Origin of the sequence: Nostoc edaphicum CCNP1411 (assembly GCF_014023275.1) — a bacterium.
Classification (GTDB): Bacteria; Cyanobacteriota; Cyanobacteriia; order Cyanobacteriales; family Nostocaceae; genus Nostoc; species Nostoc edaphicum_A.
Genome location: NZ_CP054698.1, coordinates 4,611,981 through 4,727,323, shown reverse-complemented (window position 1 = coordinate 4,727,323; position 115,343 = coordinate 4,611,981). Strand labels below are relative to the sequence as shown.

Here is a 115,343-nt window from a genome sequence, read left to right as displayed (position 1 = left end):
CGATAATTTACTCAAATCATCACCGAGTTGTTTCATGCTGCCAGTTATTGAAAGCATTGTATTACGTCAAATGGCTTCGGGCGATCGCCTATACTTACAATTATACAAATTCATCGGCGCTCAACCTGGTCAAAAGGTATACATTCAATCTAATCTGCACGGTGCAGAAATTGCTGGTAATGCCGTTATTCACCAGCTAATTGAGTTTTTATTAACAATAAATGATACAGATTTAGCTGGAGAAATTTGGTTAGTTCCCGTTTGTAACCCAATGGGGACAAATGAACGCGCTCATCATTTTTCCCCTGGACGTTACTGCATTTACGAAGCCAAAGACTGGAATCGCATATTTTGGGACTACGAGAAAGAAGCTGATGATTTAGTAGCTTTTACTAAATCTCAACTTCATAGTGATCTAAAGGTCATTCGACAAAATTATCTAACTATAATTAAGCAAAATTTTGCGAAAATTTTAGAAAAAATTAATTCTTCAAATGGTGTTCCCTACACTGAGCTTTTTGCCTACAAGTTACAAAACCTGAGTTTAGATGCAGACTACTTAATTGATTTACACAGTTCTACCAATCAAGCATTAGACTATATTTATTACTTCCAAAATCGAGAAGACAGTGCAAAATACTTTCTACTCGATTTCGGAATATTGCTTGATAAATACGATGGTGATGCTTTTGATGAAGCTTTTATCAAACCTTGGTTAGCCCTGGAAGCTTGTTTTAAAGAGTTTGGTAGAGAAATCAAGTTTGATGTGGAAGCTTGGACACTAGAATTAGGAACAGGAATGCAAATAAACCCTGATTCAGTCGCTAAAGGTGTACGGGGTGTGAAAAATTATTTAGTGCAAAAAGGTGTACTACAAAGTCCTAATTTATCGGATGACACAAAAACCCATGAGATGACTTTTGCATCTAGCAGCAACCGAAAAAAATATTATGCGATCGCAGGTGGCATGATTCAATCCAGAATAGAATTGGGTAGCTCAGTAAAAGCTGGAGAAAAATTGTATCAAATTCTCAGTTTTAATAAAGAAGGTAAGCTACCCAGTGTAATTGATGTCTGCGCTCAACATAATGGATTAGTTTATGATGTCGCAACTAATCAAGCTGTAAATGAAGGTGAGTTTGTATTGGGAATTGTTAGTTAGAGCATGGGGCATTGGGCAAGACGCGATAAATCGCCGTCTCTACAAAAGACTAATTATTGTAGAGACGGCGATTCATCGCGTCTCTTGCCTTAACCGAACAGCATTGAAACTGGTCTTGACAAAAATGCACATCAATGGAGAAAGAAATTAAAATGCTTTCGATGGGAAACAGAGGTTTTTCTCGTAAATTTAGCGACAATTTCCTGGAATTGGAGTTTATGCGTAAGTATATAAATATATCCTGGTATTTACGTTGAGCTAACTTGTGTATGGCAGTCATCACGATTCGGGAAAAGCAGCCAACAGAAAACGGTTTTGCCGCAAGTTTGATTTTTGATGGTGGCGAATACCCAATCAATATTACTGACCCTTTTACACACCAGGAAGAACAGCAACTCGAATGGTATTTTGAGCAATGGCTGATTCACCCCATGTTAAACGGGAAGAAAGCAGAAGCGGCGAAAACAAGTGTTGCTAGTTACGGAGAAAGTTTATTTAACCAGGTTTTCAAGGCTGATATTGATGCTTATAGCCATTATCGCGGACTGCGGGGAAATCTGAAGCAGGTAAAAATTGAGATAGTGGGTAATAGTCCCGAATTTCACGCGCTGCACTGGGAAGCTATACGGGATAAGGATTTGCCGCGACCTTTGGGTGTAGATTGCGTAATGGTACGGAAGCGCCTTGATAAAGCGGCATCAGTGGCGGCGAATATGGCAGAATCGCCGGTAATTAACTTGTTGGTGGTAATTGCCCGACCGGATGAGGAACATGATGTAGGTTATCGTACCATTGCTCGGCCGTTGATTGAGGTGATTCAAAATAGTCAATTGCCTGTAAATATTGACTTATTGCGTCCGGGTACTTATGAAAGTTTAGAACGGCATTTAGAGGCCAAGGGGGCGGGATATTACCATATCATCCATTTTGACTGTCACGGGGCGTTGATGGGTTATGCAGATATTCAAGAAGGGGTGAAACGCAACCGATATACCTATCAAGCTAGGTGGGGACGGGAAGATATTCAACCTTATGAGGGGGTAAAAGCATTTTTGTTTTTGGATGGGGAAAGTAAGGGAAAAGCTGATCCCATAGAAGCAGGGGAATTAGCGAATTTGTTGACGGGGAAGGGGATTCCTGTTTGTATTCTCAATGCTTGTCAGTCGGGGAAGCAGGTACGAGGAGATGGGGAGGCAGGGGGAGCAGGGGAGGCAAGGGAGACGAGTTTGGGTAGCCGGTTGATGACTGCGGGAATGCAAATGGTAGTCGCAATGGGGTATTCGGTGACTGTTTCGGCGGCGCGGTTGATGATGGAACAGGTTTATAAAAACTTGTTTGGGGGGAAGGAGATAACCGAAGCTATCCGGTTGGGGAGAAGGGAGTTATTTAATAATAAGACGCGGAAGGCTTATTTTAATACCAATATTGATTTAGAAGATTGGCTTTTGCCTGTAGTTTATAGTAACCAACAGGTAAATTTGAATTTGCGTCAATTTAGAGCAGAGGAAGAGGAAGAGTATTTTGAGAAGTTGGGTAATTTATATCAATATACGCCGCCAGAATATGGATTTATTGGGCGAGACTTGGAGATTTTGAAGATTGAGAAGGCTTTATTTCGTCATAATATTTTGCTGTTGCAGGGAATGGGAGGAACGGGGAAAACTACGCTGTTAAATTATTTGCGTAGTTGGTGGCAGACGACGAACTTTGCACCAGAGATATTTTATTTTGGTTATGATGAAAAAGCTTGGACGCTGACACAGATTTTATTTGAGATTGGCAAGCGTGTATATAAAAAGTTTGAGCTTGCGAATTTTCAAGCGATGAATTTAACTGCTCAGATGCAGAAACTTTTGGCTAAATTACGGTCAGAATCTCATATTTTAATGTTGGATAATTTGGAGTCGGTGACGGGACAAGCTTTAGCGATTCAAAATACTTTACCGACAGCCGAGCAAAAGCAACTGCAAGATTTTTTGACGCGGTTGGTAGGGGGAGAAACGCGGGTAATTTTAGGTTCTCGCAGTGATGAAAGTTGGTTGCAAGGCGCTTTTAAGCAGAATATTTATAAGTTGCAAGGATTAGATGCAGAAGCGAGGACGGAGTTATCCAATAAGATTTTAGAACGGAATGTGGGGGATGAAAAGAAGATAGCAAAGATTCGGGAAGATGAGGATTTTCGGAAATTGATGAAGGTGTTAGCAGGGTATCCGTTGGCGATGGAAGTGGTGTTAGCTAATTTGAAAAATCTGTCATCTCAGGAAATTTTGGCAAAGTTAGCAGCAGCAGATATTAATTTAGATACGGGAAGTGAGGATAAAACCCAGAGTATTCTTAAATGTGTGGAATATTCTCATAGTAATTTGTCGCCGGATGCTCAGAAGTTATTATTATGTTTAGCTCCCTTTAGTGGGTTTATTTGGCGGGTTGGTATTCCTAATTATGCTAAGGAATTACAGAAGTTAGAGCCGTTTCAAGATTATGATTTTGATAAGTTTGATGGGGCAATTCAAGAAGCGATAAATTGGGGTTTGCTTTCTGACCTCTCCCCTAACCCCTCTCCTGCGAGAAGAGGGGAAGAAAAGTTATTACAAATTCAACCTGTTTTTCCCTTCTTTCTCAAAGCAAAATTAGCAGAACTAGATGCAGCTACCCGCGAAGCCTTGCGGGAGGGTTTTAAAAACCACTATATCGGTTTAGCTCGTTATTACAATAGCTACATTGAATCGAAGGAACCAGAAGAACGGCAGATTGGGATTTTATCCTGTCGGCTGGAATATGAAAACTTATATAATGCCTTGCAGATTTGTTTAAAAAAACAAGAAACTATTTATATTTTCTTTTGCTTGGATAAATACTTAAACTTAACTAATGATATTTCAAGTAGTTTGAAACTGTCGGAATTTGTTTGTAACGCACAAGTCGCTTATCCACGAGAAATTAGAACAGGTGAAATAGGTTTGGAAATTGTCATGGTAATCGGTACGCTTGCTAATTGTTATTTACAAACACAAAATTATCCCCAAGCCAAAGCATCCTCTCTGCGGATTCTCGAATTATTCCAACAACTCCAAGGCGTAGAAACAACACAAATCAAGTATTCTTTAGCAACCACCTACCACCAGTTGGGAAGGGTTGCCCAAGAATTGCGGGAATACGACCAGGCACGGGATTATTATCAACAAGCCCTGGAAATCAATATCGAATTTGGCGATCGCTACTCCTGTGCTAGGACTTACCACCAGTTGGGAATCGTTGCCCAAGAATTGCGGGAATACGACCAGGCACGGGATTATTATCAACAAGCCCTGGAAATCAATATCGAATTTGGCGATCGCTACTCCTGTGCTAGCACTTACCACCAGTTGGGAATCGTTGCCGAAGAATTGCGGGAATACGACCAGGCACGGGATTATTATCAACAAGCCCTGGAAATCAAAATCGAATTTGGCGATCGCTACTCCTGTGCTAGGACTTACCACCAGTTGGGAATCGTTGCCCAAGAATTGCGGGAATACCACCAGGCACGGGATTATTATCAACAAGCCCTGGAAATCAATATCGAATTTGGTGATCGCTATGAGTGTGCTAGGAATTACCACCAGTTGGGAAGGGTTGCCCAAGAATTGCGGGAATACCACCAGGCACGGGATTATTATCAACAAGCCCTGGAAATCAAAATCGAATTTGGCGATCGCTACTCCTGTGCTAGCACTTACCACCAGTTGGGAAGGGTTGCCCAAGAATTGCGGGAATACGACCAGGCACGGGATTATTATCAACAAGCCCTGGAAATCAATATCGAATTTGGCGATCGCTACTTCTGTGCTAGGACTTACGCAACATTAGGATTGCTGGCACAAGCAGAGGAGAATTACGCAGAAGCTAGGGCTAATTTGCAGACAGCGTTGGAGATATTTGTAGAGTATCAGGATGAATATATGGCTACGGTAGCGCGGGAGATTTTAGAGAGTTTACCGGAGTAGAGGGATATGGGCGATGTGCGATCGCATTTGGGTTGTGAAGAGGTGCGATCGCATAGACTCGTTGGGTGTTGAAGATATTGCGATTGCTTCCTCGTTCCTCCTCGCAATGACGGGAAGATTTGTGGAGTGCGATCGCATTTGAGTTGTGGAGAGGTGCGATCGCGTTTTGGCGTTTTGACATGGCGATCGCTATTCATTCTATACTTGGTGTAATTTCCTGTGACCCATGTATAGCAGCAAGTACATCAATTTGTTCGGGTTTGATGTAATAGATAATTCGATATGAACCTTCAATGACTTCTCGAATTTGCTCGGTTTCAAACTCTGGTACAATTCGACCAGATAGAGGGAAATTCGCAAGCTGCTGGGAACGTTTGGTTATACGGTCAATAATCCTGGTTGCATACTGAGATGAATTCTGGGCAATGTAAGTATAAATTGCAGATAGGTTTTCTACGGCTGTTTCTGTCCAAAAAACTTTCACTCTGGTAGTCCAAATTTTGCCCTAACTTCCTGTGCGGAAATTACTTTACCCGCTTGACTGTCAGCAAGTCCAGCTTCAACAACTTGCCTAACATAAATCTCATACATGAGGTCATCCCATGTTGAGTTATCAGGTAACTTATCAATTAGCTTTCGAGCTTCTTCTTTAATATTGAGCTTTTCCATAGAGATTGCAGATAACTTGCTTTTTTATATTGTACGCTCAACTATAATTGCTGAGGAATCAGCAATTAACCACCGAACAAAATCTGCTGGATATTTTTCTGCCAGCAGCTTACAAACATTATCAAAACTCAAAATATTAACAAACCTAATATTATGGTTATATTACAGCTATTTTTAGGTAAATAGCTGTAATATAAAATGGTTTCAGTAATTATTATGCGATCGCGCAGATTAATAAGTTATCGCATCTGTATTTTATTTCCCTGGTGGTAAAGTTCCCTTGTCACTTACATCGGTATACTTACAATAAACATTCAAGCCGATTTTAACGATATAGAGAATAATAATAGTAGCGATCGATGGATCTAGGGGAATTGCGGCTAAAGCCATGAGGGATGTAATCGCTGCCGTAAGTAACACAGCATTCTCTGGACTTTTGGTGTAATCGCTCAAACGTGCCCGAAAACCTTCATTTCCGCAAAGTTCATCCCGCAACACATCTAATGTAGTTTGCCAGATTTTTTTTACTCCCATCGCCGATTGTCCGTTTTTCTCAATCCACAGTTCCTCAAAGGAGGTTTCGAGATTACCGTTGTGACGTTCTACAGCATCGATGGCTTCGTTTGCTGGTTCATATTCTTTGAGTAATTCGCGTGCTGATTTGATTTCGTCTAGAGTTAATTGTGCATTCATACTGTTTTAGATTTAAAGCAACTATACAAAACTATTTATCAAGTAAATCTTAAACTATTAAACTGGGATAAATCTAAATAATTGTAATATTTAGTATGGCTCTAGTTATCAAACGGGATTCACAGGAGAATATTCTCCAAACCGCCAACGTAGAAAACTAGGATTTTTAATTTTCAACATCTTTGCAATATCAAACTCTACTAAACTTTGTACTTTGATAGGCACAGCATAACTGTGCCTCTACCGTGTATGTTTAGTCTCCCAAATAAATGCCCATACCACGAGCAGTTTTAACTAAAGTACCATTGGGATCGACAGCGCTATATTGAGCGATCGCTTCGGTAATTGATACACTTAATACTTGGCGATTTTGCCATGTCACCATGCGATCGTATTTACCCTCAGCAATGAGATTAACCGCCGCTACGCCAAAGGCTGTTGCAACTAATCTATCTAGTGGTGAAGCAGTTCCACCACGTTGAATGTGTCCTAAAACTGTAACTCGCGTTTCTACACCAATGTGCTCAATAATTTTATCTGCCAAATATTCGCCAATTCCACCGTATCGAGATTGACCTAAGCGATTTGTAATCGTCACATTTTCCCCATCGTGGGTACGAACTGCTTCGGAAACAATAATCAAACAATAGTTTTTGCCTTTATCTTGGCGTTCTTTAATTTTGTGGCAAATATGCTCAATTGTGTAAGGGATTTCGGGAATTAAAATGACGTTCGCTCCCCCCGCAATTCCCGCAGATATTGCTATGTGTCCTGCGTCACGCCCCATTACTTCCAAAATCATGACTCGGCTATGACTTGCAGCAGTAAAATGCAACCTATCTAATGCTTCTGTGGCAATATTGACTGCTGTATCAAAACCGATAGCGTGTTCAGTAACGCCAATATCGTTATCAATTGTTTTGGGAATACCTACTAGATTAATGCCACCTTGTTGAGCGAGGCGACGCAGAATTGCCAAACTACCATCACCGCCGATACCAATCAAAGCATCTAAACCTAGCTCATGATAACCTGCGATGATTTCTTCGGAGCGATCGCACAAACTTCCATCCGCCATTGGAAAGGCAAAAGGGTCGCCTTTATTGGTTGTCCCCAACATTGTGCCACCCGCAGTTAACAGTGAGTCAACTTGATCAACTTCCAGCTTGGTGAATTGTGGCGGACGCGCCATTAATCCTAGAGTCGCTTGACGAATTCCCAAAACCTCCCAGCCGTAAGTATCCACAGCACAATTTACTACAGCCCTAATCACAGCATTTAAACCAGAACAATCACCTCCACTGGTAAGAATTCCAATGCGTTTGCGTTCTCCCGTCTTTTTTATTGACATTTTGATTCAAAGATATTGAGTAGTCGATGAAACTTAAGCCAAAGTTACCAAAAGATTAAACTTAAGCAAAAAACTTCCCTGTAAATGCCAAAGTAATTTTATGTTTATTTTGTGTCTAAAAACAAAACATAAGTTTAAGAATTTAGAACTCAGCAGCCAAAATTTAGAAATTATCTGGATTTGGTATGATTACCGACGCAATAAGGTAAATTTAAAGTTTGATTTTTTTAACATTCTGACTACTGAATTCTGACTACTGAATTCTACAACTAAGGTTATCTCAGCTGTAAAATGTTAACTGTAGAGCCAGTAGTAAATTAAACCTAAGCAAAAGCAATCCCCGAAAATGCTAGGGTGTTTTTATGCTTGTTTTGTGTTTAAGAAAAAATCAAGTTATCCCAGCTGTAAAATATGAGGGTGGAGCCAAAGGTGTCTAGTATTGAAAATTACAACTTCTCTTTTTCAGGAGAAGTAACAATCCCACAGGCTCCTCCTGAATTTAAGTCAGGTTTTATCGGCATTGTTGGTCGTCCAAATGTCGGTAAATCTACTTTAATGAATCAATTGGTAGGACAAAAAATTGCCATTACTTCACCAGTAGCACAAACTACACGTAACCGTTTGCGCGGTATATTAACTACACCAGAGGCGCAGTTAATATTTGTAGATACACCAGGAATTCATAAGCCCCATCATCAATTGGGCGAAGTATTGGTGCAAAATGCCAAAATTGCCATTGAATCGGTAGATGTAGTGCTATTTGTCGTAGATGGAGCAGTAGCTTGTGGTGCAGGCGATCGCTATATTGCCGAATTGCTCAGTCGCAGCAAAACACCAGTTATTCTGGGCGTAAACAAAACCGACCAACAACCGACTGATTCTCAGTTTCTAGATGATAGTTACGCCCAGATGGCTCAGACCCATGAATGGGAAATCGTGAAATTTTCTGCTAAAACTAGTGCAGGATTACCCCAACTTCAAGAATTATTAATTGAACATTTAGAAATTGGGCCATTATATTATCCTCCCGACTTGGTAACTGACCAGCCAGAACGCTTTATTATGGGCGAATTAATCCGAGAACAAATTTTATTATTGACTCGTGAAGAAGTACCCCATTCAGTAGCGATCGCTATTGATCTAGTAGAAGAAACTCCTAGCATTACCCGTGTACTTGCTACCATCAACGTTGAGCGCGATTCCCAAAAAGGCATACTCATTGGCAAAGGCGGAGCAATGCTCAAAGCAATTGGTAGTGAAGCTCGTGAACAAATCCAAAAGTTAATTGCTGGTAAAGTTTACCTCGAATTGTTTGTCAAAGTCCAGCCAAAATGGCGACAGTCGCGGATTAGTCTAGCAGAGTTAGGCTATCGCGTGGAAGAATAAATTGGTCATTAGTCATTGGTCATTAGTCATTAGTCATTGGTCATTAGTCATTAGTCATTGGTAATGGTAAGCAAAAAAGCAAAGGATAAAAAACAAATGACAAATGACAAATGACAAAGGACAAATGACAAATGACAAATGACAAATGACAAATGACAAATGACAAATGACAAATGACAAATGACAAATAATTAATAAAAATGTCTTTAGATATTCGCTATCCCTTAAATTTACCGGTCAATGCTCCGCCATTGCGCGTGTTAATTGTCGAAGATGATCCGATGATGCAACTGGGATTAGAGCAATCGTTAATGGCTCATCCTCAGATAGAGATAGTTGGACAAGCCGAAGATGGTTATTTAGGAGTCCAAGCAGCACTGCAACTGAAACCTGATTTAGTGGTTATGGATATTGGATTACCGCGATTGGATGGCATTGCAGCGACACAGCAAATTAAGGCGGCGCTGCCAGCAACTCATGTAGTGATGCTGACATCTCATCAAACGGAGACAGAAATTATTGCTGCACTATCTAGCGGTGCAGATGCGTATTGTATTAAAGGCGCAAGTGTGGAACGATTGTTAAGTGCGATCGCAGCCGCAGTTGATGGTGCAGCCTATCTCGATCCCCAAATTGCGCGGCGAGTGATTGATAATCTCAAACCGCCTACACCCACTAGCAACAACGCCAACTTATCTGGACGCGAGTTAGAAGTGTTGAAACTCATGGTAGACGGGTTGAGTAACCCAGAGATTGCTGAAAAACTTTATCTTAGTCCCAACACCATCAAAACTCATGTCCGGGGGATTATGAATAAATTAGCAGTAGACGATCGCGTGCAAGCAGCAGTTGTAGCACTACGTTCTGGGTTGGTTTGATGTCAGAAGAAATTCAAACCTTTACTACTGAATATCTTGACAAGTGCGCTCATTTATATGTTGAAGTGTTCAATAGTGAACCTTGGAATGAGCGATGGACTTTCAAGACTGCAAGAACAAAGTTGTTTGAAATTCTGAATACACCGGGCTTTGTCGGATTTGTATTCAAACAGGATGAACTGTTAGGATTTGTGGCAGGTTATTGTAAGCAAGGGCCAATAAGTAAAAGCTTTTATCTAGAAGAAATTTGTGTCCGATCTCATAAGCAGCGTCAAGGAATTGGAACAAAGCTACTTAAACAATTAATGGACACTCTAACTACGATGGAAGTCACTGGGGTTTATCTGTTGACTAACAAAGATGGACAAGCAGAGGCTTTTTACACCAAGCATGGCTATCAAAGAAGCCAGCATTTGATTTTTATGGCAAAACGATTTTAAAGTAGATAGAAGTTTTGTATCAATTACGAATTGAACATAAAACAAATGCAGCAAAATACAGAAATCAGCCTCAGCAAAAGTAAGATTACTGGTGCATCCAAACTTAAAAATGAATTTCTCACTTTCTGCCCTACAAGCCGTGAAGAGTGGCGGAAATGGTTAGAGACAAACCATCGCATCTGTTTTGGTGTATGGCTCATTTACTACAAAGTAAAAAGTGGTAAACCAAGTGTTCGATATAGCGAAGCGGTAAAAGAAGCCTTATGCTTTGGCTGGATTGATAGTAAAGTCAAATCATTAGATGAAGAACGTTACATGCAAATCTTTACACCTCGAAAGCCGAAGAGTGTGTGGTCAAAATTAAATAAACAATATATTGAAGAACTTATAGAACAAGGTTTGATTAGTACAGTTGGACTAGAAAAAATCGAAGCCGCAAAACAAGATGGATCATGGAATTCCTTAGATGCGATCGAAGCCTTAATAATTCCCTTCGATTTAAAGCAAGCTTTAGAAGCAAACACAACTGCCAAAGAGTATTTTGAAGCATTTAATAACTCATCTAAAAAGAATATCCTTTATTGGATTGATAGTGCAAAACGTCCAGAGACAAGGTTGAAGAGAATTGAACAAACCGTCAACTCAGCAGCAGTGAACAAAAACCCATTGGTACGATAACAAAGCCGCTGAAGTTAGCCGAATGCTCAACTTTTCTTCCCATTTACAATTAGAGGCGTACATATATATGTACGCCTCTATAACCGATTGAATTGTTGCCAAAATTTTGAAAAATAGTCTACTTCAATGCATTTTAGTTAAAAGAGTTTGAGAATTGATTAGGGTCTAAATCAGGAGGAAATAATAAAATTTCCTTACCTTCTAAATTTGCTTTTTGGTGAAGTAAAATTGCTTTTTCCAAAGAACAATATTTAATCGGAACCCATCTGTCGCTATAAAAGTAGACAGTTACTCGGCTCATTGCATACTCTTTCAACGGCAGTGGAAGAGACCAGGACGAATCCACAGTTTGAACCTTACCTGTTGAGTCCATGCTTTGAACCTCAGTTATTAAGCATATTTACTTTCACTCATTAGGATGATTTAAAGTAACTGTCATAAGTAATAATATTTTGTCTTGAAATTGTATCTTTAGATAAAAATTCAAATCATTAGAATAGACATTCCCAGTCATAAGCTGGGAACAAAATAATTTATCAAAGCTTTGCCTAGACTGGCTTGTAGGTTAAGTTGATATCTCTGAACAGTGGTTCACCCCTACCTTTTAATTTTCTCATATCGCCCCTTTCCCTGAAATTCTGATTCTCAATCACGAAATTCAAAGACTCATTAACCGAGTTCAAAATTACGAATTATCCAAAGAGATACTAGTGTTGATGCACTCGTTCTAACAACCATAACGATGCGACAGTACCCACAAAGTGAGCAGCAATCCCAGTGATATCTGCCACAGCCACAAAAACATCCATCGGTCGAATAATCCTGTAGGGGTCGCTGATTGCCACTCCTGGAGTTTGGGATATAGATTTTGCCATTAGCACGAACATCGTTGAACTAGCACCTAAGAGAGTTAATAATATTCCTACTAAACCCACAATTATCCCCAAACGAAGGATTTTAGTTGTATCTGGCTTACTAGGATGCAAAGCTGGATTGTGATTTTCTAGAGCTTTGCCTATGCGAGTGTAACGAAAATCCCAATAGAGACTGAATAACAACAGTACAATTCCGCATACGGCCCAAAATATGCCAATGCTAAGACCGACATTCTGTTGCTGAACAAAACGACGGCCAGTCAAGGCAAACAACAAAGCAAAGACCGAAACTACTCCAATTGCCAATTGTGACCACAAAGTAATCCAGCCTGTAAGGCGAATAGTATTACCAATTCCTCGTGTTTCTGGTGGTAGCGATCGCGCTTCTGATTCTATTTGCATATCAATTACCATTAAATCTAATTACCTTAATCCCCCTACTGCCAAGAATATTTCTACGGTTCAGCCCATACCCCCACCCTTAGACATAATCATCTCAAAATCTTGGGGAATAAAATTTTAATGAGCATTGGGGATTGGGGATTGGGGATTGGGCATTAGGATAAGATTTGTTTTCCAGTCCCTAGTAGTCTGCCTCATTAGTTACGAGGGGTGAATAAGTTCGTAGTAAGGACTTTAGTCCTGGATTTTTAAGCACTGAAGTGCTTACTACCAACTCATCATATTTAAAATCCTGCCAAACGATTTAAAGGTTTCAAACTCAGGGACGATGAAGAATTAGCAATTAAATTGACAAAATCACACTATAAAGAGTGATATTAAGCGATAGATAGCGCTTATAAAGGACTAACGGTCATGATTAAATCTTGGATGGTGATTGGGGGTGTGGCTTTTTTGGTTGCTTTAGCAGCTAACGTGATTACGCCTAGCGATCGCCAGTGGTTCAAGCGCTTACAACGACCGAGATGGCTAACTTTTGAGGGTGCGATTCCAATTATCTGGACTGTAATATTTATTTGCGGTGCTTGGTCGGCTTATATTGTCTGGGAAAAAGACCCAGGAAGCACCTCAACCTGGTTAATCATGGGTTTATATCTGCTTTTAGAAATTATCACCATTGCCTATACGCCTGTAATGTTTAAGCTTCGCAGTCTGAAAGTGGGCACAATTATCGGTGGCACAGGTTTGATCATTTGTATTTTATTGATACTTGCAGTCTTAGGCTTTTCTGGTTGGGCTGCACTATTACTAGTTCCTTATTTGCTCTGGAGTCCCATTGGTACTTATACCACTTGGCAGATGGCGAGTCTCAACCCTCAAGATGCCTAAGATTCGCACCAGCGAATGATTCAACATATTCCCTAAATTGCCAAACTTGCAGTGTATGACTTGACAAAATACACAAAGCTTGAGCGCAATATGACGATTCCATCTTGGATAATAATTGGGGCTGTAACTTTTTTCATCGCCCTTGGTAGTTTCTTGATTACGCCGCGTGATGTTAAATGGTTTGTACTGTTAAGTCGCCCTCGCTGGCTAGTTTTTGAGCCGTTGATTCCCCTCATCTGGACTGTGATTTTTATTAGCGGTGCAGCTTCAGCTTATATTGTCTGGCAAAAAAATCCAGGAGGCATAATTACTTGGCTACTAATGGCTTTGTACCTCTTGGTAGAAATTATCACCGTCGCCTATATACCTATAATGTTGAGGTTTCGCAGTCTCAAAGCTGGGGAAATTCTTGGGCTAATTGGTTTGATTTTAGCCGTTGTCCTTGCAATCTGCGTTTTGCCGATTTCTCTAATGGCGGTGCTGTTTCTCCTTCCCTATCTAGTTTGGACTCCCATTGGTACTTACACCACCGACGAGTTAAGAGAGTTAAATCCTCAAGATGCATAAAGAAGTATTCAGTAGTCTGAATTCAGTAGTCAGAAGAAGAAAGTGTGGGATGAACGCTTATTTATTCCTTATGGATTCCGCAAGAAAGATTTAGCATTTAGTTTCACCATTTATTCAGCATTGGATTAAGCAAGTCTGCTAGTCAGACTCCAATTAAATTCTGAATTCTGAATTCTGACTCCTGAATTCTTTTGTGATAACGCATCTATGCGAGACGCCCATAACGTGCAGTGACAGGATTGGCTCGATTGGCTTGATTATTCAGCCAAGCCCACATTTGATCGCCAACAGAAAAATGCCACCACTCTCTGGGATTCCGTTGAAAGCCGGCTTTTAACATTACATCTTGCAATAGCTGACGGTGAGCATGATAATTTTGGGTTTCTGGGCGATCGCTATTGGCATAATAATCGGGATGCGATCGCCCCGACATTTCATCAATTGGCGAACCCATATTTACTATTTCCCCACTATCATCTACCAGCGTCACATCCACCGCCGCACCCGTACTGTGAGGAGGCGGAGTTTTTTCATCTAAACTTGGTACAGCCCAAATTGCATAAACCGCTTCCCAAATCTCTTGGCGTTGGTTTGGTGATAATTCCACCTCAGCCAGTCCTCTATCATGCACTGCTTGAGCGAAGCTGTAATCTACCATAAACTGCTGAACTGCGATCGGGCGATAAGCATCAAAAATTTGGATACGCCAGTTAGGATGCAGAACATCAAGATAATTTTGCGCTTGGATCAAATTTTCAATTACGCTTTGACGGAGATAATAAGGGGAGCGATCGCCATAAGGCGCACCTAATTTTTCATAAGGATGGGGAGATTCCACCGCAAATAATTCTAAAGGAATCGCTATTAGCGGTTCACCACACTCGAAAATTGGGATTTGATGATAGGGCCTCATCTAGTCAGCTACACAGGATTTAAGGATTTTAACGCAAGCATAGCATTCTGTGTAACGAGTCTCTTCTTCCTCTGTGTCCTTTACGCTCTGCGTGCAATACCAATTTTTCTCAATCCTGAACAGTAAACCAAAAACTTTTTTCTAAAGGGCGATGCCTACGCAATACGGTTCGGTTAATGTTTTTTGATCGAAATTCTAGCTCGTAAAGACGCGATAAATCGCCGTCAAGACGAAAGACTGATTATTGTAGAGACGGCGATTCATCGCGTCTCTTGCCTTAACCGAACAGTATTGGATGCCTACGGTGTTCACTGATCGCAGCCGTTCGCGCAGCGTCTCGTAGAGAAGTGCGGGCTACGCCTACGCTAATAATCTGCTACCTATACAAAGTTATATAAATTACTCAGGCTGTAATTACTGCTTATAAAGTTCTGAAACCTTTCAAAAAATGAAATAATCAAAGTAACGTGTAACATATTATGAATCGTTGGCAGACTTAAATTAATCGCGCCCGAAAAATGTAAAAATACCATATACCTTCTTCCCACGATTTAGGAAGTTCCTTGCACGAAAAATTAACAGAAAAGAATGAAGTATGGCAGATAAAACCAAAATTATTTCCTTTGAACTTTCTGACGGCAAAATAATTAAAGTAGAGGTTACGCCTATAGGAGAACAACCTGTTTCTGCTGAAACCAGAGTCTTTAAACAAGCGACAGAAATTATTAAATCTATTGCTGAAGATGTCGCAGGTACATTAAAAGATATTAGCGAGACAGTCAAACCAGATAAATTTAGTGTCAAACTAGGTTTACAAATTGGAGTTGAGTCAGGACAATTAACCGCTTTAATTGTGAAAGGAACAGGCACAGCTAACCTGGAAATTACGATGGAATGGGGTAAATAACAGTTGATTGTCTTACAGTTGTGGTAATCTTTTTACAAAGATGCTGCGTGAGAGCAATTAATGGGTAACGAAGACTATTTACAACGCTGTACAGTGCGTTTAAATGTTGCCAGTAGTCAAGGAACTGGTTTTTTTGTTGCACCGAATTGGATTCTCACCTGCGCCCATGTGGTTGAATCTGCGAAAGATAACCCTGTGCAAGTATTCTGGAAAGCAGAAAACCAAAATTACACAGCTAAAGTTACGCAATTATGCAAATATCCCCTTGATTTAGCCCTTTTACAACTGTACGAGGATTGTTTGGATCATCCCTGTGTTGAATTGGATGACACAAAACCCAATACCAACGATGATTTATATATTTTCGGTTATCCCAAGAATAGCGAAGTTGATTATTCGCTGGGAGATTCAGCAAGTTTTAAATATGAAGGAATAAGTTTTAAACAGGATATTATTCTCTATAAGTTAAAGCAAGGGCAAGTTATCTCAGGCTTTAGTGGATCGCCTTTGCTAAATTTACTAACAGGTAAAGTTTGTGGAATTGTACATCTTTCCCGTGATGAGGGTAACGATTTAGGGGGGCGGGCAGTTTCGGCTCAAGTTATTGTGCAACACTTTCCCGAAATTGCCTCACTTAATAAACAATTTCATCAGCTAAAGCCCAAAGGTGATAATCCATTTGAATATGGTTCTCTTGTTCGTCCACAACGTTTTTACGGACGGGAAAGAGAGATTTTAGAGATTAAACACCGCATTGGTGCGGCTAGTCCTCAATCTATCAATTTGGTAGGATTACGAGGTAATGGAAAAACCTCTCTATTGCGATATATCAGAGAAAGAGTCAGTGATTTTTGTTCACAACAACAAAAGCCTTTAGTTATTTCTTTAGATTTGAGGAGTAAAAATTTTCATACTCCAGAAGGTATTATTGAAGGCTTAAGAAGATCGACTCACAAGCTAACAGGAGATTTTCCTTGGTCAAAGGAAGATAATGAAGATGGCTTTAGGGTGGAAGATGGTCTAAGGGCGTTAGAAGATAAAGGGCATCGTTTAATAATTTTGTTGGATGAATTTGAAGCCATTGCTAGTAGACAAGAATTATTCAAGGATTGGGGGGATGATTGGCGAGCTAAGGCTTCTGAGGGGTTATTAACAATGGTAATTGCCAGCAAACGCCCTCTTAATGAGATTTACGGAAATTGGAATATGGTTTCTCCTTTTGCTAATATTTTCAGTACCACTATTTTAGGGGCATTAGAAAGAGAGGCTTGCGAAAGGATTATTCAAAAAGGATTTCTGCCTAATCCTGCGTTATTGCAATGGGTAGATGATGTAGCAGGGCAGTTGCCCTATTATGTGCAAATGGCGGGGGCGATGTTGTGGAAACATGGGAATCCAGAAACAGCTAGAAAAGAGTTCATTTTTCAGGCAAACGAGCTTTTTGAGGAACTTTGGGAAGATTTAACTGAAGTTGAACGTTTAGCACTGTGTTATGAGTTGGGAGGGAGTAATTTACCCTGTCCTAATTCAGCAATTGTAGATAGGCTTCAGCGTTATGGGTTATTACGTAAGGATGGGGGTTTATTTAGTAGTATATTTGCACGGTTTGTGAAAGGTCAAAGATAAAGCAATAAGTCAAAGATTTAATCATCAAATTAGAAATACAATGTTGCTGTTTTTACGAGAAACGTGGGAACTATTTTGGTGGGCAATGTTTTGTCCTTCAAGGCTTCAGCAACGGATGAATAAATGGTTGCCCAAAGAAGAAAAAGATGAACGCAGACCAGACATAAGTTTTCTATTTTTCAAAAACTTACGATTTATCAGTCAATATTTATTCATATTAGTTATTTTTAATATCCCTTTTATTTTAAAACTGACTGAGCATAATCACTTATTTAATTGGCTACAGTTACCTTGTATAATTTTAATTTCCTATGGAACAGGATTTTTATTTTTACCTTTAGGACTAATTATCCCCTTGTTATGGTTGATAATTCTATTAAGTCAGCCTGATGGCTGGTTGAAAGGCTTAATAGAAGCTATCAAAATTTCACCTCCTTTACTTCAAATAGGAATATTTGTTGCTGTTTTGGGAATATATTTATCATTAATTGTTTGGTTAATGATAAAAATTTTAAAAAAAGAACATCTTTCCTTTGCTCATAATGTGATGGTGATAGGAGGAACAATCAGTGTAATGTTAGGTGTATGGTTAGCAACTGAAAATTGGTTGTTTATGCTGTTAACTAGTGGGATAACAGGCTTTGCACTATTTTTATGTAGAGAAAGTATTAACAATAGTGATGTGGCGGTCGTCTTGGCGGTCGTCTTGGCAGTCGTATCTACTTTACCGCTTTCCTGGTTTTTGGTTTTTGTAGGTTTAATAGCCTTCGCTCTCGCACCAGCCAAAAACAATAGGGTTTTTATCACGACTACATTGATTTTAATAGCTGTTTCTATCCGAAATTTAGGATGGCTTTCAGCATTAATTATCCCTGTAAGTTTAGTCAGCTATTACAGAATTTTTGACTATTTTTTCTTTGCTTCTTTCAGTTTTTTTACATCAATTATTAATCGCCTCCATCCTCAACCATTGCAATTACTTCACAGTTTACCTCCCTATACCAGTGAACTCGTGTGGCTACCTTTACCTAATCACGAGCAGCTTTTCATTTCCGCTTTTCGTAGTAATCCTCAAGAACCTTTGAACGTCTTTCGATATACCCAAACTTTTTCCTTACCAGGATTTCAAATAACCCTGCAAAATGCCTTACCACAAATTGTTGCTGACCAACTCAAGCAAATTCAAAGTATTCCAGAACTAATCTTTACTACCAACTCAGACCATCGCATATTACCCTTCCTGATTTCCCCCTTCTATCACCTCGATTCTGACAGCGACACCTCCACTCCAGAAATACCTTTACCAAAGGTGAAACCCGAACTTTCTATCCTTCTTCCTCGCTTGCAAACTATTATTCAAGATATTCAATCTGCACTCGAAAATGAAAATATAGCCCGACGAGAACGAGGATTAGAAAAAATTAATAACAAGCTTGTTCAACTACAATCTCAATTATCCTCTCTGGGACTTAAAGACGAAGCTATCAAACGCTGGACACCTGTACTAGAACATTGGCAAAGGGTTATTGAACTGGAACAAAATGAACAATGCAAACTCTCTCAAGGCGAACTAATCAACCCCTTCCAATATGGAAATCCGGTGCGACTTGAGCAAAAAAACTTGTTTAAAGGTCGTCAGAGATTTGCCAATGAAGTTGTCCGTCGAGTTTTAGACCGTGACCGACCTACCCTTGTGCTGCATGGCCCCCGTCGCTGTGGTAAAACTTCCTTTTTGTATAACTTTCCCCGCCTGCTTCCCAGTGATATTATCCCCGTATTTGTGGATATGCAAAGTTCCGCCATTACCACCAGCGAATCTGACTTTTGCTTTGGCTTAGTCCGTGCAATTCATAAAGACTGCAAAAGTCAAGGCGTTCAATTACCAAACATTCCTAAACGCACCGATTTTCAAGCTAGTCCCTATACCACCTTAGAAGATTGGTTGGATGAAGCACTTGCCCAAATCGGAGAACGGCGCATCCTTCTCAACCTTGATGAATTTGAAAAAATAGGTATCGCCATCCAAAACGGACAGATAACTTTACGTTTATTTGACGAACTACGCCACTTAATTCAACATTATGAACAACTCTGTTTTCTCTTTTCTGGGGTGCAAACTTTAGAGGAATTAGGCACGAATTGGAGTAGCTATTTTATCAGCGTTGTCCCGATAGAAATGCTTTATCTTGAACCTAACGAAGCCGAGGACTTACTACTTAATCCAGATCCAGCTTTTGCACTGCGTTACGCTCCAGATATTGTACAGGAAGTATTAAGGCTTGCCAATTGTCACCCTTACTGCCTACAATTATTGGGCGCATCAATGGTGAATCAAGCTAACTTTAACCATACTGATTTTATTACTGTTGAACTTTTGCAAGCTTCTATTAACGACGCATTTATTTCTGGTCAGCCTTATTTTACAAATATTTGGACACAATTTACAGGAACTACACCAGAAGAAATGGTAATTGGTCAAGAATTATTATTACAAGTTGCCAAGAAAGATATTTTATTACCTATAACTACTGAAATTGCTGAAAAGGTATTAACCCGCTTGTTTCGTTATCATATTTTACACAAAATAAATGGAGGATATGATTTTGAAATTCCTCTATTAAAACAATGGGTGAAAGAGCGTGCAGTAAGAAGCTAATTATTTTATGAATATGCCCTAACAGATTTCAAATTTTATCATTAGCGGTTTGTTTTATTTAAATGCTCAATCAAAACCAAATACCTTTATTAGATGCCTTAAAAGCCAATGCAGCAAGACCACATGCGCCTTTTTACACCCCAGGACATAAACTAGGTGAGGGAATTTCTCAACCTTTGGCTGACTTACTTGGTAAAGCCGTCTTTCGCGCTGATTTAACCGAGTTAGCAGATTTAGATAATCTCTTTGCACCCCAAGGCGTTATTCAAGAAGCACAACAACTCGCGGCTGAGGCGTTTGGTGCTTTGCAAACATGGTTCCTTGTCAATGGTTCTACCTGTGGGATTGAAGCGGCAATTCTCGCTACCTGCGGCACAGGCGATAAAATTATCTTGCCTCGAAATGTACATTCTTCTGCGATCGCTGGTTTAATTCTCTCAGGTGCAATACCAATTTTTCTCAATCCTGAATATGACCCAGTTTTAGATATTGCCCACAGTATTACACCTGAAGCTGTGCAAGCTGCACTACAAAAGCATCCCGATGCCAAAGCAGTATTGACGGTTTATCCAACATATTACGGCGTTTGTGGAGAATTGAGTGCGATCGCCAGCATCACACATCAATACAATATCCCTCTACTTGTAGATGAAGCACACGGCGCACACTTTGCCTTTCATCCAGAATTACCCACTCCAGCTTTAGCCGCAGGTGCCGATTTAACTGTACAATCCATCCACAAAGTACTTGGTGCAATGACACAAGCATCGATGCTGCACGTCCAAGGTAATAGGATAGATTGCGATCGCATCAGTAAAGCTTTGCAGCTTGTACAATCTACTAGTCCTAATTATTTACTTTTAGCTTCTCTAGATGCAGCGCGTCAGCAAATGGCACTCCACGGAAAAATGTTGATGTCTCGCACTTTACAACTTGCTGACGAAGCTAGAACTAGAATAAGTCAAATTCCTGGATTATCTGTCTTACAGATTCTTAGCCCCCCTTCTCAAGGGGGGTTGGGGGGATCTTCTTCTAGAGGTGGGCTGAGAGGATATCCCAGCTTTATAGCTTTAGACAAAACGCGATTAACTGTCACTGTTTCTGGTTTAGGTTTAACCGGATTTGAGGCAGATGAAATTCTTGATGAAAAATTAGATGTCACCGCTGAATTCGCCTCACTGGAACATCTCACCTTTATCATTAGTTTGGGCAACACCCCAGATGATATTGAGCAACTGGTGCAAGGTTTTACCACTCTTGCCGAAAAATATCGTCGAACCAATTTGACTATTAAAAGCCATCTGTGGCAGGATCTTTTCACTACACAGTCTCATACTTTATATTGTTCTCCCCGTGAAGCCTTTTTTGCTATTAGTGAAATACTACCTTTGACACAGACCAATAAACGCATCTGTAGCGAAATTGTCTGTCCCTATCCTCCAGGAATTCCCTTATTAATGCCGGGAGAAATTATCACAAAATCCATCCTTGATTACCTGCAACAAATCCAGACAATGGGGGGATTTATTAGTGGTTGTGCTGATACTAGTCTAAAAACTTTGAAAGTTGTGAAATAACCTCCTAACTCCTTTTCTTAACTTCACACCAATGGCATGATACCCACACTACATGATTGAATAATTTATCGAACAGAATTCTGGATTCAGAATTCTGTATTTGATTCTGACTCCTGAATTCTGAATTCTGAATTCTTTTTCATTTGTTGGAAGTTTCTAACTTGATTGATGTACGTTAAAATCCTAAATCTACAGCAATGCGATGGGCACAAGCAAACCCAGAAAAAGCTACTGCATTCAACCCTTGACCTGGAAAGGTGCTATCCCCTACACAATAAAGTCCTGGAATAGCTGTACGATTAAACGGCATATTCAATAAACCCCACAACTTGCGCCGAGGAATTGGCCCATAAGTGCCATCTTTACGACCCAAAAAGCGCTGATGGGTGCGCGGTGTCCCCACTTCCAGATAATCCAATCCGGCATCTAAACCTGGAAAAATCTTCTCTAGGCGGTCAATAATTCGCCAAGCCGCCTTTTCTTTCTTCGCTTCGTACTCACTTACAGAAAGTTTTTGCCAATCATCAATCCAATGAGGCGTAAAGGCATGAATGATGTGATATCCATTTGGTGCTAAATCTGGATCAAGCAATGTGGGAATTGAAACAAAAACTGTGCCTTCTGCTGCTGTCATCCTTTCCCAATCTTCCAGCAAAATATGGTGACACTCTGTCCCCGCAGGTAAAACTGACTCCTTTACTCCGATGTGTAAACTCAAGAAGCTTGGAGATTTTTGATAATTTTGTTGCCATTTTTTCTCATTATGTGGCATTGCTTCTGCTGGTAATAATTGTTCAAATGTATCCCAGCGTGTAGCATTAGAAACTATGCGTTTACCCCGATACACTTTACCATTAGCCAGTTGCACACCTACCGCTTTTCCTTGTTCTGTGAGAATTTTTGTGACTCTAGCTTGGTACTGAATCTTACCTCCAGCTTTCTCTAGACCTTCCACCAGTTTTTGGGCAATTTGTCCCACCCCGCCTTTGGGATAGTTAACTCCGCCATAATGCCTGTCAGAAAAGACCATCCCAGCATTAATCATTGGTGTCATGTCTGATGGAACCACCGACCAGCAATAACATTCCATATCGATAAATTTCAATAATTGCGGGTCTTTGATGTAGCGCCGCGCCACATCCCCGGCATTTTGGGGCAGATACTTAGCTAAACCGAGACACGCCAAAGGATGCTGGAAAAATACGCGCAGTAAATACCGAGGTTCTTCCAGTGACAGCAAATCCATGCTGTTGAGGCACTTGAATACTTTTTGACATTCGTCATAAAAGCGACGAATCCCCTGTTCTTCATGGGGAAAATGAGCAGTAAGATTTTGCAAAAATTTTTCATAAACCCGGTCAACCTTCAAGTCTAAACCTTGGGGTAGATGATAGTGAATCTGCACCGGATCTGCGATCGCTTCTTGGCTGACATTTACACTTGATAATGCACGGGTGAGTAAGTTAGTAGTACCATTCTGTCCTAGTCCAAAAATCATTGATGCGCCAACATCAAATCGATAGCCTTGGCGTTCAAAATAACCAGCGCTACCACCTGGAATCAAATAACGTTCCAGTACCAGCACTTTCGCTCCCTTCGCTGCTAACTGGGTCGCTGTTACTAATCCGCCAATCCCAGACCCAATTACGATCGCATCAATTGTCATTTGTCATTTGTCCTTTGTCATTTGTCCTACCCTGCGGGTTCGCCCTTGGCGTTCTCGAAGAGTAGCCGCAGAAGCGTCTATGTTATTTGTCCTTTGTTATTTGTCTAGAGTCAATCAATATTTACCAATGACCAATGACTAATCAAAAAAAAGAGGGACGAGCCTGCTGCTGCTGGCTAATCCCGTCTGCCGATCCTTAAAAGAGAGGAGAACACTGTATAACAATATAGCCTTGATTGAGAATTTATGTCAACTGCTAATGAAAAAGTTTATCAATAAAATTGAGAGTGTTAATTTTTAGCTGTCAGCCTAATGCAGGAAAGAGTATTATGGTGTTTCAGTTCTTATACAATAAAAAGGCGCTTGTTTCTGGCTATGACGCTACAATTGCGCGTTTATGTTCCACCCCATCCCCTGATCAAACACTGGCTAGCAGTTGCCCGTGATGCAGGCACACCTTCAGTATTATTTCGCAGTGCCATGACTGAGTTGGGAAGATGGCTGACTTATGAAGCTGCGCGAGATTGGTTACCGACTCAAGAAATAGCAGTGCAGAGTCCCTTAGATACATGTCCGGCAACGGTGATTGATCCGCAGGTGCCTATGGCAGTAGTGCCGATTCTGCGGGCTGGACTAGGATTACTTGAGGGAGCGCAGACTTTATTACCTTTAGCATCGATTTACCATCTTGGCTTGGCGCGAGACGAAGAGACACTGCAACCTCATTGTTATCTGAACAAGTTACCAGAAAAATTTGACCCCCAAACACGAGTGTTAATTACCGATCCAATGTTGGCAACAGGAGGGTCGATCATGGCAGCAATGGCAGAATTAACACAACGGGGTGCTGATCCAACCCTGATGCGGATTGTGTGTGTAGTAGCGGCTCCACCAGCTTTGCAAAAATTGAGTGAAGCTTATCCAGGTTTAATAATTTACACCGCTACTATTGACGAAAAACTGAATAACCAGGGGTATATTGTACCGGGATTGGGAGATGCAGGCGATCGCATCTTTGGGACTTAAGCTAGTATGCAGCTAGGGCAGGAAAATAGCATAACTACTGTAAAAGTTGCAAGGTTTGTTGAAGGCGGTAAAGATATGAGTCAGCGAGATGGTTTTGGTAGTGGTTTTATAGCAGGGGCATTTGTCGGTGGCGTATTTGGCGGTGTTATCGGAGCATTGATTGCTTCTCGACGCGAGCCAGAATTGCTAGGTGAGGAGGAAATAGAACTGACAGATAGCCAAGCCGAAGCTAAGAGAATAGCAGCAAAGCGGCGTCAGATGAAAGCCTCAGAAAGTGAGAGCATCGGCATAGAAACGGCCAGGCGATCGCTAGAAGATAAAATTGCCCAGCTAAATGCCACAATTGATGAAGTGCGGAAGCAACTAGGAAATGTTAATGGCGGTTCATCCCAAGCAACCAGTGACCGTTCCCTCACTAAAGACTCCTGAAGTTTGTTCAGGCGTGGTGAAAGTGTCAAGTGTGGTAAACGTGAAATCCGCAAACAGCATGACATGGACTAAATTAAAATTAAAAGATAAGACCGCGTTTGACACTTAGTAGGAAACACAGCTATCCATGAGTTTACTGATTACGACACTAGTAACCTTTGTCACCTTTTATAGCTATTTGCTAATTATTCGGGTTTTGTTGACCTGGTTCCCGACAATCAACTGGTATAACCAGCCATTTGCCGCTTTAGCCCAGATAACCGACCCTTATCTGAATCTATTCCGCTCAATTATTCCCCCATTGGGTGGTATGGATTTTTCTCCGATTTTAGCTTTCTTAGCACTCAACTTAGCTGGAGAGTTTCTGAGAACCCTAACTCGTCTACCATTCGTCCAGGGATTTTGATTAGTACCCCAATCAAAACTTTTGTAGAGACGCTTTCACAATTGGCGTCTCTACAATTTTTATGAGAAGAATTCAGAATTCAGAACTCAGGAGTCAGAATTCAGTATTAATTCTGACTCCTGAGTATTATATAAATACTGCTCAGGTTTTGGATTTTAAATTGGAATTTGTTTTTGGGGAAAAGGTTACTGGGTTTGGGTTAAAGGTTTTTTCTTTCCCCTTTCCCCAAAACCCGACAAGTATTGAGTATTATATTATCTACGCACTTGACCGCTAAACCCAGCAGCCTTGAACTGCTTTAGCTTCAAGGGAGTCGGCTGATTAGCAGGTACAGAAATTCTTAATTCAAAATCGCTAATGCCTGGTGGCACCTCGGTAATAGAACCTAAGCGAGTCCGGTTTTGCATCACCGAGTCATTATTAGCATCATAGATGCGTCCAAAAATATCTGCGTCGTAGACTGTTTTATTAGTGCCATTTTCTGCTTTGCCAATGACAATAAAACAATTGGCTGCTGCGCTACCACTACTGATAACAGCCCCTTCTGCTAATTCTGGTGGACAATCTTTATAAGATACGTCAAATAGTTTAATCTGTGTCAGGGCTACAGCTGGAGGAATAATCACCCACGATAGAAAGGTGATGATACAGGAAATAAAAACGACCGTGAGTGAACGCAACCGCATAAAAGACCCCGTGACTTAATTTACAAACAATATGTAACTTACAACCTCAGCTTACCTTGAATTTAACTACAGGGTAATTAGACCTCTTGTAAAAGTTCCTTTTGCAAGAGGTAGGGAAAGGGGAAAAAGATGGAACTTTCCCTTTCCCCCTTTCCCTTTTCCCCACTTCTGCAAGAAGTCTATTGGAGACTTGAATTTAACTTTTGTAATAATTAGGGAAATAAACCCTCAATTGCTATTAAATTATGACTCCAGATGAGATTGAAGCAGCTATGTTCGCAGCCTTTAATCGTTGTGATGTCGCAAGCTGTCCTCTCACTGACGCGCAGAAACAGATATTACTGCAAGTGGTCGAGCAAATTCAGGGAAATTCTCCCTCTGGGACATCAAATATTGCTAATCCCTTAGACGAACTTACCCCAGAGGAGTTAGAAGCATTTTTACAGTTTGTTAAGGATGAAGAACAACGCAACCGCACTTGGAAAGTGCAATTACTCAACGACTGGTTGCTCGAAAATGACTCTGGAACGGTACAATTCATTCGCCAACGCTATGGTTTACAGTGGCTCAATCGTGTTGAGTCATGCCATTTTGATAAGTATTATTATTTTGAGGATGCATTAAAGTTAAGAGTAGGCGATCGCATTGAAGTTTCCAATGCACTATGGGAATGGGTGCAAGAAGATGGCCCTTGTCAGCGCGAATGGTTTCCCTGTATGGTGATTCAGGTCGAAGAAATTAGCGATGACTCCTCTACTAATTGCGTCGTCCGCTTCTTCAACGGCGCTGAGTATGAAATTCAAGGCATCTACGAATGGAATCGTTATAACTGGCGCTGGCCTCAAAAATAGTAGTCTCTCAATAAATAATTGATGGATAAAATCCTTGTAGAGACGGCGATTTATCGCGTCTCTCTAACCTCAATGAAATTATTGTTTGAACAACGCCCAAGCCAAAAACCTTTCGGTATGATACAACGCTAATTGATTGCTCACACCGTTGAAAACGGCATCAAAAGCGTGTTCTGCCCAAGGAATTTCTAGAAAAACCGCAGTATTACCAGAATCATGTAAACGTTCATACATCTTTTTGCCAAATCGTGCTTCTACCAAATGGTCGCGACTACCGTAAATTAATAAAGTTGGCGGTAAAGGATGCGTCAGGTAATTTATCGGTGAAGCAATTTGATACTGATTAGGTAATTCTTTTAAAGAACCACCGATAAATGCTTTTAAAACAGCGCGGGTGTTAATAGGATCGGGATTTGGCGGTGTCTTGTATCCTCCCGGTAAGTTAACAGGCCCGTAATAGTTCACCACAGCACGAATAGGTGGTGCATCCGGTTGATAAGCCGCTAGCATTGCTAGATGTGCCCCCGCAGAACGCCCTAAAAGTACCATCCGTTCAGGATCAGCTTCATATTCAGCTGCATGTTGGCGAATAAAATTCAAGGCTGTACGCACATCATCTAACTGAGATGGAAATCGATATTGAGGTGCGTGTCGATAAGCGATCGCAAATACTGTATATCCATGATTAGCAATATATTGATTAAACTCAGAATTAGCGCCAGTATTGCCATATTGCCAAGCTCCACCATAAATTACTACTACTGCTGGATATTTCCCTACCTCTGAGGGTTGGTAAACTTCCATTTTTAAAGGCACTCCCGCAGGTGAAGCAAAGAGAATATCTTTTTGATGACGTGTTTTACCTAATGGAATACCCCGGAAGAAATTAACTAAGTCAAAGGGATGGATTTGCATCTTAGCCCTTACTTGGACTGGAATTTGCTCTAGATAATTTGCTCCCAATCCTTGTTTCATCGCTTTAGCCATCTGCATTTGAGTTAGTGGAATATTCACTAGCACCGATCCACAAATTACCAATCCGATTAAACTGAAAATGCAAACTAAACGCTGTATTTTACGGCGACGGATGTAGAATAAAGAAAGCAATAAAAAGAGCAAATTTAATAATAATAACCAAGGACTGACTTCTGGCGCTCCCACTGCTAGCCTGAGTAAAAACATATTTGGGGCAGCAAGAATAATCCAAGAGCTAAGAAATAGACTTGTAAAACTTAGAAATAAGATAAGCCATGATAAAATTATTTTGGGTTTAGCAAACATAGATAAACTGCGGGAATAAAGACTCCGAAGAAGTACAATTTATCCGCTAATGCTAAGGTTGGCAATAGTCCTATATTCTAAATGGCGATGAAAGCATAACTCATTGCTGTGGTACCCAAAGACGAAAAGCTTTGAGCGTTGCATTTCTGCCTGCTGTTGTACTTTGCTCTAGATATTGGGGAATGGCTGCAATTATTGGGAATAGAGGAAAATTTAAGCTTTGCTGAGATTCTACATAATGCCCATTTTGTAGAACGTTAATTTGGAGCTTTCCTCGCTCAAAACGCCAAAGTTCAGGCACTTTTAGCGCTTCATAAATATTAGGATGAGTACGAGAAGTAATATCAATTTCTAGAGCTAAATCTGGAGGAGGATCTACTGCTAAATCTAGCCGCTTTTTGCCGCGAATCTTAGATTCATTTTTTATATAGAAACACTGATCGGGTTCTATACCTTGAGCCATCGCTTGGTTTTTGAAAGTGGTAGAACCAAGGCATCTAAACTCGATATCTAATTCTTCCAGAAGCGCTTTGACTAAATCGCTAATAATTTCTTTGTCAAATTCATGTTCTGGCAGTGGTGCCATAATCTCTAGTATTCCCCTGTCATAAGCAATTCGTGCAGCCCGATGTTCCCCTAAATCCTCTAGAATTGCTTCCAATTCCTGCCAGGTTACATCTCGCAGTAGCACTCTTTGTCCTGGTGGAATATAGATGCGCTTGAATTCCAACAACATCATCTCCACTCCCAGTAGCTCAAACCTAAATTTAGCTTACTCTAGTTGACCTGACGGGACGACAATTTTTGCTACTTCATCGCTATGCTTGGATGCGCTCGTCAAACATCGCCTCATAGAAGTGTACACGGGGGCGATCGCTCTTAGAGGATGTTTGAAAAGTCCTCTTTTTAGTATCAAAACATTCTAGATCCCCCTAAATCCCCCTTAAAAAGGGGGACTTTGATTCCGGTTCCCCCCTTTTCAAGCTATCCATTATAAACATCTTTCTTAATAAGAACATTGACAAAAAAGAGTAGTTATGTAGGGAAGGATGGAAGCCAAAAAATCACAAGTGACAGGAGAAAATGGGCACGAGAATCAACAGAGTTTGAAAAAGTGAAATTTTCGCATGGCAACTTTGGTGTAAAAAACTAATTATCGGTAGTGGAAGAAGGAAAACACCGCAGAAACCGACGATAGGATGGAGCAATAATTAATTATTGAAAGACTGGCAAAGCAGCCAACCCTCAACCAGATCATGTAATCGACTTAATCCACGCCAGAGAACTTTTACACCTGGAGAGCCATCGCTTTTGCGACCTAAAAACCCACCAAGTCGAGCAATCCAATTGACCACTTGAGCCAGAGTCGGTGGTGTAGTATGAGGATAAAGTTGATGATGAATAGTGGTGTAGAGGACTTGCCACTCATGAGTGGCTAAAACTAGTTCACAACTAGCATCAGGCTGAAAACGAGCTAAGTAAGTCAGCCACAGCAAACGCCAAGCAACGATACTGTAGGTAGCCAAAGCCATCTCGATTCTGTGGGCAGTTTCGAGTTGTAACTTCTCAATGCCACAGCCACTTTTTTAAAACATAGTGATAACGTTCAATCAACCAGCGATAACTATACCATCGCACATACAGCTGAACATCTTCCAGACAGGTAATCTCTAAGGTAGTCAGCAGTAACCAGGTAATCGGCTCGATCTCTGGTGGTGGCTCAACTTCTGTGACTAAAATAGCCTGCAATGTCACCTAGGTGCTAGAAGTTCTGTTTTGGGGGCGATTCTGCGGTGGTGCAATGGTAATTGTGGCATGACGAATCTTCAAGATGGCTGTTCTTGGCGTTTGAGTCGCAGAGCGTTTTACCTCTACTGTCATTGTGCCAACCGACTCAACAGACTCTAAAGTTGACCATAAATGCTGCTCACTGCCAACTAGACAGCGATTTTGAGTAGCTCGAATCAGAAAATCTGACCCAGGACGACGAGCATCAGCAAATAAGTCATAAAAATCGGCTTCTCGGTCAGCAATCGTCACTACTTGTACTGATTCGGGAATGATTGAGTCAGTTTTTTTCAAAGCATCAAGCCATCTTTGACTTTCTTTTTCTTTTGTCGGTTTTTTGTTTCCTTTGTTCAGATTTTCCTAGTTCTTCTTCGTTTCTTGACCACACATCTTGCTCGATGATGCCCAATGGTATTCCCTGTGGGGGAGACAGTGAAGACTGAGTGGACTTTTAACCCTTTGGCATAAGAACTATCGAGATATCCTGTTCCCGATAGAGCTTTGTGGCTGGTGTAGTTAAGTTCTGTGGTATCTTGTATTGCCAAGACTACTCTATGTTGGGTAATTCGCTCTACTGTCGCATCGATATGTCCTTGTCTAATCATGGATGGTTTGATGTACGGTGAATCCCAGAAGTCATAGGTGGCTTTCGTTTGCGCCCATGTTTCACTTGCTTGCAAAACACTGGCTTCCGGTTTCGCACTTAAATTTTCGACTATTTTGATTAACCGTTTGGTTCTTCTGGTGTCACCTAATTCGGTTCTTTCTAGTTCCTGTGTGATCCATTGTTCCATTTGCTGACTTTGCGATGCTTCCGGCTCTTCGTATAGACAATACACAATCTCTGGCTTTTGTCCAATTTTCTGTTAAGAAAGATGTTTATAATGGATAGCTTTTTAAGGGGGGTTAGGGGGGATCTATAAGTGCCTAAAGTCACAGCAAAATACTTTTAAAACAACCTCTTACATTCCCGTTCCCCATTCCCCACTCCCTCATTGTCTAGAGTAAAGAAAAAACCTCTGGAGTTCCCAGAGGTTTTGGTTCCTGATTTAGTTTCTATTTGTTACTACAATTTGTCCTCAGTCATTTCCCGATAATGAAGGAAATTATTTGATTTGAGTTCTTACTCAAGCACTTATGACTCAATGGCGATTACCAGGAAATGCTGAAAGGGATATTTTTTTGATCGCGTAATAAGGTTCAATTAAGACTTTCTCCTCCCTAATAATCCTTAAAAGGAAGGTATTAAACCTAAAATATACTGAGAAAGAAGTATTGGAATATACTTTCTGCAAAGAAATACTAATGAATGACTAACTCAAGCTAGAGCTAATTCATTGCAAACGCGTTTACACATATAGATATTCTATAGTAATCATAAATTTTTTTTCAAAAAAACTCAGTAGTCTTGTAGGATGCATGATGCTCTGCTAACACACCCTACTTATAGTTCAAAAATTAAATATAGGACTATTATTTGATTTTTGAACTATACGTAAGCTGGGCACTTGTCTTAAATTATATTCAACCATATAGGACTCCTATTTTATTTTTGAAAAAATTCAGTCCCACTCAAATAGGGTTGTTCCCTATTCCCCACTCCCCGCCTACGCAAGTCAATTCAGGAATCAAATCGGATTACTATAGTTAAATTTTTAGACTGTAAGTTCAATAACTATTGGCAATCTTTTACGCCAACCTAGATTATTTTCATACTATAGATAGATATCAATATAGTAAATTTGGTAGATAGTAATGTATGTACTTCTATTACTATAGACAGATGTAAATGTGGGATAAATTAATAAAAATACTATTTTTTTAGCAAACAATAAGTGATGTGTCCTAAAAATTATTACGATAAGAAAAATTAAATTGTCAATGATTATTTCAAAAGAAAAACTAATAACTAAACCTTTGTTTTTTCAACAAGATGATTGTAATCTTTTGATAAAGATATTGTCAAGATTCAATGATATTTTCTTGTTTATTGTAAAAACTATTGACTAGATGTAGGATTGTTCTTAAATAAAGAACAGCGGGCTAAGGAAAAGATTAAGTAACTGTCACTTCTTGATTGAACTTTTATTTCAGATAGGTTCAATTTTATTACTACATGCTGATGACAAACTAGCTAGTTTGTAGGATAGTCTAAGAACTAGATTTCCACTCATACCTGACCTTGACTGTTTTTAGTTTCCAAGTCATTGAACAAGATTCAACCTCTTGTTGGCAATCAAAAATTAACCTACCTAAATATTAGGAGGTTAATCTATAAACCCGTATTGTATAATTCAGTAAAATCATCAATATAAGGGCTACTCGAAGCCTCGAAAGTGTTTGCCTATTACCATCAACCAGGGGCAATGGTCTTAACCAATACCATTATTGCACCGGGCTTCAGGAAAGTCTGTCAAGTTTTAGCGGCTAGCCAGTAAGTAGTTTACTGGTTTTAAGTATTTTTATTCCAAGTGAAGACCATTAAGGTCGAATTTTGATTTATTAAAATCTGACCGAATGAAATTAATCCCTAAAATATCAGAATATTAGGGGAATAATACCTAGCGTTATTTGCACACCACGTCAATATTTAATCAACCTTCTAGGACTAATTAATTTTGCAGTTGTATATCCTGATGTACCAGGATTGAAAAAACAATTGCAAAAGACATATTTGCCCACATTTCACAGTTGGCGGCAACTGATAAAAATTATGTCAGAATACTCCAGTCAAGACAGAGCTTTTGAATGCTATGACATGCACGAGAGCAAATTTTTAACGCCTTTTCAACGGAAGGCACTGTTGAAAAATTTGCAAGCGAATTTACAGCCAGAATACCGTCGGCGAATTGAAATTATGTTGCTGGCGGATATGGGGAAATCTCAAAGCCAAATCTGTGAAATATTAAGTTGTTCTCAGGAAATGGCACGTTACTGGATTGGTGTGGCAGAGGCAGGTCTAGCGCACAAATGGAATGAGCGCCCAATCGGTAGACCCAAGACTGTTAACGATCAATACATTGAACGTTTGAAAGAATTGGTAAGTAATAGTCCGCGTGAATATGGCTATGCATTTACTTACTGGACAGCCCAATGGTTAAGCAAGCATTTAGCAAATGAATTTGGGATTGCAATTACCGATCGCCATGTTAACCGCTTGCTAAAAAAAATGGGACTTTCCACTAAGCGCAAAAATCCCTGTCCACAAGAAACTGACCTAAATAAGGATGCTGGCATTACGATTGGTGACTTGCAATCCAACTCCGAACCGAGTTTGCATTGGTCATTTAATCTAATTCAGACCAATAACTAAATTGATTAGTCATTTGTCATTTGTCATTTGTCATTTGACCAATGCCCAATGCTCCATGCCCAAATACTGTTTTGGAGGTCAGAAAATGCCATCAGCGTTTTCTCAGCAATATTTAGCTGAACAACTCACCCAAACCTTGGGTGAGTCGCTGTCAGACGGGGAACTTGACAGGTGTCTCAGAGGGCTGGAAATTGTCGAACCATCAGTAGCAAAGCAGTTTTGGCACGCAACTACAGCCCAGCCTGGAATTTATATTGTCCTGACTGGTAAAGTCAGATTGTTGGATAGCTCTAATAACTTAATTACTACTCTGTTATCTGGAGCATCATTTGGCGAATTGACTTTATTTCCAAGAGAGGAATTCAGTCCTTATGTTGCTAGGGCTTCGGTAAACTTACAGCTTTGCTATATCAACCAAGAGATTTTACAGGAGATTATTCGCACACATAGCAGCATCCGCGATCGCCTTTTAAGACGTGCAGAGGTTTGGGATTTGCTGTTGTTATGTTGCCAGAACTCCCTAATTGGGCGTAATGGCTCTGTGGAGGAGATGTTTAAAGCTTTATGCCTATTTGAGCGGCACAATCTGGAAAGTGGTTCCCTGAGTGCCAATCTCACTAGAGATATCAAGCTTTGGTTACTGTATCGCGGAGAACTGCTGGATTCTAACGGGCGAAGATTCACACCTGGAAACATCTATCTAAATCCAAAACAAGGAAGTTGGGAGGTAGGGCAACCAGCGATCGCTTACAGTTTAAACAATGCTGATTGGCAAACAGCATTACAGCATTGGCCGCAATTGGCAGAGTTAATAGATTTCCAAGAGAGATTGGGGACAGGGGACAGGGGACAGGGAACAGGGGACAGGGGATTAGGAAAGGCTTTTGACAATCCCCAATACCCAATCCCCAGTACCCAATCCCCAGTACCCAATCCCCAATCCCCAATCCCCAGCATTGAATCAAAGCAAAGGAGACAACGGGCGTACTTTCCTAGCCCAACAGTCAGGGCGGGACATTGGTTGGGACGGTTGACTAAACGGTATCCGTTCTTTGAACAACAAAGTGCCTCTGACTGTGGTGCAGCTTGTTTGGTGATGATTAGTCGCTATTGGGGTAAGCGCTTTAATGTCAACCGCATACGGGATTTAAGCAACATCAGCCGGAGTGGGGCATCAATGCGGGGTTTAACAGCCGCCGCCGAAAATATTGGTTTTGCTACTCGTCCAGTGAAAGCCAGCTTTGATAAATTAGCCCAACAACCCTTACCTGCGATCGCTCACTGGGAGGGTAAGCACTACATTGTTGTCTATGAAGTCAATAAAAAACGTGTGATTGTTGGCGACCCTGCTATTGGTCAACGCATCCTTACCCCTAGCGAATTTAAAGCTGGTTGGACTGGTTATGCACTGTTATTACAACCTACAGACCTACTTAGAGAAACCGAGGAAACGATTACACCATTTTGGCAGTTTTTTGATTTAGTTAAACCTCACTCGCAAGTACTGCTAGAAGTGTTTATTGCTTCGGTATTAATTCAGTTATTTGGATTAATTACACCTCTATTTACTCAGTTGCTCTTAGATAGAGTAATTGTCCAAGGTAGTACCCTGACTTTAAACGCCATTGGTTTAGGGTTGCTGATTTTTGGTTTTTTCCGGGTTGCTCTCAGTGGACTGCGGCAATATCTCCTGGATCACACAGCAAATCGCTTGGGATTAACACTGATGGTAGGTTTTATTAAACATACCTTTCGTTTGCCCTTAGCTTTTTTTGAGTCGCGGTACGTTGGCGATATTGTCTCTCGCGTCCAAGAAAATCAAAAAATTCAGCGCTTTCTAACTGGAGAAGCACTATCAATTGGTTTGGATTTAATGACGGTGTTTGTCTATGTAGCATTGATGTTTTGGTATAGCTGGCAAATGGCATTATTCAGTTTAGCGATCGTGCCGCCTTTTGTATTACTAGCATTCGTAGCTACACCTTTCTTACGCCGCATCAGCCGCGAAGTTTTTAGTGCTTCAGCTAAAGAGAACAGTTATCTGATTCAATCCCTCACAGGTATTCGCTCAGTTCGCTCTATGGCAATTGAGCAAACAGTCCGCTGGCATTGGGAAGAACTGCTGAATAATGTCATTAAAAAGACTTTTAGCGGACAGGTAATTAGTAATCAACTCCAAGTTCTCAGTTCTAGTATCGAATCGCTAGTAACCACAGGGTTACTTTGGTTTGGTGCATGGCAGGTAATTCAAAACCAATTAACAATTGGACAATTAGTAGCCTTCAATATGTTGTTAGGAAACGTTATTCGACCTTTTCAACGGTTGATTGTTCTGTGGAATCAATTACAAGAAGTGATTATTTCCACTGAGCGAATTAATGATGTTTTGGAAGCAGAACCAGAAGAAGATTTACAACATCAGCCCCGCCAATTCTTAAGTATTCTACGTGGTCATATTTTATTTGAGAATGTGACTTTTCGCTATCACCCAGAAAGCGATATTAACGTGTTAGAAAACCTCAGCTTTGAAATCAAACCTGAGCAAACTATAGCAGTTGTAGGGCGTAGTGGTTCTGGCAAAACTACCCTTTCTAAATTGATTTTGGGACTATATCTGCCGACGGATGGCAAAGTATTGATTGATGGTCAAGATGTGACTAATATTGCCCTGCGATCGCTCCGTTCTCAAATTGGCGTTGTAGACCAAGATACATTTTTATTTGGCGGTACAATCCGCGACAACATTAGCATTGCTCATCCAGAAGCTTCCCAAGAAGAAGTTATCGAAGCGGCGCGTCTAGCGGGAGCAGATGAGTTTATTAAGCAAATGCCAATGGGCTACGAAACCCAAATTGGTGAAGGTGGGGGTATGTTATCCGGTGGACAACGCCAACGCCTAGCGATCGCTCGTGCTTTGTTAGGAAATCCCAGCTTCTTAGTATTAGATGAGGCAACCAGTCACTTAGACGCCGAATCTGAGCGGATTATTCAGAATAACCTCAAAAAAATTCTCCAAGGACGCACAAGTTTAATCATTGCTCATCGTCTCTCTACTGTGCGTCATGCTGATTTGATTTTGGTTTTAGATCGGGGAATTTTAGTCGAAAGCGGTACTCACGATCAATTAATCGCCAAAAAAGGTCATTATTTCTATCTCAATCAGCAACAACTAGCGCAAACAGGTTGAATGGGAATTGGGAATTGGGAATTGGGCATGGGGCATTGGAAATGGGGCATGGGAATTAAGAGACAAGGACGATTAAAGACTTGTTCATCTCTCTTAAAGACTCATTAACGGAGATAAAAGCCTCATTAACGGAGCTAAAAGACTCATTAATGGAGCTAAAAGACTCATTAACGGAGATAAAAGCCTCATTAACGGAGCTAAAAGACTCATTAACGGAGCTAAAAGACTCATTAACGGAGTTCAAAGCCTCATTAACGGAGCTAAAAGACTCATTAACGGAGCTAAAAGCCTCATTAACGGAGCTAAAAGCCTCATTAATGGAGCTAAAAGCCTCATTAACGGAGCTAAAAGACTCATTCACGGAGTTCAGAACCTCAATCCCAATGCCCAATCATACCCAGCCAATGCCCAATGCCCCATGCCCAATGCCCCATGCCCAATTCCCAATCCCCAATTCTTATGCCAAACCCATCTAATAATTCATCATCCGCCTTCGCCATAGAAAAGCCGACTGAATTTCACCTGGCTGAAGACGCAAGTGCCATTATTGATCCTCAGACGCAGAAAACATCTGAAGAGAACGATTGGTTTTACGGCACTGAGGAACTGCTAGATGCCTTACCAAAAATCTGGACGCGCTCCATGTTGTATTTACTGGTGGGCTTTGCTGCGATTATCTTACCTTGGGCAATGCTTTCTAAAGTTGATGAAACAGGAAGTGCTAGAGGGCGAATGGAACCGGAAGGAGCAACCCAACAATTGGATAGTCCAGTTATTGGTAGCGTTACTGCTGTCAACGTCAAAGAAGGCGCAACCGTAAAAGCAGGAGAGGTTTTGCTGGAATTGGAGTCTGATGTGCTGCAAACAGAATTGCAGCAGATGCAGACAAGACTAGAAGGTTTATTAAATCGGCGATCGCAACTCGATCTCCTCAAAAACCAAATTCTTTTGACAATTAATACCCAAGAGCAACAAAATAAATCCCAAGAATTGGAAAAAATTGCCCAAGTTAGTCAGGCGCAGCAAAACCTTGATGCTAAACAGAGTACTTACAACTTACAACGACTGGAAAAACTGGCTCTAGTAGAACAGGCTAACCAGAATATCAGTTCTACCCAGATTGCTCAGAAGTTAGCGAAGAGTCGTTTAAGACGAGATTTTACAGAAGTTGCGCGTTATCGCAAACTTTTGCGAGTGGGTGCGATTCCCCAAACCAAACTTGTGGAACTGGAAAAAACAGCGGAAGAAAGCCAACGCTTGCAAGAGCAAACAAAATCTGATATTACACAAGCCCAGTTGCGTTTAAAAGAAGAACTGAACCGCTATCAGTCGTTGATGAGTCAAGCTCAATCAGATATTCAGCTTTTCAAACTTCGCTTACAAGAGCAGCAAAGTGGCTATCGCAGTGTAGTGCAAGCAGGTAGACTGGCGGTGCTGAGAAATCAGGAACAGCTTAAAGACTTACAAACACAAATTAGTAACCTGCAATCAGAAATTGCTCAAACTGGAAGCCAGGTGACATCCTTGCAACTACAAATGCAGCAACGAGTAGTGCGATCGCCTATTGATGGCACAATTTTTGAGTTACCTATCGAAAAACCAGGCTCAGTAGTCGAACCGGGACAGATGATTGCCCAAATTGCGCCTAACAATACACCCTTGATTTTAAAAGCGCAGATGCCCAGCCAACAAAGCGGTTTTTTGAAAGTGGGAATGCCAGTTAAAATCAAATTTGATGCTTATCCCTTCCAAGATTATGGGGTAGTGCAAGGGCGCGTTAGCTGGATTTCACCTAACTCGAAAGTTCAGACGACTAATCAAGGTAGCATCGAAACCTATGAGTTGGAAGTCTCCCTAGATCAACCCTATATCCAAAATGCCAACAGACGTATTCCCCTAACACCAGGTCAAACAGCAACCGCCGAGGTGATTATTCGTCAACGCCGCGTGATGGACTTTATTTTAGATCCGTTTAAGAAGTTGCAAGAAGGTGGTTTAGAGCTTTAGCAATTAGAGGTTGAAAAGTAGTTACCTGTGATTTTAGGCACTTGTTAATCCCCCCTTGCCAAGGCTACGGTGTACACACAAGTTATCGAATTACCCCACCCTAACCCTCCCCTTGCAAAGGGGAGGGAATTAGATTTTCTTGTTTCCCCCCTTTGCAAGGGGGGATTAAGGGGGGTAATTTGACTTGTGTGTATTTTAAGTAGGGAACCGGAATTAAAGTCCTCTTTTGAAAATGCTTAACCGATAAGTATTGTTACTACATCTATTTATCAAAAAAACAAATATAATTTATATTTTATAATATATACCTTCTGATTACATCAGATAAAATATTCGAGTTACTATTATATAAAGGCAATAATAGTTGCATCTAAAAAATAACAAAGACACAATTATTATTGTCTAAATAAAATTGAAAACACCCTATTAATTTAGGTTACCAATTGGAGGAATTAGAATATGTCAAAACTATTGACTGTTTCTCCTGATGATATTCTTGACCACATAAAGCTTTCTTGCCAAATCCCTAGCGTATTGGAGGCGATCGCAACTCGTAAAATTGTTGAAGATGAAGCTAAAAAGGTAGGCATTGAGATTGGTTTAGAAGAACTGCAAAATGCAGCAGATAGCCTGCGTTTAGCCAACCAACTTATCAAAGCAGAAGATACTTGGGCATGGTTAGAAAAATATCATCTTTCTTTAGACGACTTTGAAGCAATAGCCGAAACAAACCTATTATCTGCTAAATTGGCAAATCATTTATTTGCAGAAAAAGTCGAATCATTTTTCTATGCACACCAACTCGATTATGTTGGAGCAGTGACATACGAAGTGGTATTAGATGATGAAGATTTAGCTCTAGAAATGTTTTATGCCTTGCAAGAAAATGAAATCAGTTTTCAAGAAATTGCCCGCCAATACATTCAAAATACTGAAATACGCCGTGCCGGAGGATATCAAGGAATACGCCTCCGTACCGATTTTAGACCAGAAATTGCAGCAGCAGTCTTTGCTGCTAGTCCCCCACAAATTCTCAAGCCAATAACTACTCCCAAAGGAGTGCATATAATTGCAGTCGAGGAAATCATTAAACCTCAACTAGACGAACAGCGGCGGCTGCAAATAATGGGAGACTTATTTGCTAATTGGTTAAAAGCACAAATCGCTGCCTTGGAGATAGTGGCAAATCTTACAAAGGTTGTAAATCCTCAACCATCTAAAGATATCCTAATACAGGCTTAACCTCTAATTCCCTCCTTAAAAAGGAGGGTTAGATAGGACTGTAAATAGTTTTCAGGTAAATAGATAATGCGGTAGGGCACAGCATTGCTGTGCCCCTACGAGAGATTCAAATCTCGTTTCCAGCCTCTGGGCTGGAAATGCTGCTCTTGGCGGCTCTGCCGCCAGCAAGGGAGGCGGAGTCTCTAAGATGGCGTTCCCAGCCGGAGACTGGGAACGAGACACGAGACAATATCTAAAAGCTGTTTATAGATAGGCTTTCGGGTTAAGTTGACACCAATGAGCATTGCTGTGCCCCTACGACAGATTTGGTTCAAATACATGAAAACTGCTGTAATACCATTTTACGAAAATCTTGATACATATAGATTTTTCGTAAGGGTTTAGCACTGCTAAACCCTTACCCACTCAATACTTCTCGGTTAAGGGTAAAAGGGGAATGGGAAAGGGAAAAGAAAAAACCTTTACCCCTTAACCTTTAACCTTTTCCCCAAACCCGATTCCGAGTTAAAAGTGATTAACCGAGAAGTATTGCTTACCCACTACCTTTACCGATACCTATTTGAATCCAGCTTGATTCTAGTTTGAAAAGTCCTAAATTCTGATTATCAGTTTGACGACGATTTGCTTTGCTAAGTAGCCAGTTATTTTTCATTAATCGAAGATAGGTGCGCGAGGGTATATATTCTAGAGGATTGTAGCCACTAAAACGGAGGAGTAAAACACAAGCCCAGGAATACTTGCCCGCAGAAACAGCTTTGACGATCTCTTTTAATTCTTCATGATTGAAGTTGAATTTGTTATCTAATGCTTTATGAGACTCGGAGAGTTTTTTAGTCATATAATTACCTCGTGAGCGAAAATATGATCTTGGTTAGCACAGTTTTAGGTAGCAGAGATCCTCAACCCCCGGCAATTCGGGGGCTTTGAATGCTTAACCGTATTTCATAAATTCAAAGAAGTATAGATATCATCCGAGTTAGGATTGAGGTAAGAGCGTTGCAATTCAATTTTGCACAAAGAGAAATGTCGCAGAATTGATGTCATCCGTCCTGCTGGCGTATCATCTCCTTCATGCCAAGCCTCAAGCAAAGCATTGGCAACAATTTGACAGCGGTTTGTACCAAAACTTTCTTTATCAGCAAATTTGCGGTCTGGTTCTTCAGCGATCGCCATCCCTGGTGCTACCATTTTGGTAAATAAAGGCACTTGCTCGCCAAAATGGGATTGATGTTCTGCATACACCCTCTCTAATATTGGGTGAACAGTTTCGTAGTTGCTTTTGCCAAAATAAAGCACTGCTGAGTCGTAACGCTCATAGTCGGAAGGATTATATAGTGCTTTGAATGAAAAGAAAATGGGGATAGCGTTGAGTTGGGCAGTTAAACTATCCATGACTGCAACTGCACCCTCTGAAGTTAAATTGAAATAAACGCGCACCAGATTTTCTCGATTTGAGGGAGTTCCGGCATTAGCAACCGCCATATAAAATCCGTTTTGCACTAGATTTTTGGGCATTTTAATCGTCACTAAATTACCGACAGTAACAGGTTGGTTTGTTGGTTGCAGATCGATATCAGGTTCAATGTGCAGTATTAAAGCATTTTTCTCAACTGCCAAAGTACCATCAGTTTCTTCTTTCACTACCAGCCAATCAGGACTCCAGTAGCCTTCGCTTCTGTTGCTTTCATGCAAGCGATCGTAAAATGCTAAATCTACACCCAACAAGGTATTATTTTCTAGATTTTGATTCAGTGCCAAATTTGTTACCTTTGCATCGGGTGCAAGGGCACTTTTCAAAGAGCCATTGTAATATATACCGTAGAGAAAACTACGCAGTTGCAGACTCAAAAAGCTATTTTGGAGTTCTAAGGGTAATTGCTGAAAGCGAGAGACTGATGACTCTGGCAATTCCAAGGGTTTGTAATCTGGGTGTTTAATACAATAGTGAGACTCAATCTGAAGTTGATTAATGATGTCTTGTAGCGATGTCTGCAATGGCTCTGGAATATCTGGTAGTTGAGTTTCTAGCGAATCTAATAGTTGCATAAGGTACTTGTTTGTGAATTGGGCATTGAAAAGAGGCAGAGGGGCAGGGAGCAGGGAGAAGAGGAGAAAGAGGTAATTTTTTATTTTCCCCCTGCCCCTGCTCCTCTACCCCCCTGCTTCTTCCTCATCTCCCTCATCCTCTAAACGGGAGCAAGGTCTGATATTTGCATTCCGAAAATTGTTGGAATTGATGCTTCTGGACGGCACAACAAACTTTTAGCAACTTGGAGCATACATATACCAGAGTTACCAAAGGTTTTTTCGTGCTGGAGTGCGGCTTGAATAGCTTGAATTAAAGCTAAACCACAAAATTGCACAACTCGTTGCAAGAAATCAGGACGATGCTGTAAGATTTCGGGAAAGTAAGCTAAATAAGTAGTAAGCATGGCTGTAATCGAAGGCTGAATCACTTGTAGAGGGGTTGTTGCTAGGCGTAAAGACTCTTCGATCGCAATGGATTTACTGGTAACTAAACTGTACAGCCAAAATTGTAAATAACTAGCGATCGCTTTTCCCAAATCACTAGCTGGATCTCCCCAACGACAGCGTTCCCAGTCAATGAATCGAACAATGCTCTCATCTGAGAATGATTCATCGAAAAATACTGCTTCCCAATCGAGGGATAGAAGAATATTGTTTAACTTCAGGTCATTATGGGTTAGACAACAAGGGGTGAAAGCGTTGGTTAAATTTGCGATCGCCTGTCCCAGACTGTCGTAACGTTGATAAAGGCTAAAAAATTTCAGTCCATCAGCAGGAACTCGTCCAAAAATTTCCGGGGTAATCCTATCCAATCCACGAATTAGCTTAGGAGTTTCTTGACTGGACGCATCCTCTGACTTTTGAAAAAATGCCCGATAGTTTTGATTGTCAAAAGTTATGCGATGAATTGATGCCAGAGTAGCACCGACTGCCGCCGCAATCTTAGTTGGAAAGAAATTCTCCTTCAGGTAAAAATCGTGTAAATCCCGATAATTGTTCAGATAATTAAAAACAATGATGGAATTTTCCGCGTCAAAATGCACTGCTTCCGATAAATAAGGACGAATGTGGCTGATTTCTGAGAATGTTTGGAAAAAATTGTGAATTTGCCATTCCTGCAAAAACTCACCAGCAGTTTTGCCTTCTCGGTTCAGACGTTCTTGCTTAACTAAGAGTTGTCGTCCATCTGGAAAAGTCAGTAACAAGTTAAAATTTTTAGCAGGTTTTAGCTCGATTTGACTCAAAGACTGCTCTTGTTGAGTACACAAACCCTGAGAAATCAGGTAGCTAAAAACATTTTGAGAACTTAATAAAAATGGTGGCATAGCGTCAGAAAAATCCTAGCTTAATCAACTAAAGTTATTTGATTAGTTAAAATTTGTTGATGGCAAATCAATACATTGCAGATTTACCATCAGATTGTGATGCAATTTTTTTAAGTTACGTTCCCATTAGGATTAAATGACTTTGCTAGCAACGTATTATTGTAGATCGCAAAGGAAAGTAACATAAATTCAAGGCTCTTTACACCAAAGTTAAGCATTTGAGTAAAGTCATCTTCTTCACCACCATATACAAGCATAGAATCCATATAAGTCAGGTCGGTCAGGTAATTTTCTGAATCAGCAGGGCGCAGTTCAGAAATTTTTATATTTGACATTTACTCCATTCCAGAGAATTATTTATTCATCGCTAAATTTGAATTAAATTCAAGTAGCGAAGAACTAAAAATTCTGAATAATCATTGAGAAAATTTTTCTCGGCTCTCCTGGTTTATTAGTACTTAAAAAGCCTCATGTGTTATGCCATCTCACGAAATACCTGATACATTCTCCTTTCAGTACTTGCTCAATTCCTTCCTTTTCAGGAGGATTAATTGAATTTAGTTGCATCTAGGTAGCGCTGATGCCAAACTCAAAATGATAATTTTTTGCACATGATTTGTTTCTTTACTATTAATCCCAGAAAAGCCATTTCGCTCATCAGTAAACTACAAATTAAACACCCTCGCTGAATGACTTAGCTAGGGATACAACGTTATTGATGCCAAAACCTACTACAGAGAATTCAAACCCCTTAATACCATATTCCAGCAACTGCTCATATCCATAGCCTTCACCACCATTTATAGATATAGAATCCATATCGCTCAAGTCGGTGAGGAAGTTTTCGGAATCTTGGAATAATTCTGAGCCAGCAGGATGCAATTCAAAAAGTGTAATCTTAGTCATAATTAATCCCCAAAATAATTGTGGTCTTTAAGTAAAACTCGTGGGTAGTAAAGCTTTAGATAGCCAGATTTGTCGTCATTCAATCAACTTTATAGTTCTTAACTACACAAATCTGTTTTTTCCTTTTATATTAGGAAAGCTAGATGGCTTAGTATCGAACTATGAGTTAATTTCTTAACCACAAGTGCTATTAGCAGAAGCAATGCTAGTTCCACTGAATGACTTAGCTAGGGATACAACATTATTGATTCCCAAACCTAAGAGTGCGAACTCATATCCCTTAATTCCATAATCTAGTAATGGGTCAAATCCGGCGCCGTGACCACCATAAACAGAGGTGGAATTTGCATCACTCAAATCATTGAGAAAGCTTTCGGAATCTTGGAATAGTTCCGAACCCGCTTGCAATTCAAAAAGCGTAATAGTAGCCATGATTTATTCCTAAAAACCTTGTGAGATGTAGTTGGATATTACTGCTTTTAGCTAGCTCTTTTGTTTTTCTTAGTAATAAAGAATATTCTGTTTTTCAGATACATGTGTTTCTTTTTTACTTGATTTACAAAAGAGCTAAAGAGCTTAGGTGTAATTACTAACTAATATTACAAGAACCCATTCCCTTCGCTGAATGACTTAGCTAGGGATACAACGTTATTGATTCCTAAGCCTAAAATAGCGAATTCATATCCTTTAATTCCATAATCTAGAAATGGATCGAATCCGTCGCCTTCACCGCCATATACAGAATTCATTTCGTTCAAGTCGGTGAGAAAGCTTTCGGAATCTTGGAACAGTGCCGAGCCAACTTGCAATTCAGAAAGTGTGATATTAGCCATGATTTTCTCCTAAAAAATTTGTTGCAATGCGTTTTTACTCCTGGCTCTCTTGGATTTTGAGTTAGAAAAAACCTTATGTTTATCACATATATTTTTTAACTTTGATCACAAAAGAGCCGTGCAACTCAGTAGCTAACTATTAATTAGTCAGCATCACTTAATGACTTAGCTAGTGATACAACGTTATTGATTCCCAAGCCTAAGATGGAGAATTCAAAGCCCTTGGCTCCATAGTCTAGGAATGGATCAAATCCGTAGCCTTCACCGCCATATACGGTATTCACGTCGTTCAAGTCGGTGAGAAAGCTTTCGGAATCTTGGAACAGTGCCGAACCAACTTGCAATTCAGAAAGTGTGATATTAGCCATGATTTTCTCCTAAAAAATTTGTTGCAATGCGTTTTTACTCCTGGCTCTCTTGGATTTTAAGTTAGAAAAAACCTTATGTTTATCACATATATTTTTTTTACTTTTATCACAAAAGAGCCGTGTAACTCAGTAGCTAACTATTAATTAGTCAGCATCACTGAATGACTTAGCTAGGGATACAACGTTATTGACACCCAAGCCTAAGATGGAGAATTCAAATCCCTTGGCTCCATAATCTAGAAATGGATCGAATCCATAACCTTCACCACCATATACAGCATTCATGTCGTTCAATTCGGTGAGAAAGCTTTCAGCATCTTGGAACAGTGCCGAGCCAACTTGCAATTCAGAAAGTGTGATATTAGCCATGATTTTCTCCTGAAAAATTTGTTGCAATGCGTTTTTACTCCTGGCTCTCTTGGATTTTAAGTTAGAAAAAACCTTATGTTTATTACATATATTTTTTTAACTTTTATCACAAAAGAGCCGTGCAACTCAGTAGCTAACTATTAATTAGTCAGCATCGCTGAATGACTTAGCTAGGGATACAACGTTATTGACACCCAAGCCTAAGATGGAGAATTCAAATCCCTTGGCTCCATAATCTAGAAATGGATCGAATCCATAACCATCACCGCCATATACAGCATTCACGTCGTTCAAGTCGGTGAGAAAGCTTTCGGAATCTTGGAACAGTGCCGAGCCAACTTGTAATTCAGAAAGTGTGATATTAGCCATGATTTTCTCCTGAAAAATTTGTTGCCATGCGTTTTTACACTACTACATCTGGTTGGCTCTTCTAGATTTTTGGTTTAAAGAAACCTCATGTCTGTCACATATATTTCTTTTTTCCTTTAATCCCAGAAGAGCCATTTAGGTGAGAGAGTAAACTACAAATTAAACATCTTCACTGAATGACTTAGCTAGGGATACAACGTTATTGACACCCAAGCCTAAGATGGAGAATTCAAATCCCTTGGTTCCATATTCCAAGAATGGATCGTATCCATAACCTTCACCACCATATACAGCATTTACGTCGTTCAATTCGGTGAGAAAGCTTTCGGAATCTTGGAATAGTACCGAGCCAACTTGCAATTCAGAAAGTGTGATATTAGCCATGATTTTTCCTACAACCTCTTGTTGGATATGAACAATTAAGCTGTCTATTGCTTAACTGTTAATGCAATTTTTATCCATAACTTTTAGAGAAATCAAGGCTGTTAACTCGTTAAAAAAGACATAAATAAACTAAATAAGTCTGGATTAACTATTGGAATAATCCTAAAAAATACAATTAGAATTGTTGCTATTATCTAGGATAAAGTGCAATCAAGGAGTGTTGATTGATTTTATATAGTAGTTTTAAATAGGAGTCTTACACCATTCTCAAAACTATAGGGCGGATACTGCTTACCATTTCCTTAAAGCTTGATTTGTAAATTGTCGGTAGCGCCCACGTTACATATTTTTTAGCTAATAATCATAAAAAAAATTGTGCGCTCTAAGATTAATTAGACTTAGAACGCACAAGCTAAATTAATTTGAAAAGTAATTGCAAAAAGATTAGAGACTCTCAACAATTTCTGTTTGCACATCTCCTAATTTGTCATTTAATACATTCAGCCAATTGTCATAACGATCATTGAGTTCACTCACTATGCCTGATGGATCATTGACTGAAGTTCGTGAGCTTCTTCTCCTTCTTCTAGCACCACCTTCTACAGTCTTCATTTCCTGATCGGTAAGTTCATTAAGTTGCTTTTCTTCCCCGATAGGATGCAGGTCGGATATGGTTATCCTAACCATGTGGTCGCCTCCCTAAATACATTGCTATACATTTATATTCAGTTACATAGCCTTGGATAGGATTAAACCTGACATCCAAAACCCTCTCTTATATTTTGCTATGCAATTCAAGAAAATCAAGTTTGGCTGATTAATTTTCAAGACTAAATTAAGGGAGTTTTGTCTAAAGAAGAAACGATTTTATAGCAGTTGAATTTATTGATGTTGCTGAGTATCCCATACAAATAGAGACGCGATTTCTCGCGTCTCTATTTATAGTTTGACTGTAATTTGCAATTGAGCAGCGTCGCTAGTAGTCTGTCAAAATCATTTTGACGCTTAGAGAGACGCGATAAATCGCCGTCTCTACAGGGAATTTATCCATCAATTATTTATTGACAGACTACTAGACATCTATGCCACTAATTCTTCGCCTGTGGCTGCGAACCAGGAATCGTTACATCTATCGGTGTCACCTGTGCTGCTAGTTGCGTCAATGGTGGTTGAATAGCGGTTTGATTTCCCACTACTAAAGTCACGATCTTTTCTGGCTTGAGGTATTCTCGTGCTACCCGTTGCACATCTGCGGCTGTGGTGGCGGCGACGGCTTTTTGATAGCGAAAGAGGAAATCAGCAGGATAGCCGTAATATTCGTATCGCATCAACCGCGATAAGGTTTGACTGGGGTCTTGAAAGTTGAACACAAAGGAGTTGAGTGTGGACTCTTTTGCAAAAGCCAGTTCTTTTGCTGTCACTCTTTGAGTTTGGATGCGCTTGATTTCACCTTGTAAGGCTTTGACAAACTGGACGGTAGCATCCGATCGCGTTTGTCCACCAGCAATAAACATGCCAGGATAGTCGAAACGGGGACTCCACTGGCCATAGACAGAGTAAGCTAAACCTTGGCGCGATCGCAATTCATTAAATAAGCGTCCACCAAATCCATTTAACACTCCATTTAATACATCCAGCGCCGCATAATCGGGGCTGTCGAACCGTCCACCTAAATGGCCGATAAGCACACTACTTTGTGTCAGTTGTGGCTGATTGACAAAAAATACTCCACCTGTATTAGCTGGCAAAACCTTTGGTAATGTCGGTTTAGCAACACCTGGGTTGCGGTTCCAGTCGCCCAACTTAGCTTGAACGAGCGATCGCATTTTCTTAGAATCAAAATCCCCCACAATCCCCAAAATCATATTATTGGGGTGGAAATATTGCTGATAAAACTTGAGCAAATCCTCACGCTCAACCTGATCCACCGTTGCATACTCTATGGTGCGAGCATAAGGGCTATCTTTGCCATAGATCAATTTCTTAAATTCTCGATTGGCAATCCCATCTGGATCGTCATTGCGACGCGCGATGCCACCCTTAGCCTGTGTCTTAGCCAAGTCTAGCTTTTCTTGGGCAAATGCTGGCGATCGCAAAACCTCAGCAAATAGCCCAAATACCGTTTCTAAATCTTCACTGAGGGCGTCAAAGCTTGCACCACCAGAAGCTTCACTAATACTAGTTTCCACTGAAGCTGCCCGTTGTTCCAATATCTCGTTGAGTTCATCAGGCGAATGCTTCTTAGTTCCCCCAGTCCGCATCACCGCGCCTGTAAAACCAGCCAACCCAACTTTTTCCATTGGTTCCAAGCGGTTTCCTGTCCGCACAAACGCCGTCCCATTCACCAACGGCAATTCGTGATCCTCCATCAAATAGACAACAAAGCCGTTTTGAAGCACAAACCGCTCATACTTGGGTAACTTAATCTCAGGTAGCGGTGGCAGTTGCAATTCTGTGTAATGCTTCGCCTCAGCCGTCGCCGCCAGAGAAAAGTTACAAGTTAAAAGTAAACACGCAAAAACAGCAACTAAAGCATAAACAAGCCTCTTCCCATTTTGGATTTTAAACACCATCCGCCTTTTACTCTTCACCTTGTGCCTCTGCATACTCTCTTCCTTAGTATCCTTCGTGGTTCGTTTCTCTTAAGCTTCTTTTGACAACAGCTTACCAATCGTCCGATTTTTTGCCGTAAACGTTTCCTTAGCCACCCGCACAATATCAGTCGTTGTCACCGCCGAAATGTCATCCAATTGCTTAAACAAATTCCGCCAAGAGCCAGTTTTCACCTCATATTCCAACAATTGTTGAGCCATCCCCATATTGGAATCGAGGGTACGTAATAAACTCGCCCGTGCTTGGGTTTTCACCCGTTCTAAATCAGCCACCGCTACAGGCACAGTTTTTAATTTGTCAATTTCTTGACGCAAAGCCACTGCCAACTCATCAACTGTATGACCAGGAGCCGTGAGAGCATAGAACAACATCAGGTTTGGATACTTATCTCCAGGAAATCCGCTAAAACCTTGGGCATTTAGCGCCAAACGCTGCTTTTCTACCAAAGATTTATACAGCCGCGAGGTGCGCCCATCACTTAATAAACTGCCAATGATTTCATAGACTGCATTATCTGGATGAGTAATTGCCGGACGATGATAACCTTCTAAATACCAAGGTTGAGAAGGTAGTTGTAAAGTAACTTCCCGTGTTTGTTGTTGTGGCGGTTCCACCGGGATTTGTTCAACAGCTTTGGTTTTGGCTTCATAGCGGCCAAAATAAGTTTGCGCCAGTTTTTTAACCTCAGCCGGGTTAACATCTCCGACAATGGCAATGGTCAAATTACTTGGTACGTAGTGAGTATCAAAAAACTTTTGGACATCTTCTGGTGTCAGATTGCGAATATCTTCGTCATAACCAATCACCGGACGCCTGTAAGGATGGGCTTTGTAAGCAGTATCGATAAACTTTTCCACCATCATGCCAATGGGTGAATTATCTACCCGCATCCGTCGTTCTTCTAAAATGACATCTCTTTCTTTATAAAACTCACGACGAATTACAGGATCAAGAAATCGCTCCGATTCCAATGACATCCAAAGTTCTAACTTATTAGCAGGAAAGCTGTACAGATAACGGGTAGCTTCAGTTGAAGTATTGGCATTTAAACCCACGCCTCCCGCTTGTTCAACAATTTGCCCCAATTCGTTTTGCTTGACTAGCTTGGCTGCTTGCGATTCTACTTTCTTAAACTCAGCTTCTAGGCGTGCAACCTCATCTTTTTTGCCATCGGTTTTTGCTGTTTTAATTTGGGCATCTAACCGTTCTAAGGTTTCAAGTAGTGGTTTTTCTTTTTTGTAGTCTTCTGTACCAATGCGCGTCGTGCCTTTAAATGCTAAATGTTCCAGAAAGTGAGCTACGCCAGTTTTGCCATCTGGCTCATCCACACCACCGACATTCGCATAAGTAAGAAAAGAAACTACTGGCGCTTGATGTCGTTCCAAGACAATAAACTTCATCCCATTATCTAAACGGAACTCTGTCAATTCTTTAATTACGCGATCTAAATAAGGTTGAATTGAAGTTTGAACTTTAGATGTTGGTGTTTTACTGGGTTGGAGAGTGGTTGGCGTTTGTGCTAACGCCATTTTTGGTGTCCACCCCCACCAAAGAACGACTGTTACTAACAAAATTGCTAACAGCCGCCGGGATATTGAACGACTAGATTGATTCATGAGCTTTAGGACTGTGAGTAATGAGATATAAATGCAATTATGCTCCGCCCCATTGTAAGCGATGAGCGATGCTCCACCGTAGGCGATGGCGTTCCGCCCAGCATAGCTGATCGCACCCATAATCTACGGACGATATCAGCAATCCAGTGCATAATAGTATTCGTGAAGTTTATTATTGTCCACACCGAAGCGCGAAAGGAGCTTGATGAAGCAATAGTGTACGAAGCTCAAAAAGTTGGTTTAGGGCTATATTTATTGACTGAAGTAGAAAAAGTTATTCTAAAAATCCAGCAAAACCCAAGTTTAAGAACTCCACACAAGATTGAAAGGATACGCCGTTATAATATTCAACGTTTTCCTCATCTGATTTTTTATACGGAACTTGAAGAAGTAATTTGGGTTATAGCGATCGCACATTGTAAGCGTAAGCCTAAGAGGATGTTTTAAAAGTAGTTAGCTGTGACTTTAACCGAATTATTACCCCCCTTAATCCCCCCTTATAAAGGTGGGAAACAAGAAAATCCGGTTCCCTCCCCTTTATAAGGGGAGGGTTAGGGTGGGGTAAAGAAATATTTTATACATCAATCATGAGTTTTAAAACATCCTCTTAGAGGACTTTTAAAACATCCTCTAATTACTGGAAACAAAGAAATATTGAAATTTAACAATACCTTCGCCAATTTATGAGGGTGAGATGATGATACTTTAACCATTAACTCCCATTTCTGTGAGGGTTGGCAAAAACAATCAGTACTAAAAATTCCTTTAAGGTTTCTCACAAGTTTTTTTTAACGTATTGACGGCAGGGTAAGGGTTTCAGATTCCAAACCACATTTTCATCAAACCGCTTATATATGCTTAGTTTTGCCGTTTTTGCCAAAATTTATCTAGGCTCTTATTTTGGCAAAGGTATTGTTTAATAAACTTGTTTATTTGTTGTCTGATATTACAGCAAAACTCGTATACTTCCGTACTTTAGGATGGCGAAAGCCGAGAACTATATCTTCTTTAGGCACTCCGGCTTTCAGCAGATCAGTTGCTATACCTTCTTCTGTATCATCATATTGAATCCAAATTTTATCATCAATTAAACTTAGATGAATGGGTGTACTATGAAGATATTTATCGCCACTCCAACCTATGTCCAAAACTAAATATTGTCCACGCTCATCATCAAATAAAACTTGAGAGGTATAACCATCGGGTAGGTTATTTCGGTAATCGGCATGGTTTTGGAGTACACTTTTAATAATATTTGGGTATTTTAATCGGGTATCCATTGCAAGATCACCTCATTTTCATCATCAAAAACAATTAGCTTAATAATTTGGTTTTTGAGTAACACTTGTCCTAATTCTATAGTAAACACGCTGTTAAATGTTAGTTGAGAAACAGCAAGATAAAGCTGGCGATCAGTTCCCATTTCATTCATAATTTGACGATACAGGACATACTGCCCCAATGCTTGCTCTAAATCTTTCACATCAGACTGTCCTACAAAACTCTTCACTTCAACAACAATCCTTTGAGTTTCTTTTTCAGCACTGATGAGACGTTCTGCACCCAAATCGGCAGATAGCCGTTTTTTGCCTATTTGCAATGGAAAGGGATCATGGGTAATTGTCCAGCCATCTTTCTGCAAGGCAAATTTCACAGTGTCGTGGTAAATATCTTTTGCTGGCACACCAAAATCTTAAAATATGAGAATTACAGGGGTATTTATAACCAATTTTAGCTGCATCTAGAGGCAGTCAGATGGTAATTAACAATGGATAGCTGTGATCGCCTCATCATGTCCTAACTTTATTGTATTGCTGTTGGGCTTCTTTCCTCAAACACCACTTGCTACAACTTTGGCAACCAAACCAACGCAGTGGCTCTCCAAGCTACGATACTATAATAATTTACAACTCTGAATGAGTGAAAAGAGCAGCATATAATTTCCTAGTTTTTCTCCATGCTGTTCTATATGCTAATGTCATCAATGGAGGCATCATCATATTAAATATCGATATCGTGCCACAGATGACCACCACCGGATGATTGTTACTAGTAATTAACTTTAAACTCACTAAAAATATTCCTATTAGCATAGGAGGCAATGACAAAAGGTATAAAAAAAATAAAAAATTATATAATCTCACACAAAAATCACCATGTAGTCCAGCATGATAAACTGATGGCAGATGACCTACATAAGCAGTATCAATTGTGAACTGGAACTTATTGATAGCTCTCCATGCTCCATTATTCACATCTGCAATATTCACATACCAGCCAAGTTGTCTGCCAAACTCAAGCATATTTTTTTGTCTAAAATTATAACTGCCTCCACCAACGCTTTGCCAAATGCGTTTCTGCACACTAAAACCAAATTTACCCTTGCTATATTTTACCCAAAGTTGGTCAATTGTCCGCAGGTCGGTGCTAGAAAAATTTTTGATAGATTTAATATCTAACCAACCTTGATTTATTCTGTTTGCTGTTTTCAGCATAACCACAAGAGTTTCCTCATCAGCTTCTTTCCATTTACCCGCTTTGAGTAAATCTCGCAGCTTTTCATAATTTACATTTCTCTCAGACTTTAAATCATCTGATGAAGACTTGGCCGCAGGTTTTTGTATCTGCTTAGGTTGAGAATGTTCATTCTTCACAGGATTTTTTTTCTGAGAAGAACTACCTGAACTAAAACTTCCACTTGTCGTTGGTAATACTTGTGAATATGAATCTGGTTGAGGAGTAACTTTCTTAACAGGTTCTTTTAACAACTCCAACCATTTCTGCATAGACTGGGGGCGATTTTCCGGTTCTAACTCCATCCCCTGGATTATTGCCTGATTTAAGTTATCGTTAAGACTAGGTTCGTGTTGCTGTGGCGGAATTAAGGAGACATTATATATCTTCCTTTCCAGTGCTGCGCCAGGGAGTTGACCTGTAATAGCATAATATAAAGAAGCAGCCAGAGAGTAAACATCAATACTAGGTTCACGTCCACCCCGCATCTGTTCGTAAGGTGCAAAGGCGGGATTAGCAAAAACTTTTGAGCTAATAGTGGTGGGAACAGCTTCGCCAGCAATACCAAAGTCAATTAGCACAGCTTTGCCATCTTGCTGCACCATAATATTACCTGGGTGTGCATCTCGATGTACTAACCCAGCTTGATGCACTACAATCAAAGCTTGAGCAATTTGTTCAAGATACTGCACAGCTACATCTGCTGGTAATTTACCTTGTTGCTGCACTAAACTAAATAAACTCTGTCCTTGTACAAAGTCCATCACTAGGCAATATGTACCGCCTTCATAAAACAAATCCCTAATTCTGACAATATTAGGATGTTGTCTTTGTGATAACTGTTCTAGTCGCCTTCCCTCATCAATAAATCTTTTGACGTATTTGGGGTATTCTGGATCAGTTTGCAAGCTTTCATTAGGTGTTTTAATCACTACTAAGTTATTCAAAAAGGTATGTCTGGCTTTGTAAGTTATACCAAATCCACCTTGTCCTAAAACCTGCTTAATGATGTACTTATCGCCTTGTAACCTTTGCCCAGGTGTCCAAACCATCGATTTATGGTTAAGTATATATCGTGTTCATTATGGCACATACAAACTCTTGATTAATTCATAAACCCATACATGAGTATTTGCTGACCAAAGTTTGAGCATTTTTACATTAATTAACATACTTGGATGCTGCTCAATTTATTGAGAGCGTTAATCTTGTATTACGCTTTCTGTGATTTTTGCCCCTGACAGTAGACAATAATGCTACAAGTAATGTTCCGCACATTTCACCATAACTGTTATGCGAGTTTTTAATTCTTCCCCACCCTCAGAGGCTCAGACGCGCACCCGAATTTTACAGGCAGCACAAAAGTTGTTCGCCTCTCAAGGATTTGATGGCACTACCACCCGTGATTTAGCGCAGGCGGCAGGTGTAGCTGAAGGCACTCTATTTCGTCATTTTCCTAATAAAAAAGCAATTTTAGTGGAAGTAGCCACGAGTGGCTGGGTAGAAATTCTAACAGATTTGCTAACAGAATTGAGTGAAATGGGCAGCTATAAAGCCGTAGCTCAGGTGATGCGCCGTCGGATGTGGAATTTCCAAAAAAATGCCGATTTAATGCGCGTTTGTTTTATGGAAGTGCAGTTTCACCCCGACTTGCGCGATCGCATTCAATTAGAAGTTATTAACAAAATGACCGATGTCGGCGAAGCATTCTTTCAAACAGCGATGGATAAAGGCATTTATCGTCAAACTGACGCCAAGCTAGTTGCCAAAGTTTTTTTAGGAATGTTTGCGATCGCAGGTTTTTCCAACAACACCATCATAGAACCTGACGCTTCCCCCCAACAAATGCAGGAAATGGCCGAAGGACTCGCTGATATCTTCCTTAATGGTGTTTTAGCAAAAGAGTAGGGAATTGGGAATTGGGCATTGGGCATTGGGCATTGGGCATTGGGAAGAAACTTGTTCAATATTTCTCCCTCATCCCCCCTCATCACCCTATCTCCCCCAGTCCCCACTCCCCAGTCCCTAATCCCCAATCCCTAATGTTTTCGCTTGCTGACTCCACTGTTGTACTAGCTCAATTGCTGGACACAAATCTCGTCGCTGCATTGTTGCTACTTGCAAGCGCATAATTTGTTGGTGCAGTCGGTGAGTGGGAGTTTGAGCTAACTGCACTACAGAACCAATACCCGCATGGAGCAATAAACCACAATATTGTGTACCTACACTAGGAATACGCGCCAAGTCAGCTAAAGCCATCCATTTATTTATATGTTGAAGATGAATCTGTAGTTTATTTGCTAATGCTAGTCTTTCTTCTAAAGTTTTCCCTTGTTTGAATAGTACTACTGTGCTACTAATCCCACAATTTTGCAGTTGACATTGTTCCTCGTGGCTCAACCCAGGTAGTTGCTCAATTGGCCAGTCACGAGATTGCATAGTACTTCTACTATCTTTGTGTTTAGCAGACATTTTTCTAAAATATAGGCTTCTTGAAATATTGTGACGCGATCGCGCAAACTACGTTCAAAGTCTTTTACCCCTTTGAACTTGGCAAATGACTCCTGAATTCTGAATTCTACTGTATTTCTTGGAAGTCCCTTACCAAGTTGGATCGCTAAACAAATTAATTGTTAATTCCTTCCGTGGTGGTACTGCGGTGATACAAGCACGGATGATTTCTCCATCCTCTAACTCCACAGTGCAAGCGTGACAAGACCCCATGAGACAACCGGTGGGAATAAATACCCCAGCCCTCTCTGCTACATCTAAGAGGGCTTCTCCCACCTCGGCATCTACTGTGACATCATCTGGTAAAAAGCGGACACAAACAATCATCAGTGTTACGCATTTAATTTAGTCTTGTCATTCGTCCTTTGTCAGTTGTCCTTTGCAAATGACCAATGACAAATGACGGTCTTAACGAAAAAATCTGCATTTCAATGTATTTTAGCTTAAGACAAAAACAGACTTAAATCTAAATGGCTTTCAACTTCAGTGGCTAAAGAGTCCAAAATCTGCTCTCGCTGTTCTCGATAGTTAGCAACACCAGTGGGCAAAGATTTTAAACCCCGCTGTTGACGGAGGCGATTTAACCAAGCCCGTCGCCAAGGGCCGTTATCAAACAGCCCGTGAAGATAACTTCCCCACACCGATTGACAACTATCCACTAATCCTAAATTAATATCGTCAAATAGGGCGTGGTAGGATTGGGGGTCGATACCTTGTTGTTCGATGCGCGATCGCCCTTGGTGGATTTCAAAGCCATTGACTGGCAAGCCCTGTTGCGGATAATTTGAGCTAACTTGGCGCTGGCGAGCGATTTTTTGTCCTGTAATTACAGTTCTGATTGGTAAAAGATTTAACCCTTGAAATCTGCCAGCTTGTCCTTCTATCCCTTCTGGATCGGCGATGATTTGACCAAGCATTTGATAGCCACCGCAGATACCTAAAACCGTCCCACCAGAAGCAGCATAGTTTTGGATGGCTTCTGCCATACCGCTTTTTTGCAGCAGTAACAAATCAGCAATTGTGGTTTTTGTACCTGGAATAATCACGGCATCAGGATGTCCTAAATCTTGCTTAGGACTTAAGTATTTTACTGAAACTGTACTTTCTGATTCTAATGGGTCAAAGTCGGTGAAGTTGGCAATTCTTGGTAAGCGGATAACAGCAATATTGAGATCCGTTTGGGCTTTATTCGACGATGATTGACGTTCTAGCAGGTCAAGGGAGTCTTCTGCTGGAAACATTTCTTGCAAGTAGGGTATAACACCGATCACGGGGATACCTGTCCGTTCTTCTAACCATTTTATCCCCGAATCTAGGAGCGATCGCTGTCCTCGAAACTTGTTAATTACTACACCCTTAATTAGGGCGCGTTCATCTGGTTCCAATAACTCTAGAGTGCCTACTACGTGGGCAAAAGCACCACCCCGATCAATATCAACTACTAACATTGTTGGCGCATTCAAATATTTCGCCACCCGCATATTAGTTAAGTCGCGGTGCTTGAGGTTAATCTCTGCTGGACTACCAGCACCTTCACAAACCAGCAAATCAAATTCTGTTCCTAAATGCTGTAGCGATTCTTCAATTGTCCGCCACCCCAGTTCAAAATATTGCTCGTAGTAATCTGAGGCACTCACTTTACCTACAGACCTACCTTTAATAATTACTTGGGAGGTCATATCTCCTTGGGGTTTGAGTAAAATTGGGTTCATTTCTACCCAAGGCACTACTCCCGCCGCCCAAGCTTGTACTGCTTGGGCATAGCCAATTTCTCCACCACTGGCAGTGACATAAGCATTTAAAGCCATATTTTGACCTTTAAAAGGAGCCACTCGCCAACCACGCCGCGACAGAATACGACAAATAGCTGTGGTTAAAAGTGATTTCCCTGCATGGGATGTTGTCCCCACTACCATAATTGATTTCATAGTTGTTATTTAGTTAGTTTTTCTAGATAAGGGTGAATTTTAGGAGTGAATAGTCACCAGACAATCCATCCATCATTTAAAAAGCAGGAGCAGGGAGCAGGGGCAGGGAGCAGGGAGAAAGGGAGAAAAGTTTTCCCCTGTTCCCCCCGCACCCCGCCCCTCTGCCTCTTTTCCATGCCCAATGCCCCATGCCCAATTCCCAATGCCCCATGCACAAATTTAAGTCAAATGATTATGGTAAAGACTTCATGAATAGATGTGATGTTTCCGTATATATTGTTCCCTTTGATTCCCTAATCCTAACTCTTTGGTTTTTTATTCTAAAAAGGTATCCGTAACCAACGAATCACAATATCGGATAAACGATCGCGCCATGAAGCAGTCCGCCAATTTTTTCCCTGGTACTGTTCCACCAACTGGCGTCCCAAGGGAGTGAGGCGAAAACTATCTGTAATGCCCTGACCATCGACTTCTCGACGCAATACACCCACTTGAATCAGCCAGCCCAAGGCGTTATCACACGCTAATTCTGATAAAGGGCGCTTAGTATAGCCCTGCTTGAGTCCATTTTCTAAGGCGATCGCAGCTAATGACACACTCTGGTGTCCCATGACTTCAAATAAAGATACGTTAAAGGGTGAACACACTAGCGATCGCTCGGCTCTTTCTACTGTGCTCTGAGGATAGACAAAAATATTTGGGTTTTGGGAATCAACAGCAGGCATTGTGTATGGGTAGAAATTTTTCTTCTCAAAAAGATTAATTTTAGAATTGACTTTTTTTGTAGCAGATATTTTATTTAACCAAAATTAGTTACCTAAAGTATAGTTCTGCTATTTTTTGATAATTATATTTAATCATTATAAATTAATGTAAAATTTCAAGTGCATCAACAATCTGAAACAGGAAAGGTTAATTATGCCTCTAGCAGTTGGTACGGATGCACCTGCATTTACCGCCAAAGATACAAACGGCAACACAGTATCGTTATCTGATTTTGCCGGAAAGACAGTCGTTTTGTATTTTTACCCCAAGGATGATACGCCAGGTTGCACCAAACAAGCCTGTAGTTTTCGGGATGCCCAGTCTCAATATCAAGGAAAAGATATTGTAATCTTGGGAGTCAGTGCAGATGATGAAGTCTCCCATCAGGCATTCACCCAAAAATATAATTTGAATTTTCCCCTACTGGCTGATAGCGACAAATCCCTCATCAAAGCTTTCGATGTGGATGGCGGCGGTTATGCCAAGCGCGTTACTTACGTAATTGACCCTAGCGGTAAAATTACCCATGTTGACAGTAGTGTAAATACCACCACCCATGCTAGCGATGTTTTAGCTGTACTAGGGTTGTAGTTTTTTACCTGAGAACTAAGAATTTTTAACTAGTCTTAACCCCAAGCCTTAGTAGTGTGTCCAGTTTAAATTGAGAAACAAGTTTGTAGTAAGGACTTTAGTCCTTATTTTCTAAGCACTGAAGTGCTTACTACAAACGCTCAAAACTAGCTTAGGCATTGTACAAAAGGCTTGGGGTTCTTTGTTTGATTTCAGTTACCTGATGATGGTGTAGCCGATGGCGGCGTAACTGATGGTAGTGTAACCGTTGGCAAACTGGGGGTTGCTTGCTGTTTCTGACCTTGAATTAGTTTTTGTTGCCTTGCTTTAAATGCTGCTGCTGCTGAGTCTAATTTTTCGTTCTGCTGGTCAGAATTCCAGTTGAGAGTCCCGAAATTCGCCCGATGAATCAGATCAAACATATTGAAATTATCTGAGTTCGTGCGGGAGAAAGGGTCGGTATTTTGGTCTGTTGTACTATTACTGGGAAAAGCATCGGCTGGGCTGCTGATTTGAGCCGAACTGGGTTGAGCCATGAGCAAGGAAGTAAAGCTGATTCCTGCCACGGTGGCCACAAGGAGTCTAGTAATTTGTAAAAATGGTTTTTTCATGGGATTTTGACGCTAAAATTGCTCTATTTTATCTCTTTAGGCAAGAGTCCGCCGCAGTTGGGGTTGAATACTCAGCAAGGCGACAAGGGCAAAGCCAAACAACACCAGCAACGCTCCCCCAAAGGTAACATCACCCCAAGGAGCTTGCATTACTACACTACCTAGTCCCCAATGACTGTGGAGATAGAGATAGCGAATTGGTTCGATCGCATAGCTGAGAGGATTCAAGGTAGCGATAACCTGCAACCACTGAGGCATGAAGGATAGAGGTGCCAAAGCAGTACTAGCAAACAATAATGGTAGATTAGTGACGAAAATCACTGCAATCAATTCAATGTGTCCGGGTAGAGCGAAAGCTAAACCGAGGGAGATGGCTGTAACACCCAAAGCTAAGAGTAAGACAATTAGAGCGATCGCACTTAAACCTACTGCATCTGGTAGTCCAGCCCCCAAGAATGCCGCTGCTGCTACAATCACCGCTGCTTGCAGCAAACTTTGGCTGATGATGAAGATGGCTGAAGCAAAGACAATAGAAAAGCGCGATGCTAAAGGTGCCACCAGCAAACGATTCAAAAAGCCAAACTCGCGGTCAAACATTACCGGTAAACCAGCATTTAGCGCCCCAGCAAAGGCTGTAAACACAATGATGCCAGCAGCTAAAAATTGACCGTAATTTGTTGTGTTACCAAATATACCCTTGGGAGCATTTTGGAACAAAGCCCCAAACAGTATCAACCACATTACTGGCTGAATAATTCCAGCAATCAAAGATGAGGGACGGCGTTGCAACTGAATAAACAAGCGACGAGTTAAAGCCAGCGTCTCTTGTACCAATTCACCGAAAAAGTTAGGTGCAGTATTAGCATCTGCTTGCGGCGATGCTAGCGGCTGCCAATTGATATCAGATTTAGGAGTAACACTCATGGCAATTTTGGATTTTGGATTTTGAATTTTGAATTCTAGATAGGGCATTGGGAATTGGGCATTGGGCATTGGTTATTTCTCCCCCATTCCCCATTCCCCATTCCCCATTCCCTATCTCATATTCTGCTTCTTCTCAGCCTTGGGATCGCGAGTGGCAACGGCTGCGAGTTCTGCATCCATCAGGGTGCGTCCTGTGGCGGCGAGGTAAACGTCATCAAGGCTGGGGCGAGATTGGGCGATGCCAAAAATGGGCAAGCCAGCAGTATTCAGCGCTTGCTGTATGTTAATCAGAACATCGTTTTGAGGTGTCACCACCAAGTTAAGGGAATTCCCTTGAGCGCTGTTGATGATTACTTCTTGGACAAAGGGCAAAGGTTGCAAGAGATTTTTGGCAATTTCTGCTTCCTCAATGGGAGAAAACTCGCGGATTCGTAAGGTAATGCGATCGCCACCTACTTGATCTTTCAATTGTGAAGGTGTCCCACTGGCAATCACAACGCCGCGATCTATAATTGCCACGCGATCGGCTAGGGCGTCAATTTCTTCTAAGTAATGGCTGGTAATTACTACCGTCGTTCCAGAGGCGCGTAATTTTCTCAGGAAATCCCATACCACAAAACGGGTTTCTATGTCAAGTCCCACAGTTGGCTCATCCAACACCAAAACATCCGGTGCATGGAGCAACCCCGCAGCCAAGTCTAGGCGCTTGCGTAAACCGCCAGAGTAGGTTCCTGTCTTTTTATTGGCGTATTCTTGCAAACCGAGTAAATCTAAGACTGTCTCAATGCGCTGTTTGGCTATTGCGCCTGGGAGGTGATAAAGTGCTGCTTGCAATTGCAGCAGTTCTTTTCCAGTCAACACCTTATCTATAGCGACTTCCTGAGCTACATAGCCTAATCGTTGTCTTGCGACTCTGGGATTATCTAACACAGAGATGCCAGATACTTCGATTTTGCCAGCATCCGGTGTGGTCAGTGTACACAAGGCACGCAAGGTAGTAGTTTTCCCAGCACCGTTGGGGCCAAGTAAACCAAAAATTTCTCCTGGTTCAACCTGAAAGGAAACATCCTGGACGGCAACCACTGTACCGTAGCGTTTTTGCAGATTTTGAATTAAAACGGCGGGAGCCATGACAGCCTATCCCCAACTATACAAATCTCAATAAAGTCTATCCTTATTGTAGAAGGTAGGGAGCAAGGAAATAGCGCATGAGCGAAAATCTGTAAATAAGTTCGCGTCATGCGCTATGCTGCCAAAAATTTTTAATTATTTTAGGCAAGTTGTTTGATTACGTTTGTAGCGAAATAAACCAAATGCTACACCAATTAATCCTAATCCTGGAAGATTTGCTGGTTCTGGAACCTGAGTCGGAGTCGGAGCCGGAGTCGGAGGCTGAGTGTAGTACTTAGTTGGGACATCTGGCAAATCACCATTAAACAGATAGTTGTGAGACTCGCCATTTCCTGTCAAGGAAGCTACTACCACATTGCCGTTAACTTGACCGTTATTGAAATTGAAATTAGCCAAAGGAGCAAGAATACTACCTTCGATGCCAATCCCACTAGCAGTTAGGTTTGTTGCTTCATAGAAGTTGTAGATCACCTTTTGTTTATTTGTGCCAATGATATTGAAACCAAAGTTTTGCAAGGACACATCCTTACCGCTGATATTGACAACGATAGTCGAATTCGCGTCCCCCTTAATTTCAAAATAGTTGGTCTTGGAGACATCTGAGCCAGCAAGATTAAAAACATTGAAAGCAGTACCACTGCCACTTAGGTTAATAGCACCCCAAGGTTGAACTGTTGTGTTACCAGTAGGAGTCAAGGTTGCTAAATATTCAGATAGCGATCGCAATTCTTCCCCTGCTGCATCAAAGTCGATAGGATTACCCTGGCTGAGAGTTCCCTGTGGAAATCCCACATTGCCGGAAACATTAGCGCTACCTCCGTAGACAGCATTACCGTGGTAGACTTGACCGTTGCTTAAAGATAAGTTTTGCCCAGCTACTACTACGTTACCGCTATTGCCAGAAAGTCTACTTCCAAGTCCGCCAACGAAATTCACGTTACCGCCAGCAGCAAGTTTTCCTTCAATATCTGTATATTGTTGAGAGATATCTCCCAAAACAAACACATTGTAATCAGAGGCAGCACCTAACTCAACTGCATTCGCTCTTGCTGAGAAACCCAGCGCCAGAGTAACTACAATTGGAGCGGCTACTAGTCCCCAAACATAATAGGTTTTGGATGTCATCTTTTGTTTTAGGAATCATCAACATGATCCTATGGGTATAAATAAAAGATGGCATTAGTATGCTAGCTCTTTTCATTGAAGTTTCATATCTGGCAGAATACTGTATATTTTTACCTAAAATATTTATTCAACCGCAGATTTACTGTTGACTAAAACGCCTAAAAAACTATCAGCAATGGCGATCGCATTTGAGGTGGTTGCTACTGCTAGTAGTGAGCTAATTCCGGCACAATACCTATGTTAATCGACACTTTATTTGATGTCATCAATGCGATAGTACTCATTTTTGATTTTTGAAAAAACACCGTACAGTTCAGAAAGCCTTCTTGCCTATTGCCTTCTTGCCTATTGCCTACTAATCGTATAACTCAAATTGGTGAGGCAGTTACTCAGACAGTTTCACATTTCCTGACAAGTTACGTTTTAAATTTTGGATTTTGAATCTTCAATCCCAAATCCAAAATTTAAAATATAAAATTCGTTGACAGTCTAGTTACATCCTAAAGAATTGCGAGTATCCACACCAGTTTTAGAATTCACACCACTTGCCTTAACACAAAGTTTTTTCACTTGTATCCCATCTAAAATTGCATTCGTAAAATCAGCACCCGTGACATTCACATCATCAAAAGTGGAACGCAGCATCATTGCATCAGTCAACACAGCATCACTTAAATCAGCATTTTTAAACCTTGTGAGATAGGCTATGCCTTCACTAAAATCAACACCATGCAGATTTACTCCCTCCAATACACTACCGTTAAACACACCGCCACGTAAGTCAGCATTGCTAAAATTAGCATTCTCTAATTTGAGATTAGTAAACTCAGTGCCAATTAAACTTTGACCAGAGTAATCTTTGCCCTTAAGTTCATCATTACCCACAGAACGGGTAATACTGGAAGAACTTGCAGCTTGCGCCGATAGGGGAAAGCAAAAAAGAACCATAGCTAAGACAAAGCTCGCTAACAGTTGCCAATATTTCATAATCTCTTCTTAATAAATCTCAACACTTGCATCATTAACTATTAAACCTCACAGAAGGCGACAAAGGGAGTGGGGAATAAGGGAGATGAGGAGGCAGGGGAGCATGGGGAGATGAGGGAGACAAGGAAGAAGCAGGGGAGCAGGGTGCAGGGGGCAAGGGGGAGAATAAAAAATTACCTCTTTTCAATGCCCAATGCCCAATGCCCAAATTTGATACACATGATACACAAGACTGTAAAACCAGAAAGCATCTCTTAGGATGATAGATGTTGAGGTGCGATCGCAAAATTACCTGTGGCTAATCAAGAAGACAACGCCCAATCTCTGGCGCGAACCCCTTTATATCAAGTGGGTGTAGAACTCAGAGCACGCTTTACTAGCTTTGGGGGCTGGGAAATGCCTGTGCAATTTAGTGGCATTAGCCGCGAACATGAGGCTGTAAGAAATACAGCCGGAATGTTCGATATTTCCCACATGGGCAAATTTACCCTCCAAGGTAAAGACCTCATTTCCCAACTCCAACCATTAGTGCCTTCCGACTTGAGTCGTTTGCAACCCGGTCAAGCACAATACACCGTATTGTTAAATCCCCAAGCCGGAATTATTGACGACATCATTGTTTATTATCAAGGTGAAGACGCTGCTGGTATACAGAGAGCATTCATCATAGTCAATGCGGCAACCTCCAATAAAGATAAAGCATGGCTATTGCAACACCTTGACCTGGATAAGGTACAATTCCAAGACCTTTCACCAGATAAAGTCTTAATTGCCGTACAGGGGCCAAAAGCGATTAAATATCTCCAGCCCTTAGTGCAAGAAGACCTACAACCAATCAAAGCCTTCGGACATCTAGAAGCAACCCTACTAGGGAAACCTGCCTTCCTGGCCCGCACAGGTTACACCGGAGAAGATGGCTTTGAGGTAATGGTAGACCCGGATGTAGGAGTAGAATTGTGGCAAACCCTCAATAAAGCTGGTGTTATTCCCTGTGGACTCGGTGCGAGAGACACTCTGCGCCTAGAAGCGGCGATGGCGCTTTACGGACAAGATATCGATGACATCACCACACCCTTAGAAGCAGGTTTGGGCTGGCTAGTTCACTTAGATACCAAAGGCGATTTTATTGGTCGGGAAGTTTTAGCACAGCAAAAAGCCAGTGGAGTGCAGCGCCGATTGGTAGGTTTGCAAACCCAAGGACGCAACATTGCCCGTCACGGCTATCAAGTGTTATCCGCGGGTAAAATCGTGGGAGAAGTTACCAGTGGAACTCTGTCGCCCACACTTGGTTATCCCATTGCCTTAGCCTACGTTCCCACCCAGTTAGCAACTGTTGGTCAGCAGCTAGAAGTTGAAATTCGTGGCAAAGCTTATCCAGCAGCTGTGGTTAAACGTCCCTTTTATCGGTCAAAAAATCGTGTCACCAACTAACAAGCGCCAAGGTTTTTGAGGAATAATGTGTTGTGAGTTACTCAATCTACAGTAAGGTTCATTACCAGATATGGTTTGGATGACTGTTAGGGCAATAATTTTTTTGATAAGGGAGAGGAAGTGATATGTCTTTTGAATATCCTCAAGATTTTAGATACCTGGATTCTCATGAATACGTGCGAATAGATGGTGAAATTGCCACTATAGGCATTACTGAGTTTGCCGTACATGAGTTGGGTGATATCGTCTTTTTGGAACTGCCAGAAATTGGCGATGCTCTTACCAGAGGAGAAAACTTTGGCACAATTGAATCAGTAAAAGCCGTTGAAGAACTGAATTCACCAGTAACAGGCACAGTTATAGAACGCAATGAAGCCTTAATTAATTCTCCCGAAGAAGTATCAGAAGACCCCTACGGAGAAGGATGGTTTTTGAAAGTGCGCGTCAATGACCCTGGTGAAGTTGAGGATGCGTTGACAGCAGATGAGTATCGCGCCCAAGTAGAAGGCGAGTAGGAGTGCTGAGTGCTGAGTTCTGAGTGCTGAGTTCTGAGTGGAAGAGTAAGGGAGTAGGTGAGTGGAGGAGGTAATTAACAATTACTCTTATTCACCTATCCAATATCTTCCTAATCCCCAGTTCCCAGCCCCCAGTTTAAGAGTATTTATTGCAAAATATGAAATAGTACCATCTGGAGAGTAATTTGTGGTATTGAACGCCCCTATTCTCAAGTCTAATGAGCAGCAAGTGCTGGACGAAAAAAGTCAAAAGTTAAGTAGTTTTGTGCCAAGACACATTGGCCCGAACTCCGATGACATCCAGCAAATGCTTAAGGTTTTGGGGTTTCCCAGCCTGGATGCTCTAATCGACCAAACAGTTCCACAGGCAATTCGGCTGAAGCAACCGCTAAATTTACCAGAAGCAGAAAGTGAGTATACAGCACTGGCATCGTTAAAAAAAGTTGCTGCCAAAAATCAGGTTTTCCGTTCATACATTGGTATGGGCTATTACGACAGTATTACCCCACCTGTGATTGGGCGTAACATCCTAGAAAACCCCGGTTGGTATACTGCCTACACTCCTTATCAGCCAGAAATTGCCCAAGGGCGACTAGAAGCGCTGCTAAATTTTCAAACCCTGATTATCGACCTCACAGGTTTGGAAATTGCCAATGCTTCGTTACTGGATGAAGCCACAGCAGCAGCTGAAGCAATGAGCCTAAGCTATGGTGTCTCCAAAAATCAGGCAGATGCCTATTTTGTCTCTGGTGACTGCCATCCCCAAACCATTGATGTGTTGCAAACACGTGCTAAACCATTGGGGATTAAGATTATTGTCGGCGATCATCAAACATTTGATTTTGATCAACCAATTTTTGGGGCTGTTCTGCAATACCCTGCAAGTGATGGCACCATTTACGACTACCGCGCTTTTATAGAAAAAGCCCATGCTAAGGGTGCATTGGTAACGGTAGCAGCAGATCCTCTAAGTTTAACTTTGCTAACCCCTCCTGGTGAATTTGGCGCTGATATTGCTGTCGGAAGCACTCAGCGGTTTGGTATTCCTTTGGGGTTTGGGGGGCCTCATGCGGCATACTTTGCTACGAAGGAAGAGTATAAGCGGCTGGTTCCAGGGCGAATTGTGGGTGTATCAAAAGATGCCCGAGGTAAGCCTGCATTACGTCTCGCTTTGCAAACCCGCGAACAGCACATCCGCCGCGAAAAAGCTACTAGTAATATTTGTACTGCACAAGTGCTACTGGCGGTGATGGCAAGTATGTATGCGGTCTATCATGGCCCTACTGGACTGAAGCAAATTGCTGAGAATATCCACTCTTTGACAGTGTTGCTGGCGGAAGGTCTGAAGCGTTTGGGTTACAGCATTGCTTCCAAAGATTTCTTTGATACGTTGCGAGTCGAACTGGGAAGACACAATTTAAAAGATATTTTGACAGCTAGCGAACAGCTTCAAATTAACCTGCGGGTTTTTGATGCAACTACTGTTGGTATTTCGCTGGATGAAACAACTACACCAGAAGACTTAATCGACCTCTGGAAGATTTTCGCTGGTACAGATGATTTACCCTTCACTTTAGAAGAATTAACTTCTTCCTCATCCTCCCATCTTTCTCTCTCCCGTCAAAGCAATTATCTCACCCATCCTGTATTTAACCGCTATCACTCAGAAACCGAGTTATTGCGCTATCTGCACAAACTTGAAAGCAAGGACTTGTCGCTAACAACATCGATGATTCCCTTGGGTTCTTGCACAATGAAGTTGAATGCAACTGCTGAGATGATTCCGGTAAGTTGGGAAGAATTTGGCAAGATTCATCCATTTGCCCCGGCGTCACAAACGCAAGGTTATCAAATTCTGTTTGAGCAGCTTGAGACATGGTTGGCTGAAATTACTGGTTTTGCGGGAATTTCTCTACAACCAAATGCTGGTTCTCAGGGTGAGTATGCCGGACTTTTAGTAATTCGTCAGTATCACGAAAATCGGGGTGAAGCACACCGCAACGTTTGTTTGATTCCCAACTCCGCACACGGGACAAACCCAGCAAGTGCGGTGATGTGCGGGATGAAGGTGGTAGCTGTTGCCTGTGACTCACAAGGTAATATTGATGTTGCTGACCTGAAGGCTAAGGCAGAAAAACACAGCAATGAATTAGCCGCCTTGATGGTGACATATCCCTCAACTCACGGTGTTTTTGAGGAGCCAATTCAGGAAATCTGCGCTGTTGTCCACAGTCATGGTGGACAAGTTTACATGGATGGGGCAAATATGAACGCCCAAGTCGGAATTTGCCGTCCTGGAGATATTGGCGCAGATGTCTGCCATTTAAACTTGCACAAAACCTTCTGTATTCCTCATGGTGGCGGTGGCCCTGGTATGGGGCCTATTGGTGTCGCCTCTCATCTCGTGCCATTTTTGCCCGGACACCCTGTTGTTACTGACAACTCAACTCAGCACTCAGCACTCAGCACTCAGCACTCTAATATTGGTGCTGTGGCGGCTGCACCTTGGGGTAGTGCTAGTATCTTGGTGATTTCTTGGATGTACATTGCAATGATGGGTGCAGATGGTTTAACCCAAGCAACTAAGGTGGCGATTCTCAACGCTAACTACATGGCCAAGAAACTGGAATCGTATTATCCGGTTTTGTATCAAGGGAAAAATGGTCTAGTTGCCCATGAGTGTATTTTAGATTTGCGATCGCTAAAAAAATCCGCTGCGATCGAAATTGATGATGTCGCCAAGCGTCTCATGGATTATGGTTTCCATGCGCCGACTGTCTCCTGGCCTGTAGGGGGTACAATCATGGTGGAACCTACAGAAAGTGAATCTAAGCAAGAGTTGGATCGTTTCTGTGATGCGCTGATTTCTATTCGCCAAGAAATTGCCGAAATAGAAATTGGTAAGGTGGATACCCAAGATAATCTTTTGAAGAACGCACCCCACACGGCTGAAAGTCTCATCACTGGAGAATGGCAGCATCCCTATTCTCGCGAACAAGCTGCCTATCCTGCGCCTTGGACTCGTGAGTATAAATTCTGGCCTGCTGTCGGTCGCATTGATGCAGCCTTTGGCGACAGGAATTTTGTTTGTTCTTGTCTGCCAATGGATGCTTATTAAAGTGAAGTGAAGAGTTAGGAATTAAAACTCTTAACTCCTCTTTATGAAAATGAAAACATAGATAGAAACAGATAAACACTGATGATTTACCTGTTTCTATCTATTTTTGTCTGGTGTGATACCTGGGAATTAGACGATTAGGCTTGTTGTATTTCTGGACGACCATCTTCAACCACAAATGAAGCCCGCTTACTAATCGTGCCAAATGGGGTTGTGACGTTTGACATAACTAAATAGTCTGTCTTCCAGGTTGTGGGAGTCAGGGCACAGCGAACATATCCCCGTTGATTATTGTAGAACTTAATGTGTGGGTTATCGGGTAAGTAAGCTTGAACGTTGGGGTTGCTGTCTGCCCCATCGCCACCGGAGCTAATTGAGGTAGCGACGAATTCACTCCCAAGTGTGGGGGATTCTGGGTTATCAAAGTTAGCCTTCAGATTCATTGCCCAGTTAGAATGCACATCGCCTGCTAAGGATACTGGATTAGAGGGCTGGCGCTGTCCAAGGAAAGCCATGAGGCGATCGCGTGAAGCCACATAACCATCCCATTTATCCATGCTGTAAGTACCGCCTTCTCCTGGTGTTGTGTCTCTTTGAGCAATTGGTACTTGCTGCGCCAAAACATTCCACTTCGCTTTTGAGTTATTTAGACCATCGAATAACCAATCCTCCTGTGCCTTGCCGGTAATCGTTGCATTCGGATCTAAATTTTCTGGGCAACGTTCTTTAGTGCCATCACCACAGGGCTGATCGGTGCGATATTGGCGAGTATCTAAGACATGGAAGGTGGCTAAGTTACCAAAGGAAAGCCGACGGTAAAGTTGCATATCGGGGCCAACGGGACGCGAGAAGGGGCGTAGTGGCATGTGTTCGTAGTAAGCCTGATAAGCAACAGCTCGCCGTTGGAGGAAAATTGCCCGATCCTGATCTGGTTCAGTATCAATTTCGGAAATATCGTTGGCGTAATTGTTTTCTACTTCGTGGTCATCCCAGGTGACAATCCACGGAAACGCTGCATGAGCTGCTTGCAGATTGGTATCGGTTTTATAGAGGGCGTGACGGTTGCGGTAATCTTCCAAAGTCACAATTTCTGCACTGTTGTGCTGTCTGGGGCCATTATTTGAGATTCCCCCTTCATAGATGTAATCGCCAACATGCACTACTAAATCGAGGTCTTCCTGTGCTAGATATTTGTAGGCGGTATAGAATCCCTGCTGATAGTTTTGGCAAGAGACTAGGCCAAAGTTAAATTTATTCAAATAGCTATTTGCTAAAGGCGCTGTACGAGTGCGACCAATGGGGCTAGCGTCTTGACCGACAAGAAACCGATACCAGTACCAAGTATCAGATTGCAGTCCTTCTACCACAACTCGAACTGAATGAGCTAGTTCTGGAGTTGCCAGTACCGTACCTCTAGAGACAATCCGCCTCATATTAGAATCAGTTGCAACTTCCCAGCGAATTGGCACATTCAGAGGTGGCATTCCACCTCCGTTAAGGGGTTCAGGAGCAAGACGAGTCCAGATCACTACGCTGGTAGGATAGGGTTCACCCGAAGCTACACCCAAAGTGAAAGGATAATTGGAAAATCTGCTTCTTGCGATCGCTCTTTGCTGAGGAAATTGATTTGCGATCGCTAAACCAGATAATGCTCCTGCTCCGATAATTAAGTTGCGTCGTTTGATTCGACTGTGCAGGAACTGCTCAAAATTCCGGTAATCTACCATTCTCTACTCCTGACTAACAGGTAAGTTAAAGTACAGCAACAGCTAACACAAAGAAGGCAGGGTAATCGGAAGAAAACTTCATCACTAATTCCCTGACCAAAATGAGATTTTAATTCCCAATTTTCTCTTCTGCTATCAATGTGTTAGATGTTGTTTTCCCACATAAAAGCCTACTAACAAGAGATTAATTCTTGGCAAAGAAATTGTTAATATCAACTTAACCAAGTTAGATTTTCACCTTTTTCATTGATGCTACTTTTTTCTTCATCATCCAGCCAAGGCTACAAACAAAGAGAGTGCCAACTAAAGGTGTAGGTTCAGGTACTTGTCTATAAGAAACTGTGCCAGATATTAGTTCAACATCTGGAGAAGTTTTAGAGAAAATTGTAAAATCCTCACCAATAATTTCATAACTGATAGAACTGGAAGGATTAGCTTTATCATCGAACTGATAATCTAATGCAAAATATGTTTGTCCTGTTAAGGATATGCTTGGAAAGACAAGAGGAAAATCTGGGTAGTTGGCATCATCTTGTTCTGTGTAAACGGTAGAGTCGCCATCAAATTTGAAAGAGAGTGACTGAATACTAGCTTCAGGATTATAGTCATTGCTGAAGGTTGAGTCATCAAAGCTAAAAAAGCCACTTCCCTTAGTTACTGGACTATCAACTGTGAAAGCATAATTAAGAATCGCAGCAGATGCAGATTTTGCATCTACGGTAGCAAAACCTAAAGTAAGAGTAGTAGCAGCAACCAATAATTTTGAAACTAATTTCATCTCAGTTTTCCTCACCATAAACTTCTCTAAGCAATTGCAACTACAAGCCATAAAAATAGCTTGTTTCTAAATTGCTTATTTTCCAAACAGATATTCATAACTAGTTAGAACAGTTATGAAATCAATGATTTTCTCTTTTTCAAGAAAAAGAAACAAGTCTCCAATTGTTTAGAGACACCCCATCTTAGGATTATGAGTTTAAGCAGACTTTAATCAAAGGTAAAAATAAAATTTAATTTAAGTTTGCCGATAACCACAGGGTAAAGGCATCTAAATCAGGACTTACGCAAACAGTAGTCTGCCGCATATACCTTCAGTAAGGAGCTTATACCAATTTAATGTGAAGTTGCACATATCTCGATCCCCCTAAATCCCCCTTAAAAAGGGGGACTTTGATAGATAAGTAGTTAAACAAAATTAATTCACAAAATTAAGGCATGAAACCCTTATCCAGACTGGAAACTTATGTGTAAATAATTCTGTGCGATTACTTATTTTTCCAGTTCCCCCCTTTTTAAGGGGGGCTAGGGGGGATCTAATTCTATGCAGCTTCATACAAAATTTGTATTAGGAAGGGTTAAATTATCAATAAAGCCAGGTTTTCCGTTGCGTTCATATAGCGTTCCGGAGATAATCGCATCCCAAAATAGCCTATTTACGTTTTTAGTTTTAACACTTAGCCTTAACTGAATTGTATTGCCTCTAATTCTTCCCTTATAGATAAAGGTTGATACCCCAATGCAAAAGCTTTAGAACTATCCAAAGAAACATCTGCTGGTCTAGGTGCTGCCATTTTCACATCTTGTTGTCGGCAAGATTTGAGCTTGGTGGCAGAAAGTTGAAATACTTCCACTAATATCTGTCCAAAATCATACCGTGAAATCCGTTCTTTACCACCTAAGTGAATAATGCCGTTAACTTTTTCTAATGCTAATAAAAGTCCTGTGGCGGCAGTTGTTCCACTTACTGGTGTGCGAAATTCATCTGTAAATAAACTTACTTCTTCTTCGGCTTTTAAAGTTTGAATAAATGGCTGAATAAAACTTTTCGCTGTGGGTGTTTCTGCACCAAACATCAATGGCATTCGACACACTGCGGTCATGGGATACCTTTCTAGCATATCTGCTTCTGCGATCGCTTTTTGCTCACCGTAAAGATTGACAGGACACACGGCATCTGTTTCTTCGTAGGGGGCATTTAAGCCATCAAAAACTAAGTCTGTTGAGGTAAAAGCACAAGGAATAGAATTATCCGCGCAGAGTCCGGCAATATTGCAGGATGCGATAACATTAATTGCGTGTGATTCTTTAGGGTTAGTTTGACAGAAATTTGGTTGCGAATGTGCAGCAGTATGAATAACTGCTTCTGGTTTGACATCATTAAAGATACGTTTCAATTCCTGAAAATTTGTTAAGTTCGCTTTTAGCATTTTCATGCCAGGAATCTCTAAAGGATGGGATAAATACGTGCCATAAATCTCCCATTCTTCTTTTGCAAGCTGGCAAAGATGCCATCCTAAGAAACCACTTGCCCCGGTGATTAACAATTTTTTCATGTCTAATTGTAAACCGCTCAAGAAAAATACCTTTCTACAGCAGGCTTATATTCTAATACGCTTGGGTTTATATAGACGCGATAAATCGCCGTCTCTACAAGTGTTTTGGTCTTATCTGAACTGTATTGGCTTATATTCTACACTGAGCGGTGTTTACAACAGACTATTGCAGCAATTCCTGAAACTGCTTTTTACTACGCACTTTGTTAAAGTCTGGGTCAGTTTTTGCTAATTTTTTATATTTCTCAGGAACAAGTTGGATTGCTTTGTCTAGGTTCTTAATTGCTAATTCCAGATTACTTTGTAAAGCATAAGAGCAAGCTTTGTTGTAATATGCTTGGTGCAAGTCTTGCTTGATAGCGATCGCTCTATCATAAGATCCGATAGCATCTTTGTAGCGGTGTAGCTTTGTCAGAGCTATGCCTCGGTTAATTAAGGCTTCGTATTTGTCGGGTTGGATGGCGATCGCTTTGTCGTAAGATGCGATCGCATCTTTGTAGCGTTGCAACGATGTCAAAGCTATACCACGATTATACCAGGCTTCATATTTGTCGGGTTTGATAGCGATCGCAGTATCGTAGGATGCGAGAGCCTCTTTGTAGCGTTGCAACGATGTTAAGCCAATGCCACGGTTAATCCAAGCTTCGGGACTCTCAGCTTTGATGGCGATCGCTTTATCATAAGCTTTTATTGCATCTTCGTAACGCTGTCCATCTAATAAATTATTACCTTGATGAAAGAAATCTTCTGCTTTTTGCGTAACCTTTGCTTCTATGAAAAGTTGAGTTACATTACTTTCTTGCACAACTTGTTTGGTATTTTGTGTAGATGAGTTTGCCCCACCACTACAGCCAAATGCTAAGAAAACTATTAAGTTAGATGCAACTAAGTAGCGCCGAAAAACCATGCTGTACCTACAAAATTTATAAGATGATGTTAAAAGTTGTTTATTTTTTTATCATTATCAAAATACACTACTTTTTACCCATTAATTTCCTTATTTTTTGAGAAATAACTTGGTTTACGATGCATATAAGCTTATGAAAATCAAGCGTACATTACATTATCATATTAAATACACTTAAAGCAATTCCTTTGAATCTATCTCGCTCAAAAACCTATAATTTGTGTTGTTTTAAGTTGCCGCAGCTACGCCCGTCGTAGGCATCGCACTCATCTGGTAAATTTCTCATTTGATGAACAAGGGTGCGATCATACTAGCTTTTTACTAAACAATGATGTTAATTGCTTCATCATGTCAAGCAATTATCTAAGCTAATCATCATTCAAATTGCGTCTTTGCATCTTTATTGCGATTGAAACTATGCGACTTCAAAGCGCATCAGCTTATCATTTTTCGGTGGGAGGATGCCAAGTGTTGATTAACAATGGTGGATATCGGCGTTACATTTATAAACGTTAAAGTTGAGTAATATTTTCCAAAAAATTATCGACTATAGCAGATGACAGAATTCCTGAAAGTGCAACTTTTAGGCACGACAGCATGCCTTCATGTCTTTGTGATACCGAAATCATATTTTCAGTATCAAGACACAAAGGCACAAAATAGATGACAATCGGCTCTATTTTGCAAATTTTAAATGATACCAAATACTGACTCGACAGTTGACTTAATCGAATCACGAGCATCCTTTAAAGTTTGGCTAATAGGATGTTTCGCCTGCAAAAATACACGCGCACAATTGCGTCCCGGCATTCCCGAAATTGAACCACCTGGATGAGTTCCTGCACCAGTCAAAAATAAGTTTTCAATTGGCGTTTTGTAGTTGGCTATTTCTGGTAAGGGACGGAAAAATATCATCTGATCTAGGGTCATGTCAACATGGTAATAATTCCCTTTGTACGCACCTAATCTTTCCCCTAGTTCTGCTGGACTTTCTACACGACGGGCGATAGTTGCATTCTTGACATTCGGTGCATAGTCTGCCAACTTATCAATCACTCTATCTGCAACTTTGTTTTTCAATTCATCTGTCCAACCAGTACCTTTTAAACCAGTACCTTCTGCACCGACAATTTGATAAGGGGCGAAATACTCAATCCATACAGTGTGCTTGCCAGGTGGCGCTAATGTGGGGTCTAAATAACTAGGCATCACCACATACATTGATGGATCAGCATCAGGAATCTCTCCCAAGGTGCATTTACTATGAGCTTGTTCTACATGAGCTACGGAATCGGCAATCAAGATAGAACCAACGAGATATTCGTCTTTGTGAGCGTGATATGGAAAGCGCAGTGGTTCATCTAAAGCCAAATCTATTTTGAGGATAGTTTCGTTGTTGTTAACGATGCGGCGTTCTAATCTTTCCCACAAATTTGGATCGGCTCCATCAACATCACTTTTATCTGTCATTTGTAAGAACAACCGCTTGGCATCAATATTAGAAATAACCCCGTATTTGGCGCGATATTCTTTACCACCAGCTACTCGCACACCTACAGCTTTACCATCATCAATTAAAACTTTTTCCACGTGTTGATCTGTGAGAATAACGCCACCTTTACTTGTGACTAAATTCACCAAAGCTTGCACAAGTGCGCCAGTTCCGCCGCGAGGTCTGGCCATCCCCGGATTGTGGCGCATTGCCATCATGATTGCACCAATGGCAAGGGTTTTTTGTGATGGTGGCGCACCAAGTTCTGATGCTAGTCTGGCTAGTGGCGCTTTCAAAAATTCCTCATCAAACCACTCGTTAAGTAAATCCTCGGCGCTGTTTAACATTGTGCGAATGAAGTCCAGCGTTTTGTTAGGGGAACCAATAACTGAAACTAAATCTTTCAGTTTGGTGATGTCGTAGTTACCAAGAATGTCTATAACTGATTTTGGCGGTGCGTTAAACATAGGAATCATTGCACCTAGCGCTCGCTGCCAAAAGTCTACAAATTCGGCGTATTTTTTAGCATCACGTTCATTGTAACGAGCGATTTCTGCACAAGTCTTTTCCACCGACTTATGTCCTAAGAAATACTTGCCATCAGGATGAGGACAGAAAACAACTGGATCACACTCCAAATAATGCAAGCCGTATTTTTCTAGTTCTAATTCTTCAACAACTGGCCCTAAGTGAATAAATTCATGGTCAATAGCACACAAATTGAATTTAAATCCAGGTGCTTCTTGGGGTAAACACTCTTCAGTTGTTGCTGCACCACCTGGTACAGAACGCTTTTCTAGTAACAGGACGCTATAACCAGCTTTTAGCAAGTAAGCTGCACAAACTAGCCCATTATGTCCAGCACCAATCAGCACAACATCATACTCTTGCATAGTTGTTATTTCAAAAAATAAGTAGCCTTTAAAAGCTTATAAAACTTTTAATAAATTTACATCACTCCCTAGTTACAAAAATTATCTTTAATCAGTGCAAATACTACTAAGGAGATAGGAAACTTGACGATGATGGTATTTGTCGCACTTGAGTTTCTATCATAAGTATTAAACTACCGATTTCTACTTCTATATCTTTAATAGAAAATGCTATATCCTCCCATTTTAAAGATGGTAGATTCATCAGTTCTTTAGCTTTCTGGATGAATGCTGCAATTAATTCTATTGAAACACCCTCTCCCTCAGTGCAGTTAAAACTCTCCAGCATAGCTGGTTGTGAATGAGTTCGTGGACGAGCGATCGCAGTGTAAGCTAAAGGGCGAGTGTTTCCCATTTCCTTTAATAACACTTTTCCTTTACATTCTATTTTGCCATCGCCAGGTAAAAATACCTGAATTTCTTCCGGCTCAAAACTCACAATTTCACCATCTACATTCAACTCAAAATTTTGCATCCAGCTACGAGCAAAGTCTGATGCCAAAGCGCGGTTAATATCTACTTCTGTAACTATAATGCGAGCTATGGCATTTACTGGCTCATTGAGTTCTATTTGACCAAAAATAGCGCTGAAGGGATTGATAGCAATACTATCTGTTTGCAGTGTTATTTCCTGTACGCGAATATCTTCTTGGATTACTAACCCTTGGCCTGCAAAGGAAACTCCATCTGCCTGTCCCTGAACTATTTTCAATAGATCGGTTTGTACATCTATTTCTATTTCTTCTACTTCATCTAGCTTTTCGGCTATTCTTTTTTCAGCTTCTTGAGATATAATTTTCTCTTCAAATCCATGCTGATCAGGCATTAATTAGTAGTCTCCTAAATATCCTCTTACTATTTACTGTAAAGGCTGGATGCTAAGGAGCGGATCTACATTGCGGTATATACAAATTGGAGGATTGAGTAATTAAGTAGAAAGTATTGTTTGTCTTTTAAGTTTTGCCTTTTTGGTAACAACCATTTTTACACCGCCGCTAGGGACAATGGTAATACCACGACGGACTGGATACACTGGACGTTTATCAGTAAGGGTTAGTTGAAAATTCGATAATATTATGGCTGTTACTAATTTTAGTTCATACATGCAAAATGCCGCACCAATGCAACCGCGATAACCTCCACAAAAGGGTAAATATTCGTAAGGTGAAAATTTTTGGTTGAGGAATCTTTCTGGCCGAAACTGTTCTGGTTCTGGGTAAGTCTCGGCTCGGCGATGTGCTAAATAAATACAAGGAACTAAAACTGTTTCTGATGTAAATTTATGTCCGATAATTTCCACTCTATTTTATATAAGTAAGTAAGTACTAAGTTTCGGTTTTAGCTAGTCCTTCAACTAATATCTGGGTAACGAAGACAGCGAGATGATGAGTGGATTGAGTGGCACAGAAAGGAATTTTACCATCTATCCACAGCTTTGCCCAACCATGTACTAATGCCCAAGCTGTCAAGGCTAATTGTTCAGAATCATCTACCCGAATCACCCCTGACTGCTGTCCCCGTGCAATCGCACCAACCAGAACCATGAAGACAAGTCTTGCAGCATATTCCAACTCAGGATTTTGTTGAGCAGAAGATGAGCGATAAGCACCAAACATCAAATCATAGTGCGAAGGATGTTCAAGGGCGAATGTTATGTAGGCAACCCCACTATCCTGTATCTGCTGCACAGGATCAGCAGATGAGTTTTGAATTGCCTCTTCCAATTTGTGATGCAACATTTGAAATCCATCTTTTGCTACAGCGGCCAACAGAGACTCTTTATCCGCAAAGTGCCGATAGGGAGCTGCATGAGAGACACCGACTCGACGCGCCACCTCTCGTAGAGAAACCCCTTCAACATTCTTCTCAGAAATAAGTTCTAAAGCAGCAGCAATGAGGGCTTGGCGCAAATCTCCATGATGATAAGGTTCTCGTTCTGACATCAGTTGTGATCAGGCATATACAGGATGCCTAAATTTTAGCTCAAGTATGTTGACGGTAGAAACATAAGGCGGTAGATTAATGTTGTCAGCGTAAACATATAAAACTATGAAAGAACGAAATCTCCTCCGATGGATTCATCTCATCAGTTCTGTGGCAATTGGAACCTTTGTTTATTCTCCTTGGCGGAATCAAGCTGAGTTTCTCCTATCTATGCGGATATTGATTATTCCAGTCTTGACTCTGACTGGACTGTGGATGTGGAAAGGATATCAAATAAAACAATTTCTGAGTTCATTTCAGAACCAAACAAAAGCTTAGTTGGAAGGAGCTAGAAGGATGTACACCTATTTTGTTCGTCAGTTTGTCAAGAAAAGCTTTGAGTCTTTGAACCACGGTGATTATGAATCAGTTCTGCAAGGTGTTTCGCCTTCAATTACTCATACCTTTAGTGGCACTCATGCCCTGAGTGGAACTCGTCATAGTGTTGAGGCAATGCGGCAATGGTTTCAGCGTCTTTATATTTTGTCCCCCAAATTAGAATTTGAGATTAAAAACATTGTTGTTAGCGGGTTTCCTTGGGACACAACAATTGCTGTGGAGTGGGTTGATACCGCCATGCCCGCAGATGGTTCAGAGTATGTTAATGAGGGAGTTCATATCATTAAGATGCGGTGGGGCAAAGCTGTATACATCCATGCTTACTTGGATACACAATTAGTTGAAGCTTTATTGAAGCGTTTATCAGCTTACGGCATAGCGGAAGCTTCTGCACCTCCAATCGAAGACTAACGGGGTAGTCAATTTTACAGAAACATCAAAAATCCTAGCAGCACAGCCGGAATTATCGATGTTTGAAAGATAGCCCTTTGGTCGTATTTATTTAGTAGTTGTTTTTGAAAAACGCTCAAACTTTATACAGTAGGGTTTTCAGACCATCTTGCTGCTTTTTGCTTGTATATCGGCTCAATACCCTCTTGACTTCAATGGTCACGCCAGCGATGTCAAAAGAACAGTTCGAGTGGATTGTCGAGTGCAACCAACGCTTGCCGCGAGCGATCAAGCATTTAAAATCTATCTAAATGTATAGATGGAAGTTTAAAATTTGCTGAACGCAACCATTAAACCCCCCAGCATCAAGCAGTGGTTGTCTGTAAAATGGGAGACTTCACCTGACGTTGACTCGTGACAACCATCTCAATAGGACGATCTGGCCCTGTCACCAAACCACGGCGTTTAGGTCGCACTTCACCATTGTCAACTAGTTCTAATTCCAGGCTAGAAAGGATTTGAGCAAGTGCTAGCTTCATTTCCAACTGGGCAAATGCTAGACCAATACAACGTCTTGCACCACCGCCAAAGGGCAAATATTCATAGGCAGAAAATTGCCGTTCTAAAAAACGTTCTGGCTTAAACTGCTTAGGTTCTGGATAAATATCTTCCCGTTGGTGGGTCAAATAAATAGAACCAAGTAGGACTGTACCCGGTTCTAGTTCGTAGCCGCCTAGCGATATTGGTGTTCTTACTTTTCTGGGGAAAGTAACTATACCTACTGGGTAAATCCGCAATGTCTCTGAACAAACAGCATTGAGATAGGGTAACTTGAAAACTGTGCTGGGGTCTGGGTTATCGCCCAAGCCATCTAATTCTTGCAGTAGCTTTTGGCGCACTGACGGTACTTTGTGAATCCAGTATAATGCCCATGCTAAGGCTGTCGCTGTGGTTTCGTGACCGGCAACTAACAGAGTCATCAATTCATCGCGCAACTCTTCATCAGTCATGGGTTGACCTACTTCATCCCTAGCAGCCATCAGTAAGCTAAGAATATCTGTGCGTGATGAATCTGGTTGTTCTCGACGTTCCCGAATTTCTTCGTAGATGAGTTCGTCAGCTTCTTGCTGAAGGCGCATCTGTTTTCCCCAGAAGTTAATCGGGCCAAAATCCCTTTGCAAAGCTGGAAAATAAAGCAAAGCCACACTTAACCGAGAACTGGCTTTTTCTAAAAGATCGCCCAAAAATTTCTGTAGTTTTTCGGCGCGAGGCCCTTCATGTAGACCAAACACAGCTTGCATAATCACCCGCAAGGTAATGGCTTGGGTTGCAGACCGAATATTAAAGGGTTTACCTATCTGGTATTGGCTGATGACTTTTTGAGTGACATCAGTAATCACCTCGCTATAATTCCGCATTCTTTCGCCGTGAAAGGGAGGCATTAACAACTGGCGTTGACGCTGGTGTTCTGTGCCGCTAATGCTAATTACAGAACGCTTGCCCAGCAAAGGTTCAAACACCTGATTCAGATCACCAGGGGCTTCTAATTCCTTGGTATCAGTTGTCAAAATTTGCTGTTGCGCTTGAGGATTGCTAACAATCACCAAAGGAGGAAGATTGTTGTCTAATCTGAGAGTAAAAATCTCGCCATAGCTTTTGGCACAATCCTCCATAAATGACATCGGATTAACAATCCAGCGCACCATCTGTAAAACTGCTGGAGTTTTAGGGCCGTTTGGGAATTTCATAAATTTTTTTGCTACTTAATATTTTTTTGCTACTTAAACTAACCGAAATTCTGGTTGCCTAACCATTTAAAGTACTTATTCTAACGTTGCAAAAAAGCAATAAACTGTTACAACCTCGAAGATGTAAAATTTTTGTTAAATTCAACGAGCATCTACAGTTTTATCTGAATTTTCATGTCATCTGGAAAAGCCTACGAAAAACCTAACCCCCTAACCCCCTTCCCGACGCGGGAAGGGGGAAAATTCAAAGTCTCTCTCCTAAAAGGAGAAAGATTTAGAGAGAGGTTCCCCAGATACCGTGAAAAGTCAGACAGTTTCACTTAATCGTCACAAGGTACTCAGCATGACTGCAATCTCCGCAAAGGCATCTTCAGCGCTTCCCAATTTTTCTGAAGGGATTCAATATTTTGGTGAAGCGTTACCAGATTTTGAAATTCATGGTGCAAAACCTGCTATTGAGTCGGGAAAAATAGCGATCGCATCTACCACAGACAAAGCAGCCGTATATCAAACTTTACTAGCTGCCGATGCCTTACGCTACCTGACTTTACAAGTTACTGGTAGTAAAGCCTCTGGGCATCCCGGCGGATTCGCCAGCCAAGCAGAAGCTTATGCATCTCTTGTCATGCTGGGATACAAGAACATTATTACCGAAGTCGGACACCACGCCCCCGGATTTTATAGTGCCATGTTCTTGGATCGTTCGCTAGAAGACATGGGAATTTTTACAGTCCAACAATTGCGCGATCGCTTCCGAGAAAAGCACGGATTACTAGGACACCTTTCCGGTTTCATCCCCGGTATTCTCGCACCTGCGGGGCCTTTGGGACAAGGGCAACACTTTGCAATGGCGGCTGCACTGTTACACAAAGATAAGTTGTTCCCCTTCACAGTTGGGGATGGTGGATTGGGTGAGCCTTATATTGTAAGTGCGATCGCACATTTCCATACTGCTTATCCTGCTGTCACCAACTTTTTACCAGTGTTGGTGTGGAACGGTTACAGCCAAGAACATCACAGCATGATTTCCCTCAAAACCAACGAACAGATGCAAGCATATTGGCAAGGTAACGGTTTTGATGAAGTGGTGTTAGTGGATGCCAAAGACTTTGACGATCAAAACCAACCAGGGGATTACGTTGATAGTACAGCTTTTTCTTTTGAGAAACGCCTAGAATTTACTCAAGCAGTACTTTCGGGTGTAGATAAAGCCGCGCGTTTTGCACTCGGTGGTAAACTTACCGTCTTCATTATTAAACAACTCAAAGGTGCAGGAGTTCACGCGCGGGGTGCAAAATCTCACAACTTGTATCCTAAAGATACGCTGGATGCGCCGCATATTATTAGTGCATTGCAAACCCGTGCTTTGTCTGCGGAAGCTTGGCAATTAGTAAGAACAAATGCCGAACGCGCCGGTGGTGGCCCAGCAGCGAAAACTGTGGTGACAGAATTTGAATTCCCATTACCAGAATTAGGCGAATTACCTTTAGAAGAATATGCAGTTGGTGGCGAACCAAAAGTTTCCACAACCGCGATGGGACGATTGGTAGGAATAGTTGGAAAGAAAGATCAGAATTTCCTTGTCACCAACGCCGACGGTAACGAAGCATCTGGAATTGCCAACATCAACCAAGCATTAAAGATTATCCATCCCACAACCGACGACTTATATAATCAAGCACCAAACGGACAAGTTTATGAACCATTGAGTGAAGATGCTTGCGCCGGTTTAGCTGCGGGTTTAGCGTTAATGGGTGCGAGAACTTTGTGGTGTTCATACGAATCTTTTGCCATCAACGGATTACCAATTTGGCAAACTGTAACCCAAGCAATGGCAGAATTGCGCCGTCCAACTCCCTCAACTATTACTTTATTCACAGCAGGTGCATTAGAGCAAGGGCGTAACGGTTGGACTCACCAACGTCCAGAAATTGAAGCTTACTTTGCTTCGTTGATGCGAAATGGAAATGTTTTCCCATTATTTCCGCCTGATGCTAATAGTATTCAAGCTTGTTATGATTGGGCGTTGAAAACTAAGAATAAGGGAGTTGTGATTACAGCTAGTAAATCGCCGTTACCAATTCGCACAACTTTAGAACAAACTCGTCAAGGGTTGCGCGATGGTGCGGTGCTATTACATGAAGTCGCTGGTGATAAACAAGTTGTATTTGCTGTAATTGGCGACTTAACATTAATACCAGTATTTGAAGCTGCTGCTTTCTTAGAAACTGAAGGTATTGGTGTGAAGATAGTTTCTGTGATAAATCCTCGGCAATTGTACCGTAACGATGATACTGCGTGGGATACCTGTTCCCAAGCCGAAGGCGGTTTCTTAGATGATGCTAAATTTGCCGAATTATTTGATGGTGATGCGTTAATTGCTGTTACTGGTGGTGCTGCGGCGATGCTAGAACCAATTTTGTTGCGGAGTACAGCGAAGCGTGACACCTTTGCTTGGAAGCGTGGAGAGACTACAGCTAGTGCTGGCGAGTTGATGGCATTTAATGGATTGACTGCTGAAGCGTTAACAAAACGTGCGATCGCGTTAGTGCATTAAATCTGGAATAGTTTCCACTTTTATCGCATTTATACGTATATAAACGCTGAAAATGGCGTTGAAATGCGTATATTTGCGTTTTTTTATTGAAGAGAACTTAGCAGACAGAAAAATGGGGGTAAATTTGCTGAAATCCGTTGACAAAAGCTGGTTTACGAGTCACAAAAGCTAGTTTACGAGTCACAAAAGCTGGTTTACAAGTCATAAAAGGTGCTTTACAAGTCATAAAAGGTGCTTTACAAGTCATAAAAGGTGCTTTACAAGTCATAAAAGCTGCTTTACAAGTCATAAAAGCTGCTTTACGAGTCGCAAAAGTTAGTTTACGAGTTCAAAACTTGATTTATTTACAAGCCAGAACAAAGCGCGATACATTTTATAGAAAATATGGCGTTTCATGGATTGACTGTAGAGGATTGAGGAAAGGTGCGATCGTATTAGTGCATTCAGTAAGGTTGTGTAACTAGAAAATTCTGAATTTCTAACAGCATATGCACGCAGATAAACGCAAATAGATTAGCGGTTCAATACGTGTATATCCTGTTTTGATTGTAATTATTTTTTTGTATATTTTTAATATGTAAATAATCCCCAAAGTATTTTATGTATAAGATAGAGGTCAAGATTGATGGGCAATTTATCAATAACTTTTCTAATGGTTCTATCTATGATTTGGTTTTTCTTGACTTAGAATTTTGGCCGGATTATTTACAGGTACAGGGAAAAGCAGTACAAAAAATATATGGATACACCATTACTCGGCTTCTCAAAACAAGTAAGCAACAATATATAAAAATTAAGTTTTTAGAATTTGAATCTGAGGAAAATCAACTTGTTGAGGAAATCATAAAAGATATTGAAAGATTTAAAAATAAAATATTTATTGGCTTCAATATAAAAAATAGTGATCTGATAACGTTGAGAAATAGATCGAAAGCTCTAGCCATACATTCAAACGTTAATGAAATAAAATTATTTGATTTTAGAGATTATTCACAATTATATGGCTATAAAGGTTTAAATGGTTTGTTTGAACACCTTGAAATTAAAGTAAATAAAAAGATTGGTGGTAGTTATTTTCGTAAGAATCCCAGAAAAGTATTTTTACGAAAAAGCGGTTGGATAGATATATTATTAAATATGTTTGAGTATTGTTTAGAAGATGCCGCAGGTTATTTTGAAATTGTGTCAAATTGGAATCCAAAAAATCCTATAATAACTGAAAATATGATTAAAAGTGAATCATTAAATTACTCTGAGCTAGAGAAGAAACCATCAGTCACACTAATACAGCAAGATGCAGAAATATTTTCTATGCAAAATTTCCAAGCTTCATCAGATCAGCTTCTAAATGGTTTGACAGTCGCAGATTTGGAAGCTTTAATCGTCAAAATCGTTCAGAAAACTTTTAAAGAAGAGATGCAGAAGTTAAAACATGAGCATTTACCAGATAAAATAACACAGATGAATCATCCACTAAAGCTTTTTGTATAAATATTTGCATATATTTTAAAATATAAAACTTTATTCAGTTGTATACCTTGATAAATTATAAATTTCTCAGATGCGATCGCTTGAAAAACAGTCTATAATAAGGTCATACTATTTTCCTCAATCTTAGAAGTTAATTATGCTTATAAAATTTGAAGAAATATATAGAGATTAGGACTTACGCATTGACAAAAAGAATCATCTATGGAGTCTAGATAATGCCATCACTGTTAAGGTTTGCAAAAATATGCTCACGTACAACTAATGTGAACATATTCCGTTGTACTTCGTACCAATTGCTAATTATTTTTTCAGACCGCATAAACTCCAATCTAATAAAAGCTTGAAGTGAACAAAATATGTGAGTCTTGATTGCATAGGTATCCCTAACCATGAACCGACAAATTCCACATACTTGTTTGATGGCTCGATGAAAGGTTTCGATTCCCCAATGGGTATCATGAATTGTGATAAATTCATTTCTGGTTATATCCTTGATTCTTTCCTCATCTGGAACATACAAAATATAGTGTCTAGAGTCTTCTTTCTTGAAGTCTTTCCTAAACAACTTTATAAATCCAAATTCTTTCAGATGAGTTCTTAATCCTGACTCTGGAATCACTAAAGTACTTACCTGGCAATACTTATGCGGCTCATTTGAGACAGTTCTATTTTTTTCAATCCCGAATAGAAAACCCAATTTCTGGTTTTTTAGAAATTTTAAATTTTCTACTCCTGAATACCAACTATCTCCTGTTACTATTCTTGGCTTGACTCCCCAGCTTATTATTTCACTCACCATTTCTCGAAAATAATCGTTTTTTGTTTTCTCCTCCTTTTTGTCATATATTCTGTAATTTATTGGGACTGAATTACCGTTAGTATCGCTGTAATATAAAGTTATTAAATTTAAGCCAATAATAGCTTTATGGGCTTTTCCTGACCAAAAATAACTGATTAATTCGGCATTTTTTGGGTCACTGTAAATTTTTTCTATAACTGTATCGTCTACACTTAGTATCCCTCCTACCAAGTTAATGATTTTCTCTACTATGTTGAATAAATCTTTCGGTTCGTATCTCTCTCTCAACAAAAACCGATTCACACTATCATGTGAAACGTCTCCCAATATCTCTGCCAACCTACTGCACCCCCCAAACTTTGGCTCTGACAGCAGAAATAAGGTGTAGAGGTCTAGATTGCATTGTCCTGTCGATGGTTTAGTAATTTCTCTAATTGTCCGATACCTGTAAAGTAGACGACCCTTATTTATGAATTCACTATTTTGTTATTCTGTCAATGCGTAAGTCCTAGAGATATTGATACTTTACCAGAAGAAGCTCAAATATTACTACTTGATTTTATTCAGTTACTCAAAAAGCGGTATCCTCAATCAGAATCAGAAAATCATAGTCAGAAAAAAAGTCTCTATGAAAAGTTTGATGAAATTGGATTAATTGGTTGTTGTTCTGTGGAAGAAAATTTATCAACCACATATAAAGAAGTTTTATCTAATACATTAGATAAAAAATATGATCATCGTTGATACAGGATTTTGGTTAGCTCTTATTGATAAAAAAGACACTCACCACGAGAGAGCAAAACAAGCTTTAAAACAATATAATGAACCTTTAATACAACATGGTGTGTTGTAACAGAAACCTGTTATCTTTTGCTAACTGTCACTACGAACACATCAACGGATTAAAACTGGAAAATTGGACTCTGCCTTAAAAACTTAGCAAAAATAAGCATATTAACACTGTGAAATTCTTGCTATCTAAACACCATGACAGATTTATCAAAAATAATTGCCCACAAAGGCGACAATCCACTAATTACCTCACCTGAAAATTTGCAGTCGCAAGAAGACGTAGAACTTGAGCGAAAACTGAGAGAACTTAAGTTTAAACAAGAACTAAGAAAAGATTGGATTTTATTTATTGTTAGGGATGTAATAATTTTTCCTGCCGCCATCCTTTTTATTTTTGCTGCCAGTGGTTATTCCCTATTTCTTCATATTCATGGGTAACCAATACTGCTCGGTTAAGGATTTTTAACTCGGAATTGGGTTTGGGGAAAAGGTTAAAGGGTAAAGGTTAAAGGTTTTTTCTTTCCCCTTTCCCCTTCCCCTTTTCCCCTTAACCGACAAGTATTGCATGGGTAACTTACTCTGACTACAATTTTTAATCACCACATAGGCGCAAGGTACACAGAGAAAGAAAGGACAGACGATAAAGTTCACAAAAGTTTGGAATTGTTAGAAATTATTTATCTTGTTTTTGTGTTTCTTTCTGTGGTTATTTAAAAAATCTTATAACCTATCTAGCTCAGTGCAATTGCGTAACTAATTTTACAGACGACGAAGCCAACTTGCTACAAGTAGACTCATCTTTATATCCACACAAATTTTGCTGGATATAAAGTCAGTAGCTAATGGAAATAATCTAAAAATATGGGGCTTTTAATATTTTCTGTTGCTTTAGTTGCCATTGTTGCTGTAATTATCATTAATTCCTACAACGATTTAGTCAAGTATCGCAATCGGTACAAAAATGCTTACTCTCAAATCGACGTTCAATTACAGCGCCGCTATGATTTAATTCCCAACTTGGTGGAAACTGCCAAGGGGTACATGAAACATGAACGAGAAACCTTAGAAGCAGTTATTGCCGCCCGGAATTCTGCAATTAATGCTAGCAGTCGTGCTGTGCAAAATCCCGGCGATCCTCAAGCGATGCAACAATTGGGCAATGCTGAAGGGGCGCTAACGGGTGCGTTAAGTCGCTTGATGGTACTTTCAGAATCTTATCCAGAATTGAAAGCCGATCGCGCCATGACTCAGGTAATGGAAGAATTATCTTCCACTGAAAACCGGATTGCTTTTGCCCGTCAGGCTTTTAATGACGCGGTGACACTTTACAACACCAAGAGCGAATCCTTCCCTAGCAATCTTGTGGCAAATACTTTTAACTTTACTGTTGCAGAATTGCTCGCCGAAGCTACTCCAGAAATAAGAAATGCTCCACGCGTGTCTTTTTAGGTGTCTATGAATTTCTTTGAACATCAGGATCGGGCACGCCAAAATACGCAACAATTAATCGGGTTATTTTCCCTGTCGATCGCAGTCATGATTATGGCGATTTATATTGCCACTTTATTTCTTTTCCGCATGGCTCCCCGTGTTTGGTGGCATCCAGGGATATTTCTCTACGTGGCTGGGATTACAATAGTTGCGATCGCACTGGGAAGCCTCTATAAAATTGCCTGTCTCCGTCAAGGAGGAAGCGTCATTGCCCAGGAGTTGGGGGGAAGACTCTTACTCCCAGATACAGCCGATGAACAAGGGCGACAACTATTAAATATTGTCGAGGAAATGGCGATCGCTTCTGGTATTTCCGTGCCACAAGTTTATCTCTTGGAGAGAGAAACCGGGATTAATGCCTTTGCTGCCGGATTTACGCCCAATGATGCTGTAATTGGAGTTACCCGTGGAACTTTGCAACATCTGAGCCGGGATGAGTTACAAGGAGTTATCGGCCACGAATTCAGTCATATTCTCAATGGAGATATGCGGCTAAATTTGCGTTTGGTGGGACTACTCCACGGGATTTTGTTCATTTACATAACTGGAGAATTGCTGTGGCGCCTTCGTGATACCTTCCGTTTAGGAAAGGAAGATAAGGGTTTACCTATCTGGGCTTTTGGTTTAGCACTAATGGCAATTGGCGGTATCGGCTTACTCTGCGGACGCCTAATTAAAGCCGCAGTCTCTCGCCAACGCGAATTTCTCGCCGATGCGTCAGCAGTACAATTCACTCGCAACCCCAATGGACTTACCGGAGTCTTCCAAAAACTCCAACAGATGGATTCACGCTTGATTTCGCCAGGAGCAGAAGCCGCTAGCCACATGTTTTTTGGCAATGCCCTCAACCCCTCTTTCTGGGAAAATATGTTTTCTACCCACCCACCCCTAACAGAACGTATTCGCCGGGTTGGGGGTTTAAACGTCAGCAATTTAGCAGCAATGCCATCTCGCAATCAGATGCGTTCTCCTTCCCAGGAATCTCTAACGATGGGCTTTGCTGGTGGTTCAAGCGCCACGCCAGCAAAGGTTGTAAACCAAGTTGGAAGCGTTACACCAGAGCATTTTGCCCATGCTCAAGCGCTGTTATCGCAGTTACCGGAATCCCTGCGCTTGGGTGTACGGGAGCAGGAAAGTGCAATGGCGATCGCTTTTGCGCTAGCGTTAGATACAGAAAATATCGAGATCAAAGAACGTCAAATTGCTTGGTTACGCGAGGTGCAGCCTACTGAGTTGGTAGAAAAAACCCTGGAATTTAGTAGCGAAATTAGCCAGTTAGATCCCAGCATTCGCTTACCACTTGTGGATTTGGCAGTACCCATATTACGCCAAAATTCTGCCAAAGAATGCCAAAGACTGTGCAAATGCGTCCACGGTTTAGCTGTAGCCACCGGAAGTTTATCACTGTGGCATTTTGTGTTGCAGTTAATACTGTGGCATCGGCTCCAACCCAGTATAAATCCCACCTCGCCTACAACGGTAGAATTCACCTCCATCGAACAGATTTGGCCAGATAGTCTATTAGTACTGTCCGTAATTGCCCGCGTTGGACATTCCCAACCCGATGCCCACACCGAAGATATCACCTATGCTTTTCGTTCTGGAGTTTTTCGACTTCCCAAAGCTGGAGAGCAAGAAAAACCAGAAATACCACTAACCTGCAATTTCACTGAACTCAAGAAGAGTATTGAGCGCCTGCGCCTTGCGAGTCCCAAACTCAAACAGACTATAGTTGATGCCTGCGCCCACACAGTACTATTAGATAACAAAGTTACTTCATCAGAAGCAGATTTACTCAGAGCGATCGCCATGACGCTAGACTGTCCCATCCCCCCATTTTTAAACACTCAGCGTGGCATTTCAAAACAGAAACAATCTTCTCTAAAACGAACTTAATGTAATTAGTGAGACACGATTATTTATAACTAAACAAAAAAAGTCCGTTTTTGCGGACTTTTGCATTAATTTTTCTTATAGTTGTAAATGTTTGTTTACTAGGACAAAGGCAATTGATTTATTTTCGTTCTAGTTACTCTTATAGTATAAATAGTCATCTTGGCAAAAGAGTATCATATTGTACAAAAAAAATTACATTGCCTAGAAGTATTAATTTGCCTGATAAAGTTTGGACAAAATGCCAGCATTCCAGAAATTTGATTGCTATATTAGATTAAATAACTATTCTGGCAAGGGTTAAAAAGCTGTGCGGGATGATTTACAGGGCTTGGAAATTAGTCAGGATGAACTACAAAAGCTGACTAATTTACCTGTTAACGAGGATATTTTAATCATTACAAATCCTCTGAAGATATTAGCAAAGATATATATACAAAAAATCAAAAGTTCTGAGGGAGCGACTGTTGTTTTTATTGGTTTTTCTACATTTGTTTTCGTGTATATTTTATTTGATATAATCATTAAAATTTTTGTGAAATGGGTAACAATTCCATCTTGGATATTGTTAATTATCTTAAGTTTTTGGGTTGGTGGTCTTACGCAAACTATCTTGTATTTAATATGGAAAACTAGAAGTAAAATTGTCAAAAATAATATGACAAAATCTCTACAAATACTGTTAAATGAGGTTAATAGATATAATACTGTGATTAGAGTAATAGATATCAACGATCAAATAGAAGAAGCTGGTAATCCAGAAGTTATTATAAAAGAAAGAGAGGGTGTTATCGAAGCACTTAAACTCACCAAAAGTGATTTAGTTCGCGCTTTGAAAACAGAAAGAATTTTGAGGCAAAATAAGAGCTTTATTCTTAGTAATACAGAACTATTCGTCAACAATTTAGCGACTTTAACAGCCATGCAAGTAACGGAACAGGCTACTGAGCATGGAAGGTTACTCAACGAAGCATTGCAGATTGCATTAGATGTACAAGACGAAATGAAAAGATTACAAACTCAGCGTTAAGATAATTCGTAATAACGCTCTCTACGAACGCGAACAGCGTGTCGTTCGCGGTAGCGTTGCGTAGCAAAGACAAACGCCAAAAGCGCAGCTTGCTTAAGAGTAAGAGTACGCGGACTCGCTACTGCTGCGCTCACGTAATTCGTAATTCGTAGTGACGCCCGCATAGTCACTACTGCTATGCTAACGTAATTAAGTTTGGTAATGGAGATTTAAAAAGAGTTGGCAAAAGTATAGATGCTCTAGATAAGTCCATAGACGCTGTTGGATTAGAGACATCCTCAATAGCTTTTTCCATAATCCTTCCCACGGTTGCGATCCCCGGTCTAACATAAAGAATATTCCTAAAGCGATCGCTCATTAGCATGGACTGGAAAGAAGTCAGAGGCAACTGGGTAATCATTCCCCGAAATCCCATAGGTATCGTTCATTTTTTGGGAGGTGCATTTGTCGCAACTGCACCGCACATCACTTATCGCTGGTTACTCGAACAACTGGCAAGTAAAGGTTATGTTGTAATTGCTACGCCTTTCGTCAATACATTGGATCATACTGCGATCGCAAAATCCGTGCTGCTAAATTTTGACCGCACCCTCGAACGTTTACAAGACTCTGGGGCATTACGCAAGCTTTACTTTCCCATCTACGGCATTGGACATAGTATGGGCTGTAAACTTCACTTGCTGATTGGTAGCCTCTTTAAAGTAGAACGCGCAGGCAATATTTTAATATCCTTCAACAACTATGCCGCGAAAGAAGCTATCCCCTTAGTAGAACAGTTCAATTCTACTTTGAAAATCGAGTTTACCCCCTCACCCTTGGAAACTAACAAGCTTGTCCAATCTCGTTACAATATCCGGCGCAATTTATTAATAAAATTTAGTAATGACACCATTGATCAGTCGACAGCTTTAACCAAAATCTTACAAGAACGTTTTGATGACATGGTGACAGCACAAACGTTACCAGGAAATCATACAACACCTCTAGGTCAAGACATAAAATGGCAAACTGGAACATCTTTCACCCCCTTTGATGCATTAGGGCAATGGTTTAAGCAAGAAGCATACCGTGACTTAAACCAGCTAAAAACCACCATCCTCTTGTGGTTAAATCCTCTCGCAGCGCCATAGTTTTTTATGACTGCTAAACAGTCATTAATTCGACGCAGAAAGAAAAATTAGTTAGTAGTATAATCCAAATGTACTACTAACTAACTAGCCCATATAGTATTTTTATTTTCTATTTTTACAGCAAATTATTAATGAGTGTTTCTTACAACTTTCTATGTTTCAAATACTAATAATTGATGACGATTATTCAATAAAAATACTCCTGAAAAGGATGTTGGAAAAACAGGGTTATGAGGTAGTTACAGCCAGTAGCGGCGAGGAAGGAATAGAAAAGGCACTGGCTTACCGTCCTGCACTAATTATTTGTGATTGGATCATGCCGGGTTTGACCGGACTGGAAGTTTGCCACCACATTAAAACAGACCCCAAATTTTTTACCACATTCTTTATTTTATTAACATCCTTAGATTCCGTTGCTGATTGTGTCAAAGGTTTAGATGCTGGTGCCGATGATTTTATCTCCAAACCTATTGAGCATAATGAATTACAAGCACGGGTAAGAGCGGGATTACGCTTGCATCAATTAAGTAGAGATTTGCAGGCTCAAAAGTTGCTTTTAGAATCAGAAATGTCAGAAGCAGCAGAATATGTGCGATCGCTGCTGCCTTTTTCGATGACTGAACCATTCAATATAAATTTCCGATTTATTCCCTCGCGACAACTCGGCGGTGACTGTTTCGATTACTATTGGCTCGATGATGATTATCTGGCAATTTACTTACTCGATACTGCCGGACATGGACTCAAAGCGACTCTTCCCTCTGTCTCAGTGCTGAATCTGTTGCGTTCCCGTGCGCTCAAAGGTTTAAATTACTATCAACCTAGTGATGTATTGAAGGCTTTAAATGATACCTTCCAGATGAATTATCAAAATGACAAATATTTTACGATTTGGTACGGAGTTTACAACCGAATTAATCGCCAGTTAATTTATGCTAGTGCAGGTCATCCACCAGCAGTTTTAGTAACCGGCACATCTCCAAGGAAGTCTGAAGTTAAACTCTTAAAAACCCCCGGTATGCCAGTCGGCATGTTTCCAGAGGCAAAATATATTGATGGTTTTTGCAATATTGAAAAATTCAGTACCCTTTACATTTTTAGTGACGGCGCTTATGAAATCACTAAATCAGATGGTACACTTTGGAGTTTAGATGCTTTTATTCAGCTACTAGTTAGCTTACAAAACCCTGTTGATAGCCAACTTGATCACGTACTGAGTTATTTAATTGCCCTGAACTCCAAAGATGCTTTTGATGATGATTTATCGATTTTGCAAATAAAGTTTGATTAGTTATGTCTTGGAAAGTAAAACCTGATTAAATGCATCTTGACTGGGAAATATTTCAAATACTTTATCCATGTTAGTCAGTTCAAATAATATTCTGACTTGCTCATTAATTGAGCATAGAACAAGCTTTGTATCCGCTGCTCGCAAGGTTTTGAAAGCTAAGACTAAAGCTCCCAAACCTGAACTATCCATAAACGTTACATCTTTAAAATCAACTAACACAATTTTTGCGCCATTTTCTATAACATCAGTGATATTTTGTCGAAATTCTTGTGAAGTTGTGGCGTTTAAATTACCACTGAGCTTAATAACTTTTACTTGTTCTCTCATGATTATGTCACGTTGATTTGTGTAAATGATGCTCTGATGTCGCTATTATATACCCATCATAGAACATTTAAAAATGCTTGCAAAATAAAATCTAAGATTACATATTGAGTAATAATTGATAATTACTTAGGATGTATAAAGATTAATTATAAACATTTCTATCTGATTTTTTGTAATCACAAAAAAATCATTATCTCAATACAAGTATAGTTTTTTTAGTAGGAACAGACCAATTACAAATAAAGAAGGTAAGCAAGTCGGTATAGTAAAACTCATGTATGTTGATTTTTGTAAAACAGATGGAATGACTGATTTTTCAGTAGTTTGCTGATTTGATGTTTCTTCATATAGGTTGATTTTTTTAATGCCTGCTTGCTTGCATCTCATTGACGTAGGTATATACTGATCTACAAGCTGAAGTTGCTGCTTTTCAGATTATTTCCCAAATATTTTTGCAAAACTGAGGTTCTCCAATAAACCTCATAATGATAGTCGTGATTAAACAATTCAAAATTCAATGGGTTGTAGCGATCGCATTGCCTGGGTGGTAGGTATCGATTATTCTCCAATTTAACGACGGGTCTGCATGACACACCAAATTTTCCCCTGCTCTAGCCCCCAATTCAGTACTACAAGCAAAAATACTATGAAAATTACTCAACTATCGGGGTTTCATATCAGAATCATTAGTGGATATAATCCTTTGTTGAATACTGAATACTTATGATAGTAACTAGCATCTACGTTTATTTATGTCCAATTACTTACATAATTGAAATAATTTACCTCTAAACTGCCGCTCTAGAGCCAAAAGTTTCGGTTTCAACAGCGCCAAGCAAGCTCGAAGCTACACCAATGCCCTAAAAGAAGTTCTCTGAGGCGATCGCCTCTGCTATTTTTAGTATTCCCAATATCTGTCATTTCTCAACAGACAACACAAAAAGTAAAGAGTTATGAATTTTTAACTCCTAACTCCTAACATCCCTCAAACCGGACTCACTTTGGCTCTGTAAAGCAACTTTTCACCTTGAAGGTAGCCAGTGTAGCGGACTTTGACTTTTTCTCCAGGTTGTGCTATACCCTCCATCAATTGGTGCAGTTGGGGGTCATAAGATAATTCTGCTCCTACAGGTGCGATCGCTTCCACTCCCCACGCCTGTAAAAGCTTTTCCAAGGGTTTCTGTACCAACGGGACTATTTTGACTGCTGCTAGCTGAGGATTCTCCTGGGCTTTCTGTGCTGCTGTTGGCCATTGCAATAATAAAGACTCCAGCAGTTGCAAACTCGACTGCTGGAGTTCTTGTAGTAATATCTCTCGTTGCTGTTCTAATTGAAGTTGAGAGCGATCGTACTCTCTTCTTAAATCTGCAATTTCTTGTAATAATTCCTGAGTAGGTGCTTTTTGCTCTTGTAACAACTCTAGGGTTGAAAAAGCTGTGATTAATTCATTCAATGACATCTGTAGTACTGACGACAGCTTGAGCAGCACCTCTACCCGCATCTGCTCAAGTTTTCCTTGGCGTAACCGCAAAATCTGACGCTCTGAGACACCAGCAGCACGACTCAGCGCTTTAAAACTAGAAATACCCACCTGTTGCATTAAGTCTTGCAACTTTTGGGTATTGGGTATTGGGTATTGGGTATTGGGCATGAGGCATTGGGTATTGGGCATTGGGCATGGGGCATTGGGCATGGGGCATTGGTATTTAGTGATTAAGTTTCTTCTCTATTCCCTATTCCCTATTCCCTATTCCCCATTCCCCATTCCCCATTCCCCCTTCCTATTCTTCCAGTAAACTTCTCAACATCCAAGCTGTCTTTTCATGTACTTGCATCCGCTGAGTCAATAAATCGGCGGTAGGTTCGTCGTTAACTTCCTCTATCACAGGAAAAATAGACCGTGCAGTTCTGACTACGGCTTCTTGTCCTTCTACTAGTAAGCTAATCATCTCCACAGCTTTAGGAACTCCAGGGGTTTCTGGAATCGAACTGAGTTTGGCATATTCGCTGTAGGTTCCTGGCGCGGGATAGCCAAGCGCTCTAATTCTCTCGGCTATTAAATCAACTGCTAAGGCTAATTCTGTATACTGGGTTTCAAACATCAAATGCAATGTTTGAAACATCGGCCCCGTTACATTCCAATGGAAGTTATGAGTTTTCAGATACAGTGTATAAGTATCAGCCAACAGGCGAGATAAACCCTCGGCAATTTTAGCCCTACTCGCCTCGTCAATGCCGATATTTACATTTTTGACTGTTACTTTCGATGACATAATTTTCTCCTAATTAGGTTATATGTAATTGGGGACTGGGGAAGAAGCAAGGGAGCAGGGAGAAAGGGAGAATAGTTTTCCCCTCTGCCCCCCACACCCCGCCCCTCTGCCTCTTTTCAATGCCCAATACCCCATACCCAATTCTCATTATCTATGCCAAGTGCATTTTCAAAACGCTGCGGGGTGCTTTACGGACTCTGGCTAAAACGGTTTCTTTGCCTAAACGCTGGCAAGCTTCATACCGATGGCAACCAGAAAAGCCATAATATTGTCCATCTACTTCTAGGACATCAATAGGTTCTTGCTGCCCAATCTCCGCAATCGATTCCATTAAGGCTTGCACTTTATTTGGATCGTTTGCACGGGGCAATGGCCGTTTTATCTGATTTAATGGAATTTCTTGGACTCTAACCATAAAAAGTTTATCCAACTAGTTCTGTTTTGTGCCTCTAAATAAATCATAGTCATTATGACTTCGTTTTGCAACTGGTATTTGGGGCAAAATTGGTAATGGTATCATTGGAGCACTCATGCGACAAAAAAACCGCGCTACAAAGCAATTGGAAAATCAGCTCCAACGAAGCATTAAGGGGCAAAAGATGCTTTCTAAGAGAGATTACTTGCTATCGCAACTCTTGGAGATGCTTCGCGTAGCTTGCTTCCCCGTAGGGGTACGCTATCAGGTAGCCATGAAATTTTTGTTTTGGCGTTTTTCCCACACTGTGCTGACAACATTTTGTCTATTGGGTCTGACTGCTGCATCTGGGCCTGAGAGCAACATCCCGGATATGGAACTTAAAATTGGGATTGTGCAGCGATTTGGCGCCGAAGCCACAGCCAAGTTGCAACTGGAACCCATAAAAGGCGATCGCTTAAAGCTAAAGTTTAAAGCGGGCAATAAGCAGCAAACCCTAGTTACCAAGAACCCTGTAAAGCTGGAAACAGTCATGCAAGCTTTACCCCAGCCAGCAGTCGAAGAAGTGGTAATTTTGGGCACATACCGCACTTTTGAAACAGCAGAAGACAGTGCGAATAAATGGCGTTCTCAGGGAATGGAAGTGGAAATAGCCCAGCCAGAACGCTGGCAAGTTTGGGCAAAACGAGATGTTTACAGCACTCCTTTACTGCGACGCTTGTTATTACAAAACATCCAAGCTTCTACCAAAGAGAAAGTATATCTTGATACTAAAATTTTAAAACAAGTGCCGCGAGTCAGTTGGGTGGTGGATGGCAATCGCTATAGCCCGAATGATTTGGAAATTAGCACTGAGAAAAACTTGATTCGGGTGAATAAAAGCGAAAAACCAGAAAATGCTCGTCTTTATGCCGGGCGACTGAATTTGCAGCCAAATGCATACGGCACATACACTCTAGTTAATCAAGTACCTTTAGAAACTTATTTGCGTGGGGTTGTACCTTACGAAATAGGCACGGATGCACCAACAGCGGCGCTGGAAGCCCAGGCAATTCTCGCCCGGACTTATGCCTTGAGAAATTTACGCAGGTTTGCCGCAGACAACTATCAGTTATGTGCTGATACTCACTGCCAAGTTTATTATGGGCTGAAGGGAGCAGCTAGCAAAACAGACCAAGCGATCGCCTCAACCAAGGGTAAAGTACTAACCTATAAAAATGAACTAGTAGACGCCCTGTATTCTTCCACCACTGGTGGTGTCACTGCTTCCTTCAGTGATGTCTGGAATGGCGATGATCGTCCCTATCTCCGTCCTGTACTGGATGCTGCAACTAATTTTTGGGATTTATCTAAGCAGAGTTTAGCCGATGAAAAGAACTTCCAAAAATTTATTAATACGCAACAAGGATTTAATGAAAGCAAGTGGAATGTGTTTCGTTGGCGCAAGGAAACCCGTCTAGAGGATATTACCAAAGACTTGCAGAAATTTTTGCAGGTGAAAAACAGTCCCCATGCCAAATTTAAGACAATTCAAGCTATGGCAGTAGTGAAGCGAAGCCAGAGTGGACGTATCCTTGAACTTGCCGTTAAAACTGATCACAGCACCTTTATTCTGCACAAAGACGAAGTTCGCAGCGCCTTTGCAGCTCCTACAAGTACGCTTTTTTACATAGAACCTCTGAACAAAGGCAAACCGGAACTCTGGGGATACGCTTTTATTGGTGGTGGATTAGGACATGGAGTTGGCTTGAGTCAAACAGGCGCTCAAAATTTAGCGAAACTAGGTTGGTCAAGTCCAAAAATTCTCCAATTCTACTATCCTGGTACTGAGATTCAAATTCTCAGTAAAGAGATTAAGCTGTGAAGTACCTACACTGACTTGGAGTATCAAACCGCAACGCGAAAGTCATTCATTAGTCCAAGAGATACCAATACCTAGTATTTAACGTGGTTTAAATCAGTCAGATGCATAAAAAGTTTTTCCGTCCACAAGAAAGAGGATATGCACCAATGACTAATGACCAATGACCGTCTCAGTCGTGGTCTAAATACCTGAAAATTGCTGTCAAAAATTAAGCAGGAACACAACATTTACTGTGTTCCTGCTCAACATGAAAATTAGGCTTTTTGTCAAAGTCGTTTCAAGAGGCACAAACGGCACTGGGAGGGTATTTACCCTAGATGCCCTGCTTCTATTTTTTCAACATTAGTAACTCTTGCAAGAGGTTTATGGTTGAGTCGCTGACTCTTAGTAAAGATCTTCTTCTTTGTGAGTTTCGATTGTTACGTCAGAGGTTGGATAGGCGACACAAGTCAGTACATATCCCTTTTCGATTTGTTCATCATCTAAGAATGATTGGTCGCCCTGATCGACACTACCTGATACGATTTTACCTGCACAGGTAGAACAAGCACCAGCGCGGCAAGAGTAAGGCAAGTCAAGACCAGCTTCTTCAGCAGCGTCCAGAATATAGGTATCGTCATCAACGTCAAGCGTCTTATTTAGTCCTTCGGCCTCGTTGATTAGTGTCACTTTATAAGTTGGCATTGAGTAATCCTCTCTTTTGCAAACGGCAGTATAAGTTATTTTAAGGCAAAGGTCACGGCTGTTCTGTGGAATTAGCCGCTAGTTCAAATTTGCTTCAATTCTGATACTACGAGAAAAATTAAACGATGTAACTGGAAATTGAACCCGATTAGTAATGAAATTTAGTTGCTTAATCCCGATAAGTTTTATTTATATTATTTCATGCCCTAGTGAGGTTGTGATTAGTAAAAATTATGTTACTGAGAATAAAACATGAATAAGATTAATATTACCTATGTTTTTTAGGATTTACGCAAAAGAGATCCTCCAACTCCCTTAAAAAACATAGCTGTTTTATTTCCTGAAAGGCGCTGATTTACAAGCGTTATGAGCAAAAAATCATTAAAAAATCTGATTAGACAATTATCATAGCGATCGCAGCGCTTGTCTGCGGCAATTCCCTAGAGAAGCACTGAAATTTTCTGGCTGAAGCGGTAATCTTTATTGTTCTCAATTTTTTTGTTCATTGTCTTGACAAAGAACTTAATTTATGAATTTAAACAAACCTACCCTAAATAAAAAAGGGGGCTTTTCTTTTCAAGTTTTCTCTTTTGAGCATACGTACTTCTGACTAGCTTCAAATACCTTGAGAGGTTATGACGAATGTTGTAGAGTCTAGACTGGTGAAGTCATTGGATTCCCCATGAAGAGAGAATCTTACCACTATAAACGTGGGAGACTCCAAAACAGAACTAGTGAGGATCATGTATAATTCAGAAGCAGCTTTGGAAAAAGCAATAGTGCGTGTAGGTTTGGTAGGTACTGGGTATGCGGCAAAGTTTCGATCTGAAGCATTTCTTAATGATGAGCGATCGCATTTAGTCGCAGTTGTTGGTCATATCCCAGAAAAAACAGAAGCCTTTGCCAGAGAGTACCAAATTGAAGCGTTGAGTTCTTGGCAAGAGCTAGTAGAGCGGGAAGATATAGACCTAGTAGCGATCTCCACTATTAATCGAGATCATGGTGCGATCGCTCGTGCAGCCCTCACCAACAGCAAACACGTAATTGTAGAGTATCCTCTCTCGTTGGATGTAGTCGAAGCCGAGGAACTGATTATCTTAGCCAGAGCACAAAAAAAACTTCTGCACGTGGAACACCTAGAACTTTTGGGTGGTTTGCATCAAGCCTTAAAGCAAAACTTAGCCAAAATTGGTGAAGTGTTTTATGTTCGCTACAGCACCATCAATCCCCAAAATCCTGCACCCCGCAAATGGACTTATAACCACGAGTTGTTCGGTTTTCCCTTAATTGGTGCCCTGTCTCGCCTACATCGTCTCACCGATTTGTTTGGTACAGTATTTACTGTTAACTGTCATCAGCGATATTGGGAAATAGAACCGGAATACTACCAAACCTGTTTCTGCACTAGTGAAGTATCGTTTAACAGTGGACTTTTAGCCCAAGTAGTTTATGGCAAAGGCGAAAGTATTTGGCAATCAGAACGTAAGTTTGAAGTTCACGGTGAAAAAGGTGGTTTAATTTTTGATGGCGACACCGGAATTTTTATCCAGCCAGGGGAAACAACAGCTATAGAAGTTGGCCCTCGTCGGGGTTTGTTTGCTAAAGACACGAATATGGTGTTAGACCATCTTTTTGATGGGACTCCTTTGTACGTTACCCCAGAGGAGAGCTTATATACCCTAAAGGTTGCTGATGCTGCACAAAGAGCTGCAAAGACAGGGTTAACTATGTTTATGAAAGATACTTTAGATAAAAGTTAATGAAAACCGAACTAATTGTTATTTTATCCCAGCGAGAAATAGATAAAATGCGTCAAGCTGGGCGTTTAGCAGCCAAACTCCTCCAGCATCTTGAACCGTTTGTGAAGCCAGGGGTTAGCACTCTTGAACTGAATGATGAAGCCGAACGTTGGACGCAAGCGCATGGAGCAAAAAGCGCACCTCTTGGTTATAAGGGCTATCCTAAATCGATTTGCACCAGTGTAAATGAGGTAATTTGTCACGGCATTCCTAACGCCAAGCAAATTCTGAAAGAAGGTGACATCATTAATATTGATGTAACGCCGATTGTTGAGGGGTATCACGGTGATACATCCAAGACATTTTTTGTCGGTACTCCTTCCCCAACAACGAGAAAGCTGGTAGAGGTGACAGAGGAGTGTCTCCGCCTCGGTATTGCTGAAGTTAAACCTGGGGGGCGCATTGGCGACATTGGTGCAGCCATTCAAGAGTATGCTGAAGCAGAAGGCTTTTCTGTGGTGCGAGATTTCGTTGGACATGGCATCAGTAATATTTTCCATACTGCGCCGGATGTTCCCCATTATGGGACACGCGGTAAAGGCAAGCGCCTCAGACCAGGGATGGTTTTTACTATTGAGCCAATGATTAACGAAGGTACTTACGAAGTCGAAGTTCTCAGCGATAAATGGACTGCGGTAACGCGCGATCGCAAGCTTTCTGCTCAATGTGAGCATACCTTAGCTGTAACTGAAGATGGCGTTGAAATCCTCACCTTACCTGAAGGCGAGAATTACTGGAACCTAGATAAAACAGCTAGTTAGAATAATTAAGAGCAGCAATACCTGCTCTAGTTCTGAACCTGGAAGGATAAATCTCGATGGTTTCAGCCACTCTTAATACAGGTACTCTTAGCTCTGAGACATTCATTGCTGGCTATCTGGATGATGTACGCTACGAGTTAATCGACGGAGAACTAATCGACTTGGAACCCACTGGACTTCATGAACAGGTAGCTGGGTTAATTAATCGTAAGCTCAACGTAGCAATTGATCTGCTCAATTTGCCTTGGTTTATTCCCATGAAATGTCTGATTAAACCATTAGGTCAAAATTCAGCCTTTAGACCCGATGTTGTGATTCTTGATCAGACGGGTTTGGCGAATGAGCCACTATGGAAAACTGAGCCAGTGATTACACTAGGCAAGTCTGTTAAATTGGTCGTGGAGGTTGTCAGTACCAATTGGCAGAATGACTATGCCCGAAAAGTGGAAGACTACGAAGCTTTAGGTATTGGGGAGTATTGGATCGCAGATTATCTAGGGCTAGGAGGCAAACGCTACATCGGCTTATCCAAGCAACCTGTAATCACAATTTATCAGTTAGTCGATGGAACTTATCAAGGACAACAGTTTAGGGGAACAGAACGCCTCATCTCCCAAACATTTCCAGACCTGAATTTGACCGCAGAACAGATATTTATTGCGGGTCGGTAGAGTTAGAGATTGGGGAACACGTAGCACTCTCTGGAGAGAAGTATAGCTAAGTGCTGAGTGCTGAGTGCTAAGTGCTGAGTGCTGAGTATAAACCCAGTTGTTTCAAGACTTTGAGCAATCAAGACTGTCCTAATCTGTGTGACACGGCTATATTTAAACTGTGTTTTACTCCTGAATTCTGAATTCTGAATCCTGAATTCTGTTATAACTATCTTCCCAACTTATTGGGAATACCTTCACACCCACCAGGAATAGTACCTCTGGTTTTTTCGCCACCCCAACTGCAACAGTAGTGACGTGTAGACTCAGACATCCTTTGTACATTGCTGAAATCGGCATTTTCCACCACAGCGCCAGTTTGTTCCCCAGTTTCATAATCTGGTGGTTCAGTGCGGCTGCGGGGTGATGCTCTATCTACTACACCATAAAATAGGCGAATCCCGTTCAGGTCAGCATCGCTAAGATTAGCACTATATAAAATTGTGCGAGAAAGATTGGCTTTTACTAAATCACAACCGACCAGATTAGCGCGGACAAGATTAGCTTCGCTCAGATCAGTCCAACGCAAATCAGTACCAGAAAGGTCTGCTGCGGCTAACATTACGCCTAAATCAATGACGCGCACACCTTCTAGGCGGTCTTCTGCATATCCGCCACTTCCGTTGAAAATGGCTCTACCTAATCGGCCATCGCGTTTTAGAGGTGACAGTAACTTAGAACGTGAGAGAAAACGGAGAATTTTCGCTTTCCCACTAGCATCGACACTACTTAAAATCGCCGCAGTGCGTCCTTCAGCGATCGCTCTTTCTTGGGGCCAATCTTCTAATAATCCTTCTTCATCTAATACCAAGTCTGAAACACCTTGGAAATAAGAATCAATTGTCTGTTGCTGGGTAATAATATTTTGCTGAACCGTCAGCATATTTTGCTGAATTGTCAAGTCTTTAGAAATGACATATTGTCGCCATGCTACGTAAACGGCGATGATAGCGATGAGAATTTGCCCCAAAGCGCCAAACCATTCTGCTAGGCTACCAGCAATATCCCAGTTAATCTGGCGTCCTAAAAGCAGTAAGCGATCGCCTGCACCTGTGAATCTGATCAAGCCAATGATGGCTACTATTAGTCCCAAAAATGCCACAAACAGCGTGCGTTCTTGGGGTGAAAACCACTCGTTTAAAACTTCTTGCAACCAAGGCAATAATATCGCGAGGGATAAAAGCAAAGCTATCAGCGTTCCGATAATGCCGATGATCCAGTTATTGAGGATAACTCCAACGAGGGTGATGGCGATCGCGATTAGAGTAATCAGCAATGCCCTCGGCTTAACTGTAAATTGCTTGGTAGTATGTTGCTTGAAGTCAGAACGGGCTTGTTGTAAATGCGGAGATTTTAAAGACGCGATCGCCGCTAATGCTTGTTGCGTCGCTAGTGCTTCTGAGTTTAGGTTTTTCTCCGTTGCACCACCGTCAAAGTCATCTGGCTGCAAATCGTTTTCGGGGGCTGGTTCTGGGGTTGGTAGATTAGAGGAAGTCATGTTTTCTATTTTGCCCTCTCAATCCAGGTTATGCAGCGTTCCTACCGCAGTAAATTGTTAAAAAACAGGCCGAAGATTATCCTGCTTGTACTTCTGAAAACTACCACTATTGCCCTAACAGTCATTGCTAGACCAGTTGCTCACCTGACTTGAACAGCCTGGAGCGATCGCAATTTGCATATTCTGCCATAGAAAGTAATTTAATTGGAGCGATCGCTTTATTCTGCTTACTCCTTTGAGGTGAATGAATATTCGTCCCAATCACAAATGGGGCAATACCCAATCGCTTGATAAATATTATTGGCTGTGGGATTGGCTAAATCTGCTATGAGGAAACAATGGCGACATCCCTGATCTAGCAGTTTTTGGCTTAACGCTGTGACACAGGCAGTGGCATATCCTTTGCGACGAGACTCTGGTGGTGTATAAGCTAAATTGATTCGACCAATTGTAGGTAACACTTGTTTACTAGACGCAACTGAAACTGGAATGCTATCAACCCAAAAATAAGTATTCTGCTGTTTCAATCGATTATCTACTTGGTATTCAACATCCTCGCTCACCGCCTCATCTATCTCAGATAAAAATGCAGAAAGCCACTTGATCAAAAGAGAGCGATCGCCTTCAGTTGCCAGTCTAAGATATCCTCTGGCCGTTGAGACTCTTTGCACTGCCGTTAATTGGTAAATTTTCATTACCACCGACCGTTGATAAAATTGTCCTGTCAGCGCTTGCCAAATCTGCGAGAATATTTCTACCTCTTTAGCCAGTCCCATGCTTCCTGGCAGTTGCTCTTGACGCAAATCTTGAGCAATCAACCGCAAAGCATCCATATTCTGGGCTTTGGATAGGATCAATTTTTGGGGTGGGGTGCGGATGGCAACAGCTACAATCTCGCCACTTGTTTGGACAATTGCTAAATAAGGCTTACCCAGATAACGTTCTGGGTTATGCAACAAGGTATGCAAAATACTGAGCAAAACATTATTTTCTACCTGATGCTGGAGTAAGTAAGCCTGAGTGCAGTGCCAGAATTCCTGAATGTTGTCGAATCGATTTAGTTGCATGATTAGCCTTCTTCACTAACCATTACTATCAAATGATAAAAATATATATTGTGGGGTGGGCATCTTGCAGCCCTGATTAATTAAGCATGCAAGATATCCACCCCACAAAATTGAGTAATTTATTTGTTGGAATTCCCAGTCATTTGCCCTCAATTAAGGTGCAAGGGCATTACCCCGAATTAGACTACCAATGGTTTTGGCAGTAATCTTCAATTGGGTGATGGGATTAGCAGGGACAACCGTTTTATACAGATAGCTATCAAATGTTAGCCGCTGCACATCGAGGTCATCACACATTTCCACAAATGCCTCACGGGTAGCATCGGAACGATAGAAGACGGTTTGTAGAATGTCCAACACCTTGTAGGTGAGTCCGTATCTTTTATCCCAACGCTTCAGGTAAAGCTTGAGGTCGCCTTCTGTAGGAATACGGCTACCACTGTTAGATGTTTCTACAATGGTTTCAGCACACATCCGCCCAGATTTAGCGGCAAAATAAATACCTTCGCCAGAGGACTTAGTAACATAACCAGCAGCATCTCCCACCAAAGCGATGCGACCAACAACACGACGGGGACGGGGATGTTCAGGAATGGGGTGGGCTTCGACTTTGATGATTTTACCGCCTGCTAGCTTCTCGGAAGCACGGGCGCGGATACCAGCTTGTAACTGTTTGATGCTGGCTTTGTTGATGTGCATCGTGCCAGTACCGACAGCTACGTGGTCATATTTGGGGAAAACCCAAGCGTAGAAATCGGTAGAAACGTCATCACCGACATACATTTCGGCGAGGTCGTTATAGTAGGCCATTTTGTCTTCGGGTAAGCGAATTCGCTCTTGGAAAGCGATCGCATAATTGTAATCCCCAGCGTCCATTTCTTTAGCAACGCGAGAATTAGCCCCATCGGCCCCAATAATTAGATCCACCTTCAGGGTTTTAGCAATCCCCTGTGATATACCGTCTGTATGGTCAATGTAATGGATGGTATAGGGATCAGTATTGTTTCCTGGTATATCAAGTTTATGAACAGTGGCATTAATTAAATTTGCGCCTACTTTTGCCGCGCGATCGCGCAAGAAGCCATCCAGCACTTCCCGACGGCACATTCCTATATATTCATCTTCATTTATCAGATTGATATCAACCTCGCGATTGGAAGGCGAAATCATTTTCATCTTCCGGACTCGGCGATCGATAATCTCTGGTGGTAAGTCAAATTCACTCACCATACACAGGGGAATTGCACCCCCACAAGGCTTTGCGTTGTCTAGCTTCCGCTCAAACAGGTAGGTTTCAATCCCAGAGGCTGCCAGTGTTTCAGCGGCAGATGAACCAGCAGGGCCTGACCCAATAACAGCAACCCGTAGTGTCAAAGGTCTTTCTCCCAATCTTCACATTTACCGAGAGCATACTACCACGGTCTTTCTAGTGATTTGGCGCTTTTCCCCCAGGTTTCTGCACAAATGCAATATTCCTTAATGTTTCGATACGAAAAACGAGATGGCGGATGGATGGCATGAGTAAATTCTTTGTAGAGACGGCGATTTATCGCGTCTCTCTAAAGTGTCAGTCTTTTAGACGCGATAAATCGCGTCTCTACATGAGGGCTTTCTAAAACTGGATCTGACTTATGTGTACACCAGAGAGGTTAATTTCCCTACTTCCCCTTCTTTAAATACTGTGCGTAGGCGTAGCCCGTCGTAGACATCGCATTTACCAATGGGAATCATAACAAACAGATTTACCACAGTAAATAACCAATGCCTTACCAAAACATTACCGCCTCCCTTACCCCAGCAGATATCCAAGAAATTAAAGCAGCCTTTGCGACTATCCAAGCAAAGATGCCTTTTCTCGTTACCCTGAGTGCAGAAGAACGACGCAACTTATTTAAAATGGGTGATAAAAGACTAGCTTTTGTCAACAATAGCCTGATTGCTGCCCAATCTAACCGAGATATTTTACCAGCCAGCTTTGATTTAGAAGAATTTGTGCGGGATTATCAACTAGCTGCTAACCTCACCGAAGTTTTGATTGGACTGCGACAACTGACAGAACAGGTAGATGATACCCTAATGGCTGTTGGTAGCGAAGCAATGGGTAGTAGTTTGACAGTTTATGATTACGTCAAGACTGCTGCTAAAAAAACTCCAGGGTTAAAAACTATTGCTCAACAGTTAGGCGAACGGTTTAAAGCTATTAAAAGTAAACCTGCGAAAGCTGCTGTCGATTCTTAAAGGCTTTTAAAAAGCTTTTAGTGATGTAGCCAATACTTTGAGATCCCCCTAAATCCCCCTTAAAAAGGGGGACTTTGATTTCGACTCCGGTTCCCCCCTTTTTTAAGGGGGGTTAGGGGGGATCTCCAATGACTATGCACCTTAACCGAGCAGCATAGGGGGTATAAACACTAGAAAAAATGACAAACCAACTCAATAGCAGCAATCTCTATCTACCTTACAATCCAAAGCTTGTAGAAAGAGCGAAAGAACTTCGTAAAAATATGACCCCAGCAGAAAAAAAGCTGTGGAATGAATATTTGAGAAATTTTCAATATCGGGTTTTAAGACAACGACCAATTAATCATTTCATAGTAGATTTTTACTGTCCTCCTTTACAAACAGTGATTGAAATTGATGGGGATAGCCATTTTACAGATGAAGGTCAAGATTACGATCTGGAGAGAACAAACATTTTGGAAGGCTATGGTTTAAAGATCATTAGGTTTACAAATAGTCAAGTTTTAAATCACTTTGATAGTGTATGTGAGCAGATACAGCAGATGATCCCCCCTAACCCCCCTTAAAAAAGCAGGGCTGTTTCATTCCATTTCAAACATGATTTGTCAAGATGGTTAGCGAGAAAATTGTAAGTGAGGGTGACGAGAAGATGAACTTTTAAGCACTTGAACAACAGTAAAATTGTTCATTTTCTTGGCACGCTGGTAACAAAATAATCAATTTTAAATCGCTAGAACCCTTGATATTTAACGCTCTTTAGGGAATGAAACAGCCCTGCCTTAAAAAAGGGGGGAACCGGAATTAAAGTCCCCCTTCTTAAGGGGGATTTAGGGGGATCTCCATGACTACGCACCTTAACCGAATCATATTGAGAGTCTCCCGATTTGCAAAACGAGATGTATCTTTTGGTCAATGAACCTCAAAGCATCGCCGATAAACCTCAAAGCATCGCCGATGAACCTTAAAGCTTCGTCGATGAACCTCAAAGCATCGTCGATGAACCTCAAAGCTTCGCCGATGAACCTCAAAGCTTCGCCGATGAACCTCAAAGCATCAGCGATGAACCTCAAAGCTTCGTCGATGAACCTCAAAGCATCAGCGATGAACCTCAGAGCTTTGTTAATGAGCCTTTAATGCTCACTCACGAATATTAAAGACTCTAAATCAGGAATTAGGAATTGCAAGCTTGGTATTATACCCATAGCCGCGTGTAATCTGCCGCCTTGCCCTGATTTATGCTCATAACTCCCCGCCACACTAACAAGCTCTCCCTCTTTTTCCTTTTCTGTTTCACCCTACTCCTAACTCTCTTCCTCTCTCTACCTTGGGTAAACGCCAAAGAAACCCCCAAACCCAAACCCCAAGATTGGCAGATTAACGGTATATTAGCCGCCCTTGATGATGGACACGACAAAGTTAAGGAATATGCTCTGGATAAATTAGTTGAATATAACCCTCTTCTGTCACTTTCCGGGAAAGTGATCGCTAGAAGCCTCATGAGGCAATCAATACAAGCTATACTATTAGAAAAAAATAGGACTTGTATTTGTTATTAGAAAATAATCGCGCAATCGCTTGTTATACAAAAGCTCTAGATTTTAGAAAAGGCAAATGTTTTCGGAGAGTGACAGAAGAGGGATAATCTGAAAGATTTAAAATCCCTGGTGAAGAAACCAGAGGATATTGCCGAGAAAGCTGCCAATATCCTCAAGGATGAAAAGGTGGACGCCAAAGTTCGTTCAGGTGCGGCATCGGCATTGGGCAACTTGGGAGACGCCGCAGCCAAGTATGTCCCTGACATCGCTAATATCCTTAAGGATGAAAAGGTGGACGCCAACGTTCGTTCAGGTGCGGCATCGGCATTGGGCAACTTGGGAGACGCCGCAGCCAACTATGTCCCTGACATCCTCAATTTCCTCAAGGATAAAAAGGTGGACGCCAACGTTCGTTATGGTGCGGCATCGGCATTGGGCAACTTGGGAGACGCCGCAGCCAACTATGTCCCTGACATCGCTAATATCCTTAAGGATGAAACGGTTCCCACCAACGTTCGTGGTAGTGCGGCATCGGCATTGGGCAACTTGGGAGACGCCGCAGCCAACTATGTCCCTGACATCGCTAATATCCTTAAGGATGAAACGCTTCCCACCAACGTTCGTGGTAGTGCGGCATCGGCATTGGGCAACTTGGGAGACGCCGCAGCCAACTATGTCCCTGACATCGCTAATATCCTCAAGGATGAAACGGTTCCCACCAACGTTCGTAGTAGTGCGGCATCGGCATTGGGCAACTTGGGAGACGTCGCAACCAAGTATGTCCCTGACATCGCTAATATCCTCAAGGATGAAAAGGTGGACGCCGACGTTCGTTATAGTGCGGCATCGGCATTGGGCAACTTGGGAGACGTCGCAACCAAGTATGTCCCTGACATCCTCAATTTCCTCAAGGATGAAAAGGTTCCCACCAACGTTCGTTATGGTGCGGCATCGGCATTGGGCAACTTGGGAGACGCCGCAGCCAAGTATGTCCCTGACATCCTCAATTTCCTCAAGGATGAAAAGGTGGACGCCAAAGTTCGTTCAGGTGCGGCATCGGCATTGGGCAACTTGGGAGACACCGCAGCCAAGTATGTCCCTGACATCCTCAATTTCCTCAAGGATGAAAAGGTTCCCACCAACGTTCGTTATGATGCGGCATCGGCATTGGGCAACTTGGGAGACGCCGCAGCCAAGTATGTCCCTGACATCGCTAATATCCTCAAGGATGAAAAGGTGGACACCAACGTTCGTTATGGTGCGGCATCGGCATTGGGCAACTTGGGAGACGCCGCAGCCAAGTATGTCCCTGACATCGCTAATATCCTCAAGGATGAAAAGGTGGACGCCGACGTTCGTTATAGTGCGGCATCGGCATTGGGCAACTTGGGAGACGTCGCAACCAAGTATGTCCCTGACATCCTCAATTTCCTCAAGGATGAAAAGGTTCCCACCAACGTTCGTTATGGTGCGGCATCGGCATTGGGCAACTTGGGAGACGCCGCAGCCAAGTATGTCCCTGACATCCTCAATTTCCTCAAGGATGAAAAGGTGGACGCCAAAGTTCGTTCAGGTGCGGCATCGGCATTGGGCAACTTGGGAGACACCGCAGCCAAGTATGTCCCTGACATCCTCAATTTCCTCAAGGATGAAAAGGTTCCCGCCGACGTTCGTGGTAGTGCGGCATCGGCATTGGGAAAAATCAGACAACTGAAATTAGAAGAGGTTGCTGTAGTTTTGAATTATGTCTACGAACCAAATCAGGGAAGTTTTGATTATGGTCAGAATAATTATGAATTTTGGCGATTTTGGACTTATTTCTTGGGTGGCGGCACTGAGCAAGTGCAAACTTTACTGAAATGGCTTGGCAGACCTCAAGCAACTCCCGATAATCTGAAGCACCCTGAAGGTGTCAAAATACTAGAAGAATTCCGTACTACCTGGAAACTCAGTCAAGAATTTCCACGTTTACAACAAGACTTAGCTAGGCAAATTGCTGTAGTTGCCAGAAAAGTCTCTTGGCAACAACAAGATATTTTGATTTTAGAAACTCACTACCACAACCTGAAAAACGCCGGCTACAACGAAGCTGACTCACTGCAATCAGTCATAATTAACCTCAAAGGTTGGCAGTGGTTTTTCAACGCCAGAATTACTATCCTGTCCCACGCCGCCTTTTGGCTAGCCCTCATCTTCGCCTACCCCAAATTCCCCCAAATCCAAGCCATCTTCTTCTGGAACCCTTGGGTACGCCGGATTCTCGGCGTCGGCTATGTCGGCTTTCTCCTCACCTGGTTCCCCCTTCCGCCGCAAATTATTTGAACCCTTCAAACCTTCCCTATTAGCCGATGCCGGGTTAGATAATTTTTATGAGCAATCATACTTCCCAGAATCAAAAGTCAAAGTCCCCATTTCAGGAGACATCCAGCCAATTACCGCAGCCCTCCCCAGTATTCAAGGACAAATTATCTTACAAGGAGATTCCGGCTTAGGCAAGTCGATGTTTCTCCGCCATCTCTTGAAAAACTCCCAGCGCATAGTTGTTTATCTCCCCGCCCAAAAATGTCATAAAGGCGTAATTGAAGCCATCCAAGACAAGCTACACGGCCAAGCCCAAGATGCCAGCTTCCTGAAAAACCTGATTTACAGTGGCGCGATAGATATCTGCATCGACGGACTCAACGAAGTCACCGCCGAAACACGCGCCAAAATCTGCCAGTTTGTCGAAAGCTATTTCCGGGGCAACATTATCATGACTACCCAGCCCCTAGAGTGGACACCCCCCTCAACAGCAAAAACTTACTACTTGCAGCCCCTTGAACAACAACAAATTCAAGAGTTTTTGATCTCCCGTCAGCCGCGACTCCCCCAAGATGCCAAAATTCAAGGTGCTGATTACACCCAAGCCTGCACCAATTATTTAACAGAAGTCCTCAACAACCAACAAGCCAAAGAAGAGTTAGATGCTGTCCGCCGAATTCTTTCCAATCCAATGGATCTAACTGTGGTAGCGCTAATGTTATCACAAGGTAAACAGCCAAACTTGTTTCGCCTGCAAGAACAGCAATACAACCTGATGGCGGCAGAATACCAGCAAGAATGGAAACAAGAATTTCCGCTCAAAAGATTCTCAGCCGCCGTCTACCAAATGCGACTCGATGACAAACAAGCCTTACCTGCCGATGAATTTCACCAAGTTGCCATGTCTTTGGAAGACGAGAAATACAAAATGGTAGTCAGCCGTCAGTGGGAAGGTGAAAAAGGCGGAGCCAAGAAAGAATGGTACTTCCGCCACGATAAAATCATGGATTTCTTCTTGGTGCAAAACTTTCTCGGCGAAAGTGATGCCGCCGAAGGACTATTAGTTGATAGAATGGGCGATCCCCGTTTTCGTGGCGTTTATTTCTTGCTAGCAACCTTACTCCCATTAGATGCAGCCAAAGAACTGCGGGAAGATTTGATTCAATACGCTGCCGACACCAAAGACAATACGGTGAGTAATACCTTTGTGCAATTGTTGCGAACTAGGTAAGTTGGCATGGGGCATTGGGCATTTATGCGAACTGAAAAGTAGAGCCTAAATCTTGTTCATCTATAAATAATTATGTATGGTATATGTAAGACACAGTAATCCTACCAAGGATCTGTAGATTTAGTTGTAGAGGTACAGCAGCAGTGGGCATAGTAGTTGAGAACGTCTCCAAACAATTCGGGAGCTTCAAGGCAGTTGATGAGGTTAGCCTGGAAATTAAGAGTGGTTCGCTAGTTGCGTTGCTAGGGCCATCGGGATCAGGTAAATCTACGCTACTACGGTTAATTTCAGGTTTAGAAATGCCAGATAGCGGCAAAATCCTGCTGACTGGTAAGGACGCCACATACCAAAGCGTGCAACAACGGAATATTGGGTTTGTGTTTCAGCACTATGCCTTATTCAAGCATCTGACTGTCAAGCAAAATATTGCCTTTGGCTTAGAAATTCGCAAAGCACAGCCAAAGAAGATTAAGGGAAAGGTAGAACAATTACTAGAATTGGTGCAATTGACTGGATTAGGCGATCGCTATCCATCACAACTTTCTGGTGGTCAAAGACAACGGGTAGCTTTAGCAAGGGCATTAGCAGTAGAACCGGAAGTATTACTGTTAGATGAACCCTTTGGCGCACTTGATGCTAAAGTTCGCAAAGACTTACGGGCATGGTTACGCCGCCTCCATGATGAGGTTCATGTTACCACGGTTTTCGTCACCCACGACCAAGAGGAAGCAATGGAAGTCTCCGATGAGGTTGTGGTGATGAATAAAGGGCGTGTGGAACAGGTGGGGACACCAGCAGAAATTTACGATAATCCTGCTACGGCATTTGTGATGAGCTTCATCGGCCCAGTGAACGTACTACCTAGCACCTCGAAGATTTTTCAAAGTAGCGGATTTGATGCACCACACCCACAAGTGTTTTTGCGTCCGCAAGATGTGATTTTTGAAAAAGTTGCTAACGGTGCTACTACGGCTGCGACAGTGAGCCGATTGATCCATTTGGGTTGGGAAATTCAGGTGGAATTAACTTTCGATGACGGGCAAGTGGTGATGGCGCATTTAACACGCGATCGCTTTAATGATTTAGAGTTAGAACCACAACAACGAGTATATGTGAAGCCCAAGGATGCGAAGTCTTTCCCAGTGTCTTATTCAATTTGAAGAAGGCAAGAGCTAAATCATTCGTGAACAAAAAGATCCCCGATTTCTTTAAGAAATCGGGGATCTTGTTATTGCGATTTTTACAAATCAAATCTCATTGCTATGTATCTGACGTGAGTTCGACAAGTCTTATTTGACCTCTCCCCCAACCCCTCTCCGACACGGAGAGGGGAGCAAAAAGCTGAATTTTTCGTTGCTCCTCCCTCTCCGAAACGGAAAGGGAGGCTGGGAGGGAGAGGTTCATCGAAATCACGTGTATCTGAGGTAATTAACTGCCCTTGGGTACTGTATCTCCAGGCCCGGCAGTGACAATCACCAAATTTTCTGGCTTAATTAAATCTTCAATTGCCTGTTGCATATCAGCCATAGTTACTGCTTGAATCCGCTGGGGAAACTCTCGGATTTCCGATCGCGAAAGCCCCAAGACAGCATTATCCAAAATGATGCTGGATACATTACTGGGATTGGCTAAATCCACTGGGTAGCTATTGCTAATTGAACGTTTTGCTGTGTTGAATTCAGCCTCAGTCACACCTTGTTCGCGTAACTGTTTGAGTAAAGCGAGAGTACTGGCGATCGCTTTTTGGGCATCAAGAGGAGCAGTTTGCATTTGAATCAAGAATGGGCCGGGATTGATGCCGGCGGCAAAACCACTGTATATACCGTAAGTTAAACCCTGGCGATCGCGTACTTCCGTACCCAGTCGGCTCGATAAGGTATCACCACCCAAAATTTGATTTAGCACCAGTGCTGCATAATAACGTGGGTCTTTCCGAGAAATGCCATTGTAGCCAATGTAGGTAACAGCCTCAGATTTACCGGGAATTACTTTGTTTAGACGTGTCAAAGTTTGCGGTAATGGTACGGACTGTATTTTGAGAACAGGTGGCTTACCTGTGGCTTGCCATTTACCAAACACCTGATTCAGCAAAGCTTTTACCTTAACTGGATCAAAGTCTCCCACTAAGGCGATCGTTGTGGTATCCGGTCGGTAGTGTGTCTGGTAAAAACTCAGCAAATCATCACGAGTAATGCTCTTTAAACTCTCGGCTGTAGGAAAGCTGTGGAATGGATGATTTTCAGGGTAAATTGCCTGCTGGAATACTTGCCGTCCCAATCCTCTAGGATCATCTAGCTGGGCTTTAAGACTTATCAATGCCCGCTGGCGACTCAGTTCTAACTGATCGGCTGGGAAAGTGGCATTTTCTAACACATCTGCCAGAGTTTGAATCAATATCGGCAGATTTGCTGAAAGTCCCTCACCGCTGACGTTAACTCCCTCGCGGCTAGCACTGAAGTTCAAACCGGCTCCCTTGTCTTCTAAGGTTTTGGCTAGGGTTAGAGCATTTTTAGTCTGCGTCCCGTTCATTAAGTTGTTTGCAGTCAGATTAGCTAATCCAGCTTTTTGATTGCCGTCAAATTCAGTCCCAGCGTTAATTTGTGCGCTCAGGTTAATAGTGGGAAGATTGCGATCGCTTAACAGCAAAACCTTCAAACCATTATTTAAGGTAAACTCCTCTGGTAGTGATTGTTTGGTTGAATCTGTCGCTGATGTGGCAGGTGGCAAATATTTCGCCAATTCTGCTGGATCTACAGGCTTACCGGGGCTGAAATTTTCCACCGTGCGACCAGAATCAGTACCGGAAGTCCCTGCTTGACCATCTGGTTGAGTTGGCTCAAAGAAGCCGATGGTTTGTTTAGCGGGATTGAGGTAAGTTTTCGCTGCTTGCTGGACTTGAGTAGGTGTGACTTTAGCGATCGCAGCCAAGTACTTTTCAATAAAATTATAATCTCCTGCGATCGTTTGGTTATACCCCAGTTGACTAGCCTGACTAGTGATGTCTTGGTTCCCCAAAATATACGAGGCTTGCATTTGTGTCTTCGCTCGGTTCAACTCTTCTGAGGTGACTGGCTGCTGTTGCAATTTTGCTAAAGATTCCTGGAGTACTTGGGCAATTTTCCCCAACTCTTGAGCTGGAGCCGCCGTAGCATTAATTTCATACCAACCCGGTTCAATAAGTTCGGCAGCACCGCCACTTACTGAACTGGCAAGTCCAGATTCCACCAAAGCCTGATAAAGCCGAGAACTACGTCCACCTGTGAGAATGGCATCCATCACATCAATTGCCGGGACATCAGGATGTTTGATATCTGGCAGAGGATACACCGCTTGCAATAGTGCTGCACTTCCAGGTTGCTTAAGGACAATTGGCGCTTTTTTCGCAACAGAGGTAGATGATGGGGAAGCGTCGGCGAGGGCAGAAGATGCCGAGTAACGATCAATTGCTCTCCTGGCATTATCGAGTACTGTGTCCTTTTTTGCTCGTTGCGATAACTTCCCGTAAGTTTCTTTCACAACTTTGAGTACGGGTTCTGTGGCAAAATCTCCGGTAATCACCAACGTGGCATTTTCTGGGCTGTAGTAGGTTTGGTAATAATTCCGCACCTGCTCCACCGTGAATTTCTCTACATCTGCTTTTGTCCCTCCCACAGGTAAACCATAGGCTCTGCTAGGGAAAGCATCTCGCATCACTGCCCGATTCAGACGATAGTCTGGTGAATTTTCGTACCCCTGTAATTCGGAAATCACCACCCGCTTTTCACTTGTCAGTTGCTCAGGCCCAATTAAGGAGTTTTCCATGCGATCGGCTTCCAGCGTCAGCAGTGCTTCCAGTTTG

General features: G+C 41.4%; 108 protein-coding genes and 3 pseudogenes (1 of these 111 only partly in view). 51 read left to right on the top strand and 60 right to left on the bottom strand.

Annotated elements, in window-relative coordinates:
- Positions 1–34: 34 nt before the first annotated feature.
- Together HUN01_RS22465 and HUN01_RS22460 are read left to right on the top strand one after the other, a co-directional pair.
- Positions 35–1,162, top strand: a complete 1,128-nt coding sequence (locus tag HUN01_RS22465; protein WP_181928054.1) for a succinylglutamate desuccinylase/aspartoacylase family protein — start codon at positions 35–37, stop codon at positions 1,160–1,162.
- Positions 1,163–1,431: 269 nt separating this feature from the next.
- Positions 1,432–5,148 (top strand): tetratricopeptide repeat protein, encoded by a 3,717-nt coding sequence (locus tag HUN01_RS22460; RefSeq protein WP_181928053.1) that lies wholly within the window; start codon positions 1,432–1,434, stop codon positions 5,146–5,148.
- Here the strand turns inward: HUN01_RS22460 and HUN01_RS22455 are convergent.
- From HUN01_RS22455 to HUN01_RS22435, 5 genes are all read right to left on the bottom strand, one after another.
- Positions 5,108–5,329: a hypothetical protein gene (locus tag HUN01_RS22455; protein ID WP_181928052.1), complete on the bottom strand. Its 222-nt coding sequence runs from the start codon at positions 5,327–5,329 to the stop codon at positions 5,108–5,110. The genes HUN01_RS22460 and HUN01_RS22455 overlap by 41 nt on opposite strands.
- A gap of 12 nt (positions 5,330–5,341) precedes the next feature.
- Entirely contained in the window at positions 5,342–5,632 is a 291-nt protein-coding gene (locus tag HUN01_RS22450; RefSeq protein WP_181928051.1) for a type II toxin-antitoxin system RelE/ParE family toxin, read from the bottom strand.
- On the bottom strand, positions 5,629–5,817 hold the full coding sequence (locus HUN01_RS22445) for a hypothetical protein (protein WP_181928050.1): 189 nt from the start codon (positions 5,815–5,817) through the stop codon (positions 5,629–5,631). The genes HUN01_RS22450 and HUN01_RS22445 overlap by 4 nt, the downstream gene beginning before the upstream one ends.
- A 255-nt stretch (positions 5,818–6,072) precedes the next feature.
- A complete protein-coding gene (locus HUN01_RS22440) occupies positions 6,073–6,510 on the bottom strand; it encodes a hypothetical protein (RefSeq protein ID WP_181928049.1) in 438 nt (145 codons plus the stop codon).
- Positions 6,511–6,763: 253 nt separating this feature from the next.
- Positions 6,764–7,861: an ATP-dependent 6-phosphofructokinase gene (locus HUN01_RS22435; RefSeq protein WP_181928048.1), complete on the bottom strand. Its 1,098-nt coding sequence runs from the start codon at positions 7,859–7,861 to the stop codon at positions 6,764–6,766.
- A 411-nt stretch (positions 7,862–8,272) separates the two neighbouring features.
- Between HUN01_RS22435 and era the strand changes: the two genes are divergently transcribed.
- From era to HUN01_RS22415, 4 genes are all read left to right on the top strand, one after another.
- Complete coding sequence (gene era, locus HUN01_RS22430; RefSeq protein WP_181928047.1) at positions 8,273–9,247, top strand: GTPase Era; 975 nt, start codon at positions 8,273–8,275, stop codon at positions 9,245–9,247.
- A 200-nt stretch (positions 9,248–9,447) separates the two neighbouring features.
- A complete protein-coding gene (locus HUN01_RS22425) occupies positions 9,448–10,125 on the top strand; it encodes a response regulator (protein ID WP_069070468.1) in 678 nt (225 codons plus the stop codon).
- Complete coding sequence (locus tag HUN01_RS22420; protein WP_181928046.1) at positions 10,125–10,565, top strand: GNAT family N-acetyltransferase; 441 nt, start codon at positions 10,125–10,127, stop codon at positions 10,563–10,565. Before HUN01_RS22425 ends, HUN01_RS22420 begins: the two co-directional genes overlap by 1 nt.
- Positions 10,566–10,610: 45 nt before the next feature.
- Entirely contained in the window at positions 10,611–11,243 is a 633-nt protein-coding gene (locus HUN01_RS22415) for a YdeI/OmpD-associated family protein (protein ID WP_181928045.1), read from the top strand.
- A gap of 133 nt (positions 11,244–11,376) precedes the next feature.
- Here HUN01_RS22415 and HUN01_RS22410 read toward each other — a convergent pair whose 3' ends face one another.
- Positions 11,377–11,616: a hypothetical protein gene (locus HUN01_RS22410; RefSeq protein ID WP_238845542.1), complete on the bottom strand. Its 240-nt coding sequence runs from the start codon at positions 11,614–11,616 to the stop codon at positions 11,377–11,379.
- Between the two features lie 334 nt (positions 11,617–11,950).
- Positions 11,951–12,520, bottom strand: coding sequence for a DUF3611 family protein (locus HUN01_RS22405; protein ID WP_181928044.1), 570 nt, complete (start codon positions 12,518–12,520; stop codon positions 11,951–11,953).
- A gap of 414 nt (positions 12,521–12,934) precedes the next feature.
- On the opposite strand from HUN01_RS22405, the gene HUN01_RS22400 reads away from it, so the two are divergent.
- Both HUN01_RS22400 and HUN01_RS22395 read left to right on the top strand, forming a co-directional pair.
- Positions 12,935–13,408 carry a TspO/MBR family protein gene (locus HUN01_RS22400; RefSeq protein ID WP_181928043.1) on the top strand — a complete coding sequence of 158 codons (474 nt, stop codon included), beginning with the start codon at positions 12,935–12,937 and terminating at the stop codon, positions 13,406–13,408.
- Between the two features lie 90 nt (positions 13,409–13,498).
- On the top strand, positions 13,499–13,975 hold the full coding sequence (locus HUN01_RS22395) for a TspO/MBR family protein (protein WP_181928042.1): 477 nt from the start codon (positions 13,499–13,501) through the stop codon (positions 13,973–13,975).
- Between the two features lie 205 nt (positions 13,976–14,180).
- On the opposite strand, the gene HUN01_RS22390 is transcribed toward HUN01_RS22395, so the two are convergent.
- Positions 14,181–14,888: a M15 family metallopeptidase gene (locus tag HUN01_RS22390; protein ID WP_181928041.1), complete on the bottom strand. Its 708-nt coding sequence runs from the start codon at positions 14,886–14,888 to the stop codon at positions 14,181–14,183.
- A gap of 183 nt (positions 14,889–15,071) precedes the next feature.
- Here HUN01_RS22390 and HUN01_RS36230 point away from each other — a divergent pair, with 183 nt between their 5' ends.
- The 5 genes from HUN01_RS36230 to HUN01_RS22370 all read left to right on the top strand — a co-directional run bounded on the left by HUN01_RS36230 (position 15,072) and on the right by HUN01_RS22370 (position 21,654).
- A complete protein-coding gene (locus tag HUN01_RS36230) occupies positions 15,072–15,203 on the top strand; it encodes a hypothetical protein (protein WP_257797997.1) in 132 nt (43 codons plus the stop codon).
- 280 nt (positions 15,204–15,483) lie between these two features.
- A complete protein-coding gene (locus HUN01_RS22385) occupies positions 15,484–15,795 on the top strand; it encodes a CU044_2847 family protein (protein ID WP_181928040.1) in 312 nt (103 codons plus the stop codon).
- Positions 15,796–15,855: 60 nt separating this feature from the next.
- Entirely contained in the window at positions 15,856–17,421 is a 1,566-nt protein-coding gene (locus HUN01_RS22380) for a serine protease (RefSeq protein WP_181928039.1), read from the top strand.
- Positions 17,422–17,461: 40 nt separating this feature from the next.
- Positions 17,462–20,077, top strand: a complete 2,616-nt coding sequence (locus HUN01_RS22375) for an AAA family ATPase (RefSeq protein ID WP_203219496.1) — start codon at positions 17,462–17,464, stop codon at positions 20,075–20,077.
- A gap of 62 nt (positions 20,078–20,139) precedes the next feature.
- Positions 20,140–21,654: an aminotransferase class I/II-fold pyridoxal phosphate-dependent enzyme gene (locus HUN01_RS22370; protein ID WP_181928038.1), complete on the top strand. Its 1,515-nt coding sequence runs from the start codon at positions 20,140–20,142 to the stop codon at positions 21,652–21,654.
- Positions 21,655–21,829: 175 nt separating this feature from the next.
- Here the strand turns inward: HUN01_RS22370 and crtH are convergent, their stop codons facing one another.
- On the bottom strand, positions 21,830–23,320 hold the full coding sequence (crtH, locus tag HUN01_RS22365; RefSeq protein WP_181928037.1) for a carotenoid isomerase: 1,491 nt from the start codon (positions 23,318–23,320) through the stop codon (positions 21,830–21,832).
- 375 nt (positions 23,321–23,695) lie between these two features.
- Between crtH and upp the strand changes: the two genes are divergently transcribed.
- The 3 genes from upp to HUN01_RS22350 all read left to right on the top strand — a co-directional run bounded on the left by upp (position 23,696) and on the right by HUN01_RS22350 (position 25,181).
- A complete protein-coding gene (upp, locus tag HUN01_RS22360) occupies positions 23,696–24,346 on the top strand; it encodes a uracil phosphoribosyltransferase (protein WP_181928036.1) in 651 nt (216 codons plus the stop codon).
- Between the two features lie 75 nt (positions 24,347–24,421).
- The gene (locus tag HUN01_RS22355) at positions 24,422–24,775 is read left to right on the top strand and encodes a ssl2009 family thylakoid membrane protein (protein WP_181932781.1); all 354 of its coding nucleotides are present in this window, start codon (positions 24,422–24,424) and stop codon (positions 24,773–24,775) included.
- A gap of 127 nt (positions 24,776–24,902) precedes the next feature.
- Positions 24,903–25,181: a YggT family protein gene (locus HUN01_RS22350; protein ID WP_069070457.1), complete on the top strand. Its 279-nt coding sequence runs from the start codon at positions 24,903–24,905 to the stop codon at positions 25,179–25,181.
- Between the two features lie 254 nt (positions 25,182–25,435).
- Here the strand turns inward: HUN01_RS22350 and HUN01_RS22345 are convergent, their stop codons facing one another.
- Entirely contained in the window at positions 25,436–25,867 is a 432-nt protein-coding gene (locus HUN01_RS22345; RefSeq protein WP_181928035.1) for a biotin carboxylase, read from the bottom strand.
- A gap of 245 nt (positions 25,868–26,112) precedes the next feature.
- Between HUN01_RS22345 and HUN01_RS22340 the strand changes: the two genes are divergently transcribed.
- A complete protein-coding gene (locus tag HUN01_RS22340; protein WP_181928034.1) occupies positions 26,113–26,718 on the top strand; it encodes a hypothetical protein in 606 nt (201 codons plus the stop codon).
- Positions 26,719–26,796: 78 nt separating this feature from the next.
- On the opposite strand, the gene HUN01_RS22335 is transcribed toward HUN01_RS22340, so the two are convergent.
- From HUN01_RS22335 to HUN01_RS22325, 3 genes and pseudogenes are all read right to left on the bottom strand, one after another.
- A complete protein-coding gene (locus HUN01_RS22335) occupies positions 26,797–27,999 on the bottom strand; it encodes an alpha/beta hydrolase (RefSeq protein ID WP_181928033.1) in 1,203 nt (400 codons plus the stop codon).
- A 100-nt stretch (positions 28,000–28,099) separates the two neighbouring features.
- On the bottom strand, positions 28,100–28,735 hold the full coding sequence (locus HUN01_RS22330) for a Uma2 family endonuclease (protein WP_181932780.1): 636 nt from the start codon (positions 28,733–28,735) through the stop codon (positions 28,100–28,102).
- Between the two features lie 475 nt (positions 28,736–29,210).
- Positions 29,211–30,581: pseudogene (locus HUN01_RS22325) on the bottom strand (IS4 family transposase).
- A gap of 1,919 nt (positions 30,582–32,500) precedes the next feature.
- Between HUN01_RS22325 and HUN01_RS22320 the strand changes: the two are divergent.
- From HUN01_RS22320 to HUN01_RS22300, 5 genes are all read left to right on the top strand, one after another.
- Complete coding sequence (locus HUN01_RS22320; protein ID WP_181928032.1) at positions 32,501–33,100, top strand: helix-turn-helix domain-containing protein; 600 nt, start codon at positions 32,501–32,503, stop codon at positions 33,098–33,100.
- An 85-nt stretch (positions 33,101–33,185) separates the two neighbouring features.
- Positions 33,186–36,287, top strand: a complete 3,102-nt coding sequence (locus tag HUN01_RS22315) for a peptidase domain-containing ABC transporter (protein WP_181928031.1) — start codon at positions 33,186–33,188, stop codon at positions 36,285–36,287.
- An 80-nt stretch (positions 36,288–36,367) separates the two neighbouring features.
- A complete protein-coding gene (locus HUN01_RS22310; protein WP_238845540.1) occupies positions 36,368–36,763 on the top strand; it encodes a coiled-coil domain-containing protein in 396 nt (131 codons plus the stop codon).
- Positions 36,747–38,294, top strand: a complete 1,548-nt coding sequence (locus HUN01_RS22305; RefSeq protein WP_181928030.1) for a beta-barrel domain-containing protein — start codon at positions 36,747–36,749, stop codon at positions 38,292–38,294. Before HUN01_RS22310 ends, HUN01_RS22305 begins: the two co-directional genes overlap by 17 nt.
- A 459-nt stretch (positions 38,295–38,753) precedes the next feature.
- Positions 38,754–39,536: a peptidylprolyl isomerase gene (locus tag HUN01_RS22300; RefSeq protein ID WP_181928029.1), complete on the top strand. Its 783-nt coding sequence runs from the start codon at positions 38,754–38,756 to the stop codon at positions 39,534–39,536.
- Positions 39,537–39,587: 51 nt separating this feature from the next.
- On the opposite strand, the gene HUN01_RS22295 is transcribed toward HUN01_RS22300, so the two are convergent.
- The 15 genes from HUN01_RS22295 to HUN01_RS22225 all read right to left on the bottom strand — a co-directional run bounded on the left by HUN01_RS22295 (position 39,588) and on the right by HUN01_RS22225 (position 50,347).
- The gene (locus HUN01_RS22295; RefSeq protein ID WP_181928028.1) at positions 39,588–39,758 is read right to left on the bottom strand and encodes a hypothetical protein; all 171 of its coding nucleotides are present in this window, start codon (positions 39,756–39,758) and stop codon (positions 39,588–39,590) included.
- A gap of 310 nt (positions 39,759–40,068) precedes the next feature.
- Positions 40,069–40,374 carry a HetP family heterocyst commitment protein gene (locus tag HUN01_RS22290; protein ID WP_181928027.1) on the bottom strand — a complete coding sequence of 102 codons (306 nt, stop codon included), beginning with the start codon at positions 40,372–40,374 and terminating at the stop codon, positions 40,069–40,071.
- A 104-nt stretch (positions 40,375–40,478) separates the two neighbouring features.
- The gene (locus HUN01_RS22285) at positions 40,479–41,582 is read right to left on the bottom strand and encodes a T3SS effector HopA1 family protein (protein ID WP_181928026.1); all 1,104 of its coding nucleotides are present in this window, start codon (positions 41,580–41,582) and stop codon (positions 40,479–40,481) included.
- 140 nt (positions 41,583–41,722) lie between these two features.
- The gene (locus HUN01_RS22280; protein ID WP_181928025.1) at positions 41,723–42,889 is read right to left on the bottom strand and encodes a phosphotransferase; all 1,167 of its coding nucleotides are present in this window, start codon (positions 42,887–42,889) and stop codon (positions 41,723–41,725) included.
- A gap of 110 nt (positions 42,890–42,999) precedes the next feature.
- Complete coding sequence (locus HUN01_RS22275) at positions 43,000–43,224, bottom strand: hypothetical protein (protein WP_181928024.1); 225 nt, start codon at positions 43,222–43,224, stop codon at positions 43,000–43,002.
- A gap of 337 nt (positions 43,225–43,561) precedes the next feature.
- Entirely contained in the window at positions 43,562–43,795 is a 234-nt protein-coding gene (locus HUN01_RS22270; RefSeq protein ID WP_181928023.1) for a hypothetical protein, read from the bottom strand.
- Positions 43,796–43,969: 174 nt separating this feature from the next.
- Entirely contained in the window at positions 43,970–44,227 is a 258-nt protein-coding gene (locus tag HUN01_RS22265) for a hypothetical protein (protein ID WP_181928022.1), read from the bottom strand.
- Between the two features lie 167 nt (positions 44,228–44,394).
- The gene (locus HUN01_RS22260; protein ID WP_181928021.1) at positions 44,395–44,628 is read right to left on the bottom strand and encodes a hypothetical protein; all 234 of its coding nucleotides are present in this window, start codon (positions 44,626–44,628) and stop codon (positions 44,395–44,397) included.
- A gap of 143 nt (positions 44,629–44,771) precedes the next feature.
- Entirely contained in the window at positions 44,772–44,996 is a 225-nt protein-coding gene (locus tag HUN01_RS22255; RefSeq protein ID WP_181928020.1) for a hypothetical protein, read from the bottom strand.
- Between the two features lie 144 nt (positions 44,997–45,140).
- On the bottom strand, positions 45,141–45,365 hold the full coding sequence (locus HUN01_RS22250) for a hypothetical protein (RefSeq protein WP_181928019.1): 225 nt from the start codon (positions 45,363–45,365) through the stop codon (positions 45,141–45,143).
- Between the two features lie 144 nt (positions 45,366–45,509).
- Positions 45,510–45,734 (bottom strand): hypothetical protein, encoded by a 225-nt coding sequence (locus HUN01_RS22245; RefSeq protein WP_181928018.1) that lies wholly within the window; start codon positions 45,732–45,734, stop codon positions 45,510–45,512.
- Positions 45,735–45,893: 159 nt separating this feature from the next.
- A complete protein-coding gene (locus tag HUN01_RS22240; RefSeq protein ID WP_181928017.1) occupies positions 45,894–46,118 on the bottom strand; it encodes a hypothetical protein in 225 nt (74 codons plus the stop codon).
- Between the two features lie 444 nt (positions 46,119–46,562).
- Positions 46,563–46,805 (bottom strand): hypothetical protein, encoded by a 243-nt coding sequence (locus HUN01_RS22235; protein ID WP_181928016.1) that lies wholly within the window; start codon positions 46,803–46,805, stop codon positions 46,563–46,565.
- Positions 46,806–47,206: 401 nt separating this feature from the next.
- The gene (locus tag HUN01_RS22230) at positions 47,207–48,724 is read right to left on the bottom strand and encodes a M16 family metallopeptidase (RefSeq protein WP_238845538.1); all 1,518 of its coding nucleotides are present in this window, start codon (positions 48,722–48,724) and stop codon (positions 47,207–47,209) included.
- 36 nt (positions 48,725–48,760) lie between these two features.
- Positions 48,761–50,347 carry a M16 family metallopeptidase gene (locus tag HUN01_RS22225; protein ID WP_181932778.1) on the bottom strand — a complete coding sequence of 529 codons (1,587 nt, stop codon included), beginning with the start codon at positions 50,345–50,347 and terminating at the stop codon, positions 48,761–48,763.
- Positions 50,348–50,386: 39 nt separating this feature from the next.
- Between HUN01_RS22225 and HUN01_RS22220 the strand changes: the two genes are divergently transcribed.
- Complete coding sequence (locus tag HUN01_RS22220) at positions 50,387–50,794, top strand: type II toxin-antitoxin system RelE/ParE family toxin (RefSeq protein WP_238845536.1); 408 nt, start codon at positions 50,387–50,389, stop codon at positions 50,792–50,794.
- Positions 50,795–51,276: 482 nt separating this feature from the next.
- Here the strand turns inward: HUN01_RS22220 and HUN01_RS22215 are convergent, their stop codons facing one another.
- The 3 genes from HUN01_RS22215 to HUN01_RS35580 form a co-directional block, all read right to left on the bottom strand.
- Positions 51,277–51,627, bottom strand: coding sequence for a XisI protein (locus HUN01_RS22215; RefSeq protein ID WP_181928015.1), 351 nt, complete (start codon positions 51,625–51,627; stop codon positions 51,277–51,279).
- Positions 51,612–52,031, bottom strand: coding sequence for a XisH family protein (locus HUN01_RS22210; protein ID WP_181928014.1), 420 nt, complete (start codon positions 52,029–52,031; stop codon positions 51,612–51,614). The genes HUN01_RS22215 and HUN01_RS22210 overlap by 16 nt, the downstream gene beginning before the upstream one ends.
- A gap of 220 nt (positions 52,032–52,251) precedes the next feature.
- Positions 52,252–53,913: a serine/threonine-protein kinase gene (locus tag HUN01_RS35580; RefSeq protein WP_238845534.1), complete on the bottom strand. Its 1,662-nt coding sequence runs from the start codon at positions 53,911–53,913 to the stop codon at positions 52,252–52,254.
- Positions 53,914–54,154: 241 nt separating this feature from the next.
- Here HUN01_RS35580 and HUN01_RS22200 point away from each other — a divergent pair, with 241 nt between their 5' ends.
- Positions 54,155–54,769 carry a TetR/AcrR family transcriptional regulator gene (locus tag HUN01_RS22200; protein ID WP_181928013.1) on the top strand — a complete coding sequence of 205 codons (615 nt, stop codon included), beginning with the start codon at positions 54,155–54,157 and terminating at the stop codon, positions 54,767–54,769.
- A 117-nt stretch (positions 54,770–54,886) separates the two neighbouring features.
- Here the strand turns inward: HUN01_RS22200 and HUN01_RS22195 are convergent, their stop codons facing one another.
- The 4 genes from HUN01_RS22195 to HUN01_RS22180 all read right to left on the bottom strand — a co-directional run bounded on the left by HUN01_RS22195 (position 54,887) and on the right by HUN01_RS22180 (position 58,025).
- Positions 54,887–55,333, bottom strand: coding sequence for a DUF4332 domain-containing protein (locus HUN01_RS22195; protein WP_181928012.1), 447 nt, complete (start codon positions 55,331–55,333; stop codon positions 54,887–54,889).
- A 129-nt stretch (positions 55,334–55,462) separates the two neighbouring features.
- Positions 55,463–55,699, bottom strand: a complete 237-nt coding sequence (locus HUN01_RS22190) for a 2Fe-2S iron-sulfur cluster-binding protein (protein ID WP_181928011.1) — start codon at positions 55,697–55,699, stop codon at positions 55,463–55,465.
- A gap of 116 nt (positions 55,700–55,815) precedes the next feature.
- Positions 55,816–57,300 (bottom strand): cobyric acid synthase CobQ, encoded by a 1,485-nt coding sequence (gene cobQ, locus HUN01_RS22185; RefSeq protein ID WP_181928010.1) that lies wholly within the window; start codon positions 57,298–57,300, stop codon positions 55,816–55,818.
- A gap of 320 nt (positions 57,301–57,620) precedes the next feature.
- Entirely contained in the window at positions 57,621–58,025 is a 405-nt protein-coding gene (locus HUN01_RS22180) for an Npun_F0494 family protein (RefSeq protein WP_069072670.1), read from the bottom strand.
- 193 nt (positions 58,026–58,218) lie between these two features.
- Between HUN01_RS22180 and HUN01_RS22175 the strand changes: the two genes are divergently transcribed.
- Entirely contained in the window at positions 58,219–58,656 is a 438-nt protein-coding gene (locus HUN01_RS22175; RefSeq protein ID WP_181928009.1) for a peroxiredoxin, read from the top strand.
- 191 nt (positions 58,657–58,847) lie between these two features.
- On the opposite strand, the gene HUN01_RS22170 is transcribed toward HUN01_RS22175, so the two are convergent.
- From HUN01_RS22170 to HUN01_RS22150, 5 genes are all read right to left on the bottom strand, one after another.
- Entirely contained in the window at positions 58,848–59,246 is a 399-nt protein-coding gene (locus HUN01_RS22170) for a hypothetical protein (RefSeq protein WP_181928008.1), read from the bottom strand.
- Between the two features lie 36 nt (positions 59,247–59,282).
- A complete protein-coding gene (locus HUN01_RS22165; RefSeq protein ID WP_181932776.1) occupies positions 59,283–60,170 on the bottom strand; it encodes an ABC transporter permease in 888 nt (295 codons plus the stop codon).
- A gap of 111 nt (positions 60,171–60,281) precedes the next feature.
- Entirely contained in the window at positions 60,282–61,301 is a 1,020-nt protein-coding gene (locus HUN01_RS22160) for an ABC transporter ATP-binding protein (RefSeq protein ID WP_181928007.1), read from the bottom strand.
- Between the two features lie 135 nt (positions 61,302–61,436).
- Positions 61,437–62,426, bottom strand: a complete 990-nt coding sequence (locus tag HUN01_RS22155) for a choice-of-anchor A family protein (protein ID WP_181928006.1) — start codon at positions 62,424–62,426, stop codon at positions 61,437–61,439.
- A gap of 489 nt (positions 62,427–62,915) precedes the next feature.
- Positions 62,916–63,413: a pentapeptide repeat-containing protein gene (locus HUN01_RS22150; RefSeq protein WP_181928005.1), complete on the bottom strand. Its 498-nt coding sequence runs from the start codon at positions 63,411–63,413 to the stop codon at positions 62,916–62,918.
- Between the two features lie 294 nt (positions 63,414–63,707).
- On the opposite strand from HUN01_RS22150, the gene gcvT reads away from it, so the two are divergent.
- The 3 genes from gcvT (at position 63,708) to gcvP (ending at position 68,477) form a co-directional block, all read left to right on the top strand.
- Positions 63,708–64,844, top strand: coding sequence for a glycine cleavage system aminomethyltransferase GcvT (gene gcvT, locus HUN01_RS22145; protein ID WP_181928004.1), 1,137 nt, complete (start codon positions 63,708–63,710; stop codon positions 64,842–64,844).
- Positions 64,845–64,969: 125 nt separating this feature from the next.
- Positions 64,970–65,359, top strand: a complete 390-nt coding sequence (gene gcvH / locus HUN01_RS22140) for a glycine cleavage system protein GcvH (protein ID WP_069072677.1) — start codon at positions 64,970–64,972, stop codon at positions 65,357–65,359.
- A gap of 187 nt (positions 65,360–65,546) precedes the next feature.
- A complete protein-coding gene (gcvP, locus tag HUN01_RS22135; protein WP_181928003.1) occupies positions 65,547–68,477 on the top strand; it encodes an aminomethyl-transferring glycine dehydrogenase in 2,931 nt (976 codons plus the stop codon).
- A gap of 137 nt (positions 68,478–68,614) precedes the next feature.
- Here gcvP and HUN01_RS22130 read toward each other — a convergent pair whose 3' ends face one another.
- From HUN01_RS22130 to HUN01_RS22095, 8 genes are all read right to left on the bottom strand, one after another.
- Entirely contained in the window at positions 68,615–70,204 is a 1,590-nt protein-coding gene (locus tag HUN01_RS22130; protein ID WP_181928002.1) for an alkaline phosphatase D family protein, read from the bottom strand.
- A gap of 226 nt (positions 70,205–70,430) precedes the next feature.
- Positions 70,431–70,982, bottom strand: coding sequence for a PEP-CTERM sorting domain-containing protein (locus HUN01_RS22125; protein WP_181928001.1), 552 nt, complete (start codon positions 70,980–70,982; stop codon positions 70,431–70,433).
- A 682-nt stretch (positions 70,983–71,664) separates the two neighbouring features.
- Positions 71,665–72,537, bottom strand: coding sequence for an SDR family oxidoreductase (locus HUN01_RS22120; protein WP_181928000.1), 873 nt, complete (start codon positions 72,535–72,537; stop codon positions 71,665–71,667).
- A gap of 163 nt (positions 72,538–72,700) precedes the next feature.
- The gene (locus HUN01_RS22115) at positions 72,701–73,444 is read right to left on the bottom strand and encodes a tetratricopeptide repeat protein (RefSeq protein WP_181927999.1); all 744 of its coding nucleotides are present in this window, start codon (positions 73,442–73,444) and stop codon (positions 72,701–72,703) included.
- A 690-nt stretch (positions 73,445–74,134) separates the two neighbouring features.
- Complete coding sequence (gene crtO / locus HUN01_RS22110) at positions 74,135–75,829, bottom strand: beta-carotene ketolase CrtO (protein WP_181927998.1); 1,695 nt, start codon at positions 75,827–75,829, stop codon at positions 74,135–74,137.
- Positions 75,830–75,935: 106 nt separating this feature from the next.
- Positions 75,936–76,694 (bottom strand): LmeA family phospholipid-binding protein, encoded by a 759-nt coding sequence (locus HUN01_RS22105; RefSeq protein WP_181927997.1) that lies wholly within the window; start codon positions 76,692–76,694, stop codon positions 75,936–75,938.
- Between the two features lie 102 nt (positions 76,695–76,796).
- Complete coding sequence (locus tag HUN01_RS22100) at positions 76,797–77,168, bottom strand: cytochrome P450 (protein WP_238845532.1); 372 nt, start codon at positions 77,166–77,168, stop codon at positions 76,797–76,799.
- Between the two features lie 25 nt (positions 77,169–77,193).
- Positions 77,194–77,811 carry a TetR/AcrR family transcriptional regulator gene (locus HUN01_RS22095; RefSeq protein WP_181927996.1) on the bottom strand — a complete coding sequence of 206 codons (618 nt, stop codon included), beginning with the start codon at positions 77,809–77,811 and terminating at the stop codon, positions 77,194–77,196.
- A 106-nt stretch (positions 77,812–77,917) separates the two neighbouring features.
- On the opposite strand from HUN01_RS22095, the gene HUN01_RS22090 reads away from it, so the two are divergent.
- Both HUN01_RS22090 and HUN01_RS22085 read left to right on the top strand, forming a co-directional pair.
- The gene (locus tag HUN01_RS22090) at positions 77,918–78,130 is read left to right on the top strand and encodes a hypothetical protein (RefSeq protein WP_181927995.1); all 213 of its coding nucleotides are present in this window, start codon (positions 77,918–77,920) and stop codon (positions 78,128–78,130) included.
- Between the two features lie 18 nt (positions 78,131–78,148).
- Positions 78,149–78,601: a nuclear transport factor 2 family protein gene (locus tag HUN01_RS22085; RefSeq protein WP_181927994.1), complete on the top strand. Its 453-nt coding sequence runs from the start codon at positions 78,149–78,151 to the stop codon at positions 78,599–78,601.
- Between the two features lie 344 nt (positions 78,602–78,945).
- Here HUN01_RS22085 and HUN01_RS22080 read toward each other — a convergent pair whose 3' ends face one another.
- Entirely contained in the window at positions 78,946–80,328 is a 1,383-nt protein-coding gene (locus HUN01_RS22080; RefSeq protein WP_181927993.1) for a cytochrome P450, read from the bottom strand.
- 343 nt (positions 80,329–80,671) lie between these two features.
- Here HUN01_RS22080 and HUN01_RS22075 point away from each other — a divergent pair, with 343 nt between their 5' ends.
- The 3 genes from HUN01_RS22075 to HUN01_RS22065 all read left to right on the top strand — a co-directional run bounded on the left by HUN01_RS22075 (position 80,672) and on the right by HUN01_RS22065 (position 84,376).
- Positions 80,672–82,885 carry a phosphoketolase family protein gene (locus HUN01_RS22075; protein WP_181927992.1) on the top strand — a complete coding sequence of 738 codons (2,214 nt, stop codon included), beginning with the start codon at positions 80,672–80,674 and terminating at the stop codon, positions 82,883–82,885.
- A 137-nt stretch (positions 82,886–83,022) separates the two neighbouring features.
- Positions 83,023–83,349: a hypothetical protein gene (locus tag HUN01_RS22070; protein ID WP_181927991.1), complete on the top strand. Its 327-nt coding sequence runs from the start codon at positions 83,023–83,025 to the stop codon at positions 83,347–83,349.
- A gap of 136 nt (positions 83,350–83,485) precedes the next feature.
- Positions 83,486–84,376, top strand: coding sequence for a hypothetical protein (locus tag HUN01_RS22065; protein WP_181927990.1), 891 nt, complete (start codon positions 83,486–83,488; stop codon positions 84,374–84,376).
- Between the two features lie 208 nt (positions 84,377–84,584).
- Here the strand turns inward: HUN01_RS22065 and HUN01_RS22060 are convergent, their stop codons facing one another.
- A complete protein-coding gene (locus HUN01_RS22060) occupies positions 84,585–85,610 on the bottom strand; it encodes an IS701 family transposase (RefSeq protein WP_420832817.1) in 1,026 nt (341 codons plus the stop codon).
- A 48-nt stretch (positions 85,611–85,658) separates the two neighbouring features.
- Between HUN01_RS22060 and HUN01_RS22055 the strand changes: the two genes are divergently transcribed.
- From HUN01_RS22055 to HUN01_RS22030, 6 genes are all read left to right on the top strand, one after another.
- Complete coding sequence (locus HUN01_RS22055; RefSeq protein ID WP_181927989.1) at positions 85,659–85,919, top strand: DUF2281 domain-containing protein; 261 nt, start codon at positions 85,659–85,661, stop codon at positions 85,917–85,919.
- On the top strand, positions 85,906–86,028 hold the full coding sequence (locus tag HUN01_RS36225; RefSeq protein WP_257797996.1) for a hypothetical protein: 123 nt from the start codon (positions 85,906–85,908) through the stop codon (positions 86,026–86,028). Before HUN01_RS22055 ends, HUN01_RS36225 begins: the two co-directional genes overlap by 14 nt.
- Positions 86,029–86,162: 134 nt before the next feature.
- Positions 86,163–86,405, top strand: coding sequence for a hypothetical protein (locus tag HUN01_RS22045; protein WP_069073393.1), 243 nt, complete (start codon positions 86,163–86,165; stop codon positions 86,403–86,405).
- 423 nt (positions 86,406–86,828) lie between these two features.
- Positions 86,829–87,416 (top strand): LemA family protein, encoded by a 588-nt coding sequence (locus HUN01_RS22040; protein ID WP_181927988.1) that lies wholly within the window; start codon positions 86,829–86,831, stop codon positions 87,414–87,416.
- A gap of 6 nt (positions 87,417–87,422) precedes the next feature.
- Positions 87,423–89,354 carry a M48 family metallopeptidase gene (locus HUN01_RS22035; RefSeq protein ID WP_181927987.1) on the top strand — a complete coding sequence of 644 codons (1,932 nt, stop codon included), beginning with the start codon at positions 87,423–87,425 and terminating at the stop codon, positions 89,352–89,354.
- Between the two features lie 307 nt (positions 89,355–89,661).
- A complete protein-coding gene (locus HUN01_RS22030) occupies positions 89,662–90,381 on the top strand; it encodes a hypothetical protein (RefSeq protein WP_181927986.1) in 720 nt (239 codons plus the stop codon).
- On the opposite strand, the gene HUN01_RS22025 is transcribed toward HUN01_RS22030, so the two are convergent.
- Positions 90,378–90,515: a hypothetical protein gene (locus HUN01_RS22025; RefSeq protein WP_181927985.1), complete on the bottom strand. Its 138-nt coding sequence runs from the start codon at positions 90,513–90,515 to the stop codon at positions 90,378–90,380. The genes HUN01_RS22030 and HUN01_RS22025 overlap by 4 nt on opposite strands.
- Before the next feature lie 228 nt (positions 90,516–90,743).
- On the opposite strand from HUN01_RS22025, the gene HUN01_RS22020 reads away from it, so the two are divergent.
- Positions 90,744–91,511 carry a DUF1350 family protein gene (locus HUN01_RS22020; RefSeq protein ID WP_181927984.1) on the top strand — a complete coding sequence of 256 codons (768 nt, stop codon included), beginning with the start codon at positions 90,744–90,746 and terminating at the stop codon, positions 91,509–91,511.
- 154 nt (positions 91,512–91,665) lie between these two features.
- Entirely contained in the window at positions 91,666–92,802 is a 1,137-nt protein-coding gene (locus HUN01_RS22015; RefSeq protein WP_181927983.1) for a PP2C family protein-serine/threonine phosphatase, read from the top strand.
- Here the strand turns inward: HUN01_RS22015 and HUN01_RS22010 are convergent, their stop codons facing one another.
- The 4 genes from HUN01_RS22010 to HUN01_RS21995 all read right to left on the bottom strand — a co-directional run bounded on the left by HUN01_RS22010 (position 92,803) and on the right by HUN01_RS21995 (position 95,817).
- A complete protein-coding gene (locus HUN01_RS22010; protein WP_069073387.1) occupies positions 92,803–93,129 on the bottom strand; it encodes an STAS domain-containing protein in 327 nt (108 codons plus the stop codon).
- A gap of 985 nt (positions 93,130–94,114) precedes the next feature.
- Complete coding sequence (gene grpE / locus HUN01_RS22005; RefSeq protein WP_181932774.1) at positions 94,115–94,780, bottom strand: nucleotide exchange factor GrpE; 666 nt, start codon at positions 94,778–94,780, stop codon at positions 94,115–94,117.
- A 130-nt stretch (positions 94,781–94,910) separates the two neighbouring features.
- On the bottom strand, positions 94,911–95,402 hold the full coding sequence (locus HUN01_RS22000; protein WP_181927982.1) for a Dps family protein: 492 nt from the start codon (positions 95,400–95,402) through the stop codon (positions 94,911–94,913).
- Between the two features lie 151 nt (positions 95,403–95,553).
- The gene (locus HUN01_RS21995) at positions 95,554–95,817 is read right to left on the bottom strand and encodes a ParB N-terminal domain-containing protein (protein ID WP_012410090.1); all 264 of its coding nucleotides are present in this window, start codon (positions 95,815–95,817) and stop codon (positions 95,554–95,556) included.
- A gap of 115 nt (positions 95,818–95,932) precedes the next feature.
- Between HUN01_RS21995 and HUN01_RS21990 the strand changes: the two genes are divergently transcribed.
- Complete coding sequence (locus HUN01_RS21990) at positions 95,933–97,681, top strand: SpoIID/LytB domain-containing protein (protein WP_420832737.1); 1,749 nt, start codon at positions 95,933–95,935, stop codon at positions 97,679–97,681.
- Between the two features lie 384 nt (positions 97,682–98,065).
- Here the strand turns inward: HUN01_RS21990 and HUN01_RS21985 are convergent, their stop codons facing one another.
- Positions 98,066–98,365: a ferredoxin gene (locus HUN01_RS21985; protein ID WP_069073385.1), complete on the bottom strand. Its 300-nt coding sequence runs from the start codon at positions 98,363–98,365 to the stop codon at positions 98,066–98,068.
- Positions 98,366–99,108: 743 nt separating this feature from the next.
- On the opposite strand from HUN01_RS21985, the gene HUN01_RS21980 reads away from it, so the two are divergent.
- Genes HUN01_RS21980 through HUN01_RS21970 form a run of 3 tightly spaced genes read left to right on the top strand, consistent with a single transcriptional unit; the run spans position 99,109 to position 101,596 of the window.
- Entirely contained in the window at positions 99,109–100,125 is a 1,017-nt protein-coding gene (locus tag HUN01_RS21980; RefSeq protein WP_181927981.1) for a Gfo/Idh/MocA family protein, read from the top strand.
- Positions 100,125–100,925: a type I methionyl aminopeptidase gene (gene map / locus HUN01_RS21975; RefSeq protein ID WP_181927980.1), complete on the top strand. Its 801-nt coding sequence runs from the start codon at positions 100,125–100,127 to the stop codon at positions 100,923–100,925. The genes HUN01_RS21980 and map overlap by 1 nt, the downstream gene beginning before the upstream one ends.
- A gap of 56 nt (positions 100,926–100,981) precedes the next feature.
- A complete protein-coding gene (locus HUN01_RS21970) occupies positions 100,982–101,596 on the top strand; it encodes a Uma2 family endonuclease (protein ID WP_181927979.1) in 615 nt (204 codons plus the stop codon).
- Between the two features lie 208 nt (positions 101,597–101,804).
- Here HUN01_RS21970 and HUN01_RS21965 read toward each other — a convergent pair whose 3' ends face one another.
- The 3 genes from HUN01_RS21965 to chlP all read right to left on the bottom strand — a co-directional run bounded on the left by HUN01_RS21965 (position 101,805) and on the right by chlP (position 105,574).
- Positions 101,805–103,133 carry a pentapeptide repeat-containing protein gene (locus HUN01_RS21965; RefSeq protein WP_181927978.1) on the bottom strand — a complete coding sequence of 443 codons (1,329 nt, stop codon included), beginning with the start codon at positions 103,131–103,133 and terminating at the stop codon, positions 101,805–101,807.
- Positions 103,134–103,360: 227 nt separating this feature from the next.
- Entirely contained in the window at positions 103,361–104,200 is an 840-nt protein-coding gene (locus HUN01_RS21960; RefSeq protein WP_181927977.1) for a GNAT family N-acetyltransferase, read from the bottom strand.
- 153 nt (positions 104,201–104,353) lie between these two features.
- Positions 104,354–105,574: a geranylgeranyl reductase gene (gene chlP / locus HUN01_RS21955; RefSeq protein WP_069074865.1), complete on the bottom strand. Its 1,221-nt coding sequence runs from the start codon at positions 105,572–105,574 to the stop codon at positions 104,354–104,356.
- A gap of 387 nt (positions 105,575–105,961) precedes the next feature.
- Between chlP and HUN01_RS21950 the strand changes: the two genes are divergently transcribed.
- From HUN01_RS21950 to HUN01_RS21930, 6 genes and pseudogenes are all read left to right on the top strand, one after another.
- The gene (locus HUN01_RS21950) at positions 105,962–106,438 is read left to right on the top strand and encodes a hypothetical protein (protein WP_181927976.1); all 477 of its coding nucleotides are present in this window, start codon (positions 105,962–105,964) and stop codon (positions 106,436–106,438) included.
- 179 nt (positions 106,439–106,617) lie between these two features.
- The gene (locus tag HUN01_RS21945) at positions 106,618–107,004 is read left to right on the top strand and encodes an endonuclease domain-containing protein (protein ID WP_181927975.1); all 387 of its coding nucleotides are present in this window, start codon (positions 106,618–106,620) and stop codon (positions 107,002–107,004) included.
- A 346-nt stretch (positions 107,005–107,350) separates the two neighbouring features.
- Complete coding sequence (locus HUN01_RS21940; protein WP_181927974.1) at positions 107,351–107,572, top strand: hypothetical protein; 222 nt, start codon at positions 107,351–107,353, stop codon at positions 107,570–107,572.
- A 530-nt stretch (positions 107,573–108,102) separates the two neighbouring features.
- Positions 108,103–108,327, top strand: a pseudogene (locus HUN01_RS36750) (HEAT repeat domain-containing protein); the annotation flags it as partial.
- A pseudogene (locus tag HUN01_RS35570) lies at positions 108,301–111,505 on the top strand (HEAT repeat domain-containing protein). The pseudogenes HUN01_RS36750 and HUN01_RS35570, both read left to right, overlap by 27 nt.
- 143 nt (positions 111,506–111,648) lie before the next feature.
- Positions 111,649–112,665: a sulfate/molybdate ABC transporter ATP-binding protein gene (locus HUN01_RS21930; protein WP_181927973.1), complete on the top strand. Its 1,017-nt coding sequence runs from the start codon at positions 111,649–111,651 to the stop codon at positions 112,663–112,665.
- A gap of 268 nt (positions 112,666–112,933) precedes the next feature.
- Here HUN01_RS21930 and HUN01_RS21925 read toward each other — a convergent pair whose 3' ends face one another.
- On the bottom strand, positions 112,934–115,343 hold the 3' portion of the coding sequence (locus HUN01_RS21925; RefSeq protein ID WP_181927972.1) for a M16 family metallopeptidase. Its footprint extends 404 nt past the window's final position; only the last 2,410 of its 2,814 coding nucleotides appear in the window; the start codon falls outside the window, past its right edge; the stop codon is at positions 112,934–112,936.

Bases quoted from the DNA above. Each gene is read 5' to 3' on its own strand.
- HUN01_RS22175 (WP_181928009.1), top strand. From the start codon at position 58,219: ATGCCTCTAGCAGTTGGTACGGATGCACCTGCATTTACCGCCAAAGAT.
- HUN01_RS22425 (WP_069070468.1), top strand. From the start codon at position 9,448: ATGTCTTTAGATATTCGCTATCCCTTAAATTTACCGGTCAATGCTCCG.
- HUN01_RS22270 (WP_181928023.1), bottom strand. From the start codon at position 43,795: ATGACTAAGATTACACTTTTTGAATTGCATCCTGCTGGCTCAGAATTA.
- HUN01_RS22225 (WP_181932778.1), bottom strand. From the start codon at position 50,347: ATGAATCAATCTAGTCGTTCAATATCCCGGCGGCTGTTAGCAATTTTG.
- HUN01_RS22155 (WP_181928006.1), bottom strand. From the start codon at position 62,426: ATGACATCCAAAACCTATTATGTTTGGGGACTAGTAGCCGCTCCAATT.
- HUN01_RS22370 (WP_181928038.1), top strand. From the start codon at position 20,140: ATGCTCAATCAAAACCAAATACCTTTATTAGATGCCTTAAAAGCCAAT.
- HUN01_RS22105 (WP_181927997.1), bottom strand. From the start codon at position 76,694: ATGCCTGATCAGCATGGATTTGAAGAGAAAATTATATCTCAAGAAGCT.
- HUN01_RS22220 (WP_238845536.1), top strand. From the start codon at position 50,387: ATGCTCCGCCCCATTGTAAGCGATGAGCGATGCTCCACCGTAGGCGAT.
- HUN01_RS21995 (WP_012410090.1), bottom strand. From the start codon at position 95,817: ATGGTTAGAGTCCAAGAAATTCCATTAAATCAGATAAAACGGCCATTG.
- HUN01_RS22335 (WP_181928033.1), bottom strand. From the start codon at position 27,999: ATGTTTGCTAAACCCAAAATAATTTTATCATGGCTTATCTTATTTCTA.
- HUN01_RS22165 (WP_181932776.1), bottom strand. From the start codon at position 60,170: ATGAGTGTTACTCCTAAATCTGATATCAATTGGCAGCCGCTAGCATCG.
- HUN01_RS22170 (WP_181928008.1), bottom strand. From the start codon at position 59,246: ATGAAAAAACCATTTTTACAAATTACTAGACTCCTTGTGGCCACCGTG.
- HUN01_RS21990 (WP_420832737.1), top strand. From the start codon at position 95,933: ATGCGACAAAAAAACCGCGCTACAAAGCAATTGGAAAATCAGCTCCAA.
- HUN01_RS22315 (WP_181928031.1), top strand. From the start codon at position 33,186: ATGCCATCAGCGTTTTCTCAGCAATATTTAGCTGAACAACTCACCCAA.
- HUN01_RS22260 (WP_181928021.1), bottom strand. From the start codon at position 44,628: ATGGCTAATATCACACTTTCTGAATTGCAAGTTGGCTCGGCACTGTTC.
- HUN01_RS22120 (WP_181928000.1), bottom strand. From the start codon at position 72,537: ATGAAAAAATTGTTAATCACCGGGGCAAGTGGTTTCTTAGGATGGCAT.
- HUN01_RS22080 (WP_181927993.1), bottom strand. From the start codon at position 80,328: ATGAAATTCCCAAACGGCCCTAAAACTCCAGCAGTTTTACAGATGGTG.
- HUN01_RS22280 (WP_181928025.1), bottom strand. From the start codon at position 42,889: ATGCCACCATTTTTATTAAGTTCTCAAAATGTTTTTAGCTACCTGATT.
- HUN01_RS21980 (WP_181927981.1), top strand. From the start codon at position 99,109: ATGTATAATTCAGAAGCAGCTTTGGAAAAAGCAATAGTGCGTGTAGGT.
- HUN01_RS22085 (WP_181927994.1), top strand. From the start codon at position 78,149: ATGTACACCTATTTTGTTCGTCAGTTTGTCAAGAAAAGCTTTGAGTCT.
- HUN01_RS22375 (WP_203219496.1), top strand. From the start codon at position 17,462: ATGTTGCTGTTTTTACGAGAAACGTGGGAACTATTTTGGTGGGCAATG.
- HUN01_RS22160 (WP_181928007.1), bottom strand. From the start codon at position 61,301: ATGGCTCCCGCCGTTTTAATTCAAAATCTGCAAAAACGCTACGGTACA.
- HUN01_RS21945 (WP_181927975.1), top strand. From the start codon at position 106,618: ATGACAAACCAACTCAATAGCAGCAATCTCTATCTACCTTACAATCCA.
- cobQ (WP_181928010.1), bottom strand. From the start codon at position 57,300: ATGAAATCAATTATGGTAGTGGGGACAACATCCCATGCAGGGAAATCA.
- HUN01_RS22235 (WP_181928016.1), bottom strand. From the start codon at position 46,805: ATGGTTAGGATAACCATATCCGACCTGCATCCTATCGGGGAAGAAAAG.
- HUN01_RS22275 (WP_181928024.1), bottom strand. From the start codon at position 43,224: ATGTCAAATATAAAAATTTCTGAACTGCGCCCTGCTGATTCAGAAAAT.
- HUN01_RS22290 (WP_181928027.1), bottom strand. From the start codon at position 40,374: ATGACTAAAAAACTCTCCGAGTCTCATAAAGCATTAGATAACAAATTC.
- HUN01_RS22215 (WP_181928015.1), bottom strand. From the start codon at position 51,627: ATGGATACCCGATTAAAATACCCAAATATTATTAAAAGTGTACTCCAA.
- HUN01_RS22300 (WP_181928029.1), top strand. From the start codon at position 38,754: ATGTCAAAACTATTGACTGTTTCTCCTGATGATATTCTTGACCACATA.
- HUN01_RS21940 (WP_181927974.1), top strand. From the start codon at position 107,351: ATGAACCTCAAAGCATCGCCGATAAACCTCAAAGCATCGCCGATGAAC.
- HUN01_RS22230 (WP_238845538.1), bottom strand. From the start codon at position 48,724: ATGCAGAGGCACAAGGTGAAGAGTAAAAGGCGGATGGTGTTTAAAATC.
- HUN01_RS22040 (WP_181927988.1), top strand. From the start codon at position 86,829: ATGGGGCTTTTAATATTTTCTGTTGCTTTAGTTGCCATTGTTGCTGTA.
- HUN01_RS22065 (WP_181927990.1), top strand. From the start codon at position 83,486: ATGTATAAGATAGAGGTCAAGATTGATGGGCAATTTATCAATAACTTT.
- map (WP_181927980.1), top strand. From the start codon at position 100,125: ATGAAAACCGAACTAATTGTTATTTTATCCCAGCGAGAAATAGATAAA.
- HUN01_RS22250 (WP_181928019.1), bottom strand. From the start codon at position 45,365: ATGGCTAATATCACACTTTCTGAATTGCAAGTTGGCTCGGCACTGTTC.
- HUN01_RS22460 (WP_181928053.1), top strand. From the start codon at position 1,432: ATGGCAGTCATCACGATTCGGGAAAAGCAGCCAACAGAAAACGGTTTT.
- HUN01_RS35580 (WP_238845534.1), bottom strand. From the start codon at position 53,913: ATGGTTTGGACACCTGGGCAAAGGTTACAAGGCGATAAGTACATCATT.
- HUN01_RS22195 (WP_181928012.1), bottom strand. From the start codon at position 55,333: ATGTCTGCTAAACACAAAGATAGTAGAAGTACTATGCAATCTCGTGAC.
- HUN01_RS22415 (WP_181928045.1), top strand. From the start codon at position 10,611: ATGCAGCAAAATACAGAAATCAGCCTCAGCAAAAGTAAGATTACTGGT.
- HUN01_RS22130 (WP_181928002.1), bottom strand. From the start codon at position 70,204: ATGGTAGATTACCGGAATTTTGAGCAGTTCCTGCACAGTCGAATCAAA.
- gcvH (WP_069072677.1), top strand. From the start codon at position 64,970: ATGTCTTTTGAATATCCTCAAGATTTTAGATACCTGGATTCTCATGAA.
- HUN01_RS22380 (WP_181928039.1), top strand. From the start codon at position 15,856: ATGGGTAACGAAGACTATTTACAACGCTGTACAGTGCGTTTAAATGTT.
- HUN01_RS22045 (WP_069073393.1), top strand. From the start codon at position 86,163: ATGACAGATTTATCAAAAATAATTGCCCACAAAGGCGACAATCCACTA.
- HUN01_RS22020 (WP_181927984.1), top strand. From the start codon at position 90,744: ATGGACTGGAAAGAAGTCAGAGGCAACTGGGTAATCATTCCCCGAAAT.
- HUN01_RS22265 (WP_181928022.1), bottom strand. From the start codon at position 44,227: ATGGCTACTATTACGCTTTTTGAATTGCAAGCGGGTTCGGAACTATTC.
- HUN01_RS22305 (WP_181928030.1), top strand. From the start codon at position 36,747: ATGCCAAACCCATCTAATAATTCATCATCCGCCTTCGCCATAGAAAAG.
- HUN01_RS22390 (WP_181928041.1), bottom strand. From the start codon at position 14,888: ATGAGGCCCTATCATCAAATCCCAATTTTCGAGTGTGGTGAACCGCTA.
- crtH (WP_181928037.1), bottom strand. From the start codon at position 23,320: ATGACAATTGATGCGATCGTAATTGGGTCTGGGATTGGCGGATTAGTA.
- HUN01_RS22395 (WP_181928042.1), top strand. From the start codon at position 13,499: ATGACGATTCCATCTTGGATAATAATTGGGGCTGTAACTTTTTTCATC.
- HUN01_RS22340 (WP_181928034.1), top strand. From the start codon at position 26,113: ATGACTCCAGATGAGATTGAAGCAGCTATGTTCGCAGCCTTTAATCGT.
- HUN01_RS22405 (WP_181928044.1), bottom strand. From the start codon at position 12,520: ATGCAAATAGAATCAGAAGCGCGATCGCTACCACCAGAAACACGAGGA.
- HUN01_RS22010 (WP_069073387.1), bottom strand. From the start codon at position 93,129: ATGAGAGAACAAGTAAAAGTTATTAAGCTCAGTGGTAATTTAAACGCC.
- HUN01_RS22190 (WP_181928011.1), bottom strand. From the start codon at position 55,699: ATGATTGTTTGTGTCCGCTTTTTACCAGATGATGTCACAGTAGATGCC.
- HUN01_RS22420 (WP_181928046.1), top strand. From the start codon at position 10,125: ATGTCAGAAGAAATTCAAACCTTTACTACTGAATATCTTGACAAGTGC.
- HUN01_RS22000 (WP_181927982.1), bottom strand. From the start codon at position 95,402: ATGTCATCGAAAGTAACAGTCAAAAATGTAAATATCGGCATTGACGAG.
- HUN01_RS22355 (WP_181932781.1), top strand. From the start codon at position 24,422: ATGAGTCAGCGAGATGGTTTTGGTAGTGGTTTTATAGCAGGGGCATTT.
- HUN01_RS22285 (WP_181928026.1), bottom strand. From the start codon at position 41,582: ATGCAACTATTAGATTCGCTAGAAACTCAACTACCAGATATTCCAGAG.
- HUN01_RS36225 (WP_257797996.1), top strand. From the start codon at position 85,906: ATGATCATCGTTGATACAGGATTTTGGTTAGCTCTTATTGATAAAAAA.
- HUN01_RS22350 (WP_069070457.1), top strand. From the start codon at position 24,903: ATGAGTTTACTGATTACGACACTAGTAACCTTTGTCACCTTTTATAGC.
- HUN01_RS22385 (WP_181928040.1), top strand. From the start codon at position 15,484: ATGGCAGATAAAACCAAAATTATTTCCTTTGAACTTTCTGACGGCAAA.
- HUN01_RS22330 (WP_181932780.1), bottom strand. From the start codon at position 28,735: ATGTTGTTGGAATTCAAGCGCATCTATATTCCACCAGGACAAAGAGTG.
- HUN01_RS21970 (WP_181927979.1), top strand. From the start codon at position 100,982: ATGGTTTCAGCCACTCTTAATACAGGTACTCTTAGCTCTGAGACATTC.
- HUN01_RS22035 (WP_181927987.1), top strand. From the start codon at position 87,423: ATGAATTTCTTTGAACATCAGGATCGGGCACGCCAAAATACGCAACAA.
- HUN01_RS22090 (WP_181927995.1), top strand. From the start codon at position 77,918: ATGAAAGAACGAAATCTCCTCCGATGGATTCATCTCATCAGTTCTGTG.
- HUN01_RS22115 (WP_181927999.1), bottom strand. From the start codon at position 73,444: ATGGTTTTTCGGCGCTACTTAGTTGCATCTAACTTAATAGTTTTCTTA.
- HUN01_RS22095 (WP_181927996.1), bottom strand. From the start codon at position 77,811: ATGTCAGAACGAGAACCTTATCATCATGGAGATTTGCGCCAAGCCCTC.
- HUN01_RS22440 (WP_181928049.1), bottom strand. From the start codon at position 6,510: ATGAATGCACAATTAACTCTAGACGAAATCAAATCAGCACGCGAATTA.
- HUN01_RS21965 (WP_181927978.1), bottom strand. From the start codon at position 103,133: ATGACTTCCTCTAATCTACCAACCCCAGAACCAGCCCCCGAAAACGAT.
- HUN01_RS22125 (WP_181928001.1), bottom strand. From the start codon at position 70,982: ATGAAATTAGTTTCAAAATTATTGGTTGCTGCTACTACTCTTACTTTA.
- HUN01_RS22435 (WP_181928048.1), bottom strand. From the start codon at position 7,861: ATGTCAATAAAAAAGACGGGAGAACGCAAACGCATTGGAATTCTTACC.
- upp (WP_181928036.1), top strand. From the start codon at position 23,696: ATGACGCTACAATTGCGCGTTTATGTTCCACCCCATCCCCTGATCAAA.
- HUN01_RS21950 (WP_181927976.1), top strand. From the start codon at position 105,962: ATGCCTTACCAAAACATTACCGCCTCCCTTACCCCAGCAGATATCCAA.
- HUN01_RS22255 (WP_181928020.1), bottom strand. From the start codon at position 44,996: ATGGCTAATATCACACTTTCTGAATTGCAAGTTGGTTCGGCACTGTTC.
- HUN01_RS22345 (WP_181928035.1), bottom strand. From the start codon at position 25,867: ATGCGGTTGCGTTCACTCACGGTCGTTTTTATTTCCTGTATCATCACC.
- grpE (WP_181932774.1), bottom strand. From the start codon at position 94,780: ATGCCCAATACCCAATACCCAATACCCAATACCCAAAAGTTGCAAGAC.
- HUN01_RS21960 (WP_181927977.1), bottom strand. From the start codon at position 104,200: ATGCAACTAAATCGATTCGACAACATTCAGGAATTCTGGCACTGCACT.
- HUN01_RS22245 (WP_181928018.1), bottom strand. From the start codon at position 45,734: ATGGCTAATATCACACTTTCTGAATTACAAGTTGGCTCGGCACTGTTC.
- HUN01_RS22455 (WP_181928052.1), bottom strand. From the start codon at position 5,329: ATGTCAAAACGCCAAAACGCGATCGCACCTCTCCACAACTCAAATGCG.
- crtO (WP_181927998.1), bottom strand. From the start codon at position 75,829: ATGCAAGAGTATGATGTTGTGCTGATTGGTGCTGGACATAATGGGCTA.
- HUN01_RS22180 (WP_069072670.1), bottom strand. From the start codon at position 58,025: ATGCCTGCTGTTGATTCCCAAAACCCAAATATTTTTGTCTATCCTCAG.
- HUN01_RS22015 (WP_181927983.1), top strand. From the start codon at position 91,666: ATGTTTCAAATACTAATAATTGATGACGATTATTCAATAAAAATACTC.
- HUN01_RS22400 (WP_181928043.1), top strand. From the start codon at position 12,935: ATGATTAAATCTTGGATGGTGATTGGGGGTGTGGCTTTTTTGGTTGCT.
- HUN01_RS22320 (WP_181928032.1), top strand. From the start codon at position 32,501: ATGTCAGAATACTCCAGTCAAGACAGAGCTTTTGAATGCTATGACATG.
- HUN01_RS22240 (WP_181928017.1), bottom strand. From the start codon at position 46,118: ATGGCTAATATCACACTTTCTGAATTGCAAGTTGGCTCGGTACTATTC.
- HUN01_RS22200 (WP_181928013.1), top strand. From the start codon at position 54,155: ATGCGAGTTTTTAATTCTTCCCCACCCTCAGAGGCTCAGACGCGCACC.
- HUN01_RS22445 (WP_181928050.1), bottom strand. From the start codon at position 5,817: ATGGAAAAGCTCAATATTAAAGAAGAAGCTCGAAAGCTAATTGATAAG.
- era (WP_181928047.1), top strand. From the start codon at position 8,273: ATGAGGGTGGAGCCAAAGGTGTCTAGTATTGAAAATTACAACTTCTCT.
- HUN01_RS22410 (WP_238845542.1), bottom strand. From the start codon at position 11,616: ATGGACTCAACAGGTAAGGTTCAAACTGTGGATTCGTCCTGGTCTCTT.
- HUN01_RS22075 (WP_181927992.1), top strand. From the start codon at position 80,672: ATGACTGCAATCTCCGCAAAGGCATCTTCAGCGCTTCCCAATTTTTCT.
- HUN01_RS22150 (WP_181928005.1), bottom strand. From the start codon at position 63,413: ATGAAATATTGGCAACTGTTAGCGAGCTTTGTCTTAGCTATGGTTCTT.
- HUN01_RS21985 (WP_069073385.1), bottom strand. From the start codon at position 98,365: ATGCCAACTTATAAAGTGACACTAATCAACGAGGCCGAAGGACTAAAT.
- HUN01_RS22465 (WP_181928054.1), top strand. From the start codon at position 35: ATGCTGCCAGTTATTGAAAGCATTGTATTACGTCAAATGGCTTCGGGC.